Here is a 111769-nt window from a genome sequence, read left to right as displayed (position 1 = left end):
TGGCGGATCTATGCCCATGAACGCACAGGCGCCGCGCCGATTGTCTCAGCCCAACCAGGATGGACTGGCGCGCCCCTTGCCGGACTTAACTACTATCCAGCCGCAGCCCCGTGGCGCGACTTCTGGCCCGCCTTTGACGAAAACGTCATCGCGCAGGATTTCGCCCGCATAAGCGATCTTGGCGGAACGGCGGTGCGCGTGTTTCTGACAGCAGACTATTTTGCCGACGTGGATACACAACAAGCTGCGCTGGACAGGCTGACAACGCTGCTCGTGCTCGCAGAAGGTGCCGGATTGCAGGTCATGCCCACGCTGTTCGACTTGAAACCAACCTTCGATCCCGCAGGTTGGGCGCAAGACTACACGACCTTGCGGGCAGTGCTGCCGGTTCTGGCCGCGTCACCTGCGGTAACCATTGTCGATCTCAAGAACGAGCCAGATCTGGACTTTGCGGCCCACGGTCGGCCGCAGATCCTTGCCTGGCTGATAACAATGGCAACCCTTGCCCGTGCAGAGGCACCGTCGCTTGCGCTGACCATCGGTTGGTCCAGCGCGGATTTTGCTTTGGAGCTGGCCGAAATTCTGGATGTTGTCAGCTACCACGATTACGCGGATTTGAGCACCGCAACCGCACGGCTGGAGGCCGTTCAGGCAGCAACGGAACTGCCCGTGATGGTGACTGAGATTGGGGTGAGCTCCTATAGCATGGCGCTGGGCCTGCCCAGTTCGCCAGCAGAGCAGGCGCATGATCTTGCTGCACGCCTTGAGGCTTTGGAAAAAGCCGATGGGCTGTTTGTCTGGACGCTCTATGACTTTCCAAACGTGGATGCGACGGCAGTCGGCAGTTCTCCTTGGGTGAAGCGACTTCAGGCGCGCTTTGGTCTGTTCACAGCGGACGGCACGGCCAAGCCCTCGGCTGAAGTCGTGCAGCAGGCGTTCGAACAACTGACTGCAAATCGCGACTGACTATCCTTTCGGATATCTCCATGTCCGAATGGCCTGACACTCTATGCCACGTAACCCACAGTCAGCTTTCAAGGCGGCGTAAAAGAGCCAAAACCAAGCCCTAGGATGATTTCATGACACGCCCCCTTCGCATCGCGCTCGTTTCTGCTTTTCCACCCGGTCAGCAGAGCCTCAATGAATACGGATACCATCTAGCCAAGGGTCTGGCCGAACGCGCCGATGTGGGAGAGGTTATTGTAATCGCCGACAGACTTCCCCAAGACATGCCTGAACTGGACCTTGGTCCAAAGGTGCGGGTTGAGCGGGTCTGGTCGTTCAATGGTTTTTCCAACCTGCCCAAATTGATCGCGTCCATTCGCGGGGCCCGTGTGCATGGGGTGATCTGGAACCTGCAGATGGCGACGTTCGGGGACAGTGAAGCGACCGCCGCTTTGGGTTTGCTGGCACCAATGGGCGCGCGGCTAGCGGGCACAACCGGCGGCGTTATCGCGCACAACATGATCGAGGGTGTCGACTTGGACCAGACCGTTCTCAAAGGACAGCGGCTACGCCAACTGGCCGTGCGGCTGGGATCACGTCTCATCACGCGTGCGTTGCTGTCGGCGAATTATCTGACTGTCACCTTGCGCAGCTACCACGACGCTCTGCGGGCGAAACATCCCACCAGTTCGGTTTACTTGGTGCCGCACGGTACATTCGATACGACCACCGAAGATATCCTGCCTTTGGTGCAGCGGCCGCGCCGTATTGTCACGATGGGAAAGTTCGGAACCTACAAGCGTCTTGAAACCTTGCTCGCGGCCTTTGACATCTTGCGAGCAAAACCCGGCAACGAGGATCTTGAACTGATGATCGGTGGTTCTGATCATCCGAACATGCCTGGGTATCTCGCGGAAATCGCGGCGCAGCGCCGTAAGGATGCCAGCGTCAAATTCGCTGGCTACATTGCAGAAGAAAGCATTCCGGCATTCTTTGGCAACGCCTTACTGAGCGTCTTTGATTACAGCGCCACGACCGGCAGTTCGGGCGTACTGCATCAGACAGCGAGCTATGGCACGGTTCCCGTCTTTCCACGTATCGGTGACTTCGTCGACGTCTGCGAGGATGAAGGGATCACCGGAGTGAACTACGCCGCCCAGAACGCCGAAGACATGGCGCAGCAGATGCAAGCAGCGCTGGATGACCTGACCCGATCACAGGAGCTGGTGAACAGCAACCGTGAAGCGGCGCTGGGATTCCCATTCGAGAAGGTCATCGACTTTCACATTAACCAATTGGCGGATGTCCGCGGCCTCAAACGGGTGCCTGACGGCCAAGAGCCGCAGTGTATGACCGTCTAGAGAACCACCTGTCGAAAACCACCTAACCAAACGTATAGCGGCGCGTCTCGATTGAGGCGCGCCGCTTTTCTTTCGCGCCACGCGCTCTCGAACGAGAAGGCCCCTATCCCTCCGCTGTATGCAGTAACCTTTTGTTAACCTTACCTGATCTTTCGGCAGTGGGACGGGGCAGCAGCACGTGGGTCATAGAAGACTCATCAACGAGTGAGTGCTGCCATGACCCTTTTGACTACCAATGACACCGCCTTCGCAAATGCGGCCCCGGTTTCATCGAACACGACAAGAACGATGATTGTCGTGCCCTGCTACAACGAAGCGGATCGCTTGGACGGGGGCGTTTTCCTCAAGGCATTGGCCGGGTCGCCGGACATGTCTTTCGTCTTCGTCAACGATGGCAGCGCCGACGCGACACTGCACTGCCTGGAGGCACTTCAAAAGGCGAACCCAAGCCAGATCGATGTGATCAGCCTGCGCCGGAATTCCGGCAAAGCAGAGGCTGTGCGGAAAGGACTGCAGCACGCCTGCCGCGTCGGTGCTGACCGTGTCGGCTACTGGGATGCCGATCTTGCCACTCCCCTCGAGGCTATCGCGGATTTCGAAACGGTCCTTGACCGCTACTTCGACATTACGGTGGTTTACGGGGCGCGGCGCCAGTTGCTGGGCCACCGGATCAATCGCACAGTTTCACGTCGCGCGGTCTCACGTATTTGCGCAAGCCTCGCGCGACTGGCTGTTGGTCTTCCGATAGGGGATACCCAGTGCGGGGCAAAGCTGTTCCGCAACACGCCGACACTGCGCCGCGCGATTGATACGCCATTTACCGCCGGATGGTTGTTCGATGTTGAGCTGTTCAGCCGGATTGCCGCAACAACCCAAAAACCAGAATTGAGCTTCTACGAAGTACCGCTGTCTGAATGGCACGAGGTCGCCGGCTCGAAGGTATCCAGCCGCGCTATCCTGCGCAGTGGTGTGCAAATGCTGCGCCTGATCGCGCGCCGTCTTCTGACCCGCACCGAGCCAGGGAAGCCGGAACGTCGCTCAGGTCCGGTCGCTCCGAAGGCCATTTGAAATGATCGCGATGTCATCCACCAGGCGTGCTCACCGCGCAGGCCTCTTGGCCTTGGTCATGAGTCCCGCGGTTATCATTTTTGTCTCGTCGAATGTCGTGAACGTCGGAAACCTCGCGTTTAACATGATCTTCAGCCGCTGGATGGGCCCTGAACTCTTCGGAGACCTTGCGATTGTACTGACAATCAAGCTTGCCTTCCTGGGTGTGTTCGGCGCAGTCAGTTCCGCCGTGAGCCATCGCGTCGCGGCAATGAAGGAAGAAGATGCGGCACAGACCGATCAGGCCCTGGCGCGTTTGAACCGCATCTGCTTTGCGGCCTTGTGGTTCGTGCTGCCGGTTGTGGCGCTCGCAATTTTCGCCGGATCACTCCAGACACGCCTGGACCTTGGCTCTCCATATCTTCTCTATATCCTGCTTGGGTCGGTCCCGTTTTCCGCCCCGTTGAGCATCCTCAGAGGTGTTGCCCTCGGGCGCATGAGCAGTGCCAAGATTGTCTATTCCGCGAACATCGAAATGGCCGCGCGTCTTGGGCTTGGCATGATTTTCTGGCAAATGGGAATGGGCATCGAAGGCGTGGTGGCCGCAATTGCTGTTTCGATCATCGCGGGATGGGCTGTTCTGATTGACGTTCTGCCGCAACCGAAACTGCCTGTGATTCCCGTGCGGACGATGGCGGCTTCCTTGGGTCTGGCAGCCCTGCCCTTTGCCTTGCTTCAGATTGCTCAGGTTGCAGCCCTTGACGGGGATATCTTTCTGGCGACCTATTTTCTGGCGGATGTGGAAACCGGTTACGTCGCTGCCCTGTCGCTGTTTCAGCGGATACAGTTCTTTGCCTGCTTTTCACTGGCCAGCGTGCTTTTGCCCTCGGTCGTCATTGCGCTGCGTGACGGACACTCCTATCGCACGCACGTCGGGATGATTGCGGGCCTACTGGCGGCTGTTTCTGTTGCTGTCTTGTCTTTGTCTTTCCTTGTTCCCGAGTTCCTTCTGACTCTTCTGGTAGGGGTCAACTACACCGCAGCAGCCCCCCATCTTGTGTGGGCCGCCGCCTCAGCTGTCATATTCACCCTCAATTATCTGATCGCCACCCTTCTGATGGCACAAGGCAGCCGCTCCGGCATCGTTGTCGTCATCGCAGGGGCAGGCCTTCAGGTCGCGCTGATGATTGCCGTCCTCTCCGCTCCGCTGGGCGGTCTGGCCGAAATGCTCGCCACAAAATTCTACTGCCAAATTGGTATCCTCTCCGTGCTGAGTGTTCTCCTTTGGCTCACCTCTCCAACCCAACTGCAAAAGGTAACGAAATGACCAAACATATTCTCAAGACCGACACCCCACTCCATACCGCCCACCTTGTTGATGTCACGCCAGACAAGGCTGTTGAACAACGCGAGAATATCCGGCCTTGGGGCCACTATGAGCAACTCGCCATTGGCGCGCGCTTTCAGGTCAAGACGATCGTGGTCAAGCCGGGCGGCAAGCTCTCACTGCAAAGCCACTTCCACCGGTCCGAACACTGGATCGTCGTAGAAGGCAGTGCCATCGTGACAAAGGGGGAACAGGTCAAATTGCTTTCGGAGAATGACTCGATCTACATCCCCCTTGGAGAAGTCCATCGTCTGGAAAACCCGGGCCGGGTCCCGATGCGCCTGATTGAGGTACAAACAGGAAGCTATTTCGGCGAGGATGATATCGTCCGCTACGATGACGATTACGGGCGCGGGTGATAGCCTTGGGAAAGGCGGTGATACCGTCTTTGCCATGTCGGCCTCTGCCGTGATCCAGCGCTCGTGGCGACCAAAATAGGACTGCGTTCAATACCACCGGATAAGGCCAGCATTCGCGAGAGCTTGCCGGTTAGGGATACCTCACTGCAACGGCAAGACGAATGGATATCTATCACATCAGGCGGGATAAAGACCTGGGATTGGTCCATATTGAATATGTTCGAGCGCACTTTTGGGAGACGATAGGCCTTAAGTATGCAGAAACTATTGTTGTCTAAGTTGGGCGGATGCCAACTGGCAACCAACTTGATCAGGACGATATCGGCTACACAGGAGTTGCAGCGACGTAGAGATCAAACTGATATCGACCGACCGCTATGTCTCGAAAAGCAGACCCTGTAACAGGACCTACCAACGTCCGCTTTGTCCCGCGAAACGGACATCGCATCATCCGCTCAAGGGCCGCCCTGCCTGTACGCCTTGCCCCGTCACTCACTCAAACACGATCACGTTGCGCTTGGCGCTGCCCGTCTTGGTATCCGCAATCGCCTCGTTGATCTGTTCCAGCGTCCAGCGCCCCGAGATCAGCTCATCCAGTTTCAGCCGCCCCTGTTCGTAGAGATCGACCATCCACGGAATATCGCGCGCGATCACCACATCGCCCATTTTCGATCCCACCATGCCTTGGCCGGTAGCTGCCAGCATCACCGGCTCATAGGTGGACATCGCACCGGAATGGGGCATGCCGACCATGATCACCTTGCCGCCGTTGGCCAGGTATTGCGGGGCGGTGTCATAGGCGGGAATTGCGCCCACTGTGACAAAGACCGCGTCGGCCCCGCGCCCGATGGCCTTTTTCGCGGCACGCCACGGTTTTTCGGAGGTCGCAAGCACCCCGTCAGTTGCGCCGAATTCTTTGGCAATGGCGAGCTTTTCTTCCGACATATCCACTGCGATGATCCGGCGCGCGCCTGCAATGCGCGCACCTTGGATCGCGTTGAGGCCGACGCCGCCTGCGCCGATCACAACCACATCCTGTCCGGCGCGCAGACCCGCTGCGTTTACCACAGCCCCCACACCCGTGATCACGCCACAGGCCAGCAGTGACGCGGCCTCCATCGCAATCCCTTCAGACAGTTTCACCACCTGGCTTTGATCGACGACCACCCGTTCGGCAAAGCCGCCCGTGTTCATGGCCTGATGCAGCGCAGCACCCGTTGCGTCGGTCAGAGGGCCGCTGGCCATGTCGCTTTCGCAGGCCACCGGTTTGCCGCCCGCGCAGGACGGGCAGGTGCCACAGGCGCGGATCAGCGTCACGACCACAGGATCGCCGACCGCAATCCCGCGCACGCCCGCACCGACGGCGCTGACGTGCCCTGCGGCCTCGTGACCGTAGACCGCAGGCAGGGTGCCGCCCCATCCGCCGTCGATATAGGAGATGTCGGAATGGCAGATCGCGCAGGCCTTGAGTGTGACCTCAACCTCGCCCATTTCGGGGGCGGCAAGCGTGACCGTTTCAATGGTGAGCGGGGCGCCGAACTGGCGGCAAACGGCGGCTTTGATCTGTGGCATGGGGGTGATCCTTGGAATGTTGTGCGCTGACCCTGCTTTGGTCGGATGCGTCTTGCAAGTCTGATCGCGACGTTATGTGCCGCGGGGGCGCTTTGGCCGGGGGGTTTGGACAAAAACCAGAATACAGCCGATGGTCAGGATCGCCGACAAAATGAAGGGCGCGCCCGGCGCATAGACCGGGCCGTGGCCGTCGGTGAAAAACCAGAAGGTCTGCGTGACCATCAGCGGGGCAACAATCGTGGCCACTGCGTTGATGGAACTGACCGTGCCTTGCAATTCGCCCTGTTGGTTATCTGCCGCAGTGCGCGACATGATCCCTTGCAGCGCAGGTCCCGCGATCGAGCCCAATGCGGTGAGCGGTGTCAGTGCCAGCGCGACCCATCCGTCCGTCACGAAACCCAACGCGACAAATGCCAGCACGTCAACCGACAGGCCAAGGATCACGGCCTTGCGTTCGCCGATGCGGTTCAGGATCGGCCGGATCAGCAATCCCTGCACAACGGCGATGCCGATGCCGAAGATACCCAGCGACAGGCCAATCATACCCGGCCCCCAGCCAAAGCGTTCCGCGCCGAAATAGGCCCAGACGCCGGGGTAGACGAAAAAGGCGATGGTGTAGACAAAGCTGATCAGAAGCAGCCGCTTCACCCCGGGCAGGCCCCCGATGTTGCGAAACGCGCCCAGCGGGTTGGCGCGCCGCCATTCAAAGGGGCGGCGGATCCGGTCGGTCACGCTCTCTGGCAGGACATAGTAGCCGAAGATGGCGTTGGTCATTGCCAGAAATGCCGCTGCCCAAAACGGGGCGCGCGTGCCGAATTCCGCCAGCGCCCCGCCCATGAGAGGCCCCAGCACGAAGCCCACGCCAAAAGCCGCGCCAATCAGGCCAAAGTTCGCGGCTTTTTCCTCGGGCGCGGAAATATCGGCCATATAGGCCGCCGAGGTTGATTGCGTCGCCGCCGTGATCCCGCCGATCACCCGCGCGATGATCAGCAGCCAGATTGTGAAAGCCAGTGCCATCAAAACGTAGTTGAAAGCCATGATCACCAGCGAGATGATCAGGATAGGCCTGCGGCCGTAGCGGTCCGACAGGCTGCCCAGGGTCGGGCCGAAAAGGAACTGCATCGCCGCGAAAATCGTTGCGAGAATACCGCCCCAAACGGCCGCACCGCCGATGCCTTGGCCTTCGACCTCCTGGATCAGGTCGGGCATCACCGGCATGATCAGACCGATCCCCATACTGTCGAGCATGACCGAGATGAAGATAAAGATGACGGCGAGGCGTTTGTTCATCCGCGCAGGATTAGTCTGCGCGGTCGGGTTTGCAAGCGCGTTCAATGGGCTAGGCGCGCAAATGCCCCGTTGCTGATAAAAAGTCACAAAGGTGCTGCGCGAATTCCGCCGGTTGTTCGACACAGGGCAGATGGCCGGCCTTGCGGATCAGCACGAATTTGGAGCCTGGGATCAGGTCGGTGGTTTCACGCACCAGATCGGGCGGTGTCGCGCCGTCTTCGCTTCCGGCAATGCCCAAAGCAGGTATGCGCAGCCCGCTGGTCGGCGTGTAGAAATCGGTGCCTGCGATGGCTGCACAAACGCCGGTATAGCCCGCGACCGAAGTGGCCTCGACCATTGCTTTCCACGGGGTCATTTCCGGCGCTCCGTAAAAATCGCGCCCGAACCAGCGGCGCATGATTTCGTCCGAGGCAGCCGCCAGACCGTTGGCCGTGATAAAGCTGATCCTGTCTTGCCAGAGTTTCGGGTTGCCGATTTTGGCGGCGGTGTTTGACAGCACCAGCGCGCGGATCAGATCGGGCCGCTTCACGGCGAGCCCTTGCGCGATCATGCCACCGACGGACAGGCCGACGAACATCGCATCTTTGATATCAAAGGCATCGCAGACCGCTTCGGCGTCGCTGATCAGCTGGCCCATGCTGTAGGGCCCCTCTGGTGCGTCGGACCGCCCGTGGCCGCGCATGTCATAGCGCAGAATGCGCAGACCCTCGGGCAGAAGAGGCAGGATCGGGTCCCACAGGTGCAGGGTCGTGCCAAGCGAGTTTGAGAAGACCACGGCGGGGCCATCCTGCGGCCCTGTGATCCGGGCATGAATGCGGGTGCCGTCGGAGCGTGTGATCATCTGCTCTTGCATCATCTTGTCTTTCTGCCGTCAGGCCAGTGTTTCCAGCGCTTTGGCAAAGACAGCGGCATCCACATTGCCGCCTGTGGCGACAGCGATCACCGCATCGCCGGTGAATTCATCAGGATGGAAAAGTGCGGCGGCAAGGGCCGCCGCACCGCCCGGTTCCACGACAATGCGCAGGCGTTCAAAGGCAAGAGCCATGGCGCGCAGGCATTCATCTTCGGTCACGACAACACCGGGGCCGCAAAGCCTTTGCATGATCGGGAACGTCAGATTCCCCGGTTGCGGGGTGATAATTGCATCGCAAAGCGACCCGCTCAGGCGGGCGTTGCGTTCGATCTTGCCGCTTTGAAGTGAGCGCGTGACGTCGTCAAAACCTTCCGGTTCGGCGGGCCGTGCGCGCAGGCCGGGCGCGTCTGCAGCGAGGGCGAGGGCGATTCCCGAGGTCAGACCACCGCCGCCGCAACAGACCATGACATCGGCCTCGGTCACGCCCAGTGCGGTCATATCTTCTGCAATCTCGAGGCCGACTGTGCCTTGGCCCGCGATCGTCATTTCCGCATCGAATGGCTTGATCAATGTCAGGTTACGTTCCGCTGACAGCCGTTCGCCGATTTCGTCGCGGTCCTCGGTTTCGCGGTCGTAAAGGATCACTTCGGCCCCGAGCGCGCGGGTGTTCTCGATTTTCACGGCGGGCGCATCGGCAGGCATGATGATGACAGCAGGCGCGCCGTGTTCACGGGCGGCAAGTGCGACGCCTTGGGCATGGTTGCCGCTGGAAAAGGCGATGACGCCGGTTTTCAGCGCGTTGTCCGAGAGGGCCGAGACCGACGCCCAGCCACCACGGAACTTGAAAGACCCGGTGTGTTGCAGGCACTCGGCTTTCACAAAAACCTGTCTGCCCGCGATATCATCGAGAAAGGGGGAGGTCAGGATCGGGGTGCGCCGTGCGTGGCCTTTGATGCGGGTGGCGGCGGCGCGGATCATGTCGATGTTCATTGTAGTTTCTCCAGCCAGCGGTGCAGGGCAGCCACGGCATCAGGTTCGTCAAGGAAGGGCACATGCCCGCGGCCTGCAATGTCTGCGCGGATCATATCGGGGCGGCGGTGTTGCATTTCATCTGCGGTCGCTTGGGTCAGCAAATCCGAGTTTGCGCCGCGAATGAGTGCCAGCGGCAATCCCGCCAGCGCGTCAAACAGCGGCCACAGATCGGGGGTGGGTTGCGCGCCGCTGGCCAGCACTGCGTCCCGCAGTTTCGGGTCATAGCGGATGATCAGGCCGTCGGCGGTTTCCTGATAGTGGGCCTGTACTTCGGCAAGCCAGCGGTCCATCGGAACACCGGTGAAATGGGTCCAGAGCTTTGCGCGGGCCTCGGCGGCTTCGGCATAGGTTTTCTGGGCAGGGTTGCGCCCGATGTAGTCCTTGATGACATCAAGGCCCTTTGGCGCAATTTCAGGCCCGATGTCGTTGAGCGCGACGCCCGATAAACGCTCTTTGGCCGTCGCCGCCAGCATCATCGCGATCAGCCCGCCCCGTGAGGTGCCAAGGATAGCAGCCTTTTCCAGCCCCAGATGATCCATCAAGGCCAGCACATCGGCGGCCTCTTGCGGGATCGTGTAGGTGGCAGGATCGGCCCAGTCCGATTGCCCGCGCCCGCGGTAATCGGGGCGGATCAGGCGGACAGGCAGGTGGGGCGCGACATGGTCGAAATCAGCGCCGTTGCGGGTCAGGCCGGCCAGTGCAATGACCGGCAAGCCGGTGCCTTCGTCCGTGTAGTGCAGGCGCAGCCCGTCGGTAGCAGTGTAGCTCGGCATCACAAATGCTCCGGTATTGTGGTAAGGTCGGAAAGCACGTGGTGCGGTGTGGCATAGAGTCTGTCGACCGGTTCGCCCGCGCGGTTCACCCATGCGGTCTGAAACCCGTATCCGGCGGCACCGGCGGCGTCCCAGCCGTTGGACGACACGAAGAGGACTTCATCCTTGGCACAGCCGAAACGCGCGCTGATCATATCGTAAACACGGGTGTGGGGTTTGAAGACGCCCACGTCTTCGACGCTCAGCAGCGCGTCCAGCAGGTCGCCGATATCCGCAGAGTTCACCGCCGCCTGCAACATGTCCGGGGACCCGTTCGACAGGATTGCCGTGGCGATGCCGTGTTCCTTGAGGCTGCGCAACATAGCGGGGACTTCCGGATAGGGGCTGAGTTCCCAGTAGAGTTCAAGCAAGCGGGTGCGCGTGGCGGGATCGGCCAGGCCGTGCGCCTCAAGCGCCCAGTCCAGACCATCCTGCGTGACTTTCCAGAAATCGCAATGCCGGTCTGCCACGGCGCGCAGCCATGAATATTCGAGCTGCTTGCGCCGCCAATCGCGCGCCAGCGCAGGCCAGACAGCGGCGAGCCCCGCGTGCGCGGGGTCTTGGGCGGCCTGCATCGCGGCGGCGTTGACATCGAAGAGCGTGCCATAGGCATCAAAGACGGCAGTGGTGATGGGCATGGGGGTCTCCATTGGGTGAAATCCATCGTGGCACGCCCGCCCGTCCACGAAAAGGGGCAATGCGTTTGCATCCCCTGCTATGATTGCATAGGGTGCGCGTTCAAATTTTGAAAAGGATGAGAAAGCGAGACCATGACCGAAGCAAAAACAGGCGATACCGTAAAGATCAACTATGTCGGCACACTCAACGACGGGCAGATGTTCGACAGTTCCGAAGGCCGTGATCCGTTGGAGTTTGTTGTCGGCTCCGGTCAGATCATCAAAGGGTTGGACAGCGCGATCCCCGGCATGACCGTGGGCGACAAAAAGACCGTCAACGTGCCATGTGATCAGGCCTACGGCCACGCGAACCCGGACGCGCGCCAAGCCGTGCCACGCGAACAAATTCCTGCCGAAATCCCGCTGGAGATCGGCACGCAGCTGCAGATGCAGACACCGCAGGGGCAGGTTGTTCCCGTGACCGTGGCCGAAGTCACCGAGGCCGAAGTGACGCTGGACGCCAACCACCCGCTGGCCGGTCAGGACCTGAACTTCGAAATCGAGGTTGTCGAGATCAAAGCGGCCTAGGCAGGCGGGTCTTTCAAAGCAAAGCGCATCCTGTGCAAACGGGGTGCGCTTTTTGGTTTTGCATTGTTTATTACTTGCAATCCATCTGGTCTGGTCCGACCATAAGATTGGTCAAAGTAATTGGAAGGCCGAGAGTATAATATGCAGTGAGTTACTGCGGAGCAGTGTATGCCAACAATCTCTTTGAACGATAACACAACGGATATTCCGACGCAGTTTGACATTCTTATCGTTGGTGCGGGGGCTGCCGGTTTAACCATCGCAAATGAATTTGTAGGCACAACCAAAAGAGTCTGCGTTCTGGAAAGCGGCGGATGGCAACGCAGTAAGACAAGCGACGACTTGAATGAATTCGAAAGTGTTGGAAGGCCGCGCACCAAGGATGCGCCGGTTCGTTGTCGTGGAGTCGGTGGAACAACGGCGCTTTGGACCGGTCGTTGTGGGGAATTCGATCAAATAGATTACGCTGAGCGGTCGTGGTTGCCTATTTCTGGCTGGCCGATAACATATTCCGATATGAAGCCATTTCTGACACGCGCAGATGGCATTTTGATCCTTCCCTCGCTCCCTTCAGCATCTAAGGGCTTGCGCCAATTAGACAGTCCTGTTGATCAACCATCTTGGAATGAAAAATTCTTCAGTACAGTAGGGTGGCGCTACAGCTCTTCTTCTGAGGCTCACATCCGACAATTTGCGTCCAAAGAGAATTCACTTGGTGTTTTGGATCATTCAGGTTCTCCTATAGCTCTTAATCTTGGACACTTTCTTGGTCCGAAAATCGCACAGAGCGAAAACGTGGTAGTCATTACTGATGCAACGGTAATGCAAATATTGGCTGATAAAGCGGGACCGGTAGTATATGGCGCAATGGTCGCTGCCCCAAATAAGAAAACAGCCAGATTGTTTGCTAGCCAAGTTGTTCTTGCTTGTGGTGGCATTGAAAATGCGCGTTTGTTGCTCGACTCACAAGGATCTAACAAGAAGGGTTTGGGCAATGACCATGATCAAGTCGGACGCTATCTGACTGATCACACCTATACAATCTTGGGAACCTATCAGGGCAGCAGCGGCGCGGCGGTGAGACGGCGCCTTGGGACCCGATGGATCAATCAGCAAGGGCAACGAAAAATCGCCAGTTTTGGTCTGGGGCTTTGTGCTGACCTCCAAAAACGCGAAGAGTTGCTTAATGCGGCGATACATATAGTTGAGTTTGGCGAAAAGCAGAGTGCAGTTTCATCTATTGCCTCCGCCGCGCGAACATTGAAAGCACGAGGAAGCTATCTACAGGCGGCCAAAGAACTGTATGACGGGATGTCACGTCCAAGCAGCTTATTATCCGGTATCCTGGATCGTTTTATTCGCAAAATGCCGCAGCTCCACACACCGGACTTCACCCTGGTTGGTTGCGTTGTTGAACAGGAGCTAAACCCTGATAGCCGCATAACGCTTTCAGATAAGACGAATTGGCTGGGTCAAAGACTACCCGTTCTGGACTGGCGATTTTCTAACAGAGAATATCTCACGGCACGAAGAACGGCGGAACTATTTTTTGCTGATTTAGAAAGGTTGAATCTCCCGAGACCTGTTCCGGCGGATTGGATAGAGGCGGGAGAAGAAGCTTGGTCTGATAGCCTCACCGATCTAGCGCATCCGATGTGCACCACACGTATGTCTCGAGATCCGGCGGAAGGTGTGGTGGATCAAAACTGCCAGGTTCATGGAGTTGCCGGATTATTCGTGGCAGGGAGTTCGGTCTTTGCGACACCTGGTCATATGAACCCGACTCATAACATCGTTGCGTTGAGCTTGCGGCTCGCCGATCATCTCAAGGGGCCGTCTTTTTCAGCGTCTGCTTCATTTGATGGAAGAGCTGCGACAAGCGTCGATCAATAACACTAAATGAAAACTGCTGTTCGCTGCGATATTCCCGAATGACCGCTTCGGGCCGAAAGCGGAAGGTGGGCCTAATCCGGCTAAGGGCTCAAGAGTCCGCAGAGCGGACCTTGGCGCAAACTGCGCCACCGTCTGGTTCAGAAGACAGGTGCTTGGCTCTTTTGTTGATTCCACCTGCGTAGCGCTGGCCAAGCAGCAGTGGCAAGCCAGCTGCCTAGAGTGCTGCTTTCATCTCGGCCAGCCAATTGTCCACAAAGGCATCAAACCGCGCATCCGGCTGGCGGAGGGGGAAGACCTCGGCGAAGGGGTCGGGCGCGGTGATTTTGCTGCCTGACATTTCCTGCAACACGTTGTGGCCGCAGAAGGGGACATAGGTTTCCGAATAGCCACCCTCGTGGACCATCACCAGTTTGCCTTCGCAGACGTCGCGGGCCAGCGCCATGACTTGCGCTGTCATCATCTGGAAGGTTTCGGCGGTGGCCAGCATCCGGCCCAGCGGGTCGTTCGCGGCGGCATCAAAACCGCAGGCGATGATCAGCACATCCGGCGCGAAATCGCGGATGGCGGGCAGGGCGAGACGTTCCATCGCGGCCAGATAGCCCGCGTGCCCTGTGCCGGGAGGGAGGGGGATGTTGAGGTTATGGCCTTTGCCAGCGCCGGTGCCGCGGTCAGTAAAGGCGCCGGTGTCCATGGGGTAATTGCGTTCCTGGTGGAGCGAGACGGTCAGCACATCGGCGCGGTCGTAGAATACGGCCTCGGTGCCATTGCCGTGGTGCACGTCCCAATCAAGCACGGCAAAACGGTTTGCCAGCCCGGCGGCTTTGGCGGCCTCAATCGCAATGCCGATGTTGTTGAGCAGGCAGAACCCGTTGGGATAGTCCGGCAGGCAATGGTGGCCGGGCGGGCGCGAGAGGGAGTAGGCGTTGGTCAGATCACCGCGCAGGACCGCCGCGAGGGCGGCTTTGGCAAGACCTGCGGAGAGGGCTGCGAGTTCATACCCACCAGGACCGAAAGGGGTGCGCCGCCCGAGTTCGCCGCCGCCTGCGTCGGACAGTGCTTTGAATTCATCCAGATAATGCGCAGGGTGGACGCGCAAGAGGTCTTCGCGCGTGGCAGGGGCGGCACCTTGCATGGCGAGGTCTTGGGCAAGGCCTGTTACTTCGATCAGGTTTTTCAGGCGGCGCTTGGTTTCGGGGCTTTCGGGCAGGCCGCCGTCCATCGGCTGGACCAATCCACCCACCGGCAACATGCCTGCGTAATTGCCCCCACCGTGCCAGAAGCACCGTTCGTCCCAGAAGAAACCTGTTGTCATGTGCTGCTAGCCTTTGCGCAGTTGATAGATGCCTTCCGGCAGATCCAGCGCCGCCTCAAGGTCGCGCAGTTGCGTGAGCGACAGCGTGATGCGGACCACCTCATCGGTGCGTGGATCAAACTGGGAGATCGTGACGCAATCATCAAAGGCGTTGATGATGACGTCTTCTTTCAGGGGGGCGGCACCTTCGTCAACCAAGGTGACAACGGTGGCATCATAGTCGTGTTCGATTGTAAACATGGGGCCAGCCTAGCTTGGGATTTGCGGGCTTACAATTGCGCAATGCCCTGTCCTGCGCGTTCGTGTGCCGTGCGATTGTTTGCACAGTTGCCGTGACGCGGGCAAATGCTAGTTTCACGCGGAGCGTAAGTTGTCAGCGAAGGCCCCATGATCCGTTTTTTGCCCCTTCTTCTTTGCGCGGTCATCAGCGCCTGTTCCCCTGTGGTGGTCGAAGCACCGACGCCACAGCCGGTGATGCAAGCGGCCGCACCGGTGTCGCCGCGCCTGTCCCAGCGGCAGGCGGTCGATAATTTCGAATTTGTCGTGCGCCGTGTCAAACCGGTGGCAGAACAATTCTGCAGGAGCAGCCGGCAGCAATCCAACTGTGATTTCCAGATCGTGATTGATACCCGTTCCGAACGTGGCGTGAATGCGTTCCAGACCCTCGACCGCGCGGGGCGTCCGGTGATCGGCTTTACGTTGCCCTTGATTGCCGAGGCACGCAACCGCGATGAGCTGGCCTTTGTCATGGCGCATGAGGCGGCGCATCATATTCTTGGCCACATCGGGCGCCAGCAGCAGAATGCGGCCATGGGCGGGCTTTTGGTGGGGGCTTTGGCCGGTGCGCTGGGGGCTGCGGATATTGAGAGCGCACAACGGATCGGGGCCACTGTGGGCGCGCGGACCTATTCGAAGGAGTTCGAGTTGGAGGCTGATGCGCTGGGCACACGGATCGCGGCGGCAGCCGGATTTGATCCGCTGCGGGGCGCGGAATTCTTCTTCCGCATTCCTGATCCGGGGGATCGTTTTCTGGGCACGCATCCGCCCAACGCGGAGCGCGTGCGCACTGTGCAAAGGGTCGCGGCGGGGCTTTGATGGGTGTAAACCGCAGCAGAGGTAAGGACGAAGCATGATCAAAGGAAGCTGTCATTGCGGTGCTGTGGGTTACACGTTCAACCATGTGCCCAAACGGACAACGTCATGCAATTGCTCGATCTGTCGGCGTTTGGGGGCTTTATGGATTTATGCAAAGGTGCCGAAAATCATGATCACAGGGCCAACGACGGCCTATGCATGGGGTGAGAGGTCACTGGCGTTTCACAGCTGCACCAAATGCGGTTGCACGACCCATTGGGAAAACCTCAAGCCTGACGGCGCCGATGCCTATATGGCAGTGAATCTGCGGTTGGCCGCACCCGAGGTTGTCGCCTCCATCCCCGTCCGCCATTTTGACGGGGCCGATACATGGACGTTTCTTGATTAGGTCAGCGCCGCTGTGGCAATCGCGATGGCAGCAAAAAAGCAGGCCGATGCCGCGACAACGAAGCCATGCCAGATCGCGATAGAGAACTTTAGCGTCTCGCTCGCGTAAAATGGGACGCCTGCCGTATAGAGCAGCCCGCCCACGGCAATCAGCACCATCGCCGCGACGGGCACAACCGGCCAGAGCGACCAGACAAGGGCAAGGCTGAGCCAGCCCATGATCAGATAGAGTGCCGGCCCGAACCGCCCGGGTGTCTGCCAGAAGAACAGTTTGAGTGTCATGCCAATTACGGCCAGCACCCACACGATCGCAAGGATCACATAGGCAAAGCCGCTGCCGATCATCACCACAAGCGGCGTATAGGTACCGGCAATCTTGAGATAGATGGCGGCGTGGTCAAAGCGGCGCAGGAGCGGGCGGATCCCTTCCCACGGGGTCATGTGATAAAAGGCCGAGGCGACGAATGTGGCGATAAGCGTGGCGCCGTAGACGCAAATCGCGGCAATCTGTCCGGGGGTTGCCGTGCCCAGCGACCAGATGATCAGCACAATGGCCCCTGTAATCGCACCCAACACGCCCACCGCATGCATTGTGCCATCAGCGATACGTTCCGAGCGGGCGTAGGTGGGATACATAGAAGATACCTTTTTGGTGACAAAACAAAATTAGTCGGTTCGCCTGTTCGGTCAAATGTTCCGTTGGGTCAGAGCAGGTCTTGGCAGCCGCAGCCTGATGGCGCAGTCTTAGTCTAGATCGCGAAAGGTTAAAATTATGTGGCAACAGGTTTTGCGGGTTCGGCAAAGGGCAATCTGGTCTTGGGACGGGTTTGCCCATGTTTACAAAACAGAAGGGTCATTGTCGCAATGGCTCGTGGCGAATGTGGTTTTTGGCGTGCTGGCATTCGTGTTGCCGCTTTCGGCGGGCGAACGGGGGATGCTGTTGATGGGCGGGATTATCGTGCTGGCCGCTGAATGTATGAACACTGCAATCGAACGTGTTGTGGATGATATCAGCACAGAAAAACGCGATGCTGCAAGGCATGCGAAGGACTGCGGATCGGCGGCTGTGGCGGTGACGGCTGTCGGGGTTGGTGTTGCGTGGGTCTGTGTGATTGTGGGCCTTCTGTGGTAGCGGTCTGTGCGACATTTTGGGTGCGCTCTTTTCAAAGGCGTGTCGCGGGCTAGGTTTTCAATTAGAAACGATGGAGAAACCGATGCGCCTGACGACACTGACCCTCGCCCTGTTCCCTATGGCTGCCGTTGCCGCAGGTGGCGGGAGCGATACGCCGCCCACACCATCCGAGACAACAACGGAATGTGCCGAAGGACAGGTCTTTGATCTGGCGACACAAAGCTGCATGGACCCCGCCGAGAGCACCAATGACGACAGCGCCCGACTGGATGATGTGCGTGAGCTGGCCTATGCGGGCTATTATCAGGCGGCCCTTGATGTGCTGGATACGCTTGAAAACCCTGAGGCCCCGCTGGCGTTGACCTATTACGGTTTCAACCATCGCAAGGCAGGCCGCGTCGATCTTGGCATGGCCTATTATGATGCGGCACTTGCCGCCGACCCGAACAACCTTCTGGCGCGGTCCTATATGGGGCAGGGGCATGTGGCCTCTGGCGATATGGTGCTGGCGCAGGCGCAACTGACCGAAATCCGGATGCGCGGCGGGCGTGATACATGGGCCGAGGCATCTCTGGTGCAGGCGATTACCACTGGAAAGGGCGCATCCTACTGACTTGATCTAGCGCAAGGTGCGGGGTGTGGCGGGGTGCTATCCTCAACCTACCTGCAACCGGAGGATCAACGATGCAAACCCTGGGCGACGCTCGCGAACATTTCTGGCGTGTCATCAAAATGGCCGATGCCTGTGAGGTCGATCTGTCGACCGCGCTGGATGAAAACAGGATCAATATCGACGAATACGCCGATATGATCACCAGTTGCCGAGGTTGCACACAGGTCGGAAAATGCGACCGCCTGCTGGCGGATGGCCCAAAGCTGGACCATGCGCCTGACTATTGCGAAAATCGCGACACGTTTGCAGTGCTGCGGCAGGGTTGAGCGACACAACGCAAGATCTTGAACAGATGATCGCACAAGGCGTTGTGCGATCTCTTTGTCATTCCAGAGGATGAAATGCTGCGCGCGGGCGTAAGACTGGCAGATATCCTACTACGCCCGCAGTAGGCCGTCAGGCCTTTGCCTTGCGCGTGTCCGGATGCAGCGCGGTGCCCAGAATATGCTCTGCCCGATGGATCACCTTTTGCGCACTGCCGACAATCTCGGGCTGGGGGGCTTGGGCGATTGAGTGATCCTTGCCGGGGTAATCCAGCGTTGACAGAAAATGCCGCATGCAATTGAGGCGCGCGCGTTTCTTGTCATTGGATTTCACGACGGTCCAAGGGGCGTCGGCGGTGTCGGTGTAAAAGAACATCGCCTCTTTCGCTTCGGTATAATCCGCCCATTTATCAAGGCTTGCCTTGTCGATCGGTGAAAGCTTCCATTGCTTGAGCGGGTCGGTTTCGCGCGCGTCAAAGCGGCGTTTCTGTTCGGTCTGCGTGACCGAGAACCAGTATTTGTAAAGGCGGATACCCGAACGGGTCAGCATCCGTTCCAGCTCGGGCGTCTGGCGCATGAATTCGAGGTATTCTTCGGGTTTGCAGAACCCCATCACCCTTTCCACGCCCGCGCGATTGTACCAGCTGCGGTCATAAAGCACCATTTCGCCCGAGGTGGGCAGGTGTTCGATGTAGCGCTGGAAATACCACTGGCCGCGTTCTTCGTCGGTGGGTTTGTTCAGGGCCACCACGCGGGCGGCACGGGGGTTGAGGTGTTCGGTGAAGCGCTTGATCGTGCCGCCCTTACCTGCTGCATCGCGCCCTTCGAACAGCAGCACAAAGCGCTGACCGGTCTCTTGTGCCCAAAGCTGGACCTTCAAAAGCTCGGCCTGCAGTTCCGCCTTTTCGGCCTCATAAGGGCGGCGGGCCATGCGTGGCAGGTCTGCTGGCTTGCGGGTTCTGGGCGGTTTGGGCTTGTCGGCCACAACGGCATCTTGCATGCGCTTCTCCTTCTTTGCATGGCTGGAATGTAGCAAAGTAAGGCTCCGTTCGCCTTGATGTGGGTCAAGCCTGTGACATTGCGCCGGTTGATTAAGTGCAGGGATGGGCTAACATTCTTTCACATCGTCACCCTAGGAGGACATTATGCGTCTCACAGTACTTGCCTTTGCGATGCTGCCAGCAGCAGCTTTTGCCCAAGATACCACCCTTCCAACCCCGACAGAGCCTGTCGCGCAAACCCAGACCTGCCCTGCAGGCACCGCATGGGATGCGAGCGCCGGCGCCTGTGCGTCCACGTCCCAGTCGGCCGTGCCTGCCATGGGCAGCGGCTGCAGCCATGGCGCTGCGCGTGAGGTCACGTCCTGATCTGAGGACAAGGTCCTGAAGATCATCGAAAATGCACTGAGCGACCGCGGCTCGAAATACGCGGTCGCAGGTGGTCCTGTCGCCTGTGCCGATGAGGCGCGGGCCTTTGTGAAGGCGCTGTGCCGCCGCAAGAAATTCGCCAAAGCGACCCATAATACATGGGCGGTTCTGCTGCCCGACGGCCCCCTGAAAAATGACGACGGCGAAAGCGGCGCAGGGATGGTGATCCTGCGGATGCTGGAGCGCGAGAGGCTGGAAGGCCACATCATCGTGGTGACACGGTGGTTCGGCGGGGTGAAGCTGGGCGGTGACAGGTTCCGCCGTGTGCAGGATGCGGTGCGGGTCTATCTGGATGCGATGGGGGTGTCGGGGTGAACCCCGACCTACGGGGCTTGTAAAGCGGGTTGGGCGTGGTCACCTGTATCAGAGCCGCCCCATTTCGGGACGGCGCTATGAAAGGGATCACCATGTCCTTCAAAGACCTCAGCACACAAAAGACACCCGATGCCGCCGTGAAAACGCCAAAGACCGAAACGGTTGCGGCCAAGCCTGATGCGAAAGCACCAGAAGCAAAGGCACCCGCCAAGAGCTAACGGGATGCAGGGAGAACCCTGCCGAATATGAATATGTGCGAAGGCGTGTCATGTGAGTGATGCGCCTTTTGTTATTGGGGGCAACGGGAGGGCAGCGGCACAAAATTGACAACTTTGGATTGTTCTATGACAGTAGACCTAGAGGTCTGAGGCGAGTTGGAGAATAATTAATGAAACTACCAGATTATCTGCAGCAAGGTGAAGTTGCTCGTTTATTTCCGGTTCTGGCCGACACATCGAAAGAAGGCCGTACCACATCAATTTTCCTGTCCTGTTTATCGAGTGTTGATGAATTTGCGTTACAATTATTGAAGTCCGTCGGTTCTAAAGTTGGGAAGCGAGCGACGCTGAATTGTTTCACAGAGGTTGTTTTCAAAGGTGAGAAAGACACAAAGAATGATCGGCCAGATGGTCTGATTGTCCTCAAGAACGGCAACAAGGAATGGCGCGCCTTGGTGGAGACAAAAGTTGGGACAGCAGAGCTAAGCACCGACCAGATCGAAAAGTATCGTAGCATTGCCAAAGCGAATGACATTGACTGCGTGATTACAATTTCAAACCAGTTTACGTCATTGCCAACAAATCATCCGATGCGTGAGGTGCAGAAAAGCAAATCAAAAATTCCAGTTTATCACTGGTCTTGGATGTTCATCGTGACCGAAGCTGATCTCTTGATCAACAACGGATCCGTTGCCGATTCTGACCAGCTTTTGCTGTTGCGAGAATTGCGTCGGTTCCTAACGCACGAGAGTGCCGGTGTTCGTGGTTTTACCCGTATGCCAGCCGAGTGGCCTGAACTGAACAGACTTGTTTCTGCAGGTGGAAAAATCACGCAACGATCCGATGAAGCGCAGATTGTTGTTGGTGCATGGCACCAAGAAACCAAAGACTTGTCTCTTATTTTGTCACGACAAACGGAAACCTCTGTCAGCGAGCGTATCAAGAGAGCGCATCAAAGCGATATTGCTCTGCGAGATAAGGAGGCGCTCGAAGTCCTGCGCGATACTCAATGCCTGAAAGCGGTCTTCGATGTTCCTAACGCGGCTGCACCTTTGGAAATCTGCGCAGATTTGAAAAGACGTACGATTGACATTGGCATGACCCTCAGCGCGCCTCGTGATCGGAAAACATCAAAGGCACGCGCGAATTGGCTGCTTCGTCAAATAAACACGGATCAAATTGATGATCTTCATGTGCGTATGACGTGGCCCGGGCGCAGTGAAGACACTCAATTCACGGTCAAGGAATTACTCGAAGACGTAAGTATATGCGAAGTCGGAAAGGAAAATTTGCAGGTTCTTTCCTTCTTTATTTTCAACGCAAAAAGGTTAGGCGCCCGATTTACCCAGCAAGCTAACTTCATCACTGATCTCGAAACAGTGGTTCCACAATTCTATCAAGATGTCGGCCAATCCTTGACTGAATGGCGACCTTCGGCGCCGAAGATTAAAGCTGACAGACAAGACGCATCGGATGTGTCGGTAGAGGCACTTGAAGAGCAATCAACAGAAGAGGCGGGGGAGGTATAGGCTATGCGCCTAGAGCCCCCCACAAATCATACTCCCCCGCTTCCTCAACCGTGACGTTCACCACATCCCCCACGGCCAACCCCTCGGCACCCTCATCAATAAACAAATTCCCGTCGATCTCGGGCGCATCCGCCCATGTCCGGCAGGTCGCAATCCCGTCTTCGTCGATGTCGTCGACGATCACTTCGAGCGTGCGGCCGACTTTGGCCTCCAGTTTCGCGGCCGATATGGCCTGCGCCTTTTCCATGAACCTGTCCCAGCGGTCCTGTTTGACCTCGGAGGCCACGTGGTCGGGCAGGGCGTTGGAGCGCGCACCGGCTACGTTTTCGTATTGGAAGCAGCCCACGCGGTCGAGTTGCGCCTCATCCAGCCAGTCCAGCAGGTGCTGGAATTCGGCCTCGGTTTCGCCGGGGTAGCCGACGATGAAGGTCGAGCGCAGGGTGATATCGGGGCAAATGCTGCGCCATGCGGCGATCTCGTCCAGCGTTTTGGCCCCCGCCGCGGGCCGTGCCATGCGCCGCAGCACATCGGGGTGGCTGTGTTGGAACGGGATATCCAGATAGGGCAGCACGCCGTTTGACGGGTCGGCCATAATGGGGATCAGGTCGCGCACATGGGGGTAGGGGTAGACGTAGTGCAGGCGCACCCAAGCACCCAGTTGCCCCAATTCGCGGGTCAGATCGGTGATATGGCTGCGCACCTCGCCGGTTTTCCACGGGTTCAGATCGTATTTGCGGTCGAGCCCGTAGGCGGATGTGTCCTGTGAGATGACCAGCAGTTCCTTGACGCCCGCCTCGACCAGCTTTTCCGCCTCGCGCAGCACCGCGTGGGCAGGGCGGGATGCGAGCCGCCCGCGCATATCGGGGATGATGCAGAATTTGCACTTGTGGTTACAGCCCTCGGAAATCTTTAGATAGCTGTAGTGGCGCGGTGTCAGGCTCACCCCGCTGGCCGGCAGCAGGTCAATGAACGGGTCGGGCGCGGGGGGGACCACGCCATGCACCGCGTCAAGCACCTGTTCGTATTGATGCGGGCCGGTGACCGCCAGAATTTGCGGGTGGTGTTCGCGGATGTAATCCGGCTCGGCCCCCAGACAGCCGGTGACGATGACCTTGCCGTTTTCCTTGAGCGCCTCGCCGATTGCATCGAGGCTTTCGGCCTTGGCGCTATCCAGAAACCCGCAGGTGTTGACGATCACGGCCTCTGCCCCTGCGTAATCGGGGCTGATGGCGTAACCTTCCGCGCGCAGGCGGGTGAGGATGCGTTCGCTATCGACCAAAGCTTTGGGACAGCCAAGGCTGACCATGCCGATCGTCGGCTGGCCCGCACGGGGGGTATCGGTGAGGCGCGCCTTGGGGGCGAGGTCTGGGCGGAGGTTTGGCGGGTTCTGTGTCATGGGCCGCATATAGCGCGGGGCGGAGGTGTTGGGAATGGGCGTATTGGGGTACTGCTTTGCCCGGCGATAGATCAGGATGAAGTGCGTTGTTCTGGTGCGGTGCGGCAAGGCTGCCATGACCGCCGCTTGTGCCGGACACGCGTCCTGACGCCGGATCAGTTCAGAAAGCGCCGGATCACGAAGAGTGTCGCTTGCGGTTGATCCCAGACCACGTCATGTCCGGCATCCGGTATGATGGCAAGACCGGCATGCGCAAACCACGCTACAAATTGGCTTTGTAGTGGACCAAGCCAGATGTTGCAGGACCCTGTGACAAGCAGGACCGGGCCGGTAAACGCCCGTACCTGCGCCCCCAGCCGATCGACAGTTGCATCAGGCGCCCCGCGCCAGACGTTGCTTGTCAGCGCGCCGAAGCGCCAGTTGGGTGCCGTGTAGCCATTGCCACAGTGGTACGGATTATCGGGATGGTTGGCAAAGACGCCGACCATGTGGCCGATCAGAAAATCGTCCTGCGCCGCGCTATCGGGACCTGTGATATGCTGCGTGCGAAATCCGGCAATCACAGCCTGCCACCAGTATGTTGGGCCTGACATATAGGTGCTGCCGGTGGCCGCCCATGCCGTGCGACCTTTTGCATCCAGATATCCGGGTTCGATGAGAATTGCGCTTTGTATGTCGTCGGGGTTCTGGCCGATAAATGCGGCTGCCAGCATGGCCCCCCATGAATGGCCGATCAGGATGGGCGGCTGTTCTGGTGACACGATGTCAATGACAGCTTTGAGTTCTTCCAGATGGCCATCCAGCGTCAGAAGGTCTTGGGGCACACGTTCTGATAACCCTGCTCCTCTCTGATCGTAGAAGACGAGTTGGAAGCGGTCGGACAAAGCCTCTAGTGCCTGCAACGAGCGGAAGTCGCCCCCCGGGCCACCGTGCAGAACGATGATGGTCGGGGCATTTGCAGGGCCGTTCACGATCCGCATATGCAACCTGATCCCGTTGATGTTCATGGCAGGCAAGGACGGATCATCGGTCACCAGTTGCGCGACTGTGTCATCGCCCTGCGTGCCTATAAACAGCCCTGCGATACCGGCTATCAGGCAAAGGACGACAGCGGCGATCCACTTCAAAGCGGTTTTCATTTCAAGGCCTTGTGCTTGGCGACCAGCCTGAGAACCTGCAGCATGAAACCGATCGGGCGTTGCGGCGCGTCGGTCTGATTGAACGACCCGATCAGATAGATATCCTGCTCTGGCGCATAATAGGCGAAAGACCCGCTTGCGCCGGAATGGCCGATCAGTTCCGGTGTGGCGCGAAAGAGCGTCATCCAGCGGGGCAGCTTGATCCGCATCAGCCCATATCCATACTGGACAGGCAAGAAGAGCCGGTTCCATTGTCGCGCCTGCGTCGCGTTCTCTGGCTTGAAAAGCCGGTTTTGCATATAGGCGCGCAGGAACAAGAGCATCTCGTCAAGGGTCGAGATAATACCACCGTCCGGCGCCATACTGGCCAGTATTCGGGGAATGGTCAGAAGTGTATTGTGGTGGTGGAGAGGGAGCCCAACGTCGGACCCTTGCAGGACCTTGGTATCTGTGAGACCGGTTGGCTGGCAGATGCGGGCTTTCAGTGCCTGATCAAAACTCTGCCCCGAAACCTTTTCGATCACTGCTCCGAGAAGTTGGTAGTTTGTATCTGAATAGAAAGACTTACCGCTGTCCGGCGCGGCCTGCGGCGGCAGCGCCCTCGTCATTTGCAGGACATCATCCAGGTCATAGTGGCGGTCCTTGCCTTGTTTGAGATCCGCCGCCAGATTGCTTTCATAATAATCGGCAAGGCCCGAGGTCTGATGCAGCAAATGGCGGACGGTCAGTTCTGCGCTGTAATCGACACCTTTGACGATATGCAGACCTGACAGATCAACATCGGGCAGAATGCTTTGCACTGTCTGATCGAGACGGATCTGGCCTGCGTCAGCAAGTTGCAGGATCAGTGTGGCGGTGAACATCTTGGAGATGCTGGCGATGGCAAAGCGGGTATCCGGTGCGGTGGTGCCGGCGCTGCCTTTGAAATCGACGCGCTTGTCGCCGGATTGAACCCGCAGGATGACATTGTGCGAATAGGGCTTTGCGCATTCGGCATTGATCAGGGCTTGTAGGTCTTGGGAAAGCGTCATCGGTCAAGTCCTCGGGTCGTAGAAGATTATGCAGGCGTCGTTGCAGAAGGCGTTTGGCGCTCAAACACGAGTGTGAGGCCCACCGCGATGAACCATGCGATTGCGCCAAGCCCGAATACCGCGCCCGCAATGTCGCCCAGTGGCGGCAGGATCGTGAGGAACCCGCCAAGTCCGGTCAAAATGCCAAGACCAACGACAGTTTTTCCAAAGCTTTGGTGCAGCAATCCGGCGAGGCTCACACAGAAGATCCAGACGCCGCCCGCGATTTCATTCCCGCCGCCAAGGCCGAGTTCAACCGCATGCAGGGTTTTCCAGAGTTGCACAGCCCCCGCAGTGTCGCCTTGGGCCAGTAGTGCGACCGCACGTTCGGTGGCGACATTTGCGATCATTCCGGCCCCCAGAACGAGGGTTGTCCAAACCAGTCCAAAGGCGAGTATGATTGTGCTCCATTCCGGAGAAACCATCTTGAAACGCCGCGCCAAAGCAACGACCAGAAGCGCGAGTGCCAGCGCGTTGATGACGTAGATCACCGTGTTCCACACGATCAAGACGGTTTGATTTTCCGCGCTGAAGCGGACGACGGCCTCTGCGTCAATGTCGTTTGTGCCGTAGCCCAATTCGGCCAGCAAAGTGACAAGCAGGACAAAGCCGAAGATGTAGGTGGCTGCACAAGTCAGGGCAGCGATGCCGCCGGTGCGTTGCATGTTCATGATTTCTTCCTTTCGGTTGGTCGCCGCAATGGGCTGACCGTCTTGATGGGGGTAAGCGTGTTTTGAAAGTGCTCTTTGAGGTGGTGGGTGCCGTATGGCGTGCCGATCATGTCGAGAGCCAATGCGCTCAGAAAGAAGCGCCCGGGCCCGTTGATGCGGCGCGGCGTCATCCACGGCAACAGGCAGAGTGCCAGCCGTCGGAGCACATCTGGCAAGAAGGTGATCCGGCTTGGCTTTTGCAGACAGGCAAAGGCCAGCTCGGCCAGTTCCTTTTGCGTGAATACGTCAGGGCCACCGACATCAATCCAATCCAGCCCTGCCGCGACGGCGTCTGCGGTCGCGACCGCGAGATCGGCGCCGTGGATCGGGTTGATCCGTTTTTCGCCGGTCCCGAACAGCCAGACCCGGCCGGATTGTGCCATCGCCAGAAAGTCGCCCATGTCCGAGAAATAGCCTGTCGGTGCGACGATTGTGGCGGCGATCGTGCTCTTGTGCAGTTCGGCAACGAAGGCGGATTTTGCGGCCACCATCGGGACGTGTCCCAGATCGGCCGCACGCAGGACGTGGATATAGGCAAACCGGCTTACCCCTGCATTTTCGGCTTCACGCAGAAGATTGAGGTTCGCCTGATAGTCCACGTCCCAATAGCCAAGCCCGTCTGTTTGCCGCGTGATGCCAAGGCATGACACGACCAGTTCGGCACCGGCCATTGCACCTTTAAGACTGGCAGGGTCGGTTGCCTGCGCCTCGACCAGTTGGTCGGCTGCGATCGGTGCGGCAGTGGTTGCTTTGCGCACAAGGGCGATGACGTACCATCCGCGGCGTTGGTATTCTGCGCAGAGATAGCGGCCAAGATAGCCCGTTGCCCCCGCAATAAAGACGCGTTTCATGGCGTGTTCCTTTCGTTTATCCGGCGCGTGTGCGGGTGCGGAACAGGCCTTTCAGGAAAGACCGTATTCCAGGGATCAGCCGCGTTCTGCGCGGCTGATCCCCGAGGCCTACGTCCTGAAAAAGACGTTCCGGGATGTCGTGCCGCCCACACCGCACTTGATAGCCCGTCCCCAAGAGCGGGTCGGTGCGATGACGGGAATTTCCAGCCAACGTCCGGGCCTCAACCGACGACGCGGTGGCCGCGTCCGCGCAGGCATTCCACCACGATGGATTCGCGCCTTTCGCTGACGTCCACGGCACTTGCGATGCCGCCGGCCACCGCGCCTGCAATGGCGCCGCCCATGGCATCGCCACTATCGGCTTCACCAAGTGCGGCACCGGCACCGGCACCAAGGACAGTCGCCGCCATCGTTTCCTGATCGAATTGTTTCTGGCTGCGCGCGAGGGTCTGGCAGGCCTCAAGATCGGCCTGATAGGCCGGTGTCGGTGTACCATCCAGAATGGGTGTGTAATTGGCACCGCTGTCGGCGCAGGCTGCAACCAAACCAAAACCGGCAAGGGCGATAAAGAATGTGTGTTTCATTGTGTGTACTTTCTCTTTTGTGTTTCGAGAAAGCAGATAGCCGGTCGCCGCCTGTCACGGCATGACCGCAGGCATCAATGAATTGACACTTGGTAACAGACCCGATCAAGCCGCCTGATTGAAGTAGGCAGTCGGGCTCAGGCCCGTCCAGCGCTTGAAGGCACGGACAAATGATGAGGCTTCGGAAAATCCCAGCAGATATGCCGTTTCGTTGACGGTCACTTTCTGCGCGTCGAGATACTCTATCGCCATGCGCCTGCGCAGGTCATCATGGATTTCGGCGAAAGTGATCCCTTCATCCTTGAGCCTGCGATAAAGTGTCTGGCGGCTCATGCCGGTATCTTTTGCGACCCTGTCCATCGAGATTGTACCTTCGTGCAGTTTGGGCAGTATCTGTGTTTCAATCTGTGCGCGGATAGATGTGTCGGCCTGCAGTTCCTTGAGCATGGCGTCGGCATGGCGCGTAAAGACACCAAAGGCGTATGCATTTCCCGGTTCGAACAGTGTTTCGGGGCTGTCCCAGACGGGATCAATCCGGAGTGCATTGCGGTTGGCATGAAACTGCACCGGAACGCGGAAGAGCTCTGGATATTGGTCGACATGCGGGGGCGGGGGATAGGTGACCTCCAACCCGACTTCGAAAGTCGCGTCAGGGAAAGACCGACGGAATTCGCTGATGAAGCGCGCAAACGACGCTTCGATGCCCAGATACTGGTCCGGCGGGACAATCAGATGGTCAACAATCCAGAGCCCGTCTTGTGTGTGCTGAAGTTCGAAGCGGGGTGCACCGGCAGGTAGGTTCACGTCGGCCATCAAGTGCAAATAGCGGTTCAACTGGTCGATAGAATGCGCAAGCGACGCCGAGGAGTGGACGATCTGCCCGACAACCGACATGGTCTCAAGCCGCGATTCCAACGTGTGCCTTAGCAGCAAAGCCGTATCGCCGGTTTGCTGTATCGCGGTACCGATCAGCGCCTGATAGGCCCCAACGGGAATGCGATTGTCCTGATCCGACAGATCGTCCTCGGTCAATCCGCTTTCTGCAAGCAGCGTGGTCCGGTTTGCGCCTTTGTCGCATGCGTACTCTGCGAATGCTGCGGCAAAACCCGCTGCCATAGTCTGTTCTGCCACGATCATCACCTCACGCGTGTTTCGCGGCACACAATATGTCTGGTTTGAGGTTTCAATCAACCGACACGGTCTGGCGGCAAGGATTCCAGCCCAAAACGATTGCCTTTCAGGGTTGCGGTATCGCGATTCAGGCAGACAAGCGCAGTGCCGTGCCGTCGTCTATGCATAGCGCACAGGCTCTACGCCATCATCAAACGTGACGTGTCTGGACCGGACAGCTGTGCCTTCGACGGCGACCGGCTGAGAGATGCGGTCCATCCTGAAGTGCCGGAAATCCTGGCGCAAAGGATCCCACGCGACAAGATACCAAAGAGGTGGCAGGATAAGCATGGCTTGTGGCTCAACCTGACGCTCGGTTTTGACCCCTTTTGCATCCGAATACTGGAACCGAAGGCATTGTCGGCAAAGAAAAGCCTGTTCAAATGCGGGCAAGAGCACAGGGACCATCTCTTGCACCCCTGAAGTATCAACCGCAGCGGCGAGTGGCCCGACGTAGAGACACTCGAGTAACCTGCGCAGATCGCGCAGCTTGTCAGGTGGCAGCGCCTTTTCGATCTTGGCAAGCCCCGCATCGGCCAGACTGGAGAAGGGTAGCATTGCCGCAGCGCGCATGCTTGCCACGCTGATGATCAATGCGAAAACCTCGGGAACCGACAGCTGGGCTCTTGTCTGCACTGAACTCGGGTCCAGATACAATCCACCCCCGCGTCCCTGTTCTGCGTGAATGACATAACCCTCGTCCCGCAGGGCCGAGAGGTCGCGGATGATTGTGCTGCGCGATGCACCGACCTCAACGCACAAGGCCTCAATGCTGCTCGTGGCGCTTCGGCGCAGGCTGCGGACGATGGCATCTTGTCGGATACGGCTCTTCATTATGATCGTTTACCACACAAAGGTGTCAATTTCTGGAATGTTTTTGAAGTAGCCGTTTCTCGGTTCATCAATCAGGAGAAACGACCATGCAAACGACCACAAACTTTCCGGCACCGACCGTTGTCACATTGAACGGCATTCGGCTCGAAGTCTTTGAAGCAGGACAAGAGAACAGAGGAAATCCGATTGTTTTATGTCATGGATGGCCAGAGCATGCCTATTCCTGGCGGTATCAGATGCCCGCACTTGCGGCGCAGGGCTATCACGTGATCGTTCCGAACCAGCGCGGATACGGAAACTCATCGTGCCCGCCGGAAGTCACAGATTATGATATCGCCCATCTGACCGGAGATCTTGCAGCGCTTCTTGATCACTATGGCTATCACGATGCTGTTTTTGTGGGCCACGATTGGGGGGCAAACGTGGTCTGGAGCATGGCGCTTTTGTATCCGGAGCGCGTGAAAAGCATCATCAACCTCGCGTTGCCCTATCAGCCCCGCACGCCAGTGCCCTGGATCGACTTCATGGAGGCCGTGTTTGGCGAGGACAACTATTTCGTTCACTTCAACCGCAAGCCCGGCGTGGCAGACGCCATTTTGCATGCCAACACGCATCAATTCCTTCGGAACCTGTTTCGCAAGAATCTGCCATCGGTTCAGCCCGATCCCGGCATGATGATGATCAATCTGGCAAAGGCGCCGTCTGCCCTTGGTGAGGCCGTACTGAGTGACCGTGATCTTGCTGTCTTCGCGGCATCTTTTGACGCGACAGGGTTCACACCGAGCATCAACTGGTACAGGAACATGGATCGCAACTGGCATATTCTGGCGGATGTTGATCCGGTCATCGCAAGACCCGCGCTGATGATCTACGGAGAGCGTGACATGATCCCCGAATCTGACAGTCTTGCGGATTTTGTACCCAACGTTGAGGTGGCGCGCCTTCATTGTGGACATTGGATTCAGCAGGAGATGCCCGAAGAAACGAACCTGCTGATCTTGCAGTGGTTGACAGAGCAGACTGCAAGTACAGCCGTTTCCGTCGGAGCGCAGCGGTAAAGCCATTCGCGTGCTGGACCCTGCAAAGGGCTGTCGCAACTGCCAACTCAGGTTGGCAGTTGCGTGAAAGAGCCTGATCCGTTGCTGCCTGACAGTTGTTGTGCCACCTGATGTCAGCCGACGGTGACCTGTCTGCCGATCCCCGGCAAGACAAGCAACCAAAGACAGAATGCCGTTTCAGCGATGAGCGGAACCACATAGGCTGGTGCAATGAGTCCATGCAAATCCGGTGCAGCAAAGCGCAGGATGCTGCCTGTCAGGTACACCAGCCCCGACAGGCCGATACCAAGACCCAGAATGCGCGGAACAAAGCCGGAGTTGATGATCAGCACAGCCGTCAACAGACAGTTCACACCAAAGAAGATCAGGCCCAGATCGTAGCCATAGGCGTGCAAGCTGATGAAGCTCAGCGCCAGGCCGGCATCACCGACGACGAGCGCCGCCTGCAGGTTGAGCAGGCCCGCCGCGATCAAGCCCGACTGGAGCAGCCGGAAGACCAGCGCGCCAAGTGCCAGCCCTGCTGACACTGGACGCAACATCAAGAAGAGCAGAACAGCCAGTGCCGCGTCGGCCAAGGCCATCACGACGTCTGCCAAAATCGAAAAGCGGAACCGCATGGCTTCGGCGCCGATCGCCTGCATTGTCCGTTCCGCTGATCCAAAGTCGATCAGCGGCCCGCGCAAGGCAACCTCTGATCCGACGCCGCAGAGGATGATGATCAGGTAGAACAGGCCAGCAAGGCGTGCCTGCTGAGGGGGAATGGGAAGCGTTTTCATCTCGGCACCCCCTAGACCACGACGACATTGCCGCGCTTGCGGCCTGTTTCGACGTAACGGTGGGCCTCGACCAGATCAGCGAGCGGATAGGTGCGGTCCATCACCGGCGCGAACGCGTTTTTGGCCATCAGCGCGAGGATCTCTGCGAGTTCTGCACGATGGACGGCAGGTTTTGACATGCCTGCTGCCGCGAACCTTGCCTTTTTGTGTCCGAACAAGCCTGTGAGGATCATGTCGCGCAGCAGCGCCAGCCCCAACACCGGACACATGTAGGTCCCGTCTTTGGTCAATGCGGCTTTGGCGGCGCCGAAGGATGCGACACCGAGCGTGTCGAAAATGACATCGTACGTGATGCCGCGCGTGAGCGGGTCTTGGGCTTTGTAGTCCACAACATAATCCGCCCCGAGCGACCGAAGCAAGTCTGCGTTGCGTCCGCTGGCGCTGGCGGTCACCTGCGCACCCAAAGCCTTGGCAAACTGGACTGCAGCGGTGCCGAGACTGCCTGAGCCGCCCAGTATGAGGACCTTTTGACCCGGCTGGACGCCTGCGATGCGGGTCAGGAAATGCCATGATGTCATGGCCCCGTCAAAAAGCGTGGCGGCCTCTTCGTGGGACACGGTGTCCGGCTTTTTCAGAAGGCTGCCGTTCTGGTCCAGACAGATGTGTGTGGCGTTGGCGCCGAACTGCAGCCCCGCTTCGCCGAAAACGGCATCGCCGACACGGTATTTTGTTACCTCATCACCGACCGCGATGATCTCACCGGAAAAACATGTTCCAGACAGTCCGGCCCGTGGCCGCTTCAAGCCCAGGAAAAGGCGCGCAAATTTCGGCTGGCCGGCCCGCATCAAACCATCGGCGCGGGAAACGGCAGAGGCGCGAATGCGGATCAAGACTTGGCCGGCTGTGGGTTGTGGAGCGGGCCGTGAGACAGGTTTGAGTACGTCGGGACCACCGTAGCGCGTGACGTCCCATGCATTGAATGTGGCTTTCATGATATTCTCCTTTTGCATGAAAGAAGAAATACCGGATTTAAAATGATCCAATAATTGTCTAAGATGAAACAGATCGGATCATATACGTTACAGTGTCATGTTGGATTGGAAATCACTGCCTGCCTTCCTTGCCGTTGCGCGGTCAGGGTCACTGCGCGCGGGTGCCGAGCAGGTGAACGGGACGCACGCCACAGTTCGCCGCCAGATTGAAGGTCTGGAGGCGCAATTGGGCACGACACTGTTTCGCCGGAACGCTGGCGGGCTGACACTTACGGCTGCAGGGCGGCGTTTGCTGCCGCAGGCGATTGAGGCAGAGGCCGCGCTGCTTAAGGGGTTTAGTGCTGTGAAAGGGCTGGATCGTGAAGCATCGGGGCGGATCCGGCTTTCTGCTGATCCGATGACGGCGCATTATCTGCTCGCCCCAGTTCTCGCGGATTTTGCCGCGCTCTATCCCGAGATCGAGATCGAACTGAAGCTTTCCTACTTCCTCGACTCGATTGAAAAGGACGAAACGGATGTGTCCATCCGTCACGTGCTTTCGGTTGACGAAAATGCCGTTGGCCGTAAGCTGTTTCCGCTCTCGCTGGGGGTTTTTGCGTCCCGCAGCTATATTGACGCCAAGCTGCCAAAGGCGGGCACGAAGGGCAAAGGCCTGAACTGGATTGGCTACGGGGACGTGCCCGAGATGCAAACGATGATTGCGGCCACACCTTTTTCGCAGGCACGTGTCCGGCATATCGTGGGCGATCCGCAAATGCACCTGCATCTCGCCCGTGCGGGGGCTGGTATGACGTTCCTTGCGCATTGGGCGTCAACGGTGTTTCCGGAACTCCAGCGTGTACCCGGAACGCAGTTGGATCAAAGGCGCGCGACATGGATCCTTTTGCATGGTGGATTGCGCCGCGTGCAGCGCGCGCGCCTTTTGGTGGATTATCTGAGCGCGGCACTTCTGGAGCGGCGGGCCGCGTTTATCGGTCAGTAAAACCTCTGGCAGCTAGGCCCAAACGACCGCAAGTGTAAGGCACAACAGCACTGTCATGATCGGGCCCCAGAGCCTGCGTTCTGCTGAAGATGGCGTAATCCAGTTCAGGATGGTTGAAATGCCGATGACAGCCACCGCAGCCCAAGTTGTCCAGCGCGGCCAGTTTGGCCAGTGTCCGTCTGCTGAAAGGAGCGCCAATGCGATCGCCCCCAGCAGTAGGATTGACACGGCTGCAATGATCCGCCCCGCCAGCGGTAAGGGCCCATCGACCTGACCGCCCTGGGTCAGCCGCCCCCATGGTGCTCCGGCGATAAGCGCCACCTGAAAGCCGATGATGCCGACGATCATAAGACAAATGAGATAGATCATGGAAATCATCTTACCCATGTGAGGGCGGCCGCATCAATCGGCGCTTGAAGCCGGGAAACCTGAATCACACCGGCTGTGTCTGGTTTTGTGTCACCCACAAGAGCCCGAAGAGTAGCAGTGCGGCGGATACAGTGCAGGCGATCGTGCGGACAGAGTTCCAGAAGGTCCAGCGCGGAACGTAGGTCTGCAGCCAGTAAGCGCGTGTCATGTCTGATGACATCTCCATGCCCGCCAGCGCCTCGTTCATCGGGACGTTGAAGAAGACTGTGACGCCGAAACAACCGACAAGATAGACAAGTCCGGCCAGCATTATCAGCGTTCCTGCGGGTCCGGAAAGGCCAAGCGCGCCATAGCCTGCGATGATCAGCGATATTGCTGCCATGCCCAGAAACAGCGCCATGAAAACCCAGCGAAAGACCTCGCGGTTGATGACCTGCATGGCTTCGACGCCGCCATGGCCGCCCGTCTGTGCCAGAGACCGCATGATGAAGTCGGAAAAGGCAAGAAAGACGCCGCCCACAAGGGCGTATGCGAGAATTGCGAATTGGATGAGAAAGAAGAAAGTGGTCGACATTGTCGGGACTCCTGATTGCGTGAGGCGGCAGGAGAACGGTGTCTCCTGCCTGATGGGGTAGGGTGGGTTATGCGGCAGCAGACCATGCGCCTGCGGCCATTGCAGTTTCGGCAAATTCAGCGAAATCGCGGGGCTTGCGGCCTAAAGCACGTTCAACGCCGTCGGCGGTATTGGCATTCCGGCCATCCAGCGTTTCGCGCGCGATCTGTGTGAAAACATCCGCCACAAACTCACCGCCGGCTGCCGCCACATTGGCGTGGAAATCGTCATAGCTGATCGGCACGTATTGGATGTGGCGCCCAAGCGCTTTGGTCAGTTCCCCGGCCATCTCGGCGAAGGTTATCAGGCGCGGGCCGGTCACCTCATAGCGTTCGCCCAGATGCCCGTCTTCGGTCAGGGCCGCGACGACAACATCGGCGATGTCATCAATGTCGATGATCGGCTCGACAACGTCACCGCCCGGCATGGGGAGTACACCACCCATGATCGGATCGCGCAGATACCCTTCGCTGAAGTTCTGCGCAAACCATGCGGCCCGTACGATGGTAAAGGGCAGCCCGGAGTTGCGGACGATATCTTCGCCCATGCTGGCGAAATGCTCGCCCCGACCGGACAGCAGGACGATATGCTGGAGTCCGGTTTCCTGTGCGACTTTGGTAAAGGCCGCCAGCTGTTCCACAGCACCCGGGAAGGCGAGGTCGGGGAAATAGGTGACGTAGGCTTTGGAGACGCCGCGCAGGGCAGGGGCCCAAGTAGAAGGGTCTTCCCAGTCGAAAGGGGTTTCGGAACGTCGCGCGCCGCGGCGGACAGCGATGCCTTTGGCTTCGAGTTTGCTGGCGACGCGGGAGCCGGTCTTGCCGGTTGCGCCGATAACGAGGATTGGTTGGTCAGTCATTTTCATTCTCCTTGGTTCAAGTTGATGGCCAAGGTTTAGAAAGATTGACGGGTGCCGGTATTGACCACCATTGCCAAGATTTTGACATTTGCTGCCAAGGCGGTTTCGCATGGGATCATACCGCAAAACAAAGAGCGGCGCCGGGATGCCCGACGCCGCTTTCTTCAGGTGCAGTGTTCTGGTGTGGTTACTCTGTTTCGTAGAGCGTGAATTGCATCTCTGCGGCTTCTTCGCGAAGCGGCTTGCAGGCCGTGTATTCAGGCGAGGTAAACCATGTCTTTGCCGATGCGACATCGGGGAAACGCACCATGGCAACGGATTGTTTTTCTTCTTCTCCAACCAGCGCAGTTACTTTCTCGCCTATGGCGACAAACTCGCCACCGTGGGCCAATACGGTCGGGCCTGCCGCAGTGGCATAGGCGTCCATTTTTGCGGCATTCTTCACGTCGAAACGTGCAACGATAAGTGCGGTCATTTTCTCTCTCCTTGGTTCAGTTTGATGGCCAAGGTTTAGAAAGACTGACGGGTGCCGGTATTGACCGCGCCTGCCACTGCTTTGACATCTGCGGCCAATACTGCAGTGTGCCGCGCCTTACTTGAGCGATTTCCGGTAGGTTGCGGGTGTCACGCCCATCCACCGTTTGAACGCGCGGTTAAAGGCGCTTTGCTCGGAATAACCGGTCAGGAAGGCGATCTCGGACAGTGCGTAGCGTTCTTCGCGCAGCATGGCTGTTGCGATCTCGCGGCGGGTCTCTTCTGTCAGGGTTTGAAAGCTAAGCCCCTGTTCTGCGAGCCGCCTGTGAAAGGAGCGGGCGCTCATGCCGAGCGCGCGGGCGATCTGCGCCATTTTTGGCAAGCCTTCGCTCAGTGCGCGCGCGATTTCGCCTTTGGTCCGGGTTTGCAATGCGGGGGTGTCATCAATGCGGGCAAGTTCTTGGTCCAGATGTGACACCAGAAACTGTGTGATCCCTACATCGCCAAGCAGATTGGGCGCAGAAACTGCGTCATGGGACATCAGCATCGCATCCATATCCGCCCCGAAATGAACCGGACAGCCGAAATAGGCTTCGTGATGCTCGTGTTTCTTGGGCGCGCTGTGCCTGAAGTAGACCGCCAGCGGGGCAAATGGTCGGGGCGACACCTGCCTGCCAAGTGACACACCACTGACGAGGTCCGCCTCGATCGAGATGCGCATGCCAAGCCGCCGCGCCCCATCGCGGTGCTCGATGAAGAGGTAACCGTCATCGGTGTTACGCAATTCGTATCGCGCCACACTGGTCCACAGACGCCAGTATCTTTCGACGCGGGAAAAGGACCCCAGCAGATTGGGCGCAGCCTTCCACGCAAGACCGAGGGCGCCATATTCGTCCGGACGCATCGCTTTGCCGACGATCACGGGCAGTGGGGTGATATCCATCTGCTGTGCCATCATCTCGATCATGCTGTAGTAGTCGTCTTCATCCAGCATGTGGGTCGGGTCCGAAGGGCCGTCCGCATCCAGACCAACCGAGGCAAGCACAGCCTTGGTATCAATCGCGTCGCCCGCGGCGTGCGCGACCTTTCTGGCAAAGAGCGAAGTAATCTGACCCATGTTCGCAGGTTAGCCTGATCGAAAGAACGCGCCAAGTGGCAGCCATGCGTTCGCTGCGCGGGTCAGCTGCGCCGCTCTAACGCCTCTCGGACGAAAGGCTTATGGCGCAGCCTTCGGAACGCTCATTCCCCGCTTGCCCGGTCATGGCGGTTCAACCAGTCCGGACCACGGATGACATGCCAGCATTGTCCCAAAACAAGCGGCACGAGGCTGGCACATGCTGCAAGCGCCAGTCCTTTCCAGCCAGGATCCGGCAGACCCAGAAGGACCGAGAGCCACGGCACCCACAACGCTATTCCGATCAGCGCGAGGCACAGGAAGATCGCACCCCAGACATAGAGGTTGCCTGTGACCTCATTGCTGAGAATCCCTGCATCGGGGTCACGCACGTTGAACACATTCCACAGTTGCGCCAGCGCCAGCGTAAGAAAGGCAACTGTGATGGCCGGACCACTATCAAGGTGCAGCCAAAAGAGCGCCAGCACAAAGGCCCCGAGAGTTGCCACCGTGATAGCAGCGCCGAGAATGGCAATCAGTATCCAACGTGGGCGGTCGACGATCTCTTGTGCAGGATCGCGTGGCGGTTTTTGCATAATGGTCTCATCGCCGCGCCCCAGACCAAGTGCGAAGGCCGGAAACACATCCGTGACGAGGTTCAGAAACAGGATCTGCAAAGGGAGGAGTGGTGCCGGCAAACCGGCGCTCACGGCAATGCCGACCACCAGAACCTCGCTGACGTTGCATGACATCAGATAGACGACAAACTTGCGAATGTTATCGAAAATCACGCGGCCCTGACGCATCGCTGCGATGATGGTGGCAAAGGCATCGTCCTGCAAAACCATATGTGCGGCCTCTTGTGCCACCTGCGTGCCACGTTGCCCCATTGCGATGCCGATATCGGCCTTCTTGAGCGCCGGCGCGTCATTGACGCCGTCACCGGTCATCGCCACGATATGCCCCGCATTCTGAAAGAGTGATACAAGCTTCAGTTTTGTGTCGGGCGCGACACGGGCAAAAACGTCCGCAGACAGAAGCCGTGCGCGATCCTGATCACTGATCTGGTCGACATCCAGATCGGCCAGTTCGCGGCCTTCAACCACGGTCAGATCACCATGCCCAAGGCCTGCTTCGCGTGCAATTGTTTCGGCTGTGCTGGCGTGATCGCCGGTCAACATAATGACGCGGACGCCGGCCGCGCGACTTGCAGCGATTGCATCGGGTACATCTGCGCGCACAGGATCAAGCAAACATACAAGACCGACCAGCGTGAGCCCTTCATAATGTGGCGCATCTTCACTGTCGGCGTGCTTCATCGCCAGCGCCAGCAGGCGCAGGCCTTCGCCCGCCGCCTCAGCACTGCGGTCTTTCCAGTCCTGTCGCGCGTGATCGTCCATGGCGCGCGCGCCATCTGCTGTCTGCACTTGCGTGCAGACGTCGATCACGGCCTCGGGTGCGCCTTTGACGGCCACCAGATAGGCATTGGCCCCGCGATGGACCGTGGCCATCATCTTGGTCTCAGGGTCAAAGGCGTGTTGGTGGACTTTTTCATTTGCCGCCAGCAATCCATCCCGCCCGAGCCCGGCTTTCTGGGCAAGCGACAGAAGCGCGATTTCCATCGGGTCGCCTGAGTGATGGTGCTTTGCGCCGTCGCCCAAGTCTGCATTGTTGCACAGCGCCCCGATCCGGATCGCCCAAGCCAGACGATCATCACTGACAGGATCAATTGTATCCCCGGCAATAAAAAACCTGCGAACATCGCCGTCGCTTTCGACACGCACCTGAGCATCAGCCAGCAAAAAGCGCGCCGCACTCATGCGGTTTTCGGTGAGTGTTCCGGTCTTGTCTGTCAGAATAACTGTAGTGGCCCCGAGTGTTTCGACTGACGAAAGCTGCCGGATCAATGCGTTGCGCTGGCTCATCCGCCACATCCCGTGCGCAAGGCTGAGCGTCGCGACCACCGGCAAGCCTTCGGGAATGGCGGCAACGGCCAAAGCAACCCCGGTCTGCACCATCTCTGTCACGTCATAGCCGCGCAAGATACCCACCACGATCGTCAAGACTGCCAGTGACATTGTCAGCCAGACGAGCCGATGCCCCAACTTGTCCAGCCTGCGTTCGAGCGGGGCTGTGTCGCTTTGCGCTGATTGCGCAAGGTCGCTGATCTGGCCGATTTCCGTGTCCATGCCCGTCGCGACAACCACACCCTCACCCGTGCCAAGCGTGATCGCTGTGCCTTTGAAGGCCATGCTGGCGCGATCACCCAAAGCGGCGTCCTGTTCTGAAGGGTTTCGTGATTTCATTACCGGCACAGACTCACCGGTGAGTACGGATTCATCGGCCATGAGACTTGCGACTTCGGTCAAGCGCATGTCTGCGGTCACCATATCGCCGGCCTCGAGGATCACGACATCGCCAGGCACGAGCTCATGTGCGTTGACCTTTCGCACATCGCCGCCGCGCCGCACCCGCGTCTGCACCTGTGCAATCTGCATCAGTGCCTCCATCGCGCGGGCGGCCCTGAGTTCGGTGAAAAAGCCGATTGCCCCATTGATCAGCAGCACAACGACAATTGCGATGCCTTCTGCAATGTCACCCAGAACGAAAGACATCAACGCCGCAGCGGCAAGCAGCCAGACGATCATGCCCTTGAACTGGTGCAGAAGGATCGACAGGGTACTTTTCTTTTTCTGTTGGCGCAGTCGGTTTGGCCCTTGTGCGTCCAGTCTCGCGCGTGCGTGGGATTGGTGAAGCCCCTGCGCGGTATCGACCTCCAGTCGGGCGCCTATTTCTTCCACCGATTGCGCATGCGGGTTTTCGACCAGGGGTTCGGACATCATGTTCCTGCTTTATCTGGCAAGGTTGCGCCAATGTGCCTGCGACGCGGTTCCGTCGGAAACTGCCACACTGTGTTTGATGTCGCTTTGACCCTGATCAATCAGCCGTCCGGATTGACCAATGGCACGGCACAAAACCGGCCGCGTTCGAAAAGGTGTCAACCGGTGCAGGTCTGCACGGCAGCAAAGGTGTTGCGTGCTGCCATGATCATCTGGTGATTGTTTGGGGCCTTAAACCCCCAGACAATGCCGCATGATCGCCTTTTGCGCATGCAGCCGGTTTTCGGCCTCGTCAAAGATCACAGAATGGGGGCCATCCATCACGCTGCTTGTCGCCTCGTCATCGCGGTGCGCAGGCAGGCAGTGCATGAAGAGCGCGTTGTCCTTGGCCTTGGCCATCAGCGCGTCATTCACCTGATAGCCGCGCAACTGGTTGTGCCGCCGCTCGCGTGCGGATTGCGGGTCGTGCATGCTGACCCAAGTATCGGTCACCACCAGATCGGCGCCCTGCACAGCCTCATTGGGGTCACGCACGGTTGTATAGAGCCCGTCCAGCGCAGGTTCTGGATCAAGCGGCGGCGGCCCGGTAAAGACCAGATCGAACTCAAACTGTTTGGCGGCATGGGCGAAGCTTGCAAAGACGTTGTTGCCGTCGCCTGACCAGACAACCTTTTTGCCCTTGATCGGGCCGTTATGTTCCTCAAACGTCATGATATCGGCCATGATCTGGCAAGGGTGCGTGCGGTTGGTCAGCCCGTTGATGACCGGCACAGTGGCATATTCGGCCATATCTAGCAGCGTTTGTTCCTCGAATGTGCGGATCATGATCAGATCGACATAGCGCGACAGGACCCGTGCGGTATCGGCAATTGTCTCGCCATGGCCCAATTGCATATCCGCCCCCGACAGCACCATGGTCTGCCCGCCCATCTGGCGCACACCCACATCGAAAGACACGCGGGTCCGTGTTGAGGGCTTTTCAAAAATCAGCGCCACCATATGCCCCGCGAGCGGCTGTTCGGCGTCCGGCGTGCCCTTGGGCAGACCGGCGCGGGCGGTTTTCATCGCTTTGGCATTGTCGATGATGTTGCGCAGCGCATCGGTGGGGGTCGTATGGATATCAAGAAAATGGGTCATGTGTTTCGCTTTTGTTGGGCCGTATCCGACCAGTCAGTTCAGAGATGGGTCATTACCTGGACAAGGCGTCCTTCGGCTGTCGTGGTCAGTCGTCGGTTCATGAAACCGGCCTGCTTATAGATCGTGATGGTGCGGGTGTCGGTCGTCCCCGGTGCCACGGCCACCATGGGGTATTTCAGGCGCAGGCTGCGTATATACGCTTCGATATAGCCGACAGAATGGCCCTGTCCCATGAAATCGCTATCGCCGACAAAGGTGGCCATGACCCGCGCGCCAAACGGCAGGTCCGCATATTGGGGCATCTCAAAGGCGCGGGCGTCGTGATCGTGGATATAGGCAAAGGGGTGGTCGATCAGGCTCACCACCCGCATGTCAATCGCGGCACTGTCCATGTCTCTTTCCATCAGCGCAATTTGCTTGTCCGCATCGGGCCACCAGACTTTGACGTGCGCCGTCTGTAACCAGCGGCGCATCAAAGGCAGGTCTGCCTCGGTCAGGTGGCGGAACGTGTAATTACGCATTGGCCTCCTTTACATGGGATGCCGCAGCATCAAGCTTCTCCACCGCCAGCGCGATATCGTCGTCGGTGATATTCAGCGCGGGCAGAAGACGCACGACATTGTCCGCCGCAGGCACCGTCAGCACCCCTTGGGCAAATCCCGCCGCGACCACATCGCTGTTTACGGCCTTGCATTTCAGGCCAAGCATGAGCCCCGATCCGCGCACGGCTTCGAACACATCCGGATGTGCCGCCACCAGCCCTTCGAGCTTTTGGCGCATCATCCCCGCCTTGCGGTTCACCTCGGCCAGAAAGGCATCGTCGCCCACGATCTCCATCACCTTGGCGCCCACGGCACAGGCCAGAGGGTTGCCGCCGTAGGTGGACCCATGCGTGCCTGCCGTCATGCCAGATGCCGCATTCTCCGTGGCCAGTACAGCGCCCAGCGGAAAGCCCCCGCCAATGCCCTTGGCGACCATCATGATATCAGGTGCGATGCCCGCCCATTCATGGGCAAAAAGTTTACCGGTCCGGCCCATGCCGCACTGCACTTCATCCAGGATCAACAGGATGCCGTGTTGGTCGCACAGATCGCGCAACCCTTTCAGACAGACATCCGGCAAAGGGCGGATGCCGCCTTCGCCCTGCACCGGCTCGACCATGATCGCCGCGATCTTGTCCGAGACCGCGGCCTTCAGCGCATCGTGGTCACCAAATTCCAGATGGGTGAAACCGGGCAACAACGGGCCAAAGCCCTTGGTCATCTTCTCGGATCCTGCCGCCGCAATCCCTGCACTGGAGCGGCCATGGAACGATCCCGAAAAGGTGATGATTTCGGTCCGTTCGGGCTGGCCTTTGTCGTACCAGAATTTGCGGGCCATTTTGACGGCCAGCTCGCAGGCCTCGGTGCCGGAGTTGGTGAAAAACACCGTATCGGCAAAAGTCTGTGCCACCAGCGCATCGGCCAGCTGTTGCTGGGCGGGAATATTATACAGGTTCGACACATGCCACAGCGCCTGCGCCTGCGCGGTCAGTGCTGCGACCAGAGCAGGGTTGGCATGCCCCAGCGCATTCACGGCAATCCCCGCACCCAGATCCAGAAAGCGCCGTCCATCTGCTTCCGTCAACCAAGAGCCTTCGCCGGAAACGAAAGTCAGCGGTGCGCGTGAATAGGTTGGCAGAATAGATGGGATCATGGCGATCTTCCTCAAAGGTAAGCCCGATTGGTGCAGGACCAAGCGAGAGCTGTCAATAATGTTAGGGGTTTACGATGGACGTGGCAAAGGGCGGCGCAGGTTAGCGTCGGCGTCGGCTCTCGAATGTTGCACAGGTCATCATGTGGCCCTGATAACGTAGTCTTCATTACGAGGGAAGCCGCAAAAACCGCCGTTTGCTGTTGTGGCATCACGATCTGTCTTGCGCGGTTCACCGAACAGGTTCAATGAGCGGGCATGACCCTGCGTGCCGCCAACCCGCCTCTTGCTATTGCCTTCATGCTGACGGCCACTGCGTTTATTGCGGCGACGATGGTTATGGCAAAATCCTTGGGCACCGATACTTTGGGCCCGCCCTTGCACCCTTTGCAAATCAGCCATGGCCGTTTTTTGTTTGCATTTATCGCGATTGCTACAGCGGCTGCAGTGCTGCGGCCGAGGATTGCACAGCCGAACCTGAAGCTACATTTTGGCCGGACGCTCTTTGGTTGGGGTGGTGTGACCTTCATGTTTTCAGCCGTGGCCTTTATTCCGCTGTCAGATGCTACGGCGATCAGCTTTCTCAATCCTGTGTTCGGCATGCTTCTTGCTATTCCGCTGCTGGGTGAACGTGTCGGGCCGTGGCGCTGGTTTGCAGCCGCCACCGCCTTGCTTGGCGCGCTGATCTTGCTGAGGCCCGGCCCCGAGAGCTTTCAACTGGCCGGTTTGCTGGCACTGGGGGCCGCGCTTTTGATGGGGATGGAGTTGATATTCATCAAGAAACTCGCCAACCGCGAACCGGGGTTCCAGATCTTGCTGATCAACAACGCGATCGGGCTGAGTATCGCAACACTGGCAGTCCTGCCCGTCTGGGTGCCACCAACGGGCGCACAATGGGGCGCGCTGGCGGCGTTGGGGGTGTTGATGGCCACCGCGCAGGCGTGCTTTGTGAACGCCATGGCGCGTGCAGATGCGAGCTTCATCACGCCCTTCAGCTATGTCACGCTGATTTTTGCCGGTCTTTATGATTTGCTGCTTTTCGATGTCTGGCCGGACTGGATCAGCATCCTCGGCGCGCTTATTATCCTCGGTGGCGCATCGCTCTTGGCCTGGCGTGAACGGCGGGCCCGCTTTGTGCGCTGAGCGTGCAATACCCCTTTACCTTGGACAAATTAACGCCATCTTCTGTCAATAGATGAAAAACATGAGTGATGTTTACGAGTACCGTCGCGCGCCGAACAAGGGGCCAATCTGGCTCGCCTTTTTTGGCGTGGTTTTGCTGCTTGTCGCCATCATCTACTTTGAAGCCACGCAATTTCAGGCCCTTGCATGGGTGTTCGGTGCCGTTTTGATAGCGTGGATGCTGCTGCCGCAACCTGTCTCCGGTGTGCGGATCGACGCAGACTATCTGACCCTTGCCGCATGGCGCGACCCCAGGCCGATCCCGCTTGATAATATCGCACATTTACGCGTCAGCGAAGCGGGGCTGGATACCGAAGTGGCGATTGTTTATCGCGATGGCACCGTCGAGGATATCTTCTCGGGCGACCTGCCTGATATCGACACCTTGATTGCCGTACTGGCAGAGCGCGGCATACCGGTGCGCGACGTCTCTTAGGCTTTGAGCCGATAGCCTGTGTGCATCCAGCGCAAACAAATCCCCAAGACCACGACACAGGCCGCCGAAACCACGACAAGCCCCACCCAAGGGCTACTGTCGCTGACGCCGATCATGCCAAATCGCACCCCGTCAATGATGTAAAAGAACGGATTGGCGTGGCTGAGCGTTTGCATGAAGGCAGGTAGCGCCTCGATCGAATAGAAGGTGCCTGACAGGAACGCCAAAGGTGTGACAAGAAAGTTCGAAATCGCTGAGAGCTGGTCGAATTTATTGGCAAAAATTCCTGCAATCAGGCCCAAGCCGCCCATCAGGACCGACCCAAGCACCACAAAGACGACGACCCAGATCGGTGACTGCATCCCTACGCCCAAAAACAGAGCCGATCCCGCAGCAATCACAATCGCGACCAATCCACCGCGTGCCACCGCCCCGCCGATATAGCCTGTCACCAACTCTCCCGCTGACAAAGGCGGCATAAGCGTATCGACGATATTGCCCTGCACCTTGGCGGAGGCAAGGCTGGAGGAGGTATTGGCAAAGGCGTTCTGGATGACCGTCATGGTCAGGATGCCGGGTGCCAGAAACACCATGAAGGGCACGCCCATCACATCGCCGCGCTGTGACCCGATCGCGATGGTGAAAATCAGCAGGAACAGCCCCGCATTGATCAAAGGGGCCATCACAGTCTGTGACCAGACATTCATAAAGCGGCTGATCTCGCGCCGGACCAATGTCCAGGTTCCCAACCAATTCACGCGCCCGAAGCGCCGCACACCCATCTGGTTCATATCTTGCATCACAGCCATCCTTTGCAGCACCCTGACATAGTGGATTTCACCGCAATGGCCAGCCCTGCGGTGTGCGCTGCACGACAAGATCACGAAAAGCCGCGTCACTGCCTTCACATCACCCGCAGCAGTGTTTAATATAGGGACAACTTGATGAAGAAGGCCCGATCCGTATATGACGGATCTTCGCCGAAAAACCAAAGGAACAGATATGTCCTGGACAGACGAGCGCGTTGAGACGCTCAAGAAGATGTGGGGCGAAGGCCAGTCCGCAAGCCAGATCGCCAAAGAACTTGGCGGGGTGACCCGCAATGCCGTAATCGGTAAGGTACATCGCTTGGGATTGTCCAATAGGGCAGGTTCGGCCGGGGCTGCGGCCAAAGTAGCACCAAAAGAAAAACCGGCGGCGGCACCCGCTGCTGCGGCGAAACCGGCGGCCAAGCCTGCAGCACCCAAACCCAAGGCGGCACCCGCCTCGACACCGCCCAAAGAAGAGCCCGAGCTTGACGAGAACGGCATCCCGATTTCGGCTGCGCGCCGCGCGATCATTCCGGCAGGGCAACCTTTGCCGCCGCAGCCTTCGGCCAATGAGATTAGCCCCGAGGCACTGGCCAAAGTCAGTGAAGTCGAAAAGACAGCCAAGCGGTTGACCTTGATGGAACTGACGGAAAAAACCTGCAAATGGCCGGTGGGCGATCCCGCCACTGATGATTTCTGGTTCTGCGGATTGGCTGTGCAACAGGGCAAGCCCTATTGCGAAGCCCATGTTGGCGTCGCGTTCCAGCCCATGTCCTCGCGCCGCGACCGCCGCCGCTAAGGTGATGTAAGGTAAGGCAGATTATGATCTGCCCTCGCCGCAAAGGCCGCCCTCAGGGGCGGCTTTTTGCGTGCTGCGGGACGCGTCTGAATGTCGGAAAAGATGGTCGATGCTGCGAAGCGATTGCGGCCACCTGCAAGGCAGCAGGCAAAGCCTACTTCAGCGCGCCCAAAAACGCCCGCAAGCCCACATCATCGACCTTTTTGGCCGCCTTTTTCAGCGGCACCCATTTGCGCTTGCGCAGGCCCGCTTCGGGGTAGGTCTTGGTCATCTGTTTCACGTCGATCCGGTACACGCTGACATGGCAGGGCACGACCCGTCCGTCTTCAAAGCGTTTCTCGGTGACATAGCCGCCAATCGGGGCCTTGCTGACTTTGCCTTTGCGCAAACCCGCTTCTTCCCAGGCTTCGATTTTGGCGGTTTCGGCATCGGTGTGACCGTCCATCGGCCAGCCCTTGGGCACGATCCAGCGACCACGCGAGGATTTCACCAGGAGTACCTCTTTTCCGTCCTTTCCGTCGCGCAAGCAAAGCGCACCGACCTGCGTGATCGCAGTCGGGTCGACGACACAGACCTCACGGCCCGTCCAAAAAGAGCGGTCTAGATTACTCATATACCTGCCAATGGCGTGTTTTTATTAGGTTCTCACTAACACAAAGCGAATCGATGCGCAAATGGTGTCAGGTGCCGCGCGGTTTGGCACGCAGGGTGGGGTCTGCCTGTGTCGGGTCTTCGGGCCAAGGATGGCGGGGGTAGCGGCCACGCATATCACGGCGGACATCCGCATAGGAGCTGGCCCAGAAGCCAACGATGTCTTGCGTGACCTGCACGGGCTTTTGCCCCGGTGACAAGAGTGTGACTCTCAAAGGTGTTCGCCCCACTATAGGATGCGTGGTGACGCCGAACATTTCCTGCAGGCGCAGGGTGATGCCGGGGGCGTCGCCATCGTAGTCAATCGGGATCTTGCGCCCCAGCGGTGTTTCGAAATGTGCGGGCGCGGCACGGTCAAGGCGCTGCATCTGGTCCCAGTCCAGCATGGCACGCAGGGCTGGCAGGATATCAAAGCGTTTCCAGTCCTCTGCGCTGCGCACACCGGTCAGGTGCGGGAGCAGCCAGTCTTCCAGCGTGTTCAGTAGCGTTGCATCGTCCATTGCGGGCAGGTCTTCAACCAATGCCACCCTTGCGCGGAACCGGTCCGCGGCGGGCGAGGGGCGCAGGCCCAACTGGCGCACACCTTCGAGCATGGCTTGTGCTATGGCCTCATCCGGCGCATCCGACCATTGCCGGTCATCCAGTGCCAACGCGCCAAACCGTTCCTGCTGGCGGGTGAGGACCTTGCGGTCGCGTTTGGACCATTCACAGATATCCGCCCACGCGATCTGGTCTGCAAAGAGGTCGCGCAATTCGCGTTCCGTGAGCGTGACAGCCTGCCTGATGCGGGCCTCGCGGGTGTCGCCGTCAAGATCGGTGGCCACGATCAGCCGCGCCCCCGCTATCGGGTCGGCGGCATCAAGCACGGCCCCTTTGCCGCCTGAGAGCACATAGCGCGGGTCATCGCCTTTGCGCCGCAGGCCTATACGGTCAGGGTAGGCGAGGGCGGCTTGCTGGCCAAGGCTGAGCGGGGCTTTGTCGGGCAGGCCTTTGGTCAGGCGGGGAATTTCGGATTTGATTTGCGCCAGTGCCGCAGGGTGCGTGGTGCCGGGCCCGTCGTAGCGCCCCTTCAGTGCCGCGATGCGCAGCGCCAGATCAACCGGCGCGCCGCGCAACGGATCGCGCGCGGCCAGCAGGGCGGCGAGCGGGGCTGCAGCTTTGCCAGCGATTTGCAGTATATGGGCCAAACGCGGGTGCAGTGGCAGGGCAGCAAGGGCGCGGCCATGTGGCGTGATCCGTCCTGCGCTGTCGAGCGCGCCCAAGCTGTGCAAGAGTGTCCGTGCTTCGGCCAAGGCGCCTGGGGGCGGAGGGGTCAGAAATGCAAGATCATCGCTCCCCCAGACGGCCAGTTCCAATGCGAGGCTCGCCAGATCAGCGGCCTCGATTTCGGCAGGCGCGAAGGCGGGGAGCGCCCCGTGCTCGCCTTTGGTCCAAAGGCAATAGGCGTCGCCGGGGGCCACGCGGCCTGCGCGGCCTGCGCGTTGGGTGGCTTCGGCTTTGCTGACTTTTTCGGTGACCAACCGCGACATGCCCGAGCTTGGATCAAACCGCGCGCGGCGGGCACGGCCAGCATCGACGACCACGCGGATATCTTCGATGGTGAGCGAGGTTTCGGCGATCGAAGTGGACAGCACAATTTTGCGCCCCTCTTTCAGCGGCACTATCGCTTTGCGTTGTTCGCTAAAGGGCAGCGCGCCGTAAAGCGGGCGGATAGTGCAGTCGGCGGGCAGGCGGTCTTGCAAAAGGGCGGCAGTCCGGCGGATTTCGCCTTCGCCGGGCAGAAAGACAAGGACGCCGCCTTGGGTTTCGGCCACGGCTGTGGTGACCAGATCGGCAGTTGCGTCTTCCAGTTTTTGTGTTTTGGGCAAAGCACGGTCAAGAAAATGGGTTGTGACAGGAAACGAGCGGCCTTCGGAGGTGATCACGGGGGCGTCATCGAGCATTGCGGCGATGGGGGCTGCGTCGAGCGTTGCGGACATGACAAGGATGATCAGGTCGGGGCGCAGCACGCTGCGGCTTTCCCATGTCAGCGCGAGGCCAAGGTCGGCGTTGAGCGAACGTTCGTGAAATTCGTCGAAGATGACGGCGCCGATGCCTGTCAGTTCAGGATCGGACTGGATCATGCGGGTCAGGATGCCTTCGGTGACCACTTCGATCCGGCGGCCGGCTTTGCTATCGCCGCGCATACGGTAACCGACGGTTTTGCCCGGTGTCTCACCCAACCCCTCGGCCAGACGCTCGGCTGCGGCGCGGGCGGCAAGCCGGCGGGGTTCGAGCATGATGATCTTGCCGGTGGTGAGCTTTGCCTCAAGCATCGCCAAGGGGACACGGGTGGTTTTGCCCGCACCCGGCGGGGCTTGCAGAACGGCACAGCCGGAGGCGGCAAGGGCCGCCATCAGTTCAGGCAGGACAGGATCAATCGGCAAGGCGGTCATGCCGCAAGCTTTGCCATAGGCCGGATCAAGACGCCACCATACATGCTGACCTATCATAGGGCGGGCCGCCGAATGGTCATAACGCCGAGCACCAGAACGAATGCTGCCGCCAGTGTCGTCAGGGCCGATTTTGCGGTCGTGGCAATGCTGGCACAGCCGACCAGGTAGGAGGAAAGCTCCGGCCAAGTCAGGATCATCGCGATTACGCCCAAGTTCTCGGCATAGTCACAGGCTGCAGCACCAATGGCAGTCACGACACCTAGCCGGACCCAGCGCCTGTAGGACAGACGTTGTTCCAGCCAGCGCAGGGTTGAAACCAGTGTCAGCGCAAGTAGCGCCGGATAGAACAGATCAAGTGGCATTTGGCGGGTCAGATAGTAGGCGCGGCCCTCCGGACCCAGACCTGCCAAGAATTGGTTTGCCTCGGAATAGGTATACCCCAGTGGGCGCATGTCGAATGGCAGATCGCCTGAAACAGCTTCGAGATGGGCGAGCGTGCCGAAGATCATGACGGCATAGACAATCAATCCAGTTACCCCAAAGACCAGGGCATTGATCCCATGTTGACGCGCTTTTCTTGCTGACTGCATTTCCAATACTCCTTGCGATGTGCCAGAACTGGCAGCATCGAAACTTGCGGGCATTATCTTTTGATAAGGATTTCGACGAAATGGATTTGATGACGTTCCTTTCGCAATCCCCGGCGATGACAATGTCCGCGGCAGGTGCGGAGTTCGCCGCGTTGTGGAAGACGCGTTTGATCAGGAAGGGTGCCTTTCTCACCCAGCAAGGCGAGAAAGAAACGCAGGAATACGTCCTTTTGGACGGGTGTGCGACCAGCCAAATCCACGCGTCTGATGGAACCGCTGTTTGCGTCGGTCTTTATCATGGCCCATCGGTCATAACGCCACATATCGCCCGCACCAAGGCGCAGCTTTCGCGGGTCGCAATAGAAGCGACGACTGATCTACTGGTTGCGCAGATGGATGCCGAACGCCTTGTGGAAGAGATGATCAGGGCCGAACCTGTGCGCAACTGGGCAAATGCCATTTTGCAGGATGCGCTGGCGCGTAAAGCAGATCGTGAATGGTGTCTTGCCGCGCTACGTGGGGCCGATCGACTAGCGTGGTTTCGCGATAATTACCCGGGATATGAGGCCCTGTTTGTCCACACGTCGATTGCATCGTTCCTGGGCGTGACGCCTGTGACGCTCAGCAGGTTGCGGAGACAACAGCGATAACAGCGGCCTGTCGTACAAGATAGAAAAACCCGGCCGCTTGCACGACCGGGTTCGAATCTGTCTCAAGCAAGAACGGCTTAGGCAGCAGTTGCCTTGACGATCTCTTTCTTGATTTTCAGCGCCTCAGCGGAAAGCTCTGCGTCTTTCGCTTTCGCCATGAATGCGTCCAGACCACCGCGGTGATCAACAGTACGCAGTGCCGCGTTGGAGATTTTCAGCTTGAAAGACCGGCCCAGCACATCGGACATCAAAGTGACGTCCTGCAGGTTTGGCAAAAAACGGCGGCGGGTACGGTTCTTGGCGTGGCTGACATTGTTGCCAGACATCGGGCCTTTTCCAGTCAGTTCGCAACGGCGCGACATGAGCGTTATCCTTGTTCTTTGGACATCCGCCACCCGGGTGGTGGGGTATCCTGTGATACGGGTTATGGACCCCGCATCGGCAGGGTCGTGAATAAGATTAGCGCGAGATAGGCGGATTCCTTGATCCCGTCAACCGCTTTGCCGCGTGAAGGGTCAGGTTTCTGACCCCGTTTTGCCCGCGTCACCACCAAGCCGCAAACGCAATGGCCCCAAGACCTGTTCTGCGGCGGCTGTGGGCGGGGTACGGCCGGCTTTGACGTCCGCCTCGGCGGCCTTCATGCAGGCGGCGGTTTGCGGATCATTTTGTATCATATCCAGCAGGCCGTTGCGGACGTCTTCGCCGAACCAATAGGCCGCTTGTGCCTCGCGCGTGGCCGTCCAGATGCTGTTGTCACGCCGCCACTGGATCAGCGTTTCCATTTCCTTCCACGCAGCCTCTAGCCCCTCGACTTCAAGTGCGGAAATCGTGAGCGCTTTGGGGAAGCCGTCAGGATCCTGTGCGCGTTTGCGCAACAGCCGCAGCGCGCCCGCATAGTCGGCGCAGGTGCGCATCGCTTGCGGCTTCAGATCGCCATCGGCTTTGTTGACGAGGATCAGGTCAGCCATTTCCATGATGCCACGCTTGACGCCTTGCAATTCGTCCCCGCCCGCAGGGGCAAGCAGCAGCACAAAGAGATCGGCCATCTGTGCCACAACAGTCTCTGACTGTCCGACGCCCACGGTTTCGATCAGCACAACGTCGAACCCTGCCGCTTCGCAGAGTGCCACCGCTTCGCGCGAGCGGCGGGCGACACCGCCCAACTGGGTCTGGCTGGGCGAGGGGCGGATAAAGGCGTTTGGATCGCGGGCCAGATGGTCCATGCGGGTCTTGTCGCCCAGGATCGACCCGCCGGAGCGCGCAGAGGAGGGATCAACAGCCAGCACCGCCACGCGTTTGCCCATGCCGGTTAACATCAGCCCGAAACTTTCGATGAATGTGGATTTGCCCACACCTGGGGTGCCTGAGAGGCCGATCCGCAGGGCCTGTTTTCCGGTGCCCAGCGTCTCGAGTAACGACAACGCATCGGCGCGGTGGTCCGCACGGCCGCTTTCCACCAGCGTAATGGCGCGCGCCAGTGCGCGTCTGTCGCCGCTCTGCACGCCTTGGGCCAAGGCCTTGATATCTGTGGTCCTGCTCATGGCACCTTTCTTATCCGGTAGGGGCCAAAGGTCCAGCCCTCAGCGCAGCTCTGCCACCCATGCAGGCACGACCTGTGTGGCAGGCCCGAAGCGATGCGCGTCAAATGCGTTTGCCCGCGCCGAGGGTTCCAGATTGATCTCCAGCGTCTGCCCCTGTGCCAGTTCCACCAGACCGGCGGCGGGGTAGACTTCGGCCGAGGTGCCGATTGCCACAAAAAGATCGGCGGTCGCGACCGCTTGGGCGATTGCATCCATGTGATAGGGGATTTCGCCGAACCAGACGACATCGGGGCGTGTGGCTTTTGCGGAGCAGGCGGGGCAGGGGTCTTGCGGGGACATGACAAGGGGCGCGTCCCAGCGTGCATCGCATTGTGCACAAAGCGCGCGCATCAGTTCCCCGTGCATGTGGATCACATCCGGTGAACCTGCACGGTGGTGCAGATCATCAATGTTCTGGGTAATCAGCGTGACGTCATGCGCGCCTGCTGCAAGGGCGGCAAGCGCCTCATGCGCTGCATTGGGTGACGCCTCGGCGCAATTGGCACGCCTTGCATTGTAGAAATCATGGACCAACGCAGGATTGCGGGCGAAACCTTCGGGAGTTGCGACGTCGTTCAGATCGTATTGCGTCCAAAGCCCGCCTGCATCCCGGAACGTGCCAAGCCCGCTTTCTGCCGAGACACCGGCACCTGTCAGAATTGTAATCTTCATGCCCGCAGTGTGGGCGCGAATTGGCCGGTGCGGCAAGTGTTTTACCCAACTTTGTGGTCGCGGCGTTTTCGGTTTGCTAGGTTTGATGCATCACAAGGGGTTAGGAATGCGGATCGTTTTTGTTTGTCTTGGCAATATCTGCCGTTCACCCGCTGCTGAAGGGGTGATGCGCAAGCTCGCACCGCATCTGACGCTGGATAGCGCGGGCACCGGCGGCTGGCATGTGGGCGATGCCCCTTACGGGCCGATGCAAGAGGCCGCACACACGCGGGGGTATGACCTGAGCGGACTACGGGCGCGGCAGTTCACGCGCATGGATTTTGAAGATTTTGATCTGATCGTTGCGATGGACCGCCAAAACAAGGCCGATATCGAAAGGCTGAGACCCAAGGGCAACGTGACACCTGTCCAGTGTCTGGCCGACAAAGATGTGCCCGATCCCTATTATACAAGAGATTTCGACGGGGCGCTGGCGATGATCGAGCGCGCGGCTAAGCGTCTATTGGCTGACATATCTCGGCGGCGAGATCGGTAAAGGCGCGGTAGCGGTCCCAGAAACGTTCATCACCGGGGCGGTCGGATTGACGTGTGTCCTGTGCCAGTTGTGGGTCTGCGAAAAAGCCGACCACGCGGGCCTGGTCGCTGCCCGAGAGGGATTGGTTGGCGACCTGTTGTATGCATGAACACAAGGCGGGTGAAGCCGCGCGACGGTCTGCGTCAAGGCATGCGCGCGAGATATCGCCGGTTGCGCCACGGCTGCCGCCGCCACAAGCTGCCACTGATGCCAAAGCACCTGCCATCAAGAAATACCGCATTTGCCTATCCTCTGCCCGGCCCCCGGGTTTGCCCCGGATGATCCATATTCGCGTCTGGGGTGTAATTTAGCCGATGCAGGGTGCAAAGCAACGATCCATTTTCGCGATGCGGCACAGCACCGCGTCTTCTGGAGATGCAATTGGGCCAAAGGGGGGGCTACTGCATCATCATCTCATGGACTGCAGCCATGCCGCGGTCGGACATTGCAGTCACCTCGGCTGCGTGTTCATGCAGGGCGGCGACAAGGATGGGGTCCAGTGCTGTCTGCGTCACTACAATGCCATCTTCAGTGACGGCTATATCGGTGTCGATTTCGTCGCCGCGCGCAAAAAAGATATCCAGCGTGCCGCTTTGGATCAGGACCTCAGGGTCGTCCTTGTTTTCGACGCGGGCGATCATACCAATGACATGGCTTACCAGCTGATCCATCACTTCCGGATCCGAAGAGCGTGTCACTGTTGTGATCCCGTCCGGCAGGTTGGTGACTTCGCGCGTGATGGTTTCAAAATTGCGGAACATGACCGCAAGTTCGTTACTTTCTTCTTGTGTCGCGTTTCGGCCCTGCAGGCCCGGCATGTTCACCTCATCATGTCCCGTCCCGTCGGCACCGTGCATGTGCCCGCCGCCAGCCATGTGGTGTGACAGGAAGTAGAAGGTATTTGTACGCCACAAAGCGAGGCCGCCGACCGCGACAGCCAGTACGACTGTGAGTGCAATGACGATACGGGGCTGGCCGAATTTCATGAGTGGGGATGTCATCTGGGTTCCGATATGTTTGCGCGCTGCCCTGACCCCTATCACGAATTTCGTGGCGGGTGTGTTTTTCTAGGCCCAATCGTCGGGTGACAGACCAAGCGTCTTGATCCGCGAATAGAGCGTTGTTGGTTTGACGCCCAAAAGTGCTGCCGCCCCGTTGGGACCTGACACGCGACCGTTGGTTTCCTGCAGGCAGGCAATTGTGTTGGCGACGCGGATTTGTTCGATATCCGCCTCGCTCAGCAGTGTCGTGATCTTGCGCGTGGCGGGTGCCGCGTCGGGGTGGATATCGACCACGAGCTTTTCGCCCTGCGATACGATCGCGCCGCGCTCGATCACATTGGCCAGTTCGCGCACGTTTCCGGGCCAGTCGTATTGCTGCAGGGTGCGGATTGTCCCTTCGGTGATGATGGGCGGCGTGCGGCTCAGCCGTTTACACACGAGATTGAGGAAATGCGCGGCCAGCAGTGGAATGTCGTCGGGGCGTTCGCGCAGGGGCGTGCAGTGGATCGGGAAAACATTCAGAAAGAACACGAGTTCCGGCCGCATTCGTCCGGCCTGCACCTCGCGGTCAAGGTTCCGGCTGGTGGAGGCGACGACACGCAATTCAAGACTGCGCGCGCGGTCATCGCCCAGTCGTGTGACCCTGCGGTTTTGCAGCGCGTCGAGCAGTTGGCCTTGCTGTTCCAGTGGAATATCGGCGACTTCATCAAGGAATAGCGTGCCGCCATGGGCCAGTTCCAGCTTGCCGGGTTTGTCGCGTAATGCGCCTGTGAAGGCCCCGCGCACATGGCCGAAGAGTTCACTTTCAAACATATCGGGCGTGACCGAGCCGCATTTGAAGTGGATCAGGGGCCGCCGCCGCCTGTCGCTGTCGTTATGGATGGCCGAGGCGACCATGGCTTTGCCGGTACCGCTTTCGCCGGTGATCAGCACATTGGCCTGCGTGCGCGACACCATTTCCACCCGTTGCAGGATTTGCTGGATCGCGGGCGATTGGCCGACAACATCATGGTGTGCGCGTTCAATACTGATGGCCTCTTGCAGGTAGGCATTTTCCTGTTCGAGCCGGTCACGCAGTGCCGCGACCTGATCCATCGCTTCGCGCAGTTTGCGTTCGTTTTCCCACCGCTCGGTAATGTCGCGGAAGATGACCACCGCACCGGCCAGTTTCTGGCCCTCGTAGATCGGGGTCGAGACGTATTCGACACGGATGGGTTTGCCGTCCTTGCGCCAGAACACCTCGTCCTCGATCCGGTTGACCTGTTCATAGCGGAAGGATTGATAGATCGGGCATTCATGCGACGGGTAAACCTCACCATCCAGATGGTGGTGGTGGATCTTGGTGTGGATGTCTTCGCCAAGAAGGTCTTCATCCGTCCAGCCCAGCATTTCCTGTGCGGCACGATTCACAAAGGTTGTCTTGCCGTCGGCGTTGACCCCGTAGATCCCTTCGCCCGCCGCATTCAGGATCAGCTGGTTTTGCCGTTCGAGTTCGGAAAAGAACGCCTGTGCGCGCTGCCATTCCAGAATACCACCGTTATACATGCTTGCCGCCTGTACCGCCTCGGCGCGACGCTCGAGGGCTGCAAGATCGGTGATCTGCAGCGTGAGTGTCTTGCCGTCAGAGCGGCCGTTGATTTCGCAATTTATGCGGTCATTTTCGCGGGTGCGTAAAATAATGCGCCGTGTCCATGCCTCTCCGCGGTAGATGACTTCATCAACAAACAGGATCATGTGCGGCACATCATCTGCCACGAGATTGGAAAAGCGTGAGCCGACCAAAGACGGGTCTTTGAGCAGCGCATGGGCCTGCGGAGTGGCGGCCAGAATCTCGTCTGTGTCGAGATCAAGGATCAGCGTTGCGCCGAATGCGCCGGCAAGACGGGAATCAGGGGTGCGGTCTTGTATGTTCATTTTCCAATCGAAGCGGACATCGGGGTATGTGGCAATACGAAAAATCGTAATTTACGATAAATCGTAATATTTTGATTGTAGGAAGGTGCCTTAACATATTGTTATAAAATGAAATTATAGAATTTATTTTTTCCGCCCTCTTGCTTTCAGTGTCCCCCTTTTCTGCGTCAGTATCATTCCAAAGTTTGACAGGAGTGACGAGAATGACAGTGAAAAGCCTTGGAAATCCCTATTCATCCGAAACCGACCTGCGGCACGGTGCCGACTGCGGTTGCGCCGGATGTGTTACATCTGCGGTCGAGAAACAGGGCGGCCCTGACCTGACCACAAGCGAAGGCATGCTGGAACGTGCCGTTGAAAGCGCGATCGTACGGTCGGTCTTTGGCCAAAGCGATATCGGCCGCCGGTCGTTTATGGGCATGATGGGCGGCACAACGATGGCAGCGGCGCTGGCGTCGGTGTTCCCGATGGATCAGGCGAAGGCAGCCATCATGGACAATCTCGGGCCACCCGAGAAGACAGACCTGAACATCGGATTTGTGCCGATCACCTGTGCGACGCCGATCATCATGGCGCAGCCTCTGGGCTTTTACGAACGCTATGGTCTGAACGCGCAAGTCATCAAGACCGCGGGCTGGGCCGTGGCACGCGACAAATCGCTGAATGGTGAATATGACGCCAGCCACATGCTGACACCGATGCCGCTGGCGATGACGCTGGGTGCAGGGTCGATTGCTGAACCCTACATCATGCCAGCCGTCGAAAACATCAACGGTCAGGCGATCGTTCTGTCCAACGAACACCTTGATAAGCGCGATCCGACACAGTGGAAGGGCTTTACCTTCGGTGTGCCGTTTGAATACTCGATGCACAACTTCCTGCTGCGCTACTATGTTGCCGAATTCGGTCTTGACCCCGATGTCGATATCCAGATCCGTGTTGTGCCTCCGCCCGAGATGGTTGCGAACCTGCGTGCAGGCAACCTTGACGGCTATCTGTCACCTGATCCGTTCAACCAGCGTGCTGTCTTCGAAGGCATCGGCTTTATCCACCTGCTGACCAAGGAAATCTGGGAGGGCCACCCGTGTTGTGCCTTTGCCGCGCCGCTCTCGTTTGCGCAGGAATTGCCTAACACCTATGGCGCGCTGCTCAAGTCGATCATCGACGCGACGCAATACGCCTCAGCCGCCGAGAACCGCAAAGAGATTTCCGAGGCGATTGCACCGACGAACTATCTCAACCAGCCCGTGACCGTGATCGAGCAGGTGCTGACAGGCACTTATGCAGACGGTTTGGGGCAGGTGCAGCGCGTGCCTGACCGGATCGATTTCGATCCGTTCCCTTGGCATTCGATGGGCGTATGGATCCTGACCCAGATGAAGCGCTGGGGCTATATCGAAGGTGATGTGGACTATAAGGCAGTGGCCGAGCAGGTTTATCTGGCCGCTGACTGCAAGAAGGTGATGGAAGATCTGGGCTATGAGGCGCCGGATGTCACCTACAAGTCGCACACCATCATGGGCAAGACGTTCGATTACAACGAACCCGAAGCCTATATCGACAGCTTTGCGATCAAGAAAGGCTAAGGCAAATGCCCATCAGCTCACTGAACTTTCGTGCAGCTATTCTGTCGTTCACCCTGCTTATTGTCGGCCTCCTGATCTGGGAGGCCGCAATTCCCGCACAAAAGGCGGTAGGCGAATTGACGGAATATGAACTTCTGACAGGGGGTGGCCAGCCCAAAGCGGGTGTGCCGCCGCCCAGCCAGGTGATCGCCAAGGCCTGGGAACAGCTCAGTGATCCTTTCTATGATGCAGGTCCCAATGACAAAGGGATCGGTATCCAGATCGGCTATTCGATCTACCGCGTGTTGGTGGGCTATGCGCTTGCCGCTATTATTGCCATTCCGCTGGGCTTTCTGATCGGGATGTCGCCGCTGGCATACAAAGCATTGAACCCCTTCATTCAGGTATTGCGCCCGATTTCGCCCCTCGCGTGGATGCCGCTTGCGCTTTTCGTGATCCAGGACAGTGAGGCAAGCGCGATCTTTGTGATCTTCATTTGCTCGATCTGGCCGATGCTGATCAACACAGCTTTTGGTGTGGCCGGAGTGCGCGAGGATTGGGTCAATGTGGCCCGGACGCACGAGTTGAACCCGCTCAAGACCGCCTTCACCGTGATCCTGCCTGCCGCAGCGCCGACGATCCTGACAGGGATGCGCATTTCCATCGGTATCGCATGGCTGGTGATCGTGGCTGCAGAGATGCTCGTGGGCGGAACCGGCATTGGTTACTACGTCTGGAACGAGTGGAACAACCTCGATCTGACCTCTGTGATCTTTTCCATCCTGATGATCGGCGTCGTGGGCATGGGGCTTGATGCAGCCCTCGGCTTTGTCCAGCGCGCCGTTTCTTACGCTGAATAGGACCAAGATATGAAACCGTTTCTAAGCGTCGAGAACCTGACCCAGCGCTACCCTGATGGCGCGGGCGGCGAACTGACAGTCTTTGAGGATGCCACCTTTGGTGTCGAGAAGGGCGAGTTTGTCGTGATCCTTGGCCACTCTGGCTGTGGCAAATCCACGATCATGAATATCCTCGCAGGATTGTCTGACCCGACATCTGGTGTGGTCATCATGGACGGGACCGAGGTGAAAGGCCCCAGCCTTGACCGTGGTGTTGTGTTCCAGAACTATTCCCTGTTGCCGTGGCTTTCGACCCTCAAGAATGTCACCTTTGGCGTCTCTGCGCGGCACCCTGAATGGACCAAGGCGCAGGTGATTGAACATTCGACCAAATACCTCGCGATGGTCGGACTTGAGGGTGATGTGATCCACCGCAAGCCCAGCCAGCTTTCGGGGGGCATGCGCCAGCGTGTGTCGATTGCGCGCGCTTTTGCCAATCACCCCAAGCTTTTGTTGCTGGACGAACCTTTTGGCGCGCTTGATGCGCTGACACGCGGCACGATCCAGGATGAGCTTTTGAAAATCTGGAGCGGGACGGAACAGACCGTATTCATGATCACCCATGATATCGACGAGGCGATCCTGCTGGCGGACCGCATTCTGCTGATGACGAACGGTCCCTATGCCCGTGTCGCCGAGAGTGTGGAGATCACGATCCCGCGTCCGCGCAACCGGACCGAGATCATCGAGCACCCCAACTACTACGCGATCCGCAACCATCTGGTCACCTTTCTCGGCAAGCGGTCCAAGGAAATGGCAGGCCAGAAGACCGGAGGGGGCAGCAATCGCCCTGATCCAGTACGGATCGACAAGACCGAACCCGAAGAACCCGAGCATGCGCCGCCTGCGCTGCGGGCCGTCAACGAATAACCCCCGGAGGAGCAACAATGAAAGACCTCATAATGACCGAGATGATGACCAAAGAAGACGTCACCGCCATGATCCTGTCGGCCAAGAAAACGGCCGGTCTGACATGGGAACAAATCGCCGAGAAGATCGGGATGTCACCAGTCTGGACCCATTCCGCAGCGATGGGCATGAATGCTTTTCCGCCCGAGAAGGCCAAGCTGATGGTCAGCGTCATGGGATTACCGCAAGAGGCGGAATCTGTGCTGGCAGAGAGCCCGACAAAGATCTGGGAACAGGCGGTTCCGACCGATCCTTGCATCTACCGGTTTTATGAAATCGTGGGCGTCTATGGACCTACGCTCAAGGCGCTGATCCAGGAGAAATTCGGTGACGGCATCATGTCTGCGATTGACTTTGATATGACCGTCACCCGCGTCGAGAACCCCAAAGGCGACCGCGTGAAGGTTGAAATGTCGGGCAAGTACCTCGGCTATAACAGCTGGTAAGACACATGGCGCGGCGGGGCTGACCTGCCGCGCCAATCCGCCTGTTACGGGAAACGTCACTCTAAGATGACGTAGAGTGCGTCGTCGGGCAGGACCAAACTCAGTATCCCGTTGCTTCTTGAAACTGTGATGTCACGGGTCGCCATGCCATTGGCATCCAAGGCTGTCGCACGTGAGAGCCTCTCGTTTCGAATACTCACCTGAGCCTGAACCCGGTCAATCTGCCATGGCGCCTCGCCAAAGGCAGTCACTGCCAAAGCGGGCCCGCTTTCGTGTTGCGCAGGCTCCGCGCTCCAGCCTGTCGGGCGTGCGATGCTGTTGATCTGCACCAATAGCCGTGAAGTATCAGCAATCGGCTGGCCATCGAGCGGCACCGCGATGATGCTGGCATAATCCGCATCGCTTTCAATCGTGATGTCCTGCAAGGCAAAGGTCGTGGCCGATGACAAAGCGCCGACAACGCCTTGCGCGCGGGGCGCATCAAGTGTGACGACACCCGCACCCCAATCCCAGGACAGCTCGCGCGTCAGACTGGTGACAACCTGCCTGTCTTCGTCGATCAGCGATGCAAGATCAGGGTGCACGAAATTTCCAGTCTCGCTGTCAAAATCGACCTGAACGGGGCCGGCAAGGAAGCTATAGGGGCTGATGTCGGGTTGTCGCGCGCCGCTGCTTCCAAGCAATGCGCCCAAAATGCCTGTATCGCGGTTTGGGTCATAGCCTTGTTGCGCCGCAACAAGAGGGGCCGCGCGGGCCCAGAGCGTGTCGTGCGGGCGGCGTTCGATCACGACCGGGGGGGCCTCGTCAATGAGCCCAAGGCGAAAGATCAGTGCAGCCGCGGGAAAAGCGCCCATCTGTTGCGGGGTTGCGAGCTGCCATTTGCCGATACTTGGCAAATAGCCGTTCGCACTTTGCGGTGCGCGCCATTGTGTTTCACCCGTGGCAAACCAATAGCTGACGTCGATACCGGTCAGGGCCTGATAGGCCGCCATCAGCACCGGCCCCTCTGACTGTTCCCACATCGGCGGCACCCAAAGCGTTTCGCCGATAATATAGGGATAACCGACTGGTTGGCGCAGTGTGATGGGTAGATCCAAAGGCCGGCGCAGCAAACCGTCTTCGCGGTATCTGTCACCTGCCACAATGGCCCAGCCTTCATATTCGCCTTCGTGGAGGCCGGTGACATAGCGGTTCACGCCGATCACATCGCCTGCCGTGTAGGCGTACCTCTCAAGATCATCGAGGAGAACGTCATCCGCCGTGCGCCAGTTGCCTGCGTTGAAAAGTTGCGGTGCGCCAATGTCTTCGCGCAGGAAGCGGGCAATCTCGGCGTGCCAGTCGCGCATGATCATGGTCAGGAATTCTGTTTGATCGGCAAGTCGCGCTGCTGCTTCGCCCGGGTCTGCATCGCGTGTCAGGTGCCAGATATTGGAAAGTGCGATCACGCCGCTGTCCCAATTGTCGCGCATGTCGGCAATCGGACCGGGTACCGCAGCATTGCCCCACGCATCCCGCGCTGCGGCCAGCGAACCGTATTTTCCAACAAGGAATTGGCCAAAGCGGGCGCCAAGCAGTGCGGCCTCGCGGCCCTTGATGTTGTTGAAGGTCCAGAACAGAAGCGAATCCTCGTTCTGCATCTGGATGATTGCGAGCGCAGGATCGTCCTTGAGCGCCAGACCGGTGTACGGGTTTACGGGCAGCAGTGTCTCGCGCAGCCACCCCTTGTAAGCCTCTTGCAAGACCGGATCAAAATAGATCATCCCCGTCAGCCCCTCACTGTCGACGGGTACTTGCCAGCGCCGGGCGGCCTCTGGATGCACAAGGTGCGGATAGTAGGGGCTGAAGGTGACGTAGATACCTTCCTGTTTCATCGCGGCGACCAGTTGCCAGAGCTGGTCGCGTTCGGCTGTGTCTATTTCTTCAAGCGTGCCACCTGATTGTCCGGCTTGCGGGATTTGCCCGTGCAGGCGCACCATGTTGACGCCGCGTTTGGCCAGAAAGCGCGCGTGGTCTTCGAGTGCTGCCAAACCATTACGGGCGGCATAGCTATTCAGCGCCCAGAACCGGATCGGCGCCCCGTCACCCCGCACAAAAGCGGCCCCATCGTCCGAACGCCGGATGAAGCCGGTTTCACCTGCGATCGCTTCGTTGAGATAAGACAGATCAAGCAGTGCTGCGTCGGAGAATCCGTCTTGTCCCGGTTGGAAATCCCATGTTCCGGGGGTGTCTGCGACAGCAGGGGCCCAAAGCAGCCCTGCAAGCAGCGCGATGCATTGTCGTTTCATGGCTGAGCCTTCTCTTTGCCGCAGTCCCTTCGAGACTAGCGCCAATCGGGTCGCGCGGATAGCTGGCAGTGTAGTAATCCGCAGGTCGCGGGCGATGCCAGATTGCCTTGTCCGGCGATATGATAGCCGAATCGCAAGGGTTGATTTTGGGATGCTCTGCGCGGGCCATGCAAACAAAGTACACCAAAGACGCGATTCCCTTGGTCGTCCCTCGGCTGATCAGACCAATTCTGGTGATGCTTTCGTCATTATGACGATTCTGCGATCTGTTTTATGTCATTGGTGTTGACGTAAATATCTCGGTGCGAGGGGATGACGGAGTAAGGCGACAACATTATCAGGAGCAGCTTATATTTATATTATCTTATCAATATCAATTACTTATATCTTGCCACTTTGTGGGGCGAAGGTCTGCTTTAGAGGCGCAAGAGAATATGTGAAAATCGCTTTTTGCGTGTGGCGGCTAAAAAGGACACCGTTTCATCCAATTTTTGCCGCAATCGAACAGCAACTTAAAACCAATCGTACCTCACCACGGTTACACCCACTTGTTTACTACTCACAGCGAGACGCTGCCCCGGACGAGGCAGCGTCTTTTGCTGTGTGGAAACGCTTGTTTTGTAGCGAAAATGAGCGTGATGAATGATGTGGCCAATTCCGAGCTGGCGCGCGTCGCCAGATTATCCCGTTGAATTGATTGATGTGACAGACATATGGACTGAAGAAACCTGATCAGTTCTACACAATGAACGGACGTCTCGCGCAAGTATGTTATTGATATCGTTTGCATTCATCCAGATCAGATAATCTTCATCGGTCACTTGTCGGTCCGGTCCAATCCATCTTCCGGGCTCGCAATGGCTATAACCATATCGTAAGTGTGCGCCCTTGGCTGCGAGTTGTTTGGGAACCAGTGCAAAAACGAAGTCGGGCTGCCATGTTCGTTGCAAAACTTCAAACAGCAAACGCGACAATAGCCCGGTCGCACCTTGGCTGCGCGGCCCGCCTAGCCCGCGCGAGGGGAGCCAGAAATCACCGCAATAGCCGACCTTACCAGTCACCATCTTGAGCGCTTCAGGTCCTTGGTAAAATGTTAGATCAGGATCCGGGGTCGTATCAGGAGTGATATATTTATGGCGGTGTATATCCAAATGCTTGCCAAGTGACATCTTGGTAAGGTCCAGCAACCGCACGGCCTGCGTGTGCACCAGTTCATCATCATCATTGAAACCACAAATCCAAAAACCGTTTGTTTCATCGATGAACGAACTCGCTGTGTCGAAGATTGGATACAAACCGCCGCGACCTGAACATGAGTTCCGATAATATCGGTAGAGTGAAAAATCATCACCAACTTCAATGCGCATTCCCAGGCTTTCAAGCTCTTGGATAATGCGCGACACATTCATTATCATGCCAAAAATACTGCGCGCCGACATGTCCTGCCTCTCGATCTATCGTTGCGCTTTTCGCAACACAGTGCCTTTTCGGCCTAATACTGTGTAGTCTTTTTTGGTGCGACGTCACAATATCGAGTGTGATGCTTTCCGTGGTTGTGGCAATTGAGTCACTGAGTTGGAAAGCGCAGGCAGGGTATCCATGATCATATCTGCATCAATTTTCGGGCGATCAGCTTCGGACAAAGCGTCAATCTCAACCTGCTCAGTGATAGATGCCATCAATATCAGTCCGGGTGTACCGTCGGGGAACACCCCCCCCAGAAGTAGTCTTTGGAATGTTCCAGGATGAGGTTGGCCGCCGTCCTTTGGCAGATGTGCGAAGATGTGATCAAGGCGCACGCCACCCTCATCGTAGATCCTTGAGTATGCACCACCGATGAATTCGTTATATTCGTCGCCAACATTGTCTTCATTTATGAGTTTTCCGATGGCGCTGCTCGCCCAAGTCCAACCAAACCAGCGTGCATAGGCCGATTCCTTCCCGACGTGGACAAAGACCCATCCCGCTGGCACCTTTCGAAAGAGTACCATATAGGGCCGAATTTCGTCCATCGCTTCATGTTCGATCTGTGTTTTTGCATTTCCCCAAGCCATCAGAGCACTCTTCATCAGAGGCAGGCCATTTATGGCTATCTGTGAAACTGGATGCTGTTGCGAATGAAAAGACCTGCCTTCCTTGTCAGTATATTCTAGCTTTTCAAGTCCGGCCTTAGTCTTCTTTGTCAAGGCAGACTGTCCTGCCCATGAGTCCAACTGCAAAATCAGTTTTTGGGCTTCCTCGATTCTTTCAGACCCTTCCGGCGTCAGCTCGTACTGACGATCAACCACCTCGAAGAGTTTCTGCTCCAGTATCACCTCAAGATCAGTGATGTGTCGTCGGACAGTCTGGCGCGTCGTGCCAAGCTCGTCGCTTGCTTTAGACAGATTCAAGTGTCTGCTCAAGCAAACGAATGCACGTAGCATGTCAACTGTGACGCCAGTGTTGTTCTTCGACTGGTACAAGGTGCCTCCGGATGTCTTTCTAAATTTAAACGAAACAGATCAATCTATACGCGTAATTGAGACACTGTATGAATCGCAACGGTGTACAAATGAGGACCAAAATATAGCTTTTTCGAGAAGAATCTCTTGCTAGACGCCTTGTTTGTAGAACAGATGTTCCTAGTCTGCACGCCCTAAAGGTGTGGAGTGAACCCCCTTCTAAACCAAAGCGCGTATGCCCATTGCTGCAAGCTGGAATACGACGCGATGGCGATCAGAATCCCAAGTGTCGCCATCCTTTGGCCATTTTGGTTTGAAAAATCGAGGCAGCTAAGGGAGCTGTCATGCACGTCGCCAATTTGATTGATTATACGATTACGCTTTCGAGCCCGCCGCCCGGATCTGTCAACGTGCTGGTCGGGAAGAAGGTTGAAGGTCCTGGTGGTAAATGGGTTCCCTGCGCGACCAAGATTGCCGATGGTGCATACTGTTCCGGGCTGTTTCAGGTCGGGCCGGGCCAACGGCAGGTTTGTGCGGCCAGCGTGTCATTTCACTGTCCGAACGAGGCGCTCTCGCGGGCGATTGATCTGGCGTCTTCTGCTGCCGCCTAATCCCATTCCCGATTTTTTGCTGGTTTATATGCCCGCTGACGGGCGGATCCCGCTTGGCTATAGGCAAAAAAAAGAACAGCGCCCTGAACGGGCACTGTTCTAAAAAATCAGATCAGCGGCTATCGCCAAACCAACCAGCAACTATATACGCACAACTGTCGCTTGATGTTTGGCGGTGCCAGTGGCCTCACACACCAAAAGGCACCGTCAAATCAAACATATGCCCGAAGGCACAAACAGACACTCGTTAAACACATCGATTGGATGCGACTACTCACTACACCCACTCACTACCCACCGAACACAAACAAGACGTGTCCGACAGCTTTAGTTTTCGCCTTTCCCGCAGCCCAAAACAATTCTCTAAATTTCTAACGTCATAGGTGTATTTTTCATACATTGATGGATGATAAATCATACATCAATGAGATTGTGCTGGTGTGAGCGACGCGGGCGCATATCCGGTGACAGCATAGGCAATTGAAATCATTGGTTTTTAAAGTGCCCCTGCCGCACTGAGCAATTCATGGCACATGGTCTGAACATGTCTCAGCCAAAGGTCTGAAACATGACTGGACCGATGGCCGTGCCGCGTAAACTCCGAACATGACAGTTTTGTAACAGATTTATGGCACCCCGAAGCGTGCTCGGAAACTGTGAAGGAAACTGAGATGACCCCGATTGACCCCCTTGTTGAGCTAGCCATCAGGTTCATGATCAACGCGACAGCGATGCTCTGCCTGATGTTCGGCATGTTCTACCGCCGCTATCGGAACAAGGAACTGGCGACCACCGCAGGGATGTTCAACATCTTTGCTTTCTCGGTCCTGACCATTTTGTCGAGCGTCGAGTTCAGCATCGCGGCCGGGTTTGGTCTGTTTGCAATCCTTGCGCTTTTCAGCCTGCGCTCCGAGACCATTTCCAAGGTCGAGATCAGCTATTTTTTCGGGTCAATCGCCATCGCGGTCATCTGTTCGGTACTTGGTACGGGGCTGGGACTTGTCGCTTTGATCGTTGTTTTTGTGTTGACCGCGGCGTGGCTGCTGGATCACCCGCGGATTTTGCAAAGTGCGGATAGTGCCAAGCTGACGCTGGACCGGATTGAAGCGCATGTGCTGGCCGACCCCGTCAAAATGCGCCGCGACCTGTCCGAGCGGCTGGGCGTCGAGGTGATGAACTTCGAAGTGATCGAGTTGAACTACGTCAATGATCTCGCCCGTCTGAATGTCTTCTACCGTACAGAAGGAAACGTCTGATGACCGCGCATATTTCCCAATTCACGCAATCCTTTCGCCCGATCTCGTTGGAGGAATTGAATACCAAAGCCGAGATGATGGCCCGCATCGACAACAAATATGTGGTGCGCGCCGAGCAGCTCCTCGGCCTTGTTCCACAACTGCGTGAGGCCTTTGATGTACTGGATATCAATTCCCAGCGCGCCTTTGAATATGACACGCGCTATTTCGATGACGCCGGACGTAGCGCCTATTTCGAACACCATCAGGGCAGACGGCGCGGCTTTAAGGTGCGGGTGCGCAACTATGTCGATGCGGGCCTGTGCTTTTTGGAGGTGAAGGTCAAAGGCCAGCGCGGCATGACCGAAAAATACCGGATGCCTTACGATATCAACCAGCGCGCAGCCTTGACGCCGGATGCATCGGAGTTTGCCAAAGGGACCTACAGCCGGCAATACGACAAGGCGTTTGAATATGACCTGCACCCTGCGCTTGATATCCGGTACCAGCGTATGACGCTGGTGGCGAAATCTGGCGGCGAGCGGATGACGATCGATACCGATCTGCGGTTTCAATCCAAGCGCCAGCGCTGTGCGACAGGCACGGCGGTATTCATTGTTGAAACGAAATCTGCAAACGGCCGTGGTCTCGCCGATCGGTTGCTTCGCACGGCGGGTGAACGCCCGACCAAGCGCTGTTCAAAATACTGTATCGGCATGGCCGCGACCGGCCAGGTTTCACGCTATAACCGCTTTTTGCCAACCCTGCGCAAATTGGGGCTGACAGCACCAAACCCCACAATCGGAAATTGGTCCGAAATCCGGACCGACCAGCACACGCATTGGGCGGGTGCCGGACAGGTGGTTGCCGCCTGATGCAAGATCTAAACAGGAGAGAGAACATGACAATTTTTTCGCCAATTGCCGGCAAGATGGCAGGCCTTGTGATGTCGGTGATGTTGACGCTTCATGCGGCACCACTGCAGGCCCAAAATACTGGAACAGTCGATTGTGTGATCGCCTCGAATGACGGGCGCAACGGGTTTCGCACGGATGAAATCTCGAACTGCCGCATCAATACACGGACAGGTGACATCAGCTTTGTTTTCAAAGACCGTGCGCGCAGCCGGAGCTATGACGCCGTTGAGCCTTTGACCACACGCCATCTTGAAGCGGCGGCTTACTGGGGTGCGCGCGCGGGGCGCTTTCGCTTTACGCCGATCACCAACCCCGCTGGCTTTGATCCGCAGGCGTTTCTGAATGCTGCGGCGCAAGCAACGCATGGATTTGTTTTGGTGCGAAACAAAAAGAACGGCGGACGCGCCCTGAACGTTGTCTACATCACCGATGGCGTCTACCGGTCGATTGATTTTGACGGAACAAACCTGCGTGACATGCCCGAGGGGCTGCTGACGACACGCTAGCACGCTTTGGCATCTCGTCCCCGTCGATTAACAAGACCGATTGCGCCGGGGGCGATGTGTCGGTGATTGTCAGACCTACGTCTGATGCCTCACCATCCAAGCAAGGCTATAAAAGGGGCCGGAACAAGTTTTCCACAATATTCAAGGCGGAACAGACAAGGGCGATGTTAAAGATCATCAAGATATTTCTGGCGGCCCTGCTTTTGATGCCGTTTCCGATTGTGAGTGTGCAGCAGCAAGACGGCAAATGGGTTTTTGCTGTCGATTACGCGCGTGCAAGTGACGACGATGATGATGATGATGACGATGATGATGATGACGATGATGATGACGATGACGACGACGATGATGACGAAGATGACGACGAAGACGACGACGAAGATGACGACGAAGACGACGACGAAGATGATGACGAAGACGATGACGATGACCGCGGTGGCAGTCGCGGAGATGACGACGATGAAGGAAACGGCTTTGGCACGAATAGCGGCAGTTCGGAAAACGGTGCTTCAGATCGCGGCCGGGCGACACCTGAGAACCTGCACTTGCGCTATCCAAATGGGTGGGACGAAAAGATCAGGGATGGGCGCTACATTTTGACGGACCCCAACGGCGCAACAGTCGTCAACCGTCGTGCCACTTTTGACGATCTCGACCGCATGCGCGACGCAGCAGGGCTTTAGGCTCAGGACCCTAAGACTGGCTTTTGCCCCAGGCCTCTTGTGCAATGAGCGCCGCTTCCACGCGATTTCGGGCCTGAAGTTTGCCAAGGATGATCGTCATATAATGTTTGACGGTCTTTTCCTGTATATTGAGCTCTGAACCTATTTCCTTGTTGCTCTTCCCGACAGCAACGCCGCGCAGGATATCTTCTTCGCGCTTTGTCAGTTCGTCGATGGGTTGCCGCAGAGGTTTGGCCTCATTTTGCATCACCCGCAGCATTTGTGCCGCCAACCCGGGCGAGACATGGGCCTCGCCGCGCGCGATCTTGCCCAATACCTCGCGCAGTTCACTGGCAGAAACACCTTTCAGAAGATATCCCATCGCACCTGCTTGCATTGCGGCTGTCACATCATTGCTGTCTTCTGACACTGTCAGCATTGCGATCGCCCCGGCGGAGCCCGCATCGCTGATCCGCTGTGCCGCCGTGATGCCGTTGCCCGGCATTGAAAGGTCCAGCAAGGCAATGTCCGGTTTGTACTGAAAAGCCAGTGCCACAGCTTCATCTGCGGAACCACCTACGCCAACCACCTCGAATTCACCGGTTTCTTCGATGCTGTTGACCAACCCCTCACGAAAGATGGGGTGATCATCTGCGAGAATAACGCGAATAGTCATAATGTGTTCTCTTCAAATGGTAGTGTGAGTATCAGTTTCGTGCCGCCCGCAGGCGTCGAAGAAATTTCCAACTGACCGCCGATGCTCTCGGCACGGTCGGTCAGGCTGAAAAGGCCTTGACCGCCATCATCCCGGATTTGGCGGGTTTTTGCGGTGTCAAACCCCTGACCAGCGTCAGCAACAGTAATCGATAGTGAATGATCTGTGGCATCAACCGTGATCATCGCGTTGTTTACACCCGCGTGTCGGCTGATGTTCGAGAGTGTTTCTTGCAGAAAACGAAAGACGCAAAGCTTTTGCGCGTAGTTCAGTCTTACGATCTGGTCGTCATGCCGCGCGACGGTGATCTTCAAATCGGTCTGGCGGGTATGGTCTTTGACGGCCCGGTTGATCAGCGCGTCAATCTCAAGGTTGTCAAGATCCGGCAAAGCGAGCCCCCGCGAAATGATCCGCAACTCATCCAGGGCCATATCAAGGGATTTGCGTACCAGCGGAGCATCAGTTGTGGGCGTACTTTGATTGCCCAATGCACTATCCAGTCGCAGTGATGCCAAGGACAGATATTGGGCGGGGCCGTCATGCAGGTCGGATCCGATCCTGCGGATGGCGCGCTCTGTCTGGGCGGTGGCACGTGCTGATGCGGCAACAGCCTTGCGGCGAAGATCGGCGTTTTGGGCAGACACTCGCTGGGTCTTATCCAGTTGTTCGCGCAATTCGGCTCGTTGCCTGCGAATAGTCCGCCCCCCGGTTTGGACGATCCCGAACAACAGCACACCACTTGCCAAAAAGGCGCCGCCAACGATGAGCCAGCTGGTCCGATGCGCCTGCGTGATATCACTGTTGAGCACCGTCGCGTCTTCATAGAACTCGGCCACAGCGATGACGTCCCCCGACCAGCTTTGACGGATCGGACTGTAATACTCCAGCAAGGGGACCCCCAATGCGGCCTCGGCGGCATCTTCCAGACTATCGAGGTCCGAAAACGAGGCTGCGATCTCGCCTTGCCATGCGCGCCGCAGGTCTTCTGAGGGTTCAAAGACCTGTCCAATCAGCGCAGGGTCCGAGGCATGGATGATCCGTCCGTCCTCGGCCCAGATTTTGAAAGACACAACACGCTCCCCCAGCGCAGTGCCTTCAAATATTTCTGCCAGCGCCTGTCTTGCGGGTGGCGACAAAGTGTCGGTTTCCGCCAATTCCTGACTGAGGGGCGAGATAAAGCTTTCCATGTACAAAGCTGCAGAGATTGCGGAGTTCTGAACCACTGCATTCTCGATCTGTCGCGAAACCCACATCTCGACAAAGAAGGTCGCAATGACCATGACAGCTGCTCCGGCCAATAGAAATTGGCCAGGCAACGTCAGACTCTGCCAACGCCACGTATTTCGCACGATACTCATGTGAGGACCTTAGGACGGAATTTTTCGCGTGAACATGGACTTAGGTCCGAAGGGTGGCACCTTTTTCACAAGGCAGGCGGAACCTGCGAGGCCCTGTGCCTTGATCGCGAAGCGTACCTTGCGGTGTGTCCTATCCCTTAGGTGCGGCCTTGGCGCGCGCAGTCCGCTTCACCGCAACTTCTTTTGGTGGCGTATTTGCTTCCCGTTCAAGCCGCGCGTTCCGAAGTCGGGTGAGTTTGGCAAGCCGCTCTTCAGCTTCATCATCCACCATTTTGCGCACAACGCGTGTTGTCTTGTCCATCGTGGTTTCAGGTCTGGTGGGCTGTTCTTTGAATACAGAGGTCTTCGTAAGTTTCGCCATTGGGTCTCTCCTTATAGGGCCATCCACCTCTGTCCGGACGCGCTCGTTTCTTGCGCAGTTCAGGGTGTCTGGAATGGCGGCATACATCGCAAGAGCGTAAGCCAATGCGATGAAATCGGTAGCATTCCCAGACATCAGAACCCTAAACAGGGTCTGACAGACAAATTGTTTGATGGGAGAGTTTTGGTCCGCTCTGGCGACCGACGCATCCGGACCGGAGAAAACCGCAACTCTTGTTAGTTCGACGTAGTCACTTGACGTCAGGATTACAACGCTTGTGTCATTTTGCGTGAACGCAAGGACTTCTGTGATGACTGATGGTATCATGGGTTTTACCGCGATCCTGCGGTTGGAATTGGGAGCACAGAACCATGGGTATTCAAAGCATTCTTGTGATCATCATCATCGGCGCAATCGCCGGTTGGCTGGCGGGGCAGGTCATCCGGGGGTTCGGCTTTGGTTTGCTGGGCAATATCGTTGTGGGTATTCTGGGTGCTTTTGTTGCAGGGTTGATTTTCCCTGTGATCGGTCTCGGTATGGGTGGCGGTTTGATCGGAAATATTATCCACGCCACACTTGGCGCCGTCATTCTTCTGTTCCTCATCCGGCTGGTAAAGCGCGCCTAAGCGCCAGCCATAAAAGGTGGTTTCGTGTCGGCATGATGGCGGCGACATCGACACGCGCCAGCCTTGGTTTTGTGGCATTTTGACGTTGATAGATGTCAATCCGGCGCGAAGTCACGGTGTTATCTTGCTCTTGCAGCGACCTCTCGACAGGTCGAAAACAGCACGCCCTTGCAGACAGCGAAGGTGGATGTTTCGCGCTGTAACCAAAGGCAAATGATGCGTGAAAAGGAAAACACATGACGAAATCAAATCTGTTCACCGGTGTGAGTGTCGGCGCAATGATCCTGCTGGCTGCCTGCTCGCCGAAACCGGAACCCGTGGCGATGGTGATCTATGCCGAGCCGACTTTCGACAAACTGGGCAATCCGTCCTGCCGTCCGGGCAACGTTCCGATTGGTGGCGTTTACACGGCAGAGCTGCCTTTGTGTGATGTGATCAACAGCGGCCAGGCTGTGGTTGTTGCCCCGCGCATTGTCGAACTTGATGATGGTGTTGATGGGACGGTCATTGTCGATCCGGTTGATCCGATCGATCCTAGTGGCGGCAATCAGAACCAGAACCAAAACGAGAACCAGAACCAGAACCAGAATGAAAACCAGAACCAATCTGGCACTTGAACACGGTCGCGTTCTTTGGCGCGGCACCCAGCGCATTCGCTTACAATCGTTCCTGCAATAGGTGCCGCCTGAATTGACCTATGTCATAGCCTGAGGGTTTTGCCGCGTCACAGTCTTTCCAAAGCATATGGAGGACGACGTGATGGCCGAAGGAAAACCCCTTGTTGTGAATTTCGCGCAACTGCGGCGCGGCGATGTGGATATTGTCGGTGGCAAGAACGCGTCTTTGGGTGAGATGATCCAGACCCTCGGTGCGAAAGGTATCCTTGTGCCACCAGGGTTTGCGACGACGGCGGATGCGTTTCGGGCCTATTTGACGGCCAATGATCTGGATTCGCGGATCGCGGTGGCGCTGGACGCGCTGGCCAGCGGCAAGGCGACCTTGCAAAAGACAGGTCAACAGGTTCGCGACATGATACTGCATGGCGCGTGGCCAGAAGAAACCGCCGCGCAGATCGTGGATGCCTATCGCGCGCTGTCCGACACTGCGGGCGAACCGGATGTCCCCGTTGCTGTGCGTTCCAGCGCCACGGCCGAGGACCTGCCGGATGCGAGTTTCGCAGGCCAGCAGGAAACCTTCCTGAATGTGACCGGCGCTGCGGCTCTGCTTGAGGCGTGTCGTAAATGCTATGCGTCCCTCTTTACAGATCGTGCGATTTCCTATCGCCAGATACAGGGCTTTTCGCACACGCAGGTGGCACTGTCTGTGGGCGTGCAACAGATGGTGCGCGCGGACACCGGCGGATCCGGCGTGATGTTTTCGATTGATACGGAATCAGGCTTTCCCGACGCCGTGCTGATCAATGCCGCCTGGGGTCTTGGCGAGAACGTCGTGCAAGGGGCTGTCGATCCCGATGAGTACGAGGTGTACAAGCCGTTTCTGGACGATGAAACCAAAGTGCCCATTCTGGAAAAGACCCTTGGGGCCAAAGAGATCAAGATGATCCATGACCGCGATGGCACCCCCCGCAATGTGCCCACCTCAAAGGCGGAACGCGGCCGGTTCGTGCTGAGTGATCCTGAGATTCTGACCCTCGCGCGGCAGGCGAAGATCATTGAAGAGCACTATGGTTGCCCGATGGATATGGAGTGGGCGCGCGATGGCAAGACCGGCACGCTTTATATCGTGCAGGCGCGGCCCGAGACGGTGCAGTCACGGGCGGATGTCGGGTCACTGAAAGCCTATACGGTGGCGGATGCGGGTGAAACGCTCGTCACCGGGCTGAGTGTCGGGAATGCCGCCGTGAACGGCCGCGTGTGCATGATCGAAAGTGCCGCTGATATCGCGAATTTCGTGGAGGGCTCTGTGTTGGTCACCTCCACCACGGATCCCGACTGGGTGCCCATCATGAAACGCGCCGCTGCGATCGTGACGGACCATGGCGGGCGCACCTCGCATGCGGCGATTGTCAGCCGTGAACTCGGGCTGCCGGCGGTCGTGGGCTGTGGCGATGCCACGCATCTGTTGCACGACGGGCAGGATGTGACCGTGTCCTGTGCGGGGGGCGAGGAGGGTGTTGTCACAGCAGGTTTGTCCAAGATTACGGTGACCGAGGAAACGCTGGGCGCGCTGCCTGACGTCAAGACCAAGATCATGCTGAACCTTGCCAACCCCGCGGCGGCCTTGCGGTGGTGGCGGTTGCCTGTCGATGGGGTGGGGCTGGCGCGGATGGAATTTGTCATCAACAGCGCGGTCAAGGTGCATCCGATGGCCCTGCTAGAGTTCGATGCGGTCAAGGATGCGCAGGCCCGCGAGAGGATTGATGCGCTGACCAAAGGATACGACAGCAAGCCTGCGTATTTCGTTGACCAGCTCTCACGCGGATTGTCACGGATCGCGGCGTTTTGCTATCCCAAGCCAGTGATCGTGCGGATGAGCGATTTCAAGACCAACGAATACGCCGACCTTCTAGGTGGGCGTGACTTCGAACCGCATGAAGAGAACCCGATGATCGGGTTCCGTGGCGCGTCACGCTATTACTCGGACCATTACCGGAGCGGTTTTGCGCTGGAATGTCAGGCGATTGCGCGACTGCGCGGGCAGATGGGCTTTGACAATGTGATCGTCATGATCCCCTTCTGCCGGACCCCGCAAGAGGCCGACAACGTGCTGGCTGTGATGCAGGAAAACGGTCTGGAGCGGGGCAAGGACGGCTTGCAGGTTTACGTGATGTGCGAAATTCCCGCCAATGTGGTGCGTGCGGCGGAATTTGCCGAACGCTTTGATGGTTTTTCTATCGGGTCGAACGACCTGACCCAACTGACGCTGGGGATTGACCGCGATTCAGACGCGCTGGCAAACCTGTTCCGAGAAGATGATCCGGCAGTGCTATGGATGATCGAAACCGTGATCCGCGCGGCGCATAAAGCAGGCAGGAAAGTGGGGTTCTGCGGACAGGCGCCCAGCAATGATCCGGCTTATGCCCAGCGTCTGGTCGGGTTCGGGATCGACAGTATTTCTGTCACTCCTGACAGTTTTGTGCAGGTGCTGCGCAATGTGGCCGAGGCCGAGAAAGGTTAAAGCGCCTCAATCCGGCATTGGTCATAGCAGGCCTGCGCATGGGGCAGGTCGCAAAGCGCTGTGGCCTCGGTGCTGACTGTGGCGCTGGCAGCCGCAACGCCCCATCTCAGCGCTGCGTCTGCGGTGCCGCCGCGCGCGAGCGTCAATGTCATCGCCCCCACAAACGCATCGCCCGCGCCGATTTTACTGCGCACGGTGACCTTGGGCGCATGACAAAAGAAGCGCTGGTCACGGGACACGAGAACCGAGCCTTCGGCGCCACGCCCTGTGACAATCATGTTGGCCACACCCCGCGCAACCAGATCGGTGGCAAAGGCCACGCTGTCGGCAACCGTATCCATGGGATGGTTGGCTGCCTCGGCTGCTTCTGATTGGTCGACGCGCAGCAGATAGACGGGCGTTGTGGGGGCGCCAATAAGCCTGTCCAGTGCCCAGCTCGAGGTATCGACCACAACGCGGGCGTTTTTTTCCGCAGCGATCGCAATGATCCGGCTTTGCATATCTTCAGGCAGACCGGGCGCGACACTGCCGCTGATCACAACATAGCTGTCTTGGGTGGTGTGGGCTGTGATTTCGGTCAGCAGGCGGTCAGCATCTTGTGCGGTCAACTGCTCTCCCGGAACGCCAAAGCGATACTGCGCGCCTGTTGCGTCGTCAGTGACTGCAAAGCTCTGCCGCGTTTCGCCGCTGACCACGATAGGCAGGGCAGGGACCCTTTCGGCGGCCAAAAGACTGACAAGCCGCTGCCCCATCGGTCCACCGACGGCGACAAGCGCCTGGGCCGCTCCACCCAGTTTCTGCACGGCGCGGGCCACATTGACACCCCCGCCACCCGGATCGTAGCGCGGTGCCGCACAACGCAGCTTGGGCCCTGCTATGACCGCTGGCACATGCGTTGCCACATCCACCGCGGGGTTGAGTGTGATTGTGAGAATGTCGGCCTGTGGGCGCATGCTAGGCTTTTTGCGCCATGGCCAACCTCATTACAGCGGCCAGAACGGCCTGCGCAAGAACCGGTGATCGCCCGATACCGATAGCAGCATCGCTGTCGCGGCTGTCATTTTCGCGCAGGGTGCAGTGCCAGTGGCCGTCACGGTCATTGGTGCGCCCACGGATATGAATGGACCAGTTCGGATAGGCCTCATCCGCAATCAGCATCGCTGCATCGGTCTTGCTCAGGTTTTCGGCGCTGGGCAGGGTGGCCTGTGGCAGCAGGTAAGCCAAGGCATGAAGAACCCCGTCAAACTCGGCGATACTCATGTCGCGCGTGGTTTCGAGTTCCTCGATCAGGATGTCCAGTTCAGGGTCTTTCATCGCGTGTCCTCCTCGGTGGGTCGGCGTGTTGACTATCTCTACCAACGCTTGCGACGACCGCATTTGATCTTGGTCAATTGTGCACAGCCGATCTGGATGACAAAGGGCAGCGAAAAGGCAGGTCGTCGCCAGTGATTTGCTCTTGCGCGATATGCATCGGCCAGCAATGGTTTGGTAACCAAAGGACCCTGTCACATTGAGCAAGACCCAAGACCCCCCAAAGCTGCTATCGCTTTGGCTTCTCATCTTTCTGCAAGCCGGAATTTCTGCGTCCAGTCTCGTGGTCGAGATAGTCGCAGGGCGCATGATCGCACCTTACGTAGGGATGAGTCTTTATACGTGGACAGCCATCATTGCCGTTGTACTGGCGGGGTTTTCTGTTGGCCATTGGTGGGGTGGCCGGATTGCCGCGCGTGACACTGCGCAGGCGTTGCGCATGGCGGGGTGGATCATGCTTGCCGCGGCCTGCACCACCGCAGGGGCAACACTGCTGCTGCGCGCCTTTGCAGGACCTGTGATTGCGACATTCGCGCATCCCATGGCGGCAATCACCGCGTTGAGCGCCTTGGCATTTTTTCTTCCGTCACTTTTTGCGGGTGTGCCTGCGCCGATCCTGACGGTCGCCGCGATGCGCGGGCGCGCGCAGGCCGAACAGGCCTTGGGGGCCATGTTCGCTTCGGGTGCGGTTGGTGCGATTGCGGGGACACTTCTTGCGGGCTTTTTGTTTGTCCCGTGGATCGGATCGGTGATGACCCTTGGTGTGATCACTGTGGTCTATGTGGTTGCGGCGCTGATCTGTTTCAGGCTGGGCAATCTTTTGCCGCGCGGGCAGGCAGCGGCCCTTGGCGGGATCGTCGTCGCCTTTGCAACCGGATATGGCGCGCTGACGTTGCCCGCCGTCTGCGACCGTGAAAGCAGCTATTACTGTATCAGGACTGTTGCCTTGTCGGACAACCCTGACGATCCGGTGAACCTGATGGTCGTGGATCACCTGGCGCATGGTATCAGTGGCAGGGCAGAGCCGCGGGTTATGTTCACGGAACATGCGGCCATGCTGGATGCTTTGCCGCGGATGCGGATGGGCCGGCCGGATTTCTCATCGTTTCATATCGGTGGTGGCACCTATTCTGTCCCGCGTGCTTGGGCCGCGCGGGGGATCGGGGATATTACCATCGCTGAAGTCGATCCCGAGGTGACAGCAATCGCGGTCGAGAATTTCTGGTTTGATCCGTCAACGGCCACCATTTTGCATGGTGACGCACGCGTTGCGCTCAACAGAAGCTCCCAACAGTTCGACGTCATTGTCGGTGATGCGTTCACCGATATTGCAGCACCCGAGCATCTGGTCACACAGGAGTTTTTCGCGCTTGTCGCAAGCCGTCTCGCGCCGGGCGGTGTCTTTGCGATGAATATGATCGACAATGTGGATCGCATGAACGCGCTTGCCGCCGTCCACGCGACGTTGGGCAGTGTCTTTCCAAGCGTCGAGATCTGGACCGAAGCCGTCGCCCCGGAGCCGGGTCAGCGCCGTGTTTTTATCTTGCTGGCCAGTGCGCAAGACAGCGCCTTTGCTACCGTGGATGCGCTGGCCCCGGACTTAAGGCGTTTTCAGGTGCTGGATAGCGCCTTCGTGGAAAATATTCTGGGGCAGCGGAACCCGAAAATCCTGACGGACGACCATGCGCCGCTTGCTTTTCTGATGGGCTTTGACCCTGCCGTGGACTGAGTGCCTGCGCAAAAACTGCGGCTAGTGCCGAAGTGCACTTTCCACCAAAAACGCCAACATGCGGTGGCCTGTGTTGCATCGCCCGACACGGTTACCTAACACAGGGGTACGCCCGATAAAGGTTCCATGACATGCTGATCACATTTTTGGCCATTGCGCCGGTTTTTGCCCTGATCCTGATGGGCTATGGCCTGCGGCGTGGCGGTATCCCCTCGACCGAGTTCTGGAATCTGAATGACCGTCTGGTCTATTGGGTTTTGATGCCTGCGCTGTTCTTTACGAAAATCTCGGCGGCTGATCTGAGTGGTGGTTTGGGTGACTATGCGGTTCTGCTTTATGCAGGCTTCTTTTCCGCGATCTTTTGTGGATGGCTGTTCGGGCGCAGCTTTGCACCGCCGCAAGCCAGCTCTCTTCTGCAGGGCAGCGCGCGGTTCAATACCTTTATCGGCCTCGCCATCGCCGAGGCGCTTTTCGGCACGCCGGGTTTGCAGATCGCCGTGCTGGGGTCCGCGCTTTTGGTGCCTGTCGTCAACGTCACGGTCGTGACCATCATGGCGCGGCAGCTGGGCGGCGGGGGCCGGTCAATCGTTCTGGGGCTGGTGAAAAACCCGCTGATCCTGAGTATTGTTGCAGGGGCACTCTTCAACTTTGCCGGTTTGAACGAGGTGCCCGTCCTGCACGAGATTGCCCGTATTCTGGGTAACGCTGCGTTGCCGATCATGCTGCTGTGTGTCGGGGCCAATCTGAAACTGCGCGGATTGAGCGGGTCTGTCGTGATCATCGGGCTGTCGATGGTTGGCAAGTTGCTGATCAATCCCTTGGCCGTCATTCTTGCGGCTTGGGTGCTTGCGCCTGATCCCTTGGTCTTTCAGGTCGCCCTGATTTTTGCGGCCCTGCCTGTCGGCGTTGCCAGCTACACGCTGGCGCGCGAAATGCGCGGTGATGCGTCCTTGATGGCGGCCATGATTACCACGCAAACCTTGCTGAGTTTCCTGACCTTGCCTGTGACGCTGATGATCGGGCAGGCTGTGCTGTCGCTCAATTGAGCCGCAAGACCCGGTCAAAGGCTGCGTGATGAAATGACGTGATCCTTTCTTTGCGGGAATATTCAGTGACATATACGGTCTGACCATGAATACCGCAGCACCCACGCCCCTTTCGACTGTGTCACGCCAGTTCATCCAGGATTGGCTGGTGGCTTTGCGGTCGCTCTGTACGGATGCGCAGATGCAGTCTTTGATGCAGCGTGCGGGGTTGGTTGCCGATGATACGCTGCCCTATGGCCGTGTGACGCTTGATCAGATTGTCCGGCTTTACCAGCTTGCCGCGGTTGAGACAGGTGATGAAATGATGGGGCTCTGGAGCAGGCCGATCCGCCCCAGAGCGTTGCAACATCTGCTGACGTCGGTCCGTGAGGCCACCAGCATTCCGTCGGCGCTCTACCGGTTTGCGACGTTCTGGAACCTGCTTTTGGATGATTACCAATGGGATCTGACCGAAAAGGATGGCACGTTGCTGCTCAGGCTGATCCCGCAACAACAGGTGCAGCCGCAACCCTTTGGGCATATGCTGATCCTCAAGCTTGCCCATGGCCTTTTGTCCTGGCTTGCGGGGCATGAGGTGCCGGTCAAGCGCGTGGATTTTGTCTTTGCACGTCCGGAGTACGATCAGGATTACGCCATTATCTTTCCGGCCCCGCTGCGGTTTGCGCAGCCCGCCACATCCATCGCTTTCGATCTGCATCTGTTGGGCGGGGTGCAACCACGCACCACTTCCGATCTGGACCACTTTCTTCAAAACGCCCCGCGCGACTGGATTTTCACCAGTTCGCGGGAACATACGCAATCGCTGCGTGTCCGCACCTATCTGAGCCAGACAGACTGGGCCAAGGCCACCCTGAGCGATGCGGCGCGCGCGATGCATATGACGCCGCGCACCCTGATGCGCAGGCTGGACGCGGATGGGACCTATTTCCAGTCGATCAAGGACGCCTTGCGCCGCGATATCGCGATCCGTGATTTGCAGGCGGGCCGCAAAAGCATTCAGGCAATCGCGCAGGATGTCGGTTTTTCATCGGCAGCAAATTTCCATCGGGCTTTTCTGCGGTGGACAGGCAGCACGCCGAGTGCCTATCGCCGCACGCAAGTCTGACAGGCAGGCATTTTGTCAGTTTTTGATAATCACATGTCATCTCATGAGATAGAGGCGGCCCACAGGGCGCGATAAAAACCGTTATAGAAAAGTATTCTGAAGCAACGCTGCGCATGCGGGCATCGATTTGCCAAGCTGCGGGATATGGCGCTTTCAGATAGCGCTGATATGAAGGACGCCCCCATGACAGAGAAACTCGCCGCTATTCTGCAAGCTGCCAAGGACCACGCTGAACAGGTGATCCTGCCCAATGTGGATGCATGGAACGCCGCAAGGAAATGGCCGCGCGATGCCTCGGACAAGGCGGGGGCTGCGGGCCTGACGGGGCTTTATGCGCCCGAAGACTTTGGCGGGCAGGGTTTGCCGCTGTCCGAGGGCATTCAGGTTTATGAACAACTCGGGCTTGGTGACGGGGCCTATGCCTTTGCGCTTTCTATGCACAATATCTGTACCTTTGCAGGCTGTGGCTATGGCACGGAGGCCTTCAAGCAGAATTGGGCGCGTGATCTGACATCTGGGCGCAAGCTGGCGAATTTTGCACTGACCGAACCCCAGTCCGGGTCGGACCCCATGCAGATGTACACCCGTGCAACCATCAATGGTGACGGGACATGGACAATCAGCGGTGCAAAGGCCTGGGTCAGTCTTGCGACAGAGGCTGACATCTATTTCACGGTCGTCAAAACAAGCGACGCGCCGGGCCACAAGGATATGGCGATGATCGCCATCCCTGCGGATGCGCCAGGCCTGCGTTTCGGGCCACTGTATGACACGCCGTCCTACAACTTCCTGCCCATGTCCGAGATGTATTTGGACAAGGTTGTGGTGAGCGAGGATAACATCATCCTGCCTATCGGGCAGGGGTTGCAAGGCTCACTCATGGCGATTGATATCGCGCGCGTCTCTATCGCGTCAGGGTGTTGCGGGTTGATGCAAGCGGCACTTGATACGGCCTTGTCCTATTCCAAGAACCGCAAGATGTTTGGCGGCAAGAACCTTGAACTTGACGGTATCCAGTGGATGCTGGGAGAGGTCGCGACGGACCTTGAAGTGTCGCGTCTTCTCTATCGCAAAGCCGCAGAAGCGCTGGGCACGCCCGAGGGCCCCTTGATGGCGGCCCATGCCAAGCGTTTCGTGCCGGATGCAGCGCTTAAGGCTGCAAATACCTGCACGCAGGTCTTGGGTGGCATGGGATTGCTCGCGCCTTATGGTCTGGACCGTTTGTCGCGTCTTGCCCAGATGCTGCGGATCGTGGATGGCACGACCGAGATCAGCCGCGTCGTCATCGGGCGCGCCCTGCAAAAACGCGCGGCGGCCTTGCCCGATCTGCCGGTGCCGCAGGGTTACAGGGAAAAACCCGCCTAGATTGACAGGGTGGCGACAAGAAAGTTTCACGTTCAGAGCCGTGAAAAGAGATCAACAACCCCGTCTCGCTCGAACGCAAGAATGATTTGAGCAGCAAAAACAATCGAAATTGTAAGTACGGCAATGCGACGATCCCATATGCGGGATCGCATCGGTGCTGCCATCGGGTCCGCGATACGGCGTGATACTTCAACAAGATTGGGGCTCGATTGTACTGTCATTAACATCACCAGATAGGTCATGGATGTCACGGTCAGCAGGACAATCATATCGCCAATCATTCCGTTGGGACGAAAGAACACCACGCTCAGGGTCGTCATGATGCTCAGAGCCCAGAGTACGATGAGTTCACCATGCGAGACGGATCGCCCGAGTTTTACACGCAATCGGCGCAGTGCAACCGCCAGATCAGGCGTCCGTTCATGGGCGCTGCGGTAGAGGTGGGCAAAATGCAGGTCGATGTCACTTTGTCGTTCAGCGCGGAGCGTTTTTTCCAGATATGGCATTTCATCGGAAGACAGCCTTGGCACAATATCAAGGATCGCCTCCTCTTGTTCTTGTTGTCGTGCAAATTTTCGGCCCAAGACAAAACCGGTCAGGATGCCAAAAATGCCAAGTGGCAAGCTGATCAGCTCGATCAATGACGTCGATGGCAAAAAGTTTCGTAGTGGAAGTGCTGGCATCAGGTGAATCACAGTACCCGCAACGCATAATGTCAGAAAAACTGCAACGTAAGCCGGGCCGTCATCAGCGCGTGCATGAAGCAGAACATTTGCCGAAATAATGAACAGCCCACCCAGTACAAGCGTTTCTGTAATGTCGCCAAGCCCCAGAAGCCAAAGCCAGATTACGGCAAGCAGCGGGGTGAGATACCACAGCAGGATAACGTCGGAACGCCCACCAATGGCCAATGCCTCGCTGTAGGTGATTGAGCCAATCGACACAATAAAAGCGCCGTTAAGCAGTATGAACAGCCAAAGCCGCGGATCAATTTGTGCGATCTCCGGCCATGGTTGCCACACAAGGGCAACACCGATGAAGATTAACGCTGTGATGGCTTTGGTCAGTACATTGGTTGTCAGCGCAGCCTTACGCATTTGCGGCAAAGTCCCGATGATCATACGGGCTTTGACGTGTACGGCCACGCTCATTGCCATCGCGATTGCCGCACCTGCCGCCGCGACTGTGCCGAGCGTGAAGTTCGACCCGTCTGATGTGGTAGCTTCAGGGCTCTGTCCTGCCCAAACGACAAGCGCCAGTCCAAGCAAAGCAACGATGCCAAGTACGAGACTGCGTTTTGAAAGGCTTTCAAAATGCGCTCTCATCAACAAAGTCGTACCCAGCATCCCGAATAGAGGCCACGTTTCGAAAATCACAGTGGCGTTTGTTTTGCTGATGTGCAGAAAAGAGAAAAACAACAGGAAATGGCTGACCGGATTAAGAACTCCGTCAAGCAGAAGATACCAGCCTAGCGCGGCATCTTTGCGGCAGGCCTGCACGGCTTCCAGGACACGCTGTTGACCGCCGGAACTTGCGATCACAAAACACGCAAATGTCAGAAACGAAACGATATGGCTAAGACCAATGAAGAGCCATGGGGACAGGATTTGCGTGCTGAGCGCGCCAATCAGCGGAAACAGACTATAGGCGATGATTGAAATGCCCATAAGAACGAGGGATTTTTTTAGCACTATAGTCACCGGTTGTCTGCAAATGATTGATCTTCAGCATTTCAAACAAAGTCACAAGAGATCAATGATCACGCGATGGCTTGTTGTGTCCTGGTCGTCGTTTGTTGCTATTCGGTTGCTGTAAAGCCCACAATGAGCTGATGCAGACCGAGTGCCGCGCCCGCGAAGATCGCTGTGAGCGTGACGGGCGCGCTGAAGGCCAGCAGGGAAAACGCAGTCAGACCCTGGCCGATACTGCACCCGATGGCGATCACGGCACCCACACCCATCAGGCCTGCACCGATGATCTGGCGGCGCAACTCGCGCGGGTCCTCGCAGGCTTCCCAGCGGAAATGGCCTTTGATCAGACTGCCCAGGAAAGCGCCGATCCAGACCCCCGCGACAGAGCCGATCCCGAATGAGAGTGACTGACCCGAGGCGGTCATCCCGTAAAGGATGGCTTCGCCGACAGGGGCCGAGAACGTGTGGGAGACAATCGGCAGGTCATCGAAACCATGCGCGTTGATATACTGCATCCCGCCCCATGCGCTGATAACAGCAAGGCCGACCGCAGTGCCCCAGAAGATGGCTGACCGGTCCTGCCGCAGGGTGCGGGCGCGCAGCGCAAAAGCAACCAGCAGCGCCCCGATCACAAGGCCGATAAAGGCCACTGATATGCCGGTCGCTGCACCTAATGTATGGGCTATACCGCTCGGGATTGCGGCAGGCGGTGTCGGGGGGAAGATTTCGACACGGATCCATGCCAGCGGGCCCGAGAGTGTGACATAGGCGCTGATGCCCATCACCAGAACGATCACAAAAGACCGCAGATCACCACCGCCAAGCCGTGCAAGCGCGCCATAGCCACAGTTTCCGGCCATCGCCATGCCGTAGCCGAACAGACCACCTCCAAGGATGCTGGCAAGTGGCGACCATTGTTGCGATAGATAAAAAGACTTGGCGGGGTCGAAAAGACCAAGAGCCATCAGGCCGAAACTGCCGACGACGGCTGTTCCGATGGCCAGAATCCACATTCTCAGGCGTTTGTCATTGTTGCCGTAAAGATAATCTTCGATCGCGCCCAATGTGCAGAACCGGCCCAGCCTTGCTGCAAGCCCGAGTAATACGCCACCGAACAGCCCCACGGCTGCTGCGACGTTCGCCTCTCCCAATGCATCGAGCAATGGCCGTTCCTCCCTGTTCGTCAGTCGAATTGAACGGGAGGTGGCTAAGCCTCAGTCCGTTTTGCAGAACAACTCGTAGACAAGACCAATGATCCTGCGAGATTTGTCATCCGTCAAGCTATAGTAGATTGTTTTGCCTTCACGGCGGGGCGTGACCAGCCCTTCGAGCCGCAACCGACCCAGTTGCTGGGATACGGCGGCCTGGCGTGCCGAGAGCAGTTCTTCGAGTTCTGTGACTGATTTTTCACCAGTTGCGAGGTGGCACAGGATCATCAGGCGGCCTTCGTGACTGATCGCTTTGAGATAATTCGTCGCGATTGTCGCGTTGTCCATCATCTCGTCCAAGCGAGCGTCATCAACGTCAGTATCAAAAACCGGAAGTGTCATAAGCCTTGGAGCCTCACGCGAATCTTTCTGTTCTGGTCAAATCGTCTGCGCCTGTAATTGGGCTTTTGCCGCCAAATTGCTACCTCTGAGCGCGGGCAAAACGCGATTTTTTCGCCTATTTTTCTGATTTTGCAAGAAATACGCCCTCTTGCTCGAGCATCTGCCCCAAAAGTCCCCAGAAAAAATCATCGCCCGGATAGCCCTCGATCCGGTTTGTTTCGATGCCTTCGACAAGCAGGATGAACGTCGGGGTGTAATTGATCCGCCGGGCAAGCACGATGTCGGAAGGCATCGGATCAAGCAGATTGACACGGCGCAGCGGGGCGGCGGCACCTTCGTCTGTTTTGGTGTATATGGGGCCGATTTCTTCGTTCCAGCGCGCACACCAAAGACAGCCGGGTTCTTCGGCCATCATCAGTTGCAACTCTGCCCGTGCAGAGGCCGCAGACATCAGGGTCACTGCAAAAGCAGCAACTGTGAGGCGCATAATAAAACTAGCTTTCATCTTAAACATTCAATAATTCTAATATGAATCATGCTTGCAATCAAGGAAAACAACACATGCTGGACGTAAGCTTTTTTGGTGCTGCGGTGGCAGGGCTTTTGTCATTCTTTACGCCCTGCGTTTTGCCGATGGTGCCGTTCTACCTCTGCTATATGGCCGGTACATCAATGTCCGAGTTGCGTTCTGACGATGCAATTAGCCCGTCTGTGCAGCGCAGGCTGATTGTGTCTGCGGTGTTCTTTGCTTTTGGTGTCACAACCATCTTTGTGCTCTTGGGCATGGGCGCGACAGCGGTGGGGCAGGCCTTTGGCATGTGGCGCGACACCTTGCGCTATGTGGCGGCCGGGGTGTTGTTGGTCTTTGGCTTGCATTTTCTGGGCGTTATCCGAGTGCCGCTGCTTTACCGCGAAGCCAAGATTGAAAGCACGGCCGAACCGACAACGATCATTGGTGCCTACGTTATGGGTTTGGCTTTCGGCTTTGGCTGGACGCCCTGCGTCGGCCCTGCACTTGCAGCAATCCTGATGGTGGCCAGCGGGATGGGGGACATCTGGCGCGGTGGGTTGCTCTTGCTGGTTTACGGCCTTGCCATGACTGCACCATTTGTCGTGGCCGCCTTCTTTGCACGCCCGTTCCTTAGCTGGCTTCAGCGCAACCGCAAATATCTGGCGCATGTTGAACGCGTCATGGGTGTGATGCTGATCATCTTTGCGGTGCTGATCGGAACCAATTCGGTCAATTACATTGCCCAGTGGATGATCGAAGTCATGCCCGCATTTACCAACCTAGGATAAAGGAAGTGACCATGATGTTTCGCCGTTTTCTCGCTCTTGCAGCGCTTGTTCTGGCTCTCCCGGCTTTCGCCACGCCTTTGGGTGACGACGGTCTCCACAAGGCCGACTGGATGCATGACACCTTCAAGGATCTGCGCGAGGACCTTGCCGAGGCGAATGCCGAAGGCAAACGCCTGCTGGTCATTATCGAGCAGCGAGGTTGCATCTATTGCACCAAAATGCATGAAGAGGTTTTCCCAACACCCGAAATTTCTGCGATGCTGAACGAGGAATTCTTCGTCATCCAGATCAATATGTTCGGAGATGTCGAAGTGACGGATTTTGACGGGACCACTTTACCAGAAAAAGACATGGTGCGCCGCTGGAATGCGCTGTTCACGCCGACCATGCTGTTTTTCCCTCAAGAGGTGGAAGAGGGGCAGATTGCGACACAGGCGGCTGTTGCTGTCATGCCCGGCGCCTTTGGGCGCTGGACTACGTTGAACCTGCTCAACTGGATCAATGAAGAAGGCTATCTTGGTGATGAACCCTTCCAGAAATATCATGCAAGGATCATCCAGGAGCAGGGAATAACCGAGTAATATCAGATGCCTGAGTACAAACATTCAAATAAATGATTTTGTTGTTGCGACTCTCGCGATCTGTAGTCTACGGTATACGAAACACATTTGTGATCCAGGGAGGGACCATGAAGCAGATTCTTAGCGCAGGTGTCGCGATCGCCATAGCGACCGTTGGCTTTGCTGAAGGCATGATGCCTGATGATGTCGTTTACAGCGAGTATGGTGAAGTCGAGGCGTCCCTGTCCGGCCAACCGGGCGATGCGGCGGCAGGCCTTGAAATCATGGTTTCACGTGGCAAGGGCAATTGCATTGCCTGTCATCAGGTGACCGCTCTGGAAGAGTATCCGTTTCACGGCGAAGTGGGTCCATCGCTTGACGGTGTGGGTGAATACCGTACCGCAGCCGAGCTGCGTGGCATTATCGCAAATGCGAAGATGACCTATGAGGGGACAATCATGCCGGCGTTCTACCGCACAAGCGGGTTCAACCGCCCGGGCAACGCTTTCACCGGAAAAGCCGCAGAGGGCGAACTGTCCCCGCTGCTGACCGCTCAGGAAATCGAAGATGTGGTCGCATATCTTCAAACACTCAAAGACTGATCTGCAACTGGCAGACTTATAGGAGACCCTATGAAACTTACACGTAGACATACGCTTATGATGGCGTTCGGCTCCGCGCTCGCAGCTGTTATGCCGTTTCGTGCATTCGCTGCAGTCGAGGATAATATTGCAGCGTTTACCGGTGGTGCCGCTGTCGGAAGTGAGGGCATTACATTGATTGCCCCTGAAATCGCGGAGAACGGCAACACTGTGCCGATCGAAGTGAATGCGCCGGGTGCCGAGGCGATCATCGTCTTTGCAGCAGGCAATCCGACACCATCGGTTGCGACATTCAATTTCGGTCCGATGGCCGCATCCCAATCTGCGGCGACACGTATCCGTCTTGCAGGCACGCAGGATGTCGTCGCGATCGCCCGCATGCCTGACGGCAGCTTTGTGCAGGCCAGTCAGGAAGTAAAAGTGACCATTGGCGGCTGCGGCGGCTGAGTGAGGAAGAAAACAAATGGCAGATAATGTAACACCCCGCGTTCGCGTCCCCCGTGATGCCACCGCCGGCGAAGAAATCACCATCAAGACACTGATCAGCCACCCGATGGAGTCCGGTCAGCGCAAAGATGGCGACGGCAATGTGATCCCGCGCTCGATCATCAACCGTTTCACATGCACGTTTAACGGCGAGACAGTCATTGACGTCACGCTAGAGCCGGCGATTTCAACGAACCCGTACTTCGAGTTCCAGGCCATCGTGCCAGAGAGCGGGACGTTCGAATTCACTTGGTATGATGATGACGGCGCCGTCTACACCGACAGCAAAGATATTACCGTCGGGTAACCGCGGAACACACGCCAGGGAGGGCCGATGTCTATGAAATCACTGTTTAAGGGCGGTATTGCCGCCGTAGCAATTCTTTCCGCTTTTGCGGCAAACGCGGACGAAGAGGCAGATCTCGTCATCAACGAAGAGATCGAGATCACAGTCCGGACCGATGCGCCAGCGCATGTTGAAAACCTGAGCACGATCTACTCGGGTTGGGTGTTTCGCTCGACGGAAACACAAGCCTTGCAGATGGATGATTTCGAAAACCCCGGCATGATCTTTGTTGATGATGCGATCGCTGCATGGAACACCGCTGAGGGCACAGAGGGTCAGTCCTGTGCGGCCTGTCACGGTGCGCCCGAAGAAATGGCCGGTGTGCGTGCTGTTTACCCCAAATGGAACGACGAAGCCGAAGAAGTGCGTACAATTGCGATGCAGGTCAACGGTTGCCGGACAGAACAGATGGGTGCCGAAGAGTGGAAATATGACGGCAACGAGATGCTGAATATGGAGGCGCTCTTGGCGTCCGTGTCACGCGGCATCCCTGTGAATGTGGCCATCGACGGCCCCGTTCAGGCGATGTGGGAAAAGGGCCGTGAGCTCTACTATACACGGTTCGGCCAGCTTGATCTGTCTTGCGCAAATTGCCATGAAGACAACTATGGCAACAACATCCGCGCCGATCACCTGAGCCAAGGCCAGATCAACGCATTCCCGACGTATCGCTTGAAGAACGCCAAGCTGAACGGCGTGCAGGGACGCTTCCGCGGATGTATTCGTGACACCCGTGCGGAAACATACGCAGTCGGGTCTGAAGAATTCATCGCGCTGGAACTTTATGTGGCCTCGCGCGGCAATGGCCTTTCGGTCGAAGGCCCGTCCGTCAGAAACTAATCCTCCTTGAACTGCCCGCTTCAACCAGTTTGAGGCGGGCATTTTCAAACCAAATATATTCATAAATGAGAATATGATAACACAAGAGGCTCGATAACTCACATGATCTCACGTCGCGATTTTCTGCAGGCCAGCATGGCGGCTTCGGCGATTGTCGGAGCGTCGGGCTTTGGCAATTGGGGCAAGCTGGCAGCGCAGCAAGCGTTGAGCCAAAGCGATCTGCTTCAGTTTGACACCTTCGGGAATGTTTCCCTTATTCATATCACCGATATTCACGCCCAGCTGAAACCGATCTGGTTCCGAGAGCCTCAAATCAATCTTGGCGTTGGGTCCAGCAAAGGGGCGGTGCCACACATCACGGGCGCAGACTTCCGCAAGCTTTATGGCATCGAAGATGGCAGCGCGTCGCATTACGCGCTCAGCTATGACGATTTTACCGCGCTCGGTCAGGCCTATGGCAAGATGGGCGGCATGGACCGTGTCGCGACTGTCGTGAACAGCATCCGTGCGGACCGGCCCGATGCGTTGCTGCTGGATGGCGGCGATACATGGCACGGCTCTTACACTTGCTACAAAACCGAAGGGCAGGATGTCGTGAACATCATGAACCTGCTGAAACCCGATGCGATGACCTTCCACTGGGAATTCACGCTGGGATCTGACCGTGTGCGCGATATCGTGAGCGATCTGCCCTTTGCCGCGCTTGGACAGAATATTTTTGACGCCGAATGGGATGAACCCGCAGAGGATTTCCAGCCTTACCAGTTCTTTGAACGTGGCGGTGTGAAGATCGCAGTGATCGGGCAGGCCTTCCCCTATATGCCCATCGCCAACCCCGGTTGGATGTTCCCCGAGTATTCGTTCGGCATCCGCGACCAGCGCATGCAGGAAATGGTCGATGAGGTCCGCGGGCAGGGGGCCGAACTTGTTGTCTGCTTGTCGCACAACGGTTTTGACGTCGATAAAAAGATGGCCGAGCGCGTCACCGGGATTGACGTGATCCTCGCCGGTCACACCCATGACGCGCTGCCGGAACCTGTGTTGATCGGTGAGACGATTGTTGTGGCCTCCGGCTCCAACGGCAAGTTCGTCAGCCGCGTCGATCTGGATGTGCGCGATGGCCGGATGATGGGTTTCCGTCACAAGCTGATCCCGATATTCTCGGATGTCATTGCACCCGATGCGGAAGTCGCCGCCGCCATTGATGCGGAACGCGCGCCTTTCCTGAATGAGCTGACCGAAGTTATCGGCAAAACAGCGGATGACACATTGCTCTACCGCCGCGGTAACTTCAACGGCTCGTGGGATGATCTGATCTGCGACGCCCTGATCCAGGAACGTGACGCCGATATCTCGATGTCACCCGGCGTGCGCTGGGGCCCGTCTATCATGCCCGGACAGGACATTACCCGAGAGGATATCTGGAACGTCACCTCGATGACCTATCCGAACGCCTATCGCACTGAAATGACGGGTGAATTTATTCATACCATTATGGAAGATGTGGCCGATAACCTGTTCAACACCGACCCCTACTATCAGCAGGGTGGTGACATGGTCCGCGTGGGCGGCATGGGCTACAGCATTGATGTCAGCAAGCCCATCGGACAGCGCGTTACGGACATGACACTGTTGAAAACCGGTGAGGCGATTGATCCTGCCAAGACCTATGTGGTCGCAGGCTGGGCCTCGGTCAATGAAGGCACCGAAGGACCGCCGATCTGGGATGTCGTTGAAAACCATATTCGCAATTTGGGCACCGTTCAGGTGACACCGAACACAAGCGTCAAAGTCTCTGGCGCATAAGGAGAAACAGGAAATGGATGAGATCTTCAAACCGTCCAGACGCACATTTTTGCGCGGAAGTGCTGCAATCGCGGCTGGGACTGTCGCAGGTCAGGCAGCGGCGCAGGATGGCCCCGACCCTAAAATCACGGAATTGCAGGACTGGGCGTCTTATACAGGTGTCGGCGTTGACGAAACGCCCTATGGCCTGCCAATCAGCTTTGAAAGCGATGTGGTGCGGCGGAATGTAGAGTGGCTGACCGCGTCACCGATTTCCTCGATCAACTTTACCCCGATTCACGCATTGGACGGGACAATCACGCCGCAAGGTTGCGCATTCGAGCGCCACCACTCGGGCGCGATCGAGCTGTCCAAGGACGACTACCGCCTGATGATCAACGGTCTGGTCGACCGACCCCTGATTTTCACCTACGCCGATCTTGAGCGTCTGCCGCGTGAAAACCATGTCTATTTCTGCGAATGTGCTGCGAACACCGGTATGGAGTGGGCGGGGGCGCAGTTGAACGGTGCCCAGTTCACCCACGGCATGATCCATAACATGGAATACACCGGCGTGCCGTTGCGGACGCTGCTGCGTGAAGCCGGCCTCGATGCGGCGGGCGATCTGGCGGATAAATGGGTCTATGTGGAAGGCGCTGATGCCTCATCGAATGGCCGTTCGATCCCGATGGAGAAGGCGCTGGATGACGTGCTGGTGGCGTTCAAGGCCAATGGCGAAGCGCTGCGGATGGAGCATGGCTATCCTGTGCGCCTCGTCGTTCCCGGTTGGGAAGGCAATATGTGGGTCAAATGGTTGCGCCGTGTTCAGGTGACGGACATGGCTGTCGGCAGCCGCGAGGAAACATCCAAATATACTGACGTCTACGAGAACGGTATCGCTCGCAAATGGACGTGGGTCATGGATGCGAAATCGGTCATCACCTCACCCAGTCCGCAAATGCCGATCACGCACGGGCAGGGCCCGCTTGTGATCTCTGGTCTGGCGTGGTCCGGCCATGGGCAGATCACGCGTGTTGATGTCTCGAAGGACGGTGGCATCACGTGGGAAACAGCGCGGCTTGGAAAGCAGGGCGATACCAAAGCCTTGACCCGCTTCTATCTGGACACCGACTGGGACGGCAGCCCGATGCTCTTGCAATCGCGTGCCATCGACGAAACCGGCTATGTCCAGCCGACAAAAGACCAGTTGCGCGAAAAGCGCGGCGAGAACGCGGTCTATCACAACAACTGTATTCAAACCTGGTTTGTTAACGAAGAAGGGGTCGCCGAGAATGTCGAAGTCTCTTAATCTTTTCGTCCCCGCGATTGGTGGCACCGTGCTTTTGCTGGGTCTTGCCTATGGCATTTCCTCGCGTGAATACGGGGCCGCAACGATCGACTCGCTTGAAGCACGGGTGCAGCAGATCGAGGCAAACGCCGCACAAGCAACCGCCGAAGCGCAGGCAGCAGCCGCAGAAGCGGCGCGGCTGCTGCAAGAGCGTGAAGAACTTGCGGCTCTGGCCGCTGTCAGCGGCGCAAGCCTGACCGCACCGGCGCCCGTGATCGAAGGCACCTATGGTTTGGGCCGTGTGGCCTTTGATGAAGAAATTGCCGCATGGGATGTCGATGTCCTGCCTGACGGGCGGGGCCTGCCGGAAGGCCGTGGTGATGTCTTTACCGGAGAAGAGGTCTTTGTTGACAAATGTGCCTCTTGTCACGGTGATTTTGCGGAAGGTGTTGGCAACTGGCCCGTGCTTGCCGGTGGTTTTGACACATTGGCAAATCGGGACCCGGTGAAGACTGTGGGGTCCTACTGGCCCTATCTTTCGACCGCATGGGACTACATCAACCGGTCAATGCCCTTTGGTGAAGCGGGTACGCTGACGCCGGATGAGACCTACGCGATCGTGGCGTATCTTTTGTATTCCAACAACATGGTTGATGACGATTTCGAGCTGAGCCATGAGAACTTTACGGAAGTCGAGATGTACAACGCCGACGGCTTTGTCGTCGATGACCGGCCCGAGCTTGAGTATGCCGAATGGCGCACGGAACCTTGCATGGAAAACTGCAAGGAGAGCGTCGAGATCACGATGCGCGCGACGTTCCTCGATGTTACCCCGGACGAAGACGTGGAAGCCGCAGTCAGCGCGCCCGCAACCGAGGACACTCCGGCGGTTGCTGTTGCCGAAGATGCGGGCGGGATTGATCCGGCCCTGATCGCCGCCGGTGAAGGTGCATTCCGCCAGTGCCAGACCTGCCATCAGGTTGGCGACGGCGCGCGCAACCGCACGGGTCCTGTCTTGAATGGCATGATCGGGCAGACAATCGGGTCCGTTGACGGGTTCCGTTACTCGGGTGTCTTCGAACAGGCAAATGCCGCCGGAGAGGTGTGGACTGCGGAAAGCCTTGCCGCGTTCCTGACGGATCCACGCGGGACAATGGCCGGCACAAAGATGGCGTTCCGTGGTGTCGGGGACGAAGCCGAGGTTGCGGCACTGATCGCCTATTTGCAGAGCTTTGCGGACTAATGCGTCGCCACCTTCTGCTACTTGCCTTTATGGGCGCCGCCAGCCACGGCTTTGCCGAAGTTGGCGGTGATCCCGAACGGGGCGAAGAACTCTTTCGCCAATGCAGCAGTTGCCATCAGGTCGGGCAGGGGGCTGTTGACCGGATTGGTCCCCAACTGAACCATATCTTTGACCGTGCCGCGGGCGAGGCCGAGGGGTTCCGGTATTCGGCGGGATTTGAACGTGCCGCCGCGGGCGGTCTGGTCTGGACCTATGATACGCTCGATAGTTTTATTGAGAACCCCCGGGTGCTGGTGTCCAACACACGGATGAGCTTTCGCGGGATTGCAGAACAGCAGGACCGCGATGATCTGTTGGCCTATCTGCGGTTGTTCTCATCCAGCCCCGCAAACATTCCAGAGGCCGCACCGACAGCGGCCGCAGTGGATCACGCGGTTGCCCCCGAGGTTCTCGCGATTGTCGGAGATCCGGCATATGGCGAGTATCTGTCCGGCGAATGCACGGCGTGCCATCAGGCAAGCGGTGCGGCGACCGGTATTCCATCCATTACAAACTGGCCGACGGAGGACTTTGTTGTCGCGATGCATGCCTACAAGGAAGGCGTGCGCGCCCATCCTGTCATGCAGATGATGGCGGGCCGGTTATCTAACGAAGAGATTGCGGCCCTTGCGGCCTATTTCGAAAGCATCCGGTAAGGATGCATCATTGGGAGGAAAGACAATGAAATTTGATAGAAGGACGTTTCTGGGATCAGCGGCCGCGACAACGGGATTGCTGGCCGCACCGATGGTGCGCGCACAGGGGAAACCCCGCGTTGTCGTGATTGGCGGCGGTGCGGGCGGTGCGACCGCGGCACGCTATCTGGCCAAGGACAGTCAGGGCGCGCTTGACGTCACACTGGTCGAGCCGACACGCACCTATTACACCTGTTTCTTTTCCAACCTCTACTTGGGCGGATTCCGCGACATGGGCTCGCTTGGCCATAGTTATGGCACGCTGGCCTCTGAATACGGCATCAACGTCATTCACGACTGGGCCGTCGGAGTGGACCGTGACGCAAAGACAGTCACCCTCGCCGGTGGTAGCAGTCTGCCGTACGACCGTCTGATCCTGTCACCCGGCATTGATTTCGTGGACGGTGCCGTCGAGGGCTGGGATGTGACTGCGCAAAACGCGATGCCACATGCCTATAAGGGTGGTTCGCAAACCGAACTGCTCAAGGCGCAGATCATGGCAATGCCGCAGGGCGGTACCTTTGCAATGGTCGCACCGCCAAACCCATACCGCTGCCCGCCCGGCCCCTATGAGCGGATCTCGATGGTGGCGCACGCGCTCAAAGAAGTAAACCCGACCGCCAAGATCCTGATTGCCGATCCGAAAGAGAGTTTCTCCAAACAAGGCTTGTTCGAGGAAGGCTGGAACCGGCACTATGCCGGCATGGTCGAGCGGATCGGGCCGGACTTTGGCGGGGCGAATGTGTCGGTTGATCCGCAGGCGATGACCCTGACGATTGATGGTGACGTCAATGACGTTGATGTCTGCAACGTGATTCCCGCGATGAAAGCGGGCCGGATTGCCGAAATCGCAGGTATCACCGATGGCAACTGGGCACCGGTCAATGCTGCCGATATGTCTTCCAAGATGGACCCGAACATTCATGTCCTGGGTGATGCTGCCGCACAGGGCGATATGCCGAAATCCGGCTTCTCGGCCAACAGCCAGGCCAAGGTCTGCGCCAATGCCGTGCGCGGCGCTTTGACCGGATCAACCGTGTTTCCGGCCCGTTTTGCAAACACCTGCTGGTCTTTGATTGATACCAATGACGGGGTGAAGGTTGGCGCGACATATGAAGCAACCGACGAAAAGATCGCGAAGGTCGACGGTTTTGTCAGCGCAACCGGCGAAAGCGATGAGCTGCGTGCGGCCACCTATCAGGAATTGATCGGCTGGTACGACGGGATCGTCGCCGACATGTTCGGATAATCACCTGTCGGGCCTTGATGTATGTCAGGGCCCGCCAAAACGACACTGCTAGGCTGGGGACATGGAGGACGTATGATGAAAAATAGACTTATCGGCGCATTTTTGATCCTTGCCGCGACACAAGTTGCCGCACAGGACGCGGTCACTTACCCTTTCAATGGAAGCTTTGATGATGCGACTTTTGCAGTCGAGAACGCCATCATCGGCAAAGGCCTTGTGATTGATTACGTCAGTCACACCGGTGAAATGCTGGCACGGACAGCCGAGGATGTTGGCAGTGACAAGATGCTCTTTGAGGGGGCGGATATCTTCTTGTTCTGCTCTGCCCAACTCTCGCGCGAGGTGATGGAAGCGGACCCGATGAATATCGCGCATTGCCCCTATGGCATCTTTGTCGCGGCACTGGAGGGCGAAGTCCTCGTGGGGCATCGCACCTACCCTGACGGTGAAATGCAAAAGGTGCAGATGCTCTTGGATGAGATCGTACAGGAAGCGGTAGGCGGATAAGGATAACGATGAATTACGACGGATATTTCGCGACCGCACTTGCGCAGCTGCAAGATGAGGGCAACTACCGTGTTTTTGCGGACCTTGAGCGCCATCGCGGAAACTTTCCGCAGGCGACCAACCACGGTGCGCAAACGCGCAATGTGACGATCTGGTGCTCGAATGACTATCTGGGCATGGGGCAGCACCCTGACGTGCTGTCCGCCATGCATGAGGCGCTGGACAAGGTTGGTGCAGGGGCAGGCGGGACGCGGAATATCTCGGGCACGACCCACAACCATGTGTTGCTGGAGGCGGAACTGGCCGATCTGCACAACAAGGAAGCGGCGTTGCTTTTCACCAGCGGATATGTGTCCAACTGGGCGGCACTTGGCACGCTGGCTGCGAAAATTCCTGATTGTCTGGTGCTGTCTGACGCGCTCAACCATGCCAGCATGATTGAAGGTATTCGCCATTCAAAGGCAGAGCGCCAGATTTGGCGGCACAATGATCTAGAGCATCTTGAGCAATTGCTGGCCGCCCAGCCGCTTGAGCGGGCGAAACTGATCGCTTTTGAAAGCGTCTATTCGATGGATGGCGATATCGCACCCATCGCCGAGATTTGTGATCTGGCCGAAAAGTACAACGCCATGACCTATCTTGATGAGGTGCATGCCGTGGGCCTTTATGGTCCCCGTGGCGGCGGGATCGCCGAACGTGAGGGTCTGATGGACCGTGTCACGGTTATTGAGGGAACGCTGGGCAAAGCCTTTGGCGTGATGGGAGGCTACATCGCGGCCTCGGCTGATCTGTGCGACTTTGTCCGCTCTTTTGCCAGCGGGTTTATCTTTACAACAGCCCTTCCGCCTGCTGTTGCGGCCGGTGCTGCGGCCTCGATCCGGCATCTGAAATCCAGTGCAGCGGAACGTGCGGCCCAAAAGGAGAAAGTCGCCGAAGTCCGTGCGCGGCTTGATGCGATTGGTATTCCGCATATCGACAACCCCAGCCATATCATTCCGGTGATGGTGGGCGATCCGGTGAAATGCAAATACCTGTCGGATATTCTGATGCGGGATTATGGCATCTACATCCAGCCGATCAATTATCCGACCGTGCCCAAAGGGACCGAGCGTTTGCGGATCACCCCGTCACCGGTGCATTCGGCCGCCGATATTGACCGCCTCGTCGGTGCATTGGAAACCCTTTGGACCCAATGCCAGCTTGCACGCCTGCCAATGGCCGCGCAGTAGGTTTGACTTGCATCAAAGCGCCCTGCGCCCTGCGTTGGTACAGCCAAGATCTATGGACGGGGCCAAGGTATGCTTGAAAATCTGATCGAAACTTACGGTGAAGGGGCCATCCTGATGGCCTTGGGCGGCTTGGTGGGGGTGCTGTTTGGTGCCACAGCGCAGCATTCGCGGTTTTGCCTGCGCGCGGCCACGGTTGAAGTGGCCGAAGGCAAACTGGGCCCGCGTCTTTCCATCTGGCTGATTGCGTTTTCTGCCGGAGTTTTGGCGGTCCAGACCCTGATTGTACTGGGCTGGCTTGATGTGTCGCAAAGCCGTCAATTGGCCACGACAGGCAGCATGTCAGGTGCCATCATCGGCGGGCTGATGTTTGGCGTCGGCATGATCCTTGCGCGCGGCTGCGCCAGCCGGTTGCTGGTGCTGTCGGCCACGGGAAACCTGCGGGCCATTGTGACCGGACTGGTGCTGACGCTGGTGGCGCAATCCGCGCTGCGCGGCGCGCTGGCACCCGCGCGGGAACAGCTTGCATCGCTTTGGGTGGTGCCGGGTGGGGCGATGCGCAGTCTGCTGTGGCAGACAGGTTTGACGTCATCACTGGCAGCATTGATCGCTGCGGTGGCTTTGGGTGCGGCGCTGGTGCTCAGCCACCGCCAGAATGTGAAAACCAGTCACGCAGTGGCCGCTGTCGGTGTCGGGCTTGCGGTGGCATTGGGGTGGCTTGGCACCTATGCGGTTGCGATGAATTCATTCGAGGTGGTGGCCATATCTTCGGTCACGTTCACGGGTCCCTCGACAGATACCCTTATGGGGCTGGTCAATAGCACCGAACTGCCGCTTGGCTTTGGTATCGGGCTTGTGCCTGGCGTCTTTCTCGGCGCGGGGGCCATGGCTTTGGCCACGAAAGAGGCACGTATCCAGCGCTTTGGTCCTGATAGCCCGATGGAGGTCTATCTGGTCGGGGCCGCCCTGATGGGGTTTGGCAGTATGCTGGCGGGCGGCTGTGCGGTTGGTGCAGGCATGTCCGGCGGGGCCATTTTCGCGCTGACAGCCTGGGTTGCGGTAGGGGCTATGTGGGTGGGGGCGATGGTCACACAGCGCGTGCTGCACCGCCCCTCACTGGTCATCGCCTGATCTACTCGAATTCCATCTGCTCATAGACGCGTCCGGCATTCTTGGTCGCCAGTTCCTCGAATGTGTCCAGATGGGCATAGGGCGATTGATCGACATAGTAAGCCTCGGCAAGCCCGCCGCCGGCTTCAAGATGTTCGGCAATCTTGCCGCGCAGATATTCCAGATAGCCTTTGGTATAAAGGCGCACCTGATCCATGTTGGTCGGATGCCCGTGCCCGGGGATCACATAGGTCGCATTCAGGGGCTCGAACGCGGTGTCCCACGTGTCTAGCCAGTGCAGCGTATTTGTGTCGTCAAACAGCGGCAGCATCCGTTCGTGGAAGGCGATATCGCCTGCAATCACAAGCTCTTGGTTCGGCAGCCAGACGACGACATCCCCTGCGCTGTGTGAGGGCCCAAGATAGCGCACTTCGATGCGGAAATCGCCAAGTTCGACGATATAGTCATCGCTGAAGGTTTCGGTCGGGCCTTGCAGATAAGTGCCTTCTGCTTTCTCTTTATTCAGGCCTTGCATGGCTTCGAGAATCTGAAAACCGCGGTCTTCGAATTCGGCAGCGGCGTCCTCATGAGCAATGATCGGCACGCCCTGTTCGGCCCAATAGGAATTGCCCAGCATCGCATGGCCCTGGCCGTTTTCATTGATTACCAGAACCACAGGCTCATCTGTGCGCGCCTTAATTTCATCGTGCAAGGCCGCAGCCAGCACATAGGCGCCGCCGCCGTTGATCACGACGACACCTTCGCCTGTGACAATAAAGCTGAGGTTATTGTTGTGACCGCTGTTTTCATAGGTTGGCGGTGCGGTGGCCCCGATGGCGCTGAAGACACCGGGGATAAATTCAACCGGTGCGCTGTAGAGAGCGGAACCGGGATACTGGTCCGCGATGTTTTCGTTGGCTTGCACGGTTGTCGCAAGGACGGCCATGACCGCAAGAACACAGCGGATCATGTCTCTTCACCGACAAAAACAAAGCCGTCGCCGCGCCGTTCCGCACGGCCCAAACCGCCACCCGGCAGGTGGAAGCCGATCAGGCGCATTTGCGATGTGCTGAGCTGGTCAAGCAAGCCAAGGCGCGTCTGGACGCCCAGCTCAGGATCCTGATCCGACCCCGAGAGCCAGGCCGGTTTCTCGAAGGCGATATGATGGTTCACGATGCTATCGCCAAGGATCATGATGCTTTCACTGCCCATCTGCACCTCAAACGCCATGTGACCGGGGGTGTGGCCCGGAGTCATGCGCGACAGGACGCCGGGCAGGATTTCCTGATCATCCTCAAAGAGGTTGATCTGCTCGGCCAGCATTTCAAGGCGGCTTTGGGCCCCTACAGCAAAGGTCACACGGCCCTCGTCGATGGTGGAGACAGTGTCGGGATCGGTCCAGTAATCCCATTCGGCGCGGCCCATGTGATAGGTCGCATCAGGGAACATCAGATCGCCGAAATCATCGCGCACGCCCCAAAGATGGTCGGGGTGGGCATGGGTAAAGACCACATCGGTGACATCGAAAATATCAACGCCCAAGGTATCGAAGGCATCCAGCAACTTACCGGCGCTGGGCATGAATTCCTGCCCCGCACCCACATCAAACAGGATCGTGCGGTCACCGCTGTGCAAGAGTGTGACGTTGCAATCAGGTGTCATGCTGTCGCCTGTGATGCCGTAGCGCGCGAGCAGCTCATCGGCACCTTCTGGCGGTGTACCCCCGAAAGCAAAGCTTTTGGGCAAAACAAGATTGCCGTCGCTCAGCGTATTCAGCGTGCGGTCATCCGCCTGCAATGTTGTTTGTGCCCAAACGGGCTGCGTCAAAGCAGCCGACAAGGTTGCACTTGCCCCGCCTTGGATGACTTTTCTGCGTGTCAGTTTCATGGCTCACCTACATATTCGTATATTTGAATGGTAGGGCATGAGGGACGTGATTGAAATATTTTTCTTGCGCGTGGCGCGGCTAGAAAATCATGCCGTCCCAAGATCGCGGTACATCTCGCGCAGGATGTTTTTCTGCACTTTGCCCATTGTGTTGCGGGGCAGGGCATCGGTGATGATGTATCGCTTCGGGTGCTTGAAACGTGCAAGTTGCGGCGTGGCCGCTGCGGCGATGTCTTCGACGGTCAGCGTGGAATCGTCCAACACGATTGCCGCCAGCACCGCTTCCCCAAAGTCGGGATGGGCCACGCCGAAAACAGCGCTTTCGACAACGCCGTCAATATCATTGAGCACGTCTTCGATTTCTTTGGGATAGATGTTGTAGCCCCCTGAGATGATCAGATCCTTCTGCCGTCCAACGATCGTGATGCGCCCGTCTTCCGATTTCACACCCAGATCACCTGTTATGAAAAAACCGTTCTTGCGCAGCTCTTCGGCGGTTTTATCGGGCATGTTCCAATAGCCCTGAAACACATTGTCGCCGCGCACCTCGATCATCCCGATTTCATCCGGTCCAACCGGCTGTCCGTCATTGGTGATTTCAACTTCTGTCCCGGGCAGTGCATAGCCGACTGTGCCTGCCAGCCGCGCGCCATCATAGGGGTTGGAGGTAATCATATTGGTTTCGGTCATCCCGTAGCGTTCAAGAATACGGTGGCCGGTTCTGCTTTCAAACGCGGTATGGGTTTCTGCCAGCAGCGGCGCAGACCCTGATATGAAAAGCCGCATATGCGCGACCAGATCGCGGGTCAGCCGCGTGTCCGCCAGCAGGCGGGTGTAAAAGGTAGGCACACCCATCAGAAGCGTGGATGCGGGTAGTTCGCCGATAATTGCGTCGATATCAAAGCCGGCCATGAACCGGACCTGCGCGCCGGCCAATAACGCGGTGTTCATCGCCACAAAAAGCCCGTGGGTGTGAAAGATCGGCAGCGCATGGATCAACCGGTCTTCACTGGTAATCCGCCAAAGGTCGGTCAGGGTTCGGGCGTTCGATAGAAGGTTTTTGTGCGACATCATCGCACCCTTTGACCGGCCTGTGGTGCCCGATGTGTAAAGGAGTGCGGCCAGATCATCGGGGCCGCGTGGCACCGTTTCAAAGTGCCCGTCACAGGTATCGGCCGCCGTGGAAAGGGAGCCTGTGCCGTCTGTAGCGAGGGTCAGCACCTGCGTGTCACCGCTGCAGATTGTGGAAACCGCGGCTGGGTTTTCTGCATCGCACACGACCATGCGCGGGGCCGCATCGGTGATGAAATACGCGACCTCGCTTTGCGTATATGCTGTGTTGAGCGGCAAATAGACCGCCCCTGTTTGGACAGCGGCACCGTAAAGGGCGATCGTGTCCATGATCTTGGGGGCTTGTACAACAATCCGGTCACCCGGGTTTACGCCTGCATCCGCCAGCACCTGCGCCAACTGTCCGACGCGCCGCACAAAGCTGCGGTAACTGACCTTTGTCCCGTCATCCAGCGTCAGAAATGTGGCGTCGTTTTCTGCATGGCGTGCGAAGAGTGCATCATAGAGCGTATTGGTCACGATCAGGTTCCCGTCTTGTCGTTTTTGTCACGGGTCCTTGTTGGGCGCAGCAGGGCGTCTGTGCAAGATATATTGCTGCCCGCGCCTTGTTGTACCTGTTCTGGTGTTGGATATTGTCAGGTGTGATCCGCCAAGATACGCGTTGACGGCCACAGGGCGACAAATTGTTGAAAAGGAAAAGCCAATGCGCATCGTCGATATCTGCGAAGTGACCAAGCCGATCGCGTCTCCGATCCGGAACGCATATATTGATTTCAGCAAAATGACAGCGAGTTTGGTGGCCGTGGTCACCGATGTCGTCAGGGACGGTCGCCGCGTTGTCGGCTACGGGTTTAATTCCAATGGTCGCTATGGTCAGGGCGGTCTGATCCGTGAACGTTTCAGGGACCGTATCCTTGGAGCGGACCCTGCATCGCTGATCAATGAGGCGGGTGACAATCTGGATGGACATAAAATCTGGGCTGCGATGATGCAGAACGAGAAACCGGGCGGACATGGCGAGCGTTCGGTTGCAGTCGGTACAATTGATATGGCTGTCTGGGATGCCATTGCGAAGATCGCGGAAAAGCCGCTTTACCAACTGCTCGCCGAGGGGAAGGGCGTCGCAGCAAACCGCCGCGTCTTTGTCTACGCGGCCGGGGGCTATTACTATCCTGGCAAAGACGACATGGCACTGCGGCAAGAGATGCGGGGCTATCTGGATCGCGGCTATAACGTGGTCAAGATGAAGATCGGCGGCGCCACGATTGACGAAGACCAGCGGCGCATTGAGGCTGTGTTGGCCGAAATCGGGTCAGAAGCGCAATTGGCTGTCGATGCAAATGGCCGCTTTGATCTCGAAACTGCCATCGCCTACGCCAAGATGCTGCGCAACTATGCGCTGTTCTGGTATGAGGAAATCGGTGATCCTTTGGATTATCAGCTTCAGGCCGCGATGGCCGAATTCTATCCCGGTCCAATGGCGACGGGCGAAAACCTGTTCTCGCATCAGGACGCGCGAAATCTGATCCGCTATGGAGGGATGCGCCCTGACCGCGATTGGCTGCAGTTCGATTGCGCGCTGTCATACGGGTTGGTGGAATACCTGCGGACGCTTGATGTGCTGGAAACAGCAGGGTGGTCACCGTCACGTTGTATTCCGCACGGAGGGCACCAGATGTCACTCAACATCGCGGCGGGTCTCGGGCTGGGTGGCAACGAAAGCTACCCCGACCTGTTCCAGCCCTATGGCGGGTTTCCGGACACAGTCAGCGTTGAAGACGGCCATATCATCATGCCCGAACTGCCGGGTATCGGTTTTGAGGGGAAATCCGACCTCATCAAGGTTATGCGCGAACTGGCCGAATAGAGGGATCGCTCCATGCGTTCGCACTGGATTGAACCGTGACTTTCCGTAACGCCTAGATGTCACGCGACAGGTGCGTTACGCTTATTCGTCACGTTTTCGGCGAACGGATATGCTCTTGCAGTTTACATTGCTGCCTGAGACCCTTGGCGCGTTCGGGGTTGCCACTTCGTCCCGCTGGATTGGCTCAAATGTCGGCAGTTTGAAGGTGGCGAGCCGTGATGCTGACGGTCTTCTGCGGGTCACTGCGATGCCGTGCTTGATGCAAGCCTGTACCGATGGACAATAGTGAGAAAACCGAAATGAAATTCAACGCCGACACGAGGATACAAAATGCCCATTCGTAACAGACTTGCCGAAATGCATCCGCAAATCACCGCATGGCGCCGCGATTTCCATATGCATCCCGAGCTGCTTTATGACACCGCACGCACGGCAGGAATTGTGGCAGACAAACTGCGGGCCTTTGGATGTGACGAGGTCGTCACGGGCATTGGACAGACGGGTGTTGTCGGCCTGATCCATGGCAGAACGACAGCATCAGGACGGACGATCGGCCTTCGGGCCGACATGGACGCCTTACCGATTTTCGAGGCAACCGGCGCTGAATATGCCTCAACCGTCCACGGCAAGATGCATGCCTGCGGTCATGACGGGCATACGGCCATGCTGTTGGGTGCCGCCCAATATCTTGCAGAGACACGGCAGTTCGACGGCACAGTCGCGGTTATTTTCCAACCGGCAGAAGAGGGTGGGGCAGGTGCGCTTGCCATGGTTGAAGACGGCATGATTGACCGCTTTGGCATTTCCGAAATCTACGGAATGCATAATTCGCCGCTCTTGCCGGAAGGGGCATTTGCGATCAGGTCGGGGCCATTTTATGCGGCTGTGGATACGTTTGAAATCATCGTCACGGGGAAAGGTGGCCATGCGGCGCGCCCCAACAACGTTGTGGACACCACGCTCACGGCTTCGGCGCTGGTGATGAACCTGCAGTCCATCGTGTCACGCAACACGGACCCGCAGCAGGCGGCCGTGGTCTCGGTTACATCTTTCCGGACCGAAAGCGAGGCTTTCAACGTGATCCCTGAAACAGTGACGTTGCGTGGCACAGTCCGAAGTTTTGACGAGAAAGTGCGCGGCGAGATTTTGGCACGTATAGAAGCCGTGGCCACCTTGACGGCACAGACCTATGGCGCGACGGCAGCGTTTGATTGGCCGGAGGTTTCCTATCCGGTCATGGCGAACCATGAGAAAGAGACAGGTTTCGCGGCAATGGCGGCGCAAGCGGTCGCCGGTGCGTGCGACACACAGGCCCCGCGGACGACAGGCGGCGAGGACTTTGCCTATATGCTGCAGGCTTGCCCCGGCGCCTATATCCAGATCGGCAACGGTCCGAGCAAGGGGCTGCACCATCCCGAATATGACTTCAACGACGAAATCATTCCGATCGGTGCCTCTTATTGGGCAACGCTTGCCGAGCAAAGGTTGCCTGCGCAAGGTGCCTGACAACGAGGAATACTGGCGTTTTTCGACGCAGACATTGGACCCGCCGCGATAGTCGAGAGTAGGGCGTCGCGCATCGGGTGTCAGTATTGCGCATACCGTTGCCCTGCAAGATGACGCGCTGAAGGTTCTGAAACTCAGACGGCTCCGTTGCAGGATTGATCCTTGGACAACTTGCGCGGTCTGGCGAGAATTTGCGAGTGCTCTGGCAATCTCTTGCCACAAAAATTTGCGGTTTGCAGAAAAAGGAGTCCCATTTCCCGCGCAATTGCGCCACCCTTGAGCGGACCCGAAACCATCCGGGCCAAACTTATGGGCGTGAAGCCCGATCTGGGAGGATTACATGTTTAAAGAAGTATTGCGTAGGCCTGTTGGCCTGCTTGGCGCAGCTGTTGTTGCATTGAGCTTTGGTGCACCTGCGGTGGCGCAGGAGCAGCTATCAATCGCGACCGGTGGCACCGGTGGCGTCTATTACCCGATGGGTGGCGGACTTGCCGAGATCATCAACAACCACATCGACGGCTATGCCGCTGCGGCTGAAGTCACAGGCGCATCGGTCGAGAATATGGGTCTGATCGCGACAGGCGACGCGGATCTGGCCATTGGTCTGGCTGATACGGTGTCCCAAGCCTACACAGGGACAGGGCGCTTTGAGGGCCAGCAACTGCCGATGGTCCGCGGCCTTGCATCGCTCTATGCCAACATGGTGCAGATCGTGGCGCTTGAAGGTTCGGGCATTACATCGCTGGAAGATCTGCGCGGCAAGCGCGTGTCGATCGGTGCACCGGGCTCTGGTACCGAAGTCAACACAAATGCGATCCTTGAGGCCAATGGCATCAGCTATGATGACATTGACGAGCAGCGTTTGAACTTCAACGAAACCGCTGATGCGCTGAGCAACGGCGATATCGACGCTGGTTTCTGGTCTGTGGGTGCGCCGACATCCTCGATCCTGAACTTGGCCACAACACAGGACATCGTGATCATTGAGCTGACCGAGGCCGAGATGGCCGCGGCGATGGACGCAAACGCGACCTTTGCAATGACAACGCTTGCAGGTGGCAGCTACAACGGCGTTGACGCAGATATCAGCGTGCTGGGTATTCCGAACGTGCTGACAGTATCGTCCGAGATGTCCGACGACCTTGCCTATAGCATCACCAAGGCAATGTTTGAAAACATCGCTGAATTGCAGGCCGTACACCCTGCTGCGAATGAGACCACAATTGATTTCACAATTGCTGCGACACCTGTGCCGCTGCATCCCGGTGCGATCCGCTACTATGAAGAAGTCGGTGTGACCATTCCGGATGACTTGCGTCCATGATGAGACCGATTTGGGAAGGGGGAGGCAAAGTCCTCCCCCTTCTCATTCTACTGCTGCTGCCGGTTTCGGCCGGGGCCGAAGTGCTTGTTGCGACCCGTGAAGATGGCACAGAGATCGCCCGTTTTGATGTGCCGCAAGGCACGGAATGGTGCGTCCTCTGGAACCACTCGGTCAAAGGATTTCCCGTGTCCGATTGTTATGAGAACCAGGCTGGCCGGATGGTGTTGATGCATGCGCATCTGCCTGATTTCGCCGCAGGGCTGGATCACATTCCGGGGCGCGGGCGGCAGGTCACGGACGGGCAGGGCGGGTATTTTATTCTCGATATCAACGAACCTGTGCCGGGGAACGCCTATGTGCTGCGTCCCGGGGAAGGCGCGGTTGATCATCGCTTGCAGGTCGGAGAGGCCGTTGTGTCACTCTCTGCCGTCGCCCCGCGCGAACGTGTGCGGATCGCTCTTTTGGGAAGTATTGAACAATGACGACGACAACTGAAGACAGCCCGATCCACGCGCCGCAGCCATGGTTTGTGATCCGTGCGATCACCGTGATCGGGATCACGCTCTCGCTGTTCCAGCTTTATACCGCAGGCGTGCAGCCGTTGGGGTTGTTCTTCCAGCGTCCGATCCACCTCGGGTTTGTGCTTGTCTTGTGTTTCCTGATCTATCCCGCCTTTGGTCGCGCCAAGCCGCGTGGGGCGCTGGGATGGGCCATTGATGGCACGCTCATTGTGCTCAGCATTGCTGCGGGGGCTTGGGTGCCCTTGAATATCGACACGATCGCCAACCAGATTTTCCCGCGCGACATCGACGTGTGGATGGGTGTTGTCACGATTATCGTTGTGCTGGAAGCCGCCCGCCGCGCTGTGGGCCTTGGCATGACGCTGATCGGTGTCTTCTTTATTGCTTATGCCTTTGCTGGCAGTCGTGGCGAACTGCCGTTCCTTGCCGACTGGATGCCTGGCATCCTGAACCACCGCGGCTATTCGCTGGACCGTGTCGCCAGCCAGATGACGCTCGGGGCCGAGGGGATTTTCGGTATCCCCTTGGGCGTTGCGGCGACGTTCGTGTTCATTTTTGTGCTGTTCGGCGCTTTCCTTGAGGTTACGGGCGCGGGCAAATTCTTTATTGATCTGGCCTATGCCGCCGCAGGTAAACAACGTGGTGGCCCTGCCAAAGCTGCCGTTATCGCGAGTGCGGGGATGGGTTCGATCTCGGGCTCGGCCATTGCAAACGTGGTGACAACAGGTGCCTTCACGATCCCGCTGATGAAGAAGCTGGGATACCGCCCCGCACAGGCTGGCGGGATCGAGGCCGCAGCCTCCACCGGCGGGCAGATCATGCCGCCGCTGATGGGCGCAGGCGCCTTCCTGATGAGCGAATTCACCCGCGTGCCTTACGTGGATATCGTGCTGGTTTCGATTTTCCCCGCGGTCCTCTATTTCGGCACGGTCTACCTGCTGGTGCATATTGCCGCTGTCAAACAGGGCATGACCGGCCTGACAGCAGAAGAGCTGCCAAGCGTGCGCAAGGTTCTGGCCGAAGGCTGGCACTTTCTGTTGCCACTTGTCGCTTTGGTGATGTTGCTTGTGGCAGGGTATTCGCCGATGCGCGTCGGTTTCTATGCGATCCTGTCGATCATGGCGGCAGCTTCGGCGCGGGCGCTTTGGGAGTTTGCGCGGTCCGGTCCGACAATGCAGGGCTTTTTCGGGCTGTGCGCGCGCGGATTGAAGCTGACACTTGATGCGCTTGATCTGGGCGCGCGCAATGCGGTGGCTGTGTCCGTCGCTTGTGCTGTGGCCGGTATTATCGTGGGTGTTGTGGGCCTCACCGGTCTGGGTCTCAAGTTCTCTGCCATGATGATCGCCTTCTCGGGCGGCAACATCGTGCTGGCGCTGATCCTTGTACTGCTGGCCAGCCTCGTGCTGGGCATGGGCCTGCCGGTGACGGCGGCCTATATCGTGCTGATCATCCTTGTCGGTCCTGCGCTGACCGAACAATTCGGCATCCCGCTCCTGATCGCGCATCTTGTGGTTTTCTGGTATTCGCAGGACAGTAATGTGACGCCGCCCGTGGCATTGGCCGGATTTGCCGGTGCCGCGATTGCGGGGTCAAAGCCGATGGAGACGAGCATACAGGCATGGAAATACGCCAAGGGCCTTTATCTGATCCCGCTGTTCATGGTGTTCAACGAGGAGATCATCCTTGGCGGGCCGCTGCCGCTTGTGCTCTGGAGCGGCGCTATCGCGATCCTTGGCCTGACAGCCTTTGCGGCACTCTTGGAGGGGTTCCTGTGGCGCCCGATGCCGGTCTGGATGCGGGTTCTGCTGCTGCCGGGTGTGGTGGGTCTGTTCTGGCCGTCCTTGACCGTCGAGATTGCAGCGGCGGTGCTGATTGTTCTGTTGCTTGCCATGAACTGGTCCGAGGCGCGCCGTGACAAAGCCCGTTCAGACAATACGGCAGTCGCGCAAAGCGCCACGGACGGCTAGCACCATGGCGCTGGTCCGGCCACTTCTTCTTGCGGGGCTTGCTGCCGTGCTGGTCTGGGTGGTCGCGCAGAACCTCGTTCTTGGCGCCGCGCGGACCGAACTGGACCAGACGCTGCTCTTGACCAAACGTGCCGTCGAGGCCGAGGTCGAGCGGTTGCGCTCCTTGCCTGCCGTCGCTGCCGAGGATGTGCGCGTGCGCGATGCGCTGGCCGGCACCGGTTCGTTACAGGCGGCCAACAGTTATCTGGAAACGGTGGCGGTGCATGCGCAGGCGGGCGAGCTGTTCCTGATCGACGCTGAGGGCGAAACCATTGCGGCCTCGAACTGGAACCGCGCGGGCAGTTTTGTGGGCGAGAACTACGGGTTTCGCCCCTATTTTCAGGAAGCAATGGCAACAGGCCAAGGGCAATTCTATGCTATCGGTGTCACGACCGGTGTGCCGGGGTACTTTCTGTCGACGCGGATTGACGCCGGCGACAGCAGCGGTGTTCTGGTCGTCAAGCTGGACCTGCGGCCGCTTGAGAATATCTGGCGCAGCGCCAATGCGGATGTGGCGCTTGCCGATGCCAATGGCGTGGTGTTTCTTTCGGCGCGGCCGGACTGGCAATACCGCGCATTATCCACGCTCAGTCAGGAGGCCATGGACCAGATCGCCGCCACCCGCGCCTATGAGGGCGTGTCTTTCGCGACCTCTGCGCCACTTGTCCGCACGGCGATTGAAGGCAGTGACGCCGTGGGGGATGGCTGGATCGCACGCCTGACCCCGATGCCATCCACCGGCTGGCAGGTGATCGCTGCGCGCGCCACAGCGGGAATGCAGCTCTTGTCATTGGCGGCGGCGGCCTTGGCGGCCCTTGCAACGCTCGCGATTGCTGCGGCTTTCAAGGCATGGGAACAGCGCAGGCAGATTATTGCGCTCCGCCTGTCACAATCCGAAAAACTGGAAGCCATGGTGATTGCGCGTACCAGCGATCTGGCGCGCGAGGTGGATGCGCGGGTGCAGGCCGAGATTGACCTGCGTGCCACGCAGGAAGCGCTGGTGCACACCGAAAAGATGGCCGCTCTCGGGCGGATGTCTACGGCGATCGTCCATGAAATCAGTCAGCCGCTCGCGGCCATGGAGGCCACCCTGTCGGCCGCCGAACTTGGCCTCGACCAGAAAGACACAGCAACGGCCAGGCGGTTGGACAAAGCCCGTGGCCTGATCCGCCGGATGCAGCGCACGACAAAACACCTCAAAAGCTTTGCCCGCAAAGAGGTGCCGCAACTTATGCTGATCGACCTTTGTGCGCCGGTGGCTTCGGCGCTCGATCTTGTTGCGCCGCGCGCACGGGCGATTGGCGTTGTGCCTGTGTTTCACACGCCTGAGGGGAGGGTCGACGTGATGGCCGGCGCGATCCGGATTGAACAGGTCGTCGCCAACCTTTTGCTCAACGCACTGGATGCGGTCGCGGACATGCCGGACGCGGAGATCATCGTCAGCGTGACGACGAATGCCGGTCAGGCCGAACTCTGCGTTCAGGACAATGGAAAAGGCATTGCCGATGCGGATTTGTCCAAGGTAGGTGAACCCTTCTTTTCGACAAAGCTGACCGGCGCGGGTTTGGGGCTTGGTCTGGCGATTTGCAAAGCGATCATCTCCGACTTCAACGGCACGCTTGATATCCGTTCACATCAGAACCAAGGCACGCGGGTGACCGTGACCTTGCCTTTGGCCGTCCAGAAAAGCGCCGAGGCCGCATGAGTGCCACGATCTTCATTGTCGATGACGATGCCGACCATTTGTCAGCACTGGCTGATCTTGTCGAAACTTCTGGCTATGCGGTGCAGGCGTTCGCTTCTGCGACCGCAGCGCTTGAGGCGATGGCCGCACAACCGGATCTTGTGATCAGCGACCTGCGGATGCCGGGCATGGACGGGATTGCCTTTGTCAAAGCATTGCGGGCACAAGAGCAGGGCGTGCCCGTCGTGCTTTTGACCGGCCACGGCGATGTCGGTCATGCGGTCGAGGCGATGCGCGCGGGCGCCGAAGACTTTCTCGAGAAGCCTTACGAAGCTGCCCATCTTCTTGCGGTCATGCGCCGGACCCTTGAGGCGCAATCTGCCCGCCGTGAGGTAGTGCGGCTGCAAACGGTGCTGGCGGAACGCGCTGATGTCAGCATCCTGGGGAAATCACGCGCCATGCGGGACTTTCGCAAGCGCATTGCCGCGCTGGCCTCTGTCGATCTTGATGTCGTCATTACCGGTGAGACAGGGACGGGAAAAGAGCTTGCCGCGCGGGCAATCCATGCAGCAAGCGCCCGTGCGGACGGCCCCTTTGTTGCACTCAATTGTGCCGTTCTTCCCGAAACCATGGCCGAGACGATCCTGTTCGGGCATGGCGAGGGCGTTTTTGCACATGACAGTGCAGGGCGGGCAGGCAAACTGGAGGCAGCCCATGGCGGCACGCTGATGCTGGATGAGGTCGAGACAATGCCAATGGCCATTCAGGCCAAGCTGCTGCGCGTATTACAGGAACGCAGCTTTGAGAGGATGGGCGAGACATATGCGCGGCACCTTGATGTCAGGGTGATTGCCACGACCAAGACCAATCTGCGATTGCTGGATACATTCCGCCCCGATTTCTTTTTCCGTCTGGCCGGTGCCGAGTTGTCCACGCCAACCCTGCACGAGGCAGGCGAGGATATTCCCCTGATCTTTGCACATTATGCCCAGCTCGCCGCGCGGCGTTACGGGCGGGCTGACCCGGAGGTTCCTTGGGTACTGTCACAAAAGCTCAAGCGACAGGCCTGGAGCGGAAATGTGCGTGAACTGAAAACAAGCGCTGAAGCCTTTGCGCTGGGGCTTTATGAGGTTGAAGGGACAGGCACCCCGACCTCTGGCCCCATGACTTTGGCTGATCGTGTGGCGCAGTTCGAAGCCCGCGAGATCGCGGCAGTGCTGGAAGCACATGCGGGAAACACATTGCGTGCGGCGGAGACACTGGGCCTTCCGCGCCGTACCTTGAACGACAAGATGCGGCGCTACGGAATTTCCGCCGATCTAGAACGCAAGTCCGAGGACGGTGGATAAGGTTCTGCATCTGTCTCTGAAAACTCTGCTTGATCGATTCCGGTGAATCGCAAGCCCGAGCCGGAAGAGACCACCTTTCTACCGTAAGCGGGGAATCAAGATTGTGGAAACAACGCTGGTTTGACGTGGCATCCTGCGGGTGTCCAAGCTGATTCCTGCACGCAACGCAGGGCCAATGGGCGCGAAACGGCAGATTTTCTCAAAAAAACCGCTCCGATCAGGGCAGTTTTTGATGACAGAACAGATGTTTTCATTTTTTTGAAAAAAGGGGTTGCGGGTATCTTCGAGTAACCGTAGAACCCCCTTCACCGGCGGCGCAGAGATGCGGCGGCGGGGCGCCAGACGGGCTTACGGGCGACGAGGCGGGAAGAAAAAACAGAGATAATGCAGGCTGGGCGCGCCAAGGACTTTAGGGCGCATCTGGTGGTTTTTGTCTCTACGCTGTTTGAAATTGATATATCTGAAGAGATATGTGGGCGGTTTGGTTCAGTTCGATGGATCAGACGTCTGTATATCAACGCTCTTAGGGTTTCGGTCCGATGATAGAGTGTCAGCTTCACTGTTTGGCGGCTTCTGGTAACTTTGGTTACTGAAGCACAACAAACAGAGAAACGCCATTTGGTTTCAGTAAGGCCAAGTGGTGATGTGCAGAGGTTCGAACGTCAAGGATTGCATTGTAAGATGCATTCAACTTGAGAGTTTGATCCTGGCTCAGAACGAACGCTGGCGGCAGGCCTAACACATGCAAGTC

Annotated in this window: 113 protein-coding genes, 1 rRNA gene and 1 pseudogene (2 of these 115 only partly in view); 61 read left to right on the top strand and 54 right to left on the bottom strand. The window is 58.0% G+C overall.

What is annotated here, in order from left to right:
- The 5 genes and pseudogenes from SJY29_RS11295 to SJY29_RS11275 form a co-directional block, all read left to right on the top strand.
- A protein-coding gene (locus SJY29_RS11295) for a hypothetical protein (RefSeq protein ID WP_400082974.1) crosses the window boundary here: on the top strand, positions 1-966 show its 3' portion. It extends 537 nt beyond the left edge of the window; only the last 966 of its 1503 coding nucleotides appear in the window; the start codon falls outside the window, past its left edge; it ends in the stop codon at positions 964-966.
- A 113-nt stretch (positions 967-1079) separates the two neighbouring features.
- Positions 1080-2306 (top strand): glycosyltransferase, encoded by a 1227-nt coding sequence (locus SJY29_RS11290; protein WP_400082971.1) that lies wholly within the window; start codon positions 1080-1082, stop codon positions 2304-2306.
- A gap of 216 nt (positions 2307-2522) precedes the next feature.
- Entirely contained in the window at positions 2523-3374 is an 852-nt protein-coding gene (locus SJY29_RS11285) for a glycosyltransferase (protein ID WP_400082968.1), read from the top strand.
- Between the two features lie 58 nt (positions 3375-3432).
- Positions 3433-4680 (top strand): hypothetical protein, encoded by a 1248-nt coding sequence (locus SJY29_RS11280; RefSeq protein ID WP_400082965.1) that lies wholly within the window; start codon positions 3433-3435, stop codon positions 4678-4680.
- A 65-nt stretch (positions 4681-4745) separates the two neighbouring features.
- Positions 4746-5099: pseudogene (locus SJY29_RS11275) on the top strand (cupin domain-containing protein); the annotation flags it as partial.
- 492 nt (positions 5100-5591) lie between these two features.
- On the opposite strand, the gene SJY29_RS11270 reads toward SJY29_RS11275, so the two are convergent.
- From SJY29_RS11270 to SJY29_RS11245, 6 genes are all read right to left on the bottom strand, one after another.
- On the bottom strand, positions 5592-6671 hold the full coding sequence (locus tag SJY29_RS11270; protein WP_400082963.1) for a zinc-binding dehydrogenase: 1080 nt from the start codon (positions 6669-6671) through the stop codon (positions 5592-5594).
- A gap of 72 nt (positions 6672-6743) precedes the next feature.
- Positions 6744-7961: a TCR/Tet family MFS transporter gene (locus SJY29_RS11265; RefSeq protein ID WP_400082960.1), complete on the bottom strand. Its 1218-nt coding sequence runs from the start codon at positions 7959-7961 to the stop codon at positions 6744-6746.
- Between the two features lie 49 nt (positions 7962-8010).
- On the bottom strand, positions 8011-8802 hold the full coding sequence (pcaD, locus tag SJY29_RS11260; RefSeq protein WP_400082958.1) for a 3-oxoadipate enol-lactonase: 792 nt from the start codon (positions 8800-8802) through the stop codon (positions 8011-8013).
- A 30-nt stretch (positions 8803-8832) separates the two neighbouring features.
- Positions 8833-9804 (bottom strand): threonine/serine dehydratase, encoded by a 972-nt coding sequence (locus SJY29_RS11255; protein WP_400082955.1) that lies wholly within the window; start codon positions 9802-9804, stop codon positions 8833-8835.
- Positions 9801-10619 (bottom strand): alpha/beta fold hydrolase, encoded by an 819-nt coding sequence (locus SJY29_RS11250; protein WP_400082952.1) that lies wholly within the window; start codon positions 10617-10619, stop codon positions 9801-9803. The genes SJY29_RS11255 and SJY29_RS11250 overlap by 4 nt, the downstream gene beginning before the upstream one ends.
- The gene (locus SJY29_RS11245; RefSeq protein ID WP_400082950.1) at positions 10619-11296 is read right to left on the bottom strand and encodes a haloacid dehalogenase type II; all 678 of its coding nucleotides are present in this window, start codon (positions 11294-11296) and stop codon (positions 10619-10621) included. The genes SJY29_RS11250 and SJY29_RS11245 overlap by 1 nt, the downstream gene beginning before the upstream one ends.
- A gap of 132 nt (positions 11297-11428) precedes the next feature.
- On the opposite strand from SJY29_RS11245, the gene SJY29_RS11240 reads away from it, so the two are divergent.
- Positions 11429-11863 (top strand): peptidylprolyl isomerase, encoded by a 435-nt coding sequence (locus SJY29_RS11240; RefSeq protein ID WP_110279884.1) that lies wholly within the window; start codon positions 11429-11431, stop codon positions 11861-11863.
- A 183-nt stretch (positions 11864-12046) separates the two neighbouring features.
- On the top strand, positions 12047-13756 hold the full coding sequence (locus SJY29_RS11235) for a GMC oxidoreductase (protein WP_400082946.1): 1710 nt from the start codon (positions 12047-12049) through the stop codon (positions 13754-13756).
- Between the two features lie 214 nt (positions 13757-13970).
- Here the strand turns inward: SJY29_RS11235 and SJY29_RS11230 are convergent, their stop codons facing one another.
- Both SJY29_RS11230 and SJY29_RS11225 read right to left on the bottom strand, forming a co-directional pair.
- Positions 13971-15068, bottom strand: a complete 1098-nt coding sequence (locus tag SJY29_RS11230) for a class II histone deacetylase (protein WP_400082944.1) — start codon at positions 15066-15068, stop codon at positions 13971-13973.
- Positions 15069-15074: 6 nt separating this feature from the next.
- Positions 15075-15308, bottom strand: coding sequence for a hypothetical protein (locus tag SJY29_RS11225; RefSeq protein ID WP_055296036.1), 234 nt, complete (start codon positions 15306-15308; stop codon positions 15075-15077).
- Between the two features lie 147 nt (positions 15309-15455).
- Between SJY29_RS11225 and SJY29_RS11220 the strand changes: the two genes are divergently transcribed.
- Positions 15456-16163: a M48 family metallopeptidase gene (locus SJY29_RS11220; RefSeq protein ID WP_400082941.1), complete on the top strand. Its 708-nt coding sequence runs from the start codon at positions 15456-15458 to the stop codon at positions 16161-16163.
- Between the two features lie 34 nt (positions 16164-16197).
- Positions 16198-16551 carry a GFA family protein gene (locus tag SJY29_RS11215; protein WP_400082938.1) on the top strand — a complete coding sequence of 118 codons (354 nt, stop codon included), beginning with the start codon at positions 16198-16200 and terminating at the stop codon, positions 16549-16551.
- On the opposite strand, the gene SJY29_RS11210 is transcribed toward SJY29_RS11215, so the two are convergent.
- Complete coding sequence (locus tag SJY29_RS11210) at positions 16548-17186, bottom strand: hemolysin III family protein (protein ID WP_400082935.1); 639 nt, start codon at positions 17184-17186, stop codon at positions 16548-16550. The two genes, SJY29_RS11215 and SJY29_RS11210, sit on opposite strands and share 4 nt — an antisense overlap.
- Before the next feature lie 136 nt (positions 17187-17322).
- Here SJY29_RS11210 and SJY29_RS11205 point away from each other — a divergent pair, with 136 nt between their 5' ends.
- The 3 genes from SJY29_RS11205 to SJY29_RS11195 all read left to right on the top strand — a co-directional run bounded on the left by SJY29_RS11205 (position 17323) and on the right by SJY29_RS11195 (position 18621).
- Complete coding sequence (locus tag SJY29_RS11205; RefSeq protein WP_110278407.1) at positions 17323-17682, top strand: diacylglycerol kinase; 360 nt, start codon at positions 17323-17325, stop codon at positions 17680-17682.
- A gap of 82 nt (positions 17683-17764) precedes the next feature.
- A complete protein-coding gene (locus SJY29_RS11200; protein ID WP_400082932.1) occupies positions 17765-18295 on the top strand; it encodes a hypothetical protein in 531 nt (176 codons plus the stop codon).
- 71 nt (positions 18296-18366) lie between these two features.
- Entirely contained in the window at positions 18367-18621 is a 255-nt protein-coding gene (locus tag SJY29_RS11195) for a DUF6455 family protein (protein ID WP_400082929.1), read from the top strand.
- A 130-nt stretch (positions 18622-18751) separates the two neighbouring features.
- Here the strand turns inward: SJY29_RS11195 and ppk2 are convergent, their stop codons facing one another.
- Entirely contained in the window at positions 18752-19618 is an 867-nt protein-coding gene (gene ppk2 / locus SJY29_RS11190) for a polyphosphate kinase 2 (protein WP_400082927.1), read from the bottom strand.
- Between the two features lie 145 nt (positions 19619-19763).
- Between ppk2 and SJY29_RS11185 the strand changes: the two genes are divergently transcribed.
- The 4 genes from SJY29_RS11185 to SJY29_RS11170 all read left to right on the top strand — a co-directional run bounded on the left by SJY29_RS11185 (position 19764) and on the right by SJY29_RS11170 (position 22107).
- Positions 19764-19985, top strand: coding sequence for a hypothetical protein (locus tag SJY29_RS11185; protein ID WP_400082924.1), 222 nt, complete (start codon positions 19764-19766; stop codon positions 19983-19985).
- A 15-nt stretch (positions 19986-20000) separates the two neighbouring features.
- Positions 20001-20360 carry a YigZ family protein gene (locus SJY29_RS11180; RefSeq protein ID WP_400088910.1) on the top strand — a complete coding sequence of 120 codons (360 nt, stop codon included), beginning with the start codon at positions 20001-20003 and terminating at the stop codon, positions 20358-20360.
- 77 nt (positions 20361-20437) lie between these two features.
- Positions 20438-20578, top strand: coding sequence for a hypothetical protein (locus SJY29_RS11175; RefSeq protein WP_165689347.1), 141 nt, complete (start codon positions 20438-20440; stop codon positions 20576-20578).
- Between the two features lie 170 nt (positions 20579-20748).
- Positions 20749-22107: a hypothetical protein gene (locus SJY29_RS11170; RefSeq protein WP_400082920.1), complete on the top strand. Its 1359-nt coding sequence runs from the start codon at positions 20749-20751 to the stop codon at positions 22105-22107.
- Between the two features lies 1 nt (position 22108).
- Here the strand turns inward: SJY29_RS11170 and rimO are convergent, their stop codons facing one another.
- From rimO to SJY29_RS11130, 8 genes are all read right to left on the bottom strand, one after another.
- Complete coding sequence (rimO, locus tag SJY29_RS11165; protein WP_400082917.1) at positions 22109-23503, bottom strand: 30S ribosomal protein S12 methylthiotransferase RimO; 1395 nt, start codon at positions 23501-23503, stop codon at positions 22109-22111.
- 155 nt (positions 23504-23658) lie between these two features.
- Positions 23659-24642: an alpha/beta fold hydrolase gene (locus SJY29_RS11160; protein WP_400082914.1), complete on the bottom strand. Its 984-nt coding sequence runs from the start codon at positions 24640-24642 to the stop codon at positions 23659-23661.
- Positions 24639-25673, bottom strand: coding sequence for a serine hydrolase domain-containing protein (locus SJY29_RS11155; protein ID WP_400082911.1), 1035 nt, complete (start codon positions 25671-25673; stop codon positions 24639-24641). Before SJY29_RS11155 ends, SJY29_RS11160 begins: the two co-directional genes overlap by 4 nt.
- Before the next feature lie 26 nt (positions 25674-25699).
- Entirely contained in the window at positions 25700-26383 is a 684-nt protein-coding gene (locus SJY29_RS11150) for a hypothetical protein (protein WP_400082908.1), read from the bottom strand.
- On the bottom strand, positions 26380-27273 hold the full coding sequence (locus SJY29_RS11145) for an SDR family oxidoreductase (protein ID WP_400082905.1): 894 nt from the start codon (positions 27271-27273) through the stop codon (positions 26380-26382). The genes SJY29_RS11150 and SJY29_RS11145 overlap by 4 nt, the downstream gene beginning before the upstream one ends.
- A 221-nt stretch (positions 27274-27494) precedes the next feature.
- On the bottom strand, positions 27495-27857 hold the full coding sequence (locus tag SJY29_RS11140; RefSeq protein ID WP_400082902.1) for a glycine zipper family protein: 363 nt from the start codon (positions 27855-27857) through the stop codon (positions 27495-27497).
- A 105-nt stretch (positions 27858-27962) separates the two neighbouring features.
- Positions 27963-28988, bottom strand: a complete 1026-nt coding sequence (locus SJY29_RS11135) for an AraC family transcriptional regulator (protein WP_400082900.1) — start codon at positions 28986-28988, stop codon at positions 27963-27965.
- A gap of 159 nt (positions 28989-29147) precedes the next feature.
- Positions 29148-29861, bottom strand: a complete 714-nt coding sequence (locus tag SJY29_RS11130; RefSeq protein ID WP_400082897.1) for a helix-turn-helix transcriptional regulator — start codon at positions 29859-29861, stop codon at positions 29148-29150.
- An 86-nt stretch (positions 29862-29947) separates the two neighbouring features.
- On the opposite strand from SJY29_RS11130, the gene SJY29_RS11125 reads away from it, so the two are divergent.
- Entirely contained in the window at positions 29948-30919 is a 972-nt protein-coding gene (locus SJY29_RS11125; protein ID WP_400082894.1) for an alpha/beta fold hydrolase, read from the top strand.
- Positions 30920-31032: 113 nt separating this feature from the next.
- Here SJY29_RS11125 and SJY29_RS11120 read toward each other — a convergent pair whose 3' ends face one another.
- Complete coding sequence (locus tag SJY29_RS11120) at positions 31033-31695, bottom strand: DUF4386 domain-containing protein (protein WP_400082892.1); 663 nt, start codon at positions 31693-31695, stop codon at positions 31033-31035.
- 11 nt (positions 31696-31706) lie between these two features.
- Positions 31707-32687 carry an NAD(P)-dependent alcohol dehydrogenase gene (locus SJY29_RS11115; protein WP_400082889.1) on the bottom strand — a complete coding sequence of 327 codons (981 nt, stop codon included), beginning with the start codon at positions 32685-32687 and terminating at the stop codon, positions 31707-31709.
- A 97-nt stretch (positions 32688-32784) separates the two neighbouring features.
- Between SJY29_RS11115 and SJY29_RS11110 the strand changes: the two genes are divergently transcribed.
- Entirely contained in the window at positions 32785-33669 is an 885-nt protein-coding gene (locus SJY29_RS11110; protein WP_400082886.1) for a LysR family transcriptional regulator, read from the top strand.
- 12 nt (positions 33670-33681) lie between these two features.
- Here SJY29_RS11110 and SJY29_RS11105 read toward each other — a convergent pair whose 3' ends face one another.
- The 9 genes from SJY29_RS11105 to SJY29_RS11065 all read right to left on the bottom strand — a co-directional run bounded on the left by SJY29_RS11105 (position 33682) and on the right by SJY29_RS11065 (position 42767).
- Entirely contained in the window at positions 33682-34056 is a 375-nt protein-coding gene (locus SJY29_RS11105; RefSeq protein WP_400082884.1) for a hypothetical protein, read from the bottom strand.
- A 46-nt stretch (positions 34057-34102) separates the two neighbouring features.
- Positions 34103-34612, bottom strand: a complete 510-nt coding sequence (locus tag SJY29_RS11100) for a DUF1772 domain-containing protein (protein WP_400082882.1) — start codon at positions 34610-34612, stop codon at positions 34103-34105.
- Positions 34613-34679: 67 nt separating this feature from the next.
- Complete coding sequence (locus SJY29_RS11095) at positions 34680-35507, bottom strand: NAD(P)H-binding protein (protein WP_400082879.1); 828 nt, start codon at positions 35505-35507, stop codon at positions 34680-34682.
- A gap of 187 nt (positions 35508-35694) precedes the next feature.
- Entirely contained in the window at positions 35695-35982 is a 288-nt protein-coding gene (locus SJY29_RS11090) for a DUF1330 domain-containing protein (protein WP_400082876.1), read from the bottom strand.
- A 117-nt stretch (positions 35983-36099) separates the two neighbouring features.
- Positions 36100-37098 carry an AraC family transcriptional regulator gene (locus SJY29_RS11085; RefSeq protein WP_400082873.1) on the bottom strand — a complete coding sequence of 333 codons (999 nt, stop codon included), beginning with the start codon at positions 37096-37098 and terminating at the stop codon, positions 36100-36102.
- A 122-nt stretch (positions 37099-37220) separates the two neighbouring features.
- Positions 37221-39938 (bottom strand): cation-translocating P-type ATPase, encoded by a 2718-nt coding sequence (locus SJY29_RS11080; RefSeq protein ID WP_400082871.1) that lies wholly within the window; start codon positions 39936-39938, stop codon positions 37221-37223.
- A 228-nt stretch (positions 39939-40166) separates the two neighbouring features.
- Complete coding sequence (gene argF, locus SJY29_RS11075) at positions 40167-41072, bottom strand: ornithine carbamoyltransferase (RefSeq protein ID WP_110278428.1); 906 nt, start codon at positions 41070-41072, stop codon at positions 40167-40169.
- A gap of 38 nt (positions 41073-41110) precedes the next feature.
- The gene (locus SJY29_RS11070; protein ID WP_400082868.1) at positions 41111-41593 is read right to left on the bottom strand and encodes a GNAT family N-acetyltransferase; all 483 of its coding nucleotides are present in this window, start codon (positions 41591-41593) and stop codon (positions 41111-41113) included.
- Positions 41586-42767, bottom strand: a complete 1182-nt coding sequence (locus tag SJY29_RS11065; RefSeq protein WP_400082866.1) for an aspartate aminotransferase family protein — start codon at positions 42765-42767, stop codon at positions 41586-41588. The genes SJY29_RS11070 and SJY29_RS11065 overlap by 8 nt, the downstream gene beginning before the upstream one ends.
- Positions 42768-43022: 255 nt before the next feature.
- Here SJY29_RS11065 and SJY29_RS11060 point away from each other — a divergent pair, with 255 nt between their 5' ends.
- On the top strand, positions 43023-43907 hold the full coding sequence (locus SJY29_RS11060) for a DMT family transporter (protein WP_400082864.1): 885 nt from the start codon (positions 43023-43025) through the stop codon (positions 43905-43907).
- Between the two features lie 61 nt (positions 43908-43968).
- Positions 43969-44382: a hypothetical protein gene (locus tag SJY29_RS11055; RefSeq protein ID WP_110278432.1), complete on the top strand. Its 414-nt coding sequence runs from the start codon at positions 43969-43971 to the stop codon at positions 44380-44382.
- Here SJY29_RS11055 and SJY29_RS11050 read toward each other — a convergent pair.
- Positions 44379-45173 carry an ABC transporter permease gene (locus tag SJY29_RS11050; protein ID WP_400088909.1) on the bottom strand — a complete coding sequence of 265 codons (795 nt, stop codon included), beginning with the start codon at positions 45171-45173 and terminating at the stop codon, positions 44379-44381. The genes SJY29_RS11055 and SJY29_RS11050 overlap by 4 nt on opposite strands.
- 211 nt (positions 45174-45384) lie before the next feature.
- Here SJY29_RS11050 and SJY29_RS11045 point away from each other — a divergent pair, with 211 nt between their 5' ends.
- Positions 45385-45990: a GcrA family cell cycle regulator gene (locus SJY29_RS11045; protein WP_110278433.1), complete on the top strand. Its 606-nt coding sequence runs from the start codon at positions 45385-45387 to the stop codon at positions 45988-45990.
- A 154-nt stretch (positions 45991-46144) separates the two neighbouring features.
- Here SJY29_RS11045 and SJY29_RS11040 read toward each other — a convergent pair whose 3' ends face one another.
- From SJY29_RS11040 to SJY29_RS11030, 3 genes are all read right to left on the bottom strand, one after another.
- Entirely contained in the window at positions 46145-46603 is a 459-nt protein-coding gene (locus tag SJY29_RS11040) for an NUDIX hydrolase (RefSeq protein WP_400082861.1), read from the bottom strand.
- Between the two features lie 67 nt (positions 46604-46670).
- Positions 46671-49076 (bottom strand): ATP-dependent helicase HrpB, encoded by a 2406-nt coding sequence (gene hrpB / locus SJY29_RS11035; protein ID WP_400082858.1) that lies wholly within the window; start codon positions 49074-49076, stop codon positions 46671-46673.
- Between the two features lie 53 nt (positions 49077-49129).
- Positions 49130-49666 (bottom strand): hypothetical protein, encoded by a 537-nt coding sequence (locus SJY29_RS11030; protein ID WP_400082857.1) that lies wholly within the window; start codon positions 49664-49666, stop codon positions 49130-49132.
- A gap of 80 nt (positions 49667-49746) precedes the next feature.
- Here SJY29_RS11030 and SJY29_RS11025 point away from each other — a divergent pair, with 80 nt between their 5' ends.
- A complete protein-coding gene (locus SJY29_RS11025) occupies positions 49747-50316 on the top strand; it encodes a Crp/Fnr family transcriptional regulator (RefSeq protein ID WP_400082854.1) in 570 nt (189 codons plus the stop codon).
- A gap of 77 nt (positions 50317-50393) precedes the next feature.
- Here the strand turns inward: SJY29_RS11025 and rpmB are convergent, their stop codons facing one another.
- The 3 genes from rpmB to SJY29_RS11010 all read right to left on the bottom strand — a co-directional run bounded on the left by rpmB (position 50394) and on the right by SJY29_RS11010 (position 52568).
- A complete protein-coding gene (gene rpmB, locus SJY29_RS11020; RefSeq protein ID WP_110278438.1) occupies positions 50394-50678 on the bottom strand; it encodes a 50S ribosomal protein L28 in 285 nt (94 codons plus the stop codon).
- Positions 50679-50831: 153 nt separating this feature from the next.
- Positions 50832-51857 carry a methylmalonyl Co-A mutase-associated GTPase MeaB gene (meaB, locus tag SJY29_RS11015; RefSeq protein ID WP_400082852.1) on the bottom strand — a complete coding sequence of 342 codons (1026 nt, stop codon included), beginning with the start codon at positions 51855-51857 and terminating at the stop codon, positions 50832-50834.
- A 39-nt stretch (positions 51858-51896) separates the two neighbouring features.
- Entirely contained in the window at positions 51897-52568 is a 672-nt protein-coding gene (locus SJY29_RS11010; RefSeq protein WP_400082850.1) for an NAD-dependent deacylase, read from the bottom strand.
- A 106-nt stretch (positions 52569-52674) separates the two neighbouring features.
- Here SJY29_RS11010 and SJY29_RS11005 point away from each other — a divergent pair, with 106 nt between their 5' ends.
- A complete protein-coding gene (locus SJY29_RS11005) occupies positions 52675-53103 on the top strand; it encodes a low molecular weight protein-tyrosine-phosphatase (protein ID WP_400082848.1) in 429 nt (142 codons plus the stop codon).
- On the opposite strand, the gene SJY29_RS11000 is transcribed toward SJY29_RS11005, so the two are convergent.
- From SJY29_RS11000 to SJY29_RS10990, 3 genes are all read right to left on the bottom strand, one after another.
- Positions 53060-53383, bottom strand: coding sequence for an arginine transporter (locus SJY29_RS11000; RefSeq protein ID WP_400082846.1), 324 nt, complete (start codon positions 53381-53383; stop codon positions 53060-53062). The genes SJY29_RS11005 and SJY29_RS11000 overlap by 44 nt on opposite strands.
- A 157-nt stretch (positions 53384-53540) precedes the next feature.
- Positions 53541-54143 (bottom strand): hypothetical protein, encoded by a 603-nt coding sequence (locus SJY29_RS10995; RefSeq protein ID WP_400082845.1) that lies wholly within the window; start codon positions 54141-54143, stop codon positions 53541-53543.
- Positions 54144-54209: 66 nt separating this feature from the next.
- Positions 54210-56057 (bottom strand): sigma-54 interaction domain-containing protein, encoded by a 1848-nt coding sequence (locus tag SJY29_RS10990; RefSeq protein WP_400082843.1) that lies wholly within the window; start codon positions 56055-56057, stop codon positions 54210-54212.
- Positions 56058-56260: 203 nt separating this feature from the next.
- Here SJY29_RS10990 and SJY29_RS10985 point away from each other — a divergent pair, with 203 nt between their 5' ends.
- Genes SJY29_RS10985 through cynS form a run of 4 tightly spaced genes read left to right on the top strand, consistent with a single transcriptional unit; the run spans position 56261 to position 59876 of the window.
- The gene (locus tag SJY29_RS10985; protein WP_400082841.1) at positions 56261-57643 is read left to right on the top strand and encodes a CmpA/NrtA family ABC transporter substrate-binding protein; all 1383 of its coding nucleotides are present in this window, start codon (positions 56261-56263) and stop codon (positions 57641-57643) included.
- A gap of 5 nt (positions 57644-57648) precedes the next feature.
- The gene (gene ntrB, locus SJY29_RS10980; RefSeq protein ID WP_400082839.1) at positions 57649-58482 is read left to right on the top strand and encodes a nitrate ABC transporter permease; all 834 of its coding nucleotides are present in this window, start codon (positions 57649-57651) and stop codon (positions 58480-58482) included.
- A gap of 9 nt (positions 58483-58491) precedes the next feature.
- The gene (locus SJY29_RS10975; protein ID WP_400082837.1) at positions 58492-59391 is read left to right on the top strand and encodes an ABC transporter ATP-binding protein; all 900 of its coding nucleotides are present in this window, start codon (positions 58492-58494) and stop codon (positions 59389-59391) included.
- 17 nt (positions 59392-59408) lie between these two features.
- Entirely contained in the window at positions 59409-59876 is a 468-nt protein-coding gene (cynS, locus tag SJY29_RS10970) for a cyanase (RefSeq protein ID WP_286163766.1), read from the top strand.
- Positions 59877-59932: 56 nt separating this feature from the next.
- Here the strand turns inward: cynS and SJY29_RS10965 are convergent, their stop codons facing one another.
- The 3 genes from SJY29_RS10965 to SJY29_RS10955 form a co-directional block, all read right to left on the bottom strand.
- The gene (locus tag SJY29_RS10965) at positions 59933-62161 is read right to left on the bottom strand and encodes a hypothetical protein (protein WP_400082835.1); all 2229 of its coding nucleotides are present in this window, start codon (positions 62159-62161) and stop codon (positions 59933-59935) included.
- A gap of 680 nt (positions 62162-62841) precedes the next feature.
- A complete protein-coding gene (locus SJY29_RS10960) occupies positions 62842-63600 on the bottom strand; it encodes a hypothetical protein (protein WP_400082833.1) in 759 nt (252 codons plus the stop codon).
- A gap of 84 nt (positions 63601-63684) precedes the next feature.
- Positions 63685-64584 (bottom strand): LysR family transcriptional regulator, encoded by a 900-nt coding sequence (locus SJY29_RS10955; RefSeq protein WP_400088907.1) that lies wholly within the window; start codon positions 64582-64584, stop codon positions 63685-63687.
- 362 nt (positions 64585-64946) lie between these two features.
- On the opposite strand from SJY29_RS10955, the gene SJY29_RS10950 reads away from it, so the two are divergent.
- The 5 genes from SJY29_RS10950 (at position 64947) to SJY29_RS10930 (ending at position 68554) form a co-directional block, all read left to right on the top strand.
- On the top strand, positions 64947-65213 hold the full coding sequence (locus SJY29_RS10950; RefSeq protein WP_110278449.1) for a hypothetical protein: 267 nt from the start codon (positions 64947-64949) through the stop codon (positions 65211-65213).
- Between the two features lie 671 nt (positions 65214-65884).
- Entirely contained in the window at positions 65885-66469 is a 585-nt protein-coding gene (locus tag SJY29_RS10945; protein ID WP_400082831.1) for a DUF4956 domain-containing protein, read from the top strand.
- The gene (locus SJY29_RS10940) at positions 66469-67323 is read left to right on the top strand and encodes a polyphosphate polymerase domain-containing protein (RefSeq protein ID WP_400082829.1); all 855 of its coding nucleotides are present in this window, start codon (positions 66469-66471) and stop codon (positions 67321-67323) included. Before SJY29_RS10945 ends, SJY29_RS10940 begins: the two co-directional genes overlap by 1 nt.
- A gap of 26 nt (positions 67324-67349) precedes the next feature.
- On the top strand, positions 67350-67871 hold the full coding sequence (locus SJY29_RS10935) for a hypothetical protein (RefSeq protein WP_400082826.1): 522 nt from the start codon (positions 67350-67352) through the stop codon (positions 67869-67871).
- Positions 67872-68035: 164 nt separating this feature from the next.
- Positions 68036-68554, top strand: a complete 519-nt coding sequence (locus tag SJY29_RS10930; RefSeq protein ID WP_400082824.1) for a hypothetical protein — start codon at positions 68036-68038, stop codon at positions 68552-68554.
- Between the two features lie 10 nt (positions 68555-68564).
- Here SJY29_RS10930 and SJY29_RS10925 read toward each other — a convergent pair whose 3' ends face one another.
- The 3 genes from SJY29_RS10925 to SJY29_RS10915 all read right to left on the bottom strand — a co-directional run bounded on the left by SJY29_RS10925 (position 68565) and on the right by SJY29_RS10915 (position 71294).
- Positions 68565-69209 carry a response regulator gene (locus SJY29_RS10925; protein ID WP_400082821.1) on the bottom strand — a complete coding sequence of 215 codons (645 nt, stop codon included), beginning with the start codon at positions 69207-69209 and terminating at the stop codon, positions 68565-68567.
- Entirely contained in the window at positions 69206-70606 is a 1401-nt protein-coding gene (locus tag SJY29_RS10920; RefSeq protein ID WP_400082819.1) for a sensor histidine kinase, read from the bottom strand. The genes SJY29_RS10925 and SJY29_RS10920 overlap by 4 nt, the downstream gene beginning before the upstream one ends.
- 130 nt (positions 70607-70736) lie before the next feature.
- Entirely contained in the window at positions 70737-71294 is a 558-nt protein-coding gene (locus SJY29_RS10915; protein WP_400082816.1) for a hypothetical protein, read from the bottom strand.
- A 44-nt stretch (positions 71295-71338) separates the two neighbouring features.
- Here SJY29_RS10915 and SJY29_RS10910 point away from each other — a divergent pair, with 44 nt between their 5' ends.
- The 3 genes from SJY29_RS10910 (at position 71339) to ppsA (ending at position 74731) form a co-directional block, all read left to right on the top strand.
- A complete protein-coding gene (locus tag SJY29_RS10910) occupies positions 71339-71593 on the top strand; it encodes a GlsB/YeaQ/YmgE family stress response membrane protein (RefSeq protein WP_110278456.1) in 255 nt (84 codons plus the stop codon).
- A gap of 236 nt (positions 71594-71829) precedes the next feature.
- Positions 71830-72210 carry a hypothetical protein gene (locus SJY29_RS10905; RefSeq protein ID WP_400082813.1) on the top strand — a complete coding sequence of 127 codons (381 nt, stop codon included), beginning with the start codon at positions 71830-71832 and terminating at the stop codon, positions 72208-72210.
- Positions 72211-72337: 127 nt separating this feature from the next.
- Positions 72338-74731, top strand: a complete 2394-nt coding sequence (gene ppsA / locus SJY29_RS10900) for a phosphoenolpyruvate synthase (RefSeq protein WP_400082810.1) — start codon at positions 72338-72340, stop codon at positions 74729-74731.
- Here the strand turns inward: ppsA and SJY29_RS10895 are convergent.
- Positions 74728-75684: a 1-phosphofructokinase family hexose kinase gene (locus tag SJY29_RS10895; protein ID WP_400082807.1), complete on the bottom strand. Its 957-nt coding sequence runs from the start codon at positions 75682-75684 to the stop codon at positions 74728-74730. The two genes, ppsA and SJY29_RS10895, sit on opposite strands and share 4 nt — an antisense overlap.
- Position 75685: 1 nt before the next feature.
- Positions 75686-76045 (bottom strand): hypothetical protein, encoded by a 360-nt coding sequence (locus SJY29_RS10890; protein ID WP_400082804.1) that lies wholly within the window; start codon positions 76043-76045, stop codon positions 75686-75688.
- Between the two features lie 196 nt (positions 76046-76241).
- On the opposite strand from SJY29_RS10890, the gene SJY29_RS10885 reads away from it, so the two are divergent.
- From SJY29_RS10885 to SJY29_RS10870, 4 genes are all read left to right on the top strand, one after another.
- A complete protein-coding gene (locus tag SJY29_RS10885) occupies positions 76242-77771 on the top strand; it encodes a fused MFS/spermidine synthase (protein WP_400082801.1) in 1530 nt (509 codons plus the stop codon).
- Between the two features lie 131 nt (positions 77772-77902).
- Positions 77903-78817, top strand: coding sequence for an AEC family transporter (locus SJY29_RS10880; protein ID WP_400082798.1), 915 nt, complete (start codon positions 77903-77905; stop codon positions 78815-78817).
- A gap of 85 nt (positions 78818-78902) precedes the next feature.
- Positions 78903-79922, top strand: coding sequence for an AraC family transcriptional regulator ligand-binding domain-containing protein (locus SJY29_RS10875; protein WP_400082796.1), 1020 nt, complete (start codon positions 78903-78905; stop codon positions 79920-79922).
- Between the two features lie 183 nt (positions 79923-80105).
- The gene (locus tag SJY29_RS10870) at positions 80106-81287 is read left to right on the top strand and encodes an acyl-CoA dehydrogenase family protein (protein ID WP_400082793.1); all 1182 of its coding nucleotides are present in this window, start codon (positions 80106-80108) and stop codon (positions 81285-81287) included.
- A gap of 32 nt (positions 81288-81319) precedes the next feature.
- Here SJY29_RS10870 and SJY29_RS10865 read toward each other — a convergent pair whose 3' ends face one another.
- The 4 genes from SJY29_RS10865 to SJY29_RS10850 all read right to left on the bottom strand — a co-directional run bounded on the left by SJY29_RS10865 (position 81320) and on the right by SJY29_RS10850 (position 85015).
- Positions 81320-82828 (bottom strand): hypothetical protein, encoded by a 1509-nt coding sequence (locus SJY29_RS10865; RefSeq protein ID WP_400082790.1) that lies wholly within the window; start codon positions 82826-82828, stop codon positions 81320-81322.
- 257 nt (positions 82829-83085) lie between these two features.
- Positions 83086-84141, bottom strand: coding sequence for a YeeE/YedE family protein (locus SJY29_RS10860; protein WP_400082788.1), 1056 nt, complete (start codon positions 84139-84141; stop codon positions 83086-83088).
- Positions 84142-84192: 51 nt separating this feature from the next.
- On the bottom strand, positions 84193-84528 hold the full coding sequence (locus tag SJY29_RS10855; protein ID WP_110278464.1) for a helix-turn-helix transcriptional regulator: 336 nt from the start codon (positions 84526-84528) through the stop codon (positions 84193-84195).
- Positions 84529-84643: 115 nt separating this feature from the next.
- Positions 84644-85015 (bottom strand): hypothetical protein, encoded by a 372-nt coding sequence (locus SJY29_RS10850; RefSeq protein WP_400082786.1) that lies wholly within the window; start codon positions 85013-85015, stop codon positions 84644-84646.
- A gap of 74 nt (positions 85016-85089) precedes the next feature.
- Between SJY29_RS10850 and SJY29_RS10845 the strand changes: the two genes are divergently transcribed.
- The 14 genes from SJY29_RS10845 (at position 85090) to SJY29_RS10780 (ending at position 97824) form a co-directional block, all read left to right on the top strand.
- On the top strand, positions 85090-85827 hold the full coding sequence (locus tag SJY29_RS10845) for a cytochrome c biogenesis CcdA family protein (RefSeq protein ID WP_110278465.1): 738 nt from the start codon (positions 85090-85092) through the stop codon (positions 85825-85827).
- Between the two features lie 14 nt (positions 85828-85841).
- A complete protein-coding gene (locus tag SJY29_RS10840; protein ID WP_400088905.1) occupies positions 85842-86408 on the top strand; it encodes a thioredoxin family protein in 567 nt (188 codons plus the stop codon).
- Positions 86409-86515: 107 nt separating this feature from the next.
- Positions 86516-86989 carry a sulfur oxidation c-type cytochrome SoxX gene (gene soxX, locus SJY29_RS10835; protein ID WP_400082783.1) on the top strand — a complete coding sequence of 158 codons (474 nt, stop codon included), beginning with the start codon at positions 86516-86518 and terminating at the stop codon, positions 86987-86989.
- A gap of 30 nt (positions 86990-87019) precedes the next feature.
- On the top strand, positions 87020-87436 hold the full coding sequence (gene soxY, locus SJY29_RS10830; RefSeq protein ID WP_055295994.1) for a thiosulfate oxidation carrier protein SoxY: 417 nt from the start codon (positions 87020-87022) through the stop codon (positions 87434-87436).
- A gap of 16 nt (positions 87437-87452) precedes the next feature.
- Positions 87453-87782, top strand: a complete 330-nt coding sequence (gene soxZ, locus SJY29_RS10825) for a thiosulfate oxidation carrier complex protein SoxZ (protein WP_055295993.1) — start codon at positions 87453-87455, stop codon at positions 87780-87782.
- A gap of 33 nt (positions 87783-87815) precedes the next feature.
- Positions 87816-88661: a sulfur oxidation c-type cytochrome SoxA gene (soxA, locus tag SJY29_RS10820; RefSeq protein WP_400082780.1), complete on the top strand. Its 846-nt coding sequence runs from the start codon at positions 87816-87818 to the stop codon at positions 88659-88661.
- Positions 88662-88763: 102 nt separating this feature from the next.
- The gene (gene soxB, locus SJY29_RS10815) at positions 88764-90467 is read left to right on the top strand and encodes a thiosulfohydrolase SoxB (RefSeq protein WP_400082777.1); all 1704 of its coding nucleotides are present in this window, start codon (positions 88764-88766) and stop codon (positions 90465-90467) included.
- A 13-nt stretch (positions 90468-90480) separates the two neighbouring features.
- Positions 90481-91755 carry a sulfite dehydrogenase gene (gene soxC / locus SJY29_RS10810; RefSeq protein ID WP_055295990.1) on the top strand — a complete coding sequence of 425 codons (1275 nt, stop codon included), beginning with the start codon at positions 90481-90483 and terminating at the stop codon, positions 91753-91755.
- A complete protein-coding gene (locus SJY29_RS10805; protein ID WP_400082775.1) occupies positions 91739-92977 on the top strand; it encodes a c-type cytochrome in 1239 nt (412 codons plus the stop codon). The genes soxC and SJY29_RS10805 overlap by 17 nt, the downstream gene beginning before the upstream one ends.
- Entirely contained in the window at positions 92977-93672 is a 696-nt protein-coding gene (locus SJY29_RS10800; RefSeq protein ID WP_110278471.1) for a c-type cytochrome, read from the top strand. Before SJY29_RS10805 ends, SJY29_RS10800 begins: the two co-directional genes overlap by 1 nt.
- A gap of 25 nt (positions 93673-93697) precedes the next feature.
- On the top strand, positions 93698-94960 hold the full coding sequence (locus tag SJY29_RS10795) for an FCSD flavin-binding domain-containing protein (RefSeq protein ID WP_400082772.1): 1263 nt from the start codon (positions 93698-93700) through the stop codon (positions 94958-94960).
- A 75-nt stretch (positions 94961-95035) separates the two neighbouring features.
- The gene (locus SJY29_RS10790) at positions 95036-95467 is read left to right on the top strand and encodes a DUF302 domain-containing protein (protein ID WP_400082769.1); all 432 of its coding nucleotides are present in this window, start codon (positions 95036-95038) and stop codon (positions 95465-95467) included.
- An 8-nt stretch (positions 95468-95475) separates the two neighbouring features.
- Positions 95476-96696, top strand: a complete 1221-nt coding sequence (gene hemA / locus SJY29_RS10785; RefSeq protein WP_400082767.1) for a 5-aminolevulinate synthase — start codon at positions 95476-95478, stop codon at positions 96694-96696.
- Between the two features lie 69 nt (positions 96697-96765).
- Complete coding sequence (locus tag SJY29_RS10780; RefSeq protein ID WP_400082764.1) at positions 96766-97824, top strand: YeeE/YedE family protein; 1059 nt, start codon at positions 96766-96768, stop codon at positions 97822-97824.
- Position 97825: 1 nt separating this feature from the next.
- On the opposite strand, the gene SJY29_RS10775 is transcribed toward SJY29_RS10780, so the two are convergent.
- The 3 genes from SJY29_RS10775 to SJY29_RS10765 form a co-directional block, all read right to left on the bottom strand.
- On the bottom strand, positions 97826-98773 hold the full coding sequence (locus SJY29_RS10775; RefSeq protein ID WP_400082762.1) for an MBL fold metallo-hydrolase: 948 nt from the start codon (positions 98771-98773) through the stop codon (positions 97826-97828).
- On the bottom strand, positions 98770-99690 hold the full coding sequence (locus tag SJY29_RS10770; RefSeq protein ID WP_400082759.1) for an MBL fold metallo-hydrolase: 921 nt from the start codon (positions 99688-99690) through the stop codon (positions 98770-98772). The genes SJY29_RS10775 and SJY29_RS10770 overlap by 4 nt, the downstream gene beginning before the upstream one ends.
- A gap of 87 nt (positions 99691-99777) precedes the next feature.
- Positions 99778-101280: a malonyl-CoA synthase gene (locus SJY29_RS10765; RefSeq protein WP_400082756.1), complete on the bottom strand. Its 1503-nt coding sequence runs from the start codon at positions 101278-101280 to the stop codon at positions 99778-99780.
- 184 nt (positions 101281-101464) lie between these two features.
- On the opposite strand from SJY29_RS10765, the gene SJY29_RS10760 reads away from it, so the two are divergent.
- From SJY29_RS10760 to SJY29_RS10725, 8 genes are all read left to right on the top strand, one after another.
- Positions 101465-102628, top strand: a complete 1164-nt coding sequence (locus SJY29_RS10760; protein WP_400082754.1) for a mandelate racemase/muconate lactonizing enzyme family protein — start codon at positions 101465-101467, stop codon at positions 102626-102628.
- Positions 102629-102958: 330 nt separating this feature from the next.
- Positions 102959-104134, top strand: a complete 1176-nt coding sequence (locus SJY29_RS10755) for a M20 aminoacylase family protein (RefSeq protein WP_400082752.1) — start codon at positions 102959-102961, stop codon at positions 104132-104134.
- 340 nt (positions 104135-104474) lie between these two features.
- On the top strand, positions 104475-105458 hold the full coding sequence (locus SJY29_RS10750; protein ID WP_400082749.1) for a TAXI family TRAP transporter solute-binding subunit: 984 nt from the start codon (positions 104475-104477) through the stop codon (positions 105456-105458).
- On the top strand, positions 105455-105940 hold the full coding sequence (locus SJY29_RS10745; protein WP_400082746.1) for a DUF1850 domain-containing protein: 486 nt from the start codon (positions 105455-105457) through the stop codon (positions 105938-105940). Before SJY29_RS10750 ends, SJY29_RS10745 begins: the two co-directional genes overlap by 4 nt.
- On the top strand, positions 105937-107946 hold the full coding sequence (locus SJY29_RS10740) for a TRAP transporter permease (RefSeq protein ID WP_400082744.1): 2010 nt from the start codon (positions 105937-105939) through the stop codon (positions 107944-107946). The genes SJY29_RS10745 and SJY29_RS10740 overlap by 4 nt, the downstream gene beginning before the upstream one ends.
- Before the next feature lie 4 nt (positions 107947-107950).
- Positions 107951-109690 (top strand): ATP-binding protein, encoded by a 1740-nt coding sequence (locus SJY29_RS10735; RefSeq protein WP_400082741.1) that lies wholly within the window; start codon positions 107951-107953, stop codon positions 109688-109690.
- The gene (locus tag SJY29_RS10730) at positions 109687-111018 is read left to right on the top strand and encodes a sigma-54-dependent transcriptional regulator (protein WP_400082739.1); all 1332 of its coding nucleotides are present in this window, start codon (positions 109687-109689) and stop codon (positions 111016-111018) included. The genes SJY29_RS10735 and SJY29_RS10730 overlap by 4 nt, the downstream gene beginning before the upstream one ends.
- A 688-nt stretch (positions 111019-111706) precedes the next feature.
- Positions 111707-111769, top strand: a 16S ribosomal RNA gene (locus SJY29_RS10725); it runs 1401 nt beyond the window's last position.

Source organism: Yoonia sp. R78084 (genome assembly GCF_044595625.1).
Classification (GTDB): Bacteria; Pseudomonadota; Alphaproteobacteria; order Rhodobacterales; family Rhodobacteraceae; genus Yoonia.
Note: the sequence above shows the minus strand (reverse complement) of the source record. Positions and strands in the feature narration are given on the sequence as shown.

What these genes read in the sequence shown, in the direction of transcription:
- SJY29_RS10935 (WP_400082826.1), top strand. Translation starts at nt 67,350, where the DNA reads ATGACAATTTTTTCGCCAATTGCCGGCAAGATGGCAGGCCTTGTGATG.
- SJY29_RS10880 (WP_400082798.1), top strand. Translation starts at nt 77,903, where the DNA reads ATGCTGATCACATTTTTGGCCATTGCGCCGGTTTTTGCCCTGATCCTG.
- rpmB (WP_110278438.1), bottom strand. Translation starts at nt 50,678, where the DNA reads ATGTCGCGCCGTTGCGAACTGACTGGAAAAGGCCCGATGTCTGGCAAC.
- SJY29_RS11095 (WP_400082879.1), bottom strand. Translation starts at nt 35,507, where the DNA reads ATGACTGACCAACCAATCCTCGTTATCGGCGCAACCGGCAAGACCGGC.
- SJY29_RS10965 (WP_400082835.1), bottom strand. Translation starts at nt 62,161, where the DNA reads ATGAAACGACAATGCATCGCGCTGCTTGCAGGGCTGCTTTGGGCCCCT.
- SJY29_RS11085 (WP_400082873.1), bottom strand. Translation starts at nt 37,098, where the DNA reads ATGGGTCAGATTACTTCGCTCTTTGCCAGAAAGGTCGCGCACGCCGCG.
- SJY29_RS10985 (WP_400082841.1), top strand. Translation starts at nt 56,261, where the DNA reads ATGACAGTGAAAAGCCTTGGAAATCCCTATTCATCCGAAACCGACCTG.
- SJY29_RS10755 (WP_400082752.1), top strand. Translation starts at nt 102,959, where the DNA reads ATGCCCATTCGTAACAGACTTGCCGAAATGCATCCGCAAATCACCGCA.
- cynS (WP_286163766.1), top strand. Translation starts at nt 59,409, where the DNA reads ATGAAAGACCTCATAATGACCGAGATGATGACCAAAGAAGACGTCACC.
- SJY29_RS11215 (WP_400082938.1), top strand. Translation starts at nt 16,198, where the DNA reads ATGATCAAAGGAAGCTGTCATTGCGGTGCTGTGGGTTACACGTTCAAC.
- ppk2 (WP_400082927.1), bottom strand. Translation starts at nt 19,618, where the DNA reads ATGCAAGATGCCGTTGTGGCCGACAAGCCCAAACCGCCCAGAACCCGC.
- SJY29_RS10960 (WP_400082833.1), bottom strand. Translation starts at nt 63,600, where the DNA reads ATGTCGGCGCGCAGTATTTTTGGCATGATAATGAATGTGTCGCGCATT.
- SJY29_RS11005 (WP_400082848.1), top strand. Translation starts at nt 52,675, where the DNA reads ATGCGGATCGTTTTTGTTTGTCTTGGCAATATCTGCCGTTCACCCGCT.
- SJY29_RS10990 (WP_400082843.1), bottom strand. Translation starts at nt 56,057, where the DNA reads ATGAACATACAAGACCGCACCCCTGATTCCCGTCTTGCCGGCGCATTC.
- SJY29_RS11205 (WP_110278407.1), top strand. Translation starts at nt 17,323, where the DNA reads ATGTGGCAACAGGTTTTGCGGGTTCGGCAAAGGGCAATCTGGTCTTGG.
- SJY29_RS11230 (WP_400082944.1), bottom strand. Translation starts at nt 15,068, where the DNA reads ATGACAACAGGTTTCTTCTGGGACGAACGGTGCTTCTGGCACGGTGGG.
- SJY29_RS10845 (WP_110278465.1), top strand. Translation starts at nt 85,090, where the DNA reads ATGCTGGACGTAAGCTTTTTTGGTGCTGCGGTGGCAGGGCTTTTGTCA.
- SJY29_RS11125 (WP_400082894.1), top strand. Translation starts at nt 29,948, where the DNA reads ATGCAAACGACCACAAACTTTCCGGCACCGACCGTTGTCACATTGAAC.
- SJY29_RS11050 (WP_400088909.1), bottom strand. Translation starts at nt 45,173, where the DNA reads ATGAACCAGATGGGTGTGCGGCGCTTCGGGCGCGTGAATTGGTTGGGA.
- SJY29_RS11105 (WP_400082884.1), bottom strand. Translation starts at nt 34,056, where the DNA reads ATGGGTAAGATGATTTCCATGATCTATCTCATTTGTCTTATGATCGTC.
- SJY29_RS11175 (WP_165689347.1), top strand. Translation starts at nt 20,438, where the DNA reads ATGAAAGGGATCACCATGTCCTTCAAAGACCTCAGCACACAAAAGACA.
- SJY29_RS10910 (WP_110278456.1), top strand. Translation starts at nt 71,339, where the DNA reads ATGGGTATTCAAAGCATTCTTGTGATCATCATCATCGGCGCAATCGCC.
- ppsA (WP_400082810.1), top strand. Translation starts at nt 72,338, where the DNA reads ATGGAGGACGACGTGATGGCCGAAGGAAAACCCCTTGTTGTGAATTTC.
- SJY29_RS11270 (WP_400082963.1), bottom strand. Translation starts at nt 6,671, where the DNA reads ATGCCACAGATCAAAGCCGCCGTTTGCCGCCAGTTCGGCGCCCCGCTC.
- SJY29_RS10905 (WP_400082813.1), top strand. Translation starts at nt 71,830, where the DNA reads ATGACGAAATCAAATCTGTTCACCGGTGTGAGTGTCGGCGCAATGATC.
- SJY29_RS10975 (WP_400082837.1), top strand. Translation starts at nt 58,492, where the DNA reads ATGAAACCGTTTCTAAGCGTCGAGAACCTGACCCAGCGCTACCCTGAT.
- SJY29_RS10730 (WP_400082739.1), top strand. Translation starts at nt 109,687, where the DNA reads ATGAGTGCCACGATCTTCATTGTCGATGACGATGCCGACCATTTGTCA.
- SJY29_RS11055 (WP_110278432.1), top strand. Translation starts at nt 43,969, where the DNA reads ATGAGTGATGTTTACGAGTACCGTCGCGCGCCGAACAAGGGGCCAATC.
- soxZ (WP_055295993.1), top strand. Translation starts at nt 87,453, where the DNA reads ATGGCAGATAATGTAACACCCCGCGTTCGCGTCCCCCGTGATGCCACC.
- SJY29_RS11220 (WP_400082941.1), top strand. Translation starts at nt 15,456, where the DNA reads ATGATCCGTTTTTTGCCCCTTCTTCTTTGCGCGGTCATCAGCGCCTGT.
- SJY29_RS11130 (WP_400082897.1), bottom strand. Translation starts at nt 29,861, where the DNA reads ATGAAGAGCCGTATCCGACAAGATGCCATCGTCCGCAGCCTGCGCCGA.
- SJY29_RS11060 (WP_400082864.1), top strand. Translation starts at nt 43,023, where the DNA reads ATGACCCTGCGTGCCGCCAACCCGCCTCTTGCTATTGCCTTCATGCTG.
- SJY29_RS10760 (WP_400082754.1), top strand. Translation starts at nt 101,465, where the DNA reads ATGCGCATCGTCGATATCTGCGAAGTGACCAAGCCGATCGCGTCTCCG.
- SJY29_RS10955 (WP_400088907.1), bottom strand. Translation starts at nt 64,584, where the DNA reads ATGCTACGTGCATTCGTTTGCTTGAGCAGACACTTGAATCTGTCTAAA.
- soxA (WP_400082780.1), top strand. Translation starts at nt 87,816, where the DNA reads ATGAAATCACTGTTTAAGGGCGGTATTGCCGCCGTAGCAATTCTTTCC.
- SJY29_RS10930 (WP_400082824.1), top strand. Translation starts at nt 68,036, where the DNA reads ATGTTAAAGATCATCAAGATATTTCTGGCGGCCCTGCTTTTGATGCCG.
- SJY29_RS11080 (WP_400082871.1), bottom strand. Translation starts at nt 39,938, where the DNA reads ATGATGTCCGAACCCCTGGTCGAAAACCCGCATGCGCAATCGGTGGAA.
- SJY29_RS10925 (WP_400082821.1), bottom strand. Translation starts at nt 69,209, where the DNA reads ATGACTATTCGCGTTATTCTCGCAGATGATCACCCCATCTTTCGTGAG.
- pcaD (WP_400082958.1), bottom strand. Translation starts at nt 8,802, where the DNA reads ATGATCACACGCTCCGACGGCACCCGCATTCATGCCCGGATCACAGGG.
- SJY29_RS10750 (WP_400082749.1), top strand. Translation starts at nt 104,475, where the DNA reads ATGTTTAAAGAAGTATTGCGTAGGCCTGTTGGCCTGCTTGGCGCAGCT.
- SJY29_RS11195 (WP_400082929.1), top strand. Translation starts at nt 18,367, where the DNA reads ATGCAAACCCTGGGCGACGCTCGCGAACATTTCTGGCGTGTCATCAAA.
- SJY29_RS10770 (WP_400082759.1), bottom strand. Translation starts at nt 99,690, where the DNA reads ATGAAACTGACACGCAGAAAAGTCATCCAAGGCGGGGCAAGTGCAACC.
- ntrB (WP_400082839.1), top strand. Translation starts at nt 57,649, where the DNA reads ATGCCCATCAGCTCACTGAACTTTCGTGCAGCTATTCTGTCGTTCACC.
- SJY29_RS11280 (WP_400082965.1), top strand. Translation starts at nt 3,433, where the DNA reads ATGAGTCCCGCGGTTATCATTTTTGTCTCGTCGAATGTCGTGAACGTC.
- SJY29_RS11250 (WP_400082952.1), bottom strand. Translation starts at nt 10,619, where the DNA reads ATGCCGAGCTACACTGCTACCGACGGGCTGCGCCTGCACTACACGGAC.
- SJY29_RS11225 (WP_055296036.1), bottom strand. Translation starts at nt 15,308, where the DNA reads ATGTTTACAATCGAACACGACTATGATGCCACCGTTGTCACCTTGGTT.
- SJY29_RS11145 (WP_400082905.1), bottom strand. Translation starts at nt 27,273, where the DNA reads ATGAAACGCGTCTTTATTGCGGGGGCAACGGGCTATCTTGGCCGCTAT.
- SJY29_RS11025 (WP_400082854.1), top strand. Translation starts at nt 49,747, where the DNA reads ATGGATTTGATGACGTTCCTTTCGCAATCCCCGGCGATGACAATGTCC.
- SJY29_RS10895 (WP_400082807.1), bottom strand. Translation starts at nt 75,684, where the DNA reads ATGCGCCCACAGGCCGACATTCTCACAATCACACTCAACCCCGCGGTG.
- SJY29_RS11110 (WP_400082886.1), top strand. Translation starts at nt 32,785, where the DNA reads ATGTTGGATTGGAAATCACTGCCTGCCTTCCTTGCCGTTGCGCGGTCA.
- SJY29_RS11245 (WP_400082950.1), bottom strand. Translation starts at nt 11,296, where the DNA reads ATGCCCATCACCACTGCCGTCTTTGATGCCTATGGCACGCTCTTCGAT.
- SJY29_RS11090 (WP_400082876.1), bottom strand. Translation starts at nt 35,982, where the DNA reads ATGACCGCACTTATCGTTGCACGTTTCGACGTGAAGAATGCCGCAAAA.
- SJY29_RS11010 (WP_400082850.1), bottom strand. Translation starts at nt 52,568, where the DNA reads ATGAAGATTACAATTCTGACAGGTGCCGGTGTCTCGGCAGAAAGCGGG.
- SJY29_RS11150 (WP_400082908.1), bottom strand. Translation starts at nt 26,383, where the DNA reads ATGAACATGCAACGCACCGGCGGCATCGCTGCCCTGACTTGTGCAGCC.
- SJY29_RS10850 (WP_400082786.1), bottom strand. Translation starts at nt 85,015, where the DNA reads ATGCGCCTCACAGTTGCTGCTTTTGCAGTGACCCTGATGTCTGCGGCC.
- soxX (WP_400082783.1), top strand. Translation starts at nt 86,516, where the DNA reads ATGAAGCAGATTCTTAGCGCAGGTGTCGCGATCGCCATAGCGACCGTT.
- SJY29_RS11210 (WP_400082935.1), bottom strand. Translation starts at nt 17,186, where the DNA reads ATGTATCCCACCTACGCCCGCTCGGAACGTATCGCTGATGGCACAATG.
- SJY29_RS10805 (WP_400082775.1), top strand. Translation starts at nt 91,739, where the DNA reads ATGTCGAAGTCTCTTAATCTTTTCGTCCCCGCGATTGGTGGCACCGTG.
- SJY29_RS10920 (WP_400082819.1), bottom strand. Translation starts at nt 70,606, where the DNA reads ATGAGTATCGTGCGAAATACGTGGCGTTGGCAGAGTCTGACGTTGCCT.
- SJY29_RS10780 (WP_400082764.1), top strand. Translation starts at nt 96,766, where the DNA reads ATGCTTGAAAATCTGATCGAAACTTACGGTGAAGGGGCCATCCTGATG.
- SJY29_RS10940 (WP_400082829.1), top strand. Translation starts at nt 66,469, where the DNA reads ATGACCGCGCATATTTCCCAATTCACGCAATCCTTTCGCCCGATCTCG.
- SJY29_RS11160 (WP_400082914.1), bottom strand. Translation starts at nt 24,642, where the DNA reads ATGAAAACCGCTTTGAAGTGGATCGCCGCTGTCGTCCTTTGCCTGATA.
- SJY29_RS10775 (WP_400082762.1), bottom strand. Translation starts at nt 98,773, where the DNA reads ATGATCCGCTGTGTTCTTGCGGTCATGGCCGTCCTTGCGACAACCGTG.
- hrpB (WP_400082858.1), bottom strand. Translation starts at nt 49,076, where the DNA reads ATGACCGCCTTGCCGATTGATCCTGTCCTGCCTGAACTGATGGCGGCC.
- rimO (WP_400082917.1), bottom strand. Translation starts at nt 23,503, where the DNA reads ATGACACAGAACCCGCCAAACCTCCGCCCAGACCTCGCCCCCAAGGCG.
- SJY29_RS10870 (WP_400082793.1), top strand. Translation starts at nt 80,106, where the DNA reads ATGACAGAGAAACTCGCCGCTATTCTGCAAGCTGCCAAGGACCACGCT.
- SJY29_RS10840 (WP_400088905.1), top strand. Translation starts at nt 85,842, where the DNA reads ATGTTTCGCCGTTTTCTCGCTCTTGCAGCGCTTGTTCTGGCTCTCCCG.
- SJY29_RS11120 (WP_400082892.1), bottom strand. Translation starts at nt 31,695, where the DNA reads ATGAAAACGCTTCCCATTCCCCCTCAGCAGGCACGCCTTGCTGGCCTG.
- SJY29_RS11185 (WP_400082924.1), top strand. Translation starts at nt 19,764, where the DNA reads ATGCGTCTCACAGTACTTGCCTTTGCGATGCTGCCAGCAGCAGCTTTT.
- SJY29_RS11065 (WP_400082866.1), bottom strand. Translation starts at nt 42,767, where the DNA reads ATGATCCCATCTATTCTGCCAACCTATTCACGCGCACCGCTGACTTTC.
- SJY29_RS11170 (WP_400082920.1), top strand. Translation starts at nt 20,749, where the DNA reads ATGAAACTACCAGATTATCTGCAGCAAGGTGAAGTTGCTCGTTTATTT.
- SJY29_RS10740 (WP_400082744.1), top strand. Translation starts at nt 105,937, where the DNA reads ATGACGACGACAACTGAAGACAGCCCGATCCACGCGCCGCAGCCATGG.
- SJY29_RS10745 (WP_400082746.1), top strand. Translation starts at nt 105,455, where the DNA reads ATGATGAGACCGATTTGGGAAGGGGGAGGCAAAGTCCTCCCCCTTCTC.
- SJY29_RS11285 (WP_400082968.1), top strand. Translation starts at nt 2,523, where the DNA reads ATGACCCTTTTGACTACCAATGACACCGCCTTCGCAAATGCGGCCCCG.
- SJY29_RS11255 (WP_400082955.1), bottom strand. Translation starts at nt 9,804, where the DNA reads ATGAACATCGACATGATCCGCGCCGCCGCCACCCGCATCAAAGGCCAC.
- SJY29_RS11155 (WP_400082911.1), bottom strand. Translation starts at nt 25,673, where the DNA reads ATGACGCTTTCCCAAGACCTACAAGCCCTGATCAATGCCGAATGCGCA.
- meaB (WP_400082852.1), bottom strand. Translation starts at nt 51,857, where the DNA reads ATGAGCAGGACCACAGATATCAAGGCCTTGGCCCAAGGCGTGCAGAGC.
- SJY29_RS11200 (WP_400082932.1), top strand. Translation starts at nt 17,765, where the DNA reads ATGCGCCTGACGACACTGACCCTCGCCCTGTTCCCTATGGCTGCCGTT.
- SJY29_RS10915 (WP_400082816.1), bottom strand. Translation starts at nt 71,294, where the DNA reads ATGATACCATCAGTCATCACAGAAGTCCTTGCGTTCACGCAAAATGAC.
- soxC (WP_055295990.1), top strand. Translation starts at nt 90,481, where the DNA reads ATGGATGAGATCTTCAAACCGTCCAGACGCACATTTTTGCGCGGAAGT.
- SJY29_RS10795 (WP_400082772.1), top strand. Translation starts at nt 93,698, where the DNA reads ATGAAATTTGATAGAAGGACGTTTCTGGGATCAGCGGCCGCGACAACG.
- SJY29_RS10855 (WP_110278464.1), bottom strand. Translation starts at nt 84,528, where the DNA reads ATGACACTTCCGGTTTTTGATACTGACGTTGATGACGCTCGCTTGGAC.
- SJY29_RS11100 (WP_400082882.1), bottom strand. Translation starts at nt 34,612, where the DNA reads ATGTCGACCACTTTCTTCTTTCTCATCCAATTCGCAATTCTCGCATAC.
- SJY29_RS11140 (WP_400082902.1), bottom strand. Translation starts at nt 27,857, where the DNA reads ATGAAACACACATTCTTTATCGCCCTTGCCGGTTTTGGTTTGGTTGCA.
- soxB (WP_400082777.1), top strand. Translation starts at nt 88,764, where the DNA reads ATGATCTCACGTCGCGATTTTCTGCAGGCCAGCATGGCGGCTTCGGCG.
- SJY29_RS10890 (WP_400082804.1), bottom strand. Translation starts at nt 76,045, where the DNA reads ATGAAAGACCCTGAACTGGACATCCTGATCGAGGAACTCGAAACCACG.
- SJY29_RS11240 (WP_110279884.1), top strand. Translation starts at nt 11,429, where the DNA reads ATGACCGAAGCAAAAACAGGCGATACCGTAAAGATCAACTATGTCGGC.
- SJY29_RS10950 (WP_110278449.1), top strand. Translation starts at nt 64,947, where the DNA reads ATGCACGTCGCCAATTTGATTGATTATACGATTACGCTTTCGAGCCCG.
- SJY29_RS10995 (WP_400082845.1), bottom strand. Translation starts at nt 54,143, where the DNA reads ATGACATCCCCACTCATGAAATTCGGCCAGCCCCGTATCGTCATTGCA.
- SJY29_RS11045 (WP_110278433.1), top strand. Translation starts at nt 45,385, where the DNA reads ATGTCCTGGACAGACGAGCGCGTTGAGACGCTCAAGAAGATGTGGGGC.
- SJY29_RS10875 (WP_400082796.1), top strand. Translation starts at nt 78,903, where the DNA reads ATGAATACCGCAGCACCCACGCCCCTTTCGACTGTGTCACGCCAGTTC.
- argF (WP_110278428.1), bottom strand. Translation starts at nt 41,072, where the DNA reads ATGACCCATTTTCTTGATATCCATACGACCCCCACCGATGCGCTGCGC.
- SJY29_RS11000 (WP_400082846.1), bottom strand. Translation starts at nt 53,383, where the DNA reads ATGCGGTATTTCTTGATGGCAGGTGCTTTGGCATCAGTGGCAGCTTGT.
- SJY29_RS10800 (WP_110278471.1), top strand. Translation starts at nt 92,977, where the DNA reads ATGCGTCGCCACCTTCTGCTACTTGCCTTTATGGGCGCCGCCAGCCAC.
- SJY29_RS11030 (WP_400082857.1), bottom strand. Translation starts at nt 49,666, where the DNA reads ATGCAGTCAGCAAGAAAAGCGCGTCAACATGGGATCAATGCCCTGGTC.
- SJY29_RS11265 (WP_400082960.1), bottom strand. Translation starts at nt 7,961, where the DNA reads ATGAACAAACGCCTCGCCGTCATCTTTATCTTCATCTCGGTCATGCTC.
- SJY29_RS10735 (WP_400082741.1), top strand. Translation starts at nt 107,951, where the DNA reads ATGGCGCTGGTCCGGCCACTTCTTCTTGCGGGGCTTGCTGCCGTGCTG.
- SJY29_RS11040 (WP_400082861.1), bottom strand. Translation starts at nt 46,603, where the DNA reads ATGAGTAATCTAGACCGCTCTTTTTGGACGGGCCGTGAGGTCTGTGTC.
- SJY29_RS10790 (WP_400082769.1), top strand. Translation starts at nt 95,036, where the DNA reads ATGAAAAATAGACTTATCGGCGCATTTTTGATCCTTGCCGCGACACAA.
- hemA (WP_400082767.1), top strand. Translation starts at nt 95,476, where the DNA reads ATGAATTACGACGGATATTTCGCGACCGCACTTGCGCAGCTGCAAGAT.
- soxY (WP_055295994.1), top strand. Translation starts at nt 87,020, where the DNA reads ATGAAACTTACACGTAGACATACGCTTATGATGGCGTTCGGCTCCGCG.
- SJY29_RS11115 (WP_400082889.1), bottom strand. Translation starts at nt 32,687, where the DNA reads ATGAAAGCCACATTCAATGCATGGGACGTCACGCGCTACGGTGGTCCC.
- SJY29_RS10945 (WP_400082831.1), top strand. Translation starts at nt 65,885, where the DNA reads ATGACCCCGATTGACCCCCTTGTTGAGCTAGCCATCAGGTTCATGATC.
- SJY29_RS11290 (WP_400082971.1), top strand. Translation starts at nt 1,080, where the DNA reads ATGACACGCCCCCTTCGCATCGCGCTCGTTTCTGCTTTTCCACCCGGT.
- SJY29_RS11070 (WP_400082868.1), bottom strand. Translation starts at nt 41,593, where the DNA reads ATGCGTAATTACACGTTCCGCCACCTGACCGAGGCAGACCTGCCTTTG.